We start from the raw sequence: 113,936 nt of genomic DNA on the forward strand, positions 1-113,936 counted from the left end.
ACCATATTGTAGGTGAATTGATGAAAGGTTTTTTACTAAAAAGACCTGTTTCACAACAATATGCCGAGTTGCTCGGCGAAAAGTTTGATAACGGCACCTACCTTGCTCAAAATTTGCAGGGGGCATTGCCTGCTATTTCGTTGGGCAACCACAATGCACTGCTTACCGCTTTTTCAAACGATGTAGCACCTGATATGGTATTTGCCCAACAGGTATTCGGCTACGGCAGAAAAGGCGATGTTCTAATCGGGCTTACTACTTCAGGCAACTCTGCCAATGTGGTAAATGCCGCTAAAATTGCAAAATCACTCGGCGTTTCGGTAATTTCCATTACGGGTACGAATGGCGGAAAAATCGCCGCTTTCAGCGACAGCGCCATAAACCTACCCGCAGCAGAAACCTACCTGGTGCAAGAGCTCACCTTACCGGTGTACCATGCACTGTGCGCTATGATTGAAGCGCATTTCTTTGCCTGTCCTTAAACCTAACAATAAATAGCGCAAAAGGAGCTTCCGTTTATTTACGGAGGCTCTTTTTGCTTTACAGTTGTTGTTCAAAATAACGGTTGAGAACCGCTGAGGTGCTGGATATGGCAGCGGCGTCTGTGCCCAGCTGTGAAGGCAGTACCTCAACCGAATGTGCTTTTCGAATCATGCATTGTCGGTCTATCATCTCGTTTAGTTTCGAAAACAGCAGCTGCGGGCGGTAATTGAACTCGCCATATAGTATTACCGAATCCAAGTCAAACATATTAATTGAACCAATAAACGAACAAACAAGTCTGGTTGCCTGATAATCGATGACTTTCATCGCATCGTTGTTACCGGCATAAGCCTCATCCACCAGCTTTTTATAATCGTCAAATCCAAACCGGCTTTTCAGTGCTGCCATGGTGGCGTACAGCTCCAAACAACCGCGGTTACCGCAAGAGCAAAGCTCGCCTGCGCAATCAATACTGGTGTGCCCAAGTTCCCCTGCATACCCTGCAAAACCGCGGTAAATATGCCCGTCTTGCAGTATGCACGAGCCGATGCCGTCTGCAATGGTAACAAACATCGAGTTGCGGTAATTGCCCATCGAACCACAAAAATATTCGGTAACAGCAAGCAGTACCGAGTTGTTTTCCAGCAGTATAGGCAGGTCAAATTCTTGTTTCATCCGGCTGACAATGGCACAGTTATGAAATAAACTAAAATTGGGGGGCATTAAAATCGTACCGGTTTGGTAATCAAGCGGGCCGGGGCTGCTAATGCCAATGCCAATGACATTGTTATAAGAGATTTTATTTCTGCACAACAGTAATTGTATGGTATCGCAAATCCACCTCAAAGCAGTACTGCTGTTTTGATATTGAGCGGTGTAGCTTTCTTCAGAATCAATCAAGTTCGAGCCAAGGTCGGTAATCGAAACAATCAACCGCTTTCTGTGCAGCGAAACACCTACCGCATATCGGTAATTTTTCACAATATCCAATAAAATCGGCTTTCGGCCTATTTGTGTGTCGCTGGTTCCAACCTCTTTCAATTGTCCTTCTTGTATCAAGGTGGCAGTAATCATCGTAACAGCCGACTTTGTCAGATTGGTTTCTGCCGAAAGCTGGGCACGAGACATCGGCTGTTTTCTTAGCAGGCTAAAAATCAGAGCCCGATTGTCGTTTTTTAAAGTGCTCACGTTGGAAGCATTGTTTCTCAATCCGGTAACCTCATTTCTGTAATCTAAACAACTCTATTGTACGTTGTTATGAACGCGAAGTAAATATCTTTCAATTTTTAAAAAATATATTGCTTTTTTTTGCAAGCTATAGTACAATGCAGGTGTAATAGTTCAAAGCTTGAACTAATTATAAACAAGACATACCGCTATGTCAATCGGGAGGGCTCTCGTTATGAAAATAAAGCTGTTTCAAAAAGGATTTAACTATTCACAGGACGGCCCCGGTAACCGGTTGGTTTACCACTTGCAGGGCTGCAATATGCGCTGCCAATGGTGTTCCAATCCAGAAGGAATCCCGGCAGTTCCGCCTTTAATGGTACTGAGCGACCACTTGCTTTCTGAAATATGCCCCTACGGTGCTATTCAAAACGGCAAACTGAACCGCAGTTTTTGCGAAGGCTGTACTGCGCGTGATTGTGTTACGACACATAAAAACACCTCACTGGTATGCAGGTGCGAAACCGTAGAAGTAGATGAACTTGTGGAAGAGGCAAAACGCAGCGCCCCTATGTTTTTTGATAACGGCGGGGTTACGCTTACAGGCGGAGAAGTTACCCTGCAATTTGATGCTGCAAAAGAGCTGCTCACCAAGCTAAAACAGGCGGGCATCCATACAGCAATCGAGAGTAATGCCTCGCACCCCCGTTTTTGTGAGTTGTTTCCCGTCATCGATTATTTGATTATGGATTTCAAACACTATGATGATGCAAAGCACAAGCAGTACACAGGCATCACATGCCGGAAAAACATTAAAAATTTGCATCAGGCACTCGATTCCGGCAAGTTGATGAGCGTTCGCATTCCGCTTATCAACGGCTTTAATGCTTCCCCCGAGGATATGGACGGTTTTATTGAATGCATAAAAGGGCACCACAGCGACAATGCCACTTTTGAGATTTTAAGTTACCACGAATACGGCAAAGATAAATGGGAACAGTGTGGTTTTACCTATGCGATGAAAGACGCACATGTATCCGCTGATACCGTTAAACAATTTGAACAAAAACTAAATGCGAACGGATTTCATGTAATCCGCACTTAAAGGAGGAAAAGTTCTATGAGCATCCAAAACCTGTACACACCCGAAAAAATCACACAAAAGGCAAAGGATTTGTTTCAAGAAGAACATGCAAAAAAACGTTTGGACGGTTGGTTCTACATCAAAGAGATTCAAAAAAACTGCACCACCAAATACAGCGATTGTCCGCTTGAATTAAAAGCCGCCGAGATGCTGCGCGAGGTTGCCAAAGCCCTGCCCATCAGCATCAGCGAACATGCCATTTTTGCAGGCACACAAAGCGATTCTTTTGCACGCAGTTATGCTCTTATCAACCCCACCTTTGAGGTGGAATCGTTTGCAGGATACTGTGACCCCACTGCCGTATTCAATGATATCGAGCCCAACGATGAGATTACCCGCGATAGAATAGAGGCGATGCGTGAGCACGATAAAAAAAGTGCCTACGTAAAAGCATTGGATGACACCTATAATCCCGTAAAAAAATACACAGGTGAGGTTGCCTTTTTTATCGAGCAGGTAACCGGTCACGTCATAGCCGATTTCCGTCCTGCACTGGCACATGGTGTCAATGCATTGATTGCTCAGGTAGACGAAAAACTCAAAACTGTATCGGATGAAACCCGCCGCACCAATTATCAGGCTATCCGAATTGCACTCGAGTCGGTTCTCATTCTTGCCGGGCGCTATGCCGACTGTGCCGACGAGCTGGCAAAAACCGCCGACGAAACCCGCAAAGCCGAGTTAAAACTGATGGCAGATACGCTGCGCAAAGTACCGGCAAACGGTGCAAATAATTTGTATGAGGCAATCCAAAGCTTCATCCTGCTGTGGCAGGTCATGTGCATGGAGCAGTCGCCCAACCCATTTGCATTCTCGGTTGGCAATGCAGACCGCATTTTTGAACCTTACCGTGCAAAAGAAGATTTGAACCGCGCTACCACCGCTGCCCTGCTCAAACATCTGTTGGTGTTCTACAATGTAGGCGACCGCAGCTGGGCAATTTCTCAAAACCTGATGGCAGGCGGCAAAGCAAACGACGGTACAGACCTTACCAACCCCACAACTTATGCCTTGTTTGACGCTTACTACGATATGAACCTGCCGCAGCCGATCCTTTCGGTAAAACTGCATAAAAATACCCCTGCCGAATTGTATGCCGAAATGGGCAGATTCTTCTTTACTCCCGGTTGCCTTACTCCGTCGTTGTTTAACGATGACTCGATGTTCGAGGTATTGCGTGCAAACGGCGTTGAAGAATGCGATTTGCAGGATTACTCCATTGCAGGATGTCAGGAGCCGCTAATTATGGGGCGCGACAACGGCAACACCACCAACAGCTGGCTCAACCTTGCTAAAGTTCTTGAGCTTACTTTGAACAGCGGTGTTTCCACTGTTACCGGTGCCGAAATCGGTTCGGTGCATAAAATGGCAGACCCTGTTTCACTTTTACTCAATATCCGCCCCTTGTTTTACGAGAATCTCGAATTCTACGTAGATAAGATGGTAGAGGCGGCAAATAGTGCATCCAAAGCGGTTTCTCTGCTGCCGGTACCCTTTCTCAGTGCGCTGATGGGCGGCATCGAAAGCGGATACGATATGCGTGATACCGAACATCAGGGCACCAAATACAACGGCAGTGGCTGTCTCATCCACGGGCTTTCTGTTGTTGCCGATTCTTTTGCAGCCATTGACCGTTTGCTTGCAGAACGCCCGCAAGATGCACAGCGTCTCATCCATGCGCTTAAAAACAACTTTGAGGGCGATGAAGAACTGCGCCAGTATCTGCTCACCTGCCCCAAATACGGCAATAATATCGAAAAAGTCGACCTTGAGGCGAAAGAAATCTCAAACAAAGTATCCGATCTTATTTCTTCCAAGAAAAACTATTTAGGCAACCCTTTCCGCCCCGACTATGCAACCCCGTCCACCCATTTGCTGTACGGCTACTGGGTAGGCGCTACGCCTGACGGACGCCCTGCACGTGAAATGCTCGGTTATGGTATCGACCCGCTTTACGGTGATGCTCAATCCGGTTTGGGCTTCCGTACGCTTTCTAACATGCGTTTGCCCTTTATTAAAATGAACGGCGGCTACGCTTCACACTTTGGTATCGACCCCAAATATTTTAAAACCAAAACGTACGAAGAAAAGGGCGTCGAATTTAAAAACCGCGTCATTGCACCGCTGTTCTTCAATTCAGCCAACCAAGAGCTTGCCCCTTTCTACCTGTATGTTAACGTTACAACACCCGAAATTTTGCGTAAGGTTATGGAAAACCCCAAGAAATATGCGCCCAGCGGAGTATATATTATGAGGATTCATGGAACCTTTGTAAACTTCCTCGACCTGTCGCCCGCCATTCAAAATGATATCATCAAACGGCTGGATTTGCAGTCGACCTCGCTGTAAAGGAGAAAGCATATGCGTGTGATTGGACTTGATATCGGAACCACCACCATTTGTGCATCGGTGATCGATTCGGCAAACGGGGAGGTGCTTACTTCACGTACAACGGCAAACGATGCCTTTCTTGCCGCGGCGCAACCGTGGGAGAAATTGCAAGATCCCGCTATGATTTTGGCAAGATGCGAACAGCTGATTGCCGAATTGACAAAAGAGTATGCTCCTATCGGCGCCATTGGCGTTACAGGGCAGATGCACGGTATTGTGTATGTGGACGAAAGCGGCAACGCGGTAAGCCCACTGTACATCTGGCAGGACGGCAGGGGAGACCGTGAATACCAAAACGGTGAAAGTTACGCAGCCTACTTGTCGCGTAAAACAGGTTACAAGCTTGCGACAGGGTTTGGTTCGGTTACCCACTTTTGCAACGAAAAAGCGGGCAATGTTCCGCAAGCGGCAATGCAGTTTTGCACCATCCCCGATTATGTTGCAATGCACCTAGCCGGGCAAACAACCCCATTGGTGCATAGTACCAATGCTGCAAGCTTAGGTTTGTTTGATTTGGAAAATGCGTGTTTTGACCGCGCCGCCATTGAAAGTGCAGGGATGAATTTTGCACAGTACCCGCATGTAACAAGCGGGTACGATTTGCTCGGTAAAACCGCCAATGGTATCCCTGTTGCGGTACCTATCGGCGACAATCAGGCAAGTTTTATCGGCTCGGTACGTGATCGAAACCAAAGCATTTTGGTTAATGTAGGTACAGGCAGCCAGATTTCCTATCTGGCTGACCGCCTCATAGCCACTGCTACAATGGAAACTCGCCCTTGCGATGCAGAATGCTTTTTGCTTGTCGGCTCGTCTTTGTGCGGCGGAAGAGCGTACGCGATACTCAAAAACTTTTACGAAGAACTGATTCAGCAGGCGGGCTGTCAATGCGATCATCTTTACGCTGTAATGGAGCGCCTTGCAGAGAACTATCATCAGCTTGAAAACAACCTCAATGTTTCTACCAGATTCAGCGGCACGCGTGAAAACCCCGAACAACGCGGCAGCATCACCAATATTGGTATCGACAATCTTACTCCTCAGCATCTTACAGCGGGCGTATTGCAGGGGATAGTCGATGAACTTTACACCATGTATGCCGGTTCTGCTGCCATCCAAAAATCGGTTCCAAGCTTTTTGGTAGGCTCAGGCAACGGTATCCGCCAAAACAAGGTGCTGCAAAAGATGTTTGAAGAGCGGTTTGGTATGCAGGTGCAAATCCCTGTACACACCGAAGAAGCCGCCTACGGTGCAGCGCTGTTTGCAATGGTGAGTGTCGGCTGCTATTCCACACTTTCGCAAGCACAGCAGATTATAAAATATCAATGAGGTGAAATACTTTGAACTCAAAACAATACAAACAACTAGCCGAAAATCCCATTTTTTTTGAACGTAACAGAGTATTCCGCGTTTACCAAGGCGGAAAACTGTTCCACGATTTTTTTGGTGACGAGGACAAAGACGGCAACCTGCCTGAGGAATGGATTGCGTCGGATGTAAAGGCACTCAACCAAAACAGCAGCGACCCGCATGAGGGTATTAGCCGCATCCGAGGTACCGATGTTTATCTGGATGAACTCATAAAAGCCGAGCGCGCTCGTTTGTTGGGCGACCGCGAAGATTTTGGTATTTTGGTAAAAGCGCTCGACAGTGCGATCCGTCTGCCTATTCAAGCGCACCCCGACAAGGCATTTTCACGTAAATATTTTTCGTCCGATTACGGCAAAGCGGAGTCTTGGCTCATTCTTGCTACCCGCGAAAATGCAAAAATCTACTTTGGTTTTAAAAACGAAGTTACAGAGCAGGAGTTCCTCTCTGCAATCGAGCGCAGCGAAACCGACAAAAAAGCAATGGAAGAATTGCTGAACGAAATCCCCGTCCACAAGGGCGATGTGTTTTTGGTGCCCGCCAAAGTGGTGCATGCCATTGGCTACGGCTGCCTGATACTCGAGATTCAAGAGCCTACCGATTTTACCGTTCAGCCCGAGGCTTGGTGCGGTGATTATCACTTAAGCGATTTTGAAAAATACCTAGGTTTATCGCAGGCAGATGCTCTTAAATGCTTTGATTACACGATTTACGGCGATAAAGCCGAGCAACTTGGCAGAAAACATCCCCGCATTGTAAAACAAACTTCTGCGGTTACATCAGAGGTGCTCATTGGTGCAGAGGATACCCCCTGCTTTTCGGTTCACCGCCATCGCATAACAAAAGGGAATATGCTGCTTGAGCAGGCACCCTGTGTTTACATAGTAACAGAGGGCGAAGGCTGCATCAAAAAAGGCGATTATAAGCAAAACTTAAAAAAAGGCGACTATTTCTTCTTGCCTTTTGCTGCAAAAGGGATGTGCCATGTAGAAACAGAGCAAGAGCTTGAACTCGTTGAATGCTTGCCGCCAAAGAAAGAGGGATAAAGTTGAGGAATCCGTATATCGGGCACGAAAGCCAACTTGCGGGCTTTTACCGCTTTACCTACAGCGAAGGTGCGCTGCGGGGTTTGGAGGCAGTTGAAGTTTACAACCAAACCGGGCTTCGTTTTACCATTTTGCTTGGCAGAGGTATGGATATTGGCTATGCCAGTTACAAAGGGCAGTCGCTCACCCAAATCAGTAAATGCGGCTTTACTTCTGCTGTGTATTTTCAAAACGGCGGCAAAGAGTGGCAGCACGCTTTTGGTGCAGGGCTGCTTACCACCTGCGGGCTGAGCAACGTCGGCCCCGGCAGTGAGGAAAACGGTGAAATCTATGGCATTCACGGGCGATATTCTTCTTTGAGTGCAGAGCAGGTGAGCCTCAATCGCTATACTCTCGAGGATGACGAGGTGTTGGAAGTAAGCGGCGTTATTCGTCAGGCAGAAATATTCGGCGAAAACTTCGAGGTTATCAGAACCATCCGCACCTACTGCAGCCAAAATAAAATAGAAGTAGCCGATACCATCACCAACCAAGCGTTTGAACCCATGCCGCTTATGCTGATGTACCACTGCAATTTTGGGTACCCGTTGCTAAGTGAAAATGCCGTGCTCAAGTTTGATTCAAAAGTCAGCACGGCACGAGATTCCGCCGCACAGGTCGGCTATGATGATATGAAAACCATTCAACCGCCCCGCTTGGGTTTTGAAGAACAGGTTTATTTTCACAGCGGTGTGCAATGCGCAGAGCTTTGCTCGGCAGAATTTGGTGTAAGGCTCAGTTGGAATGACGATGAATTGCCTTGCATGACGCAGTGGAATATGTTTGGCTGCGGTGATTATGTGCTTGGGCTGGAACCGGGCAATTGTTATCCCATAGGGCGCAGCGAATATTTGCAAAGCAACGATGCAGAATATCTGGCTGCTGGTGCATCAAAAACTACCGCATTATTATTCGAAATTATATAAATACAGTTATCCTGCTGCAAGCATTGTCTTACAGCAGGATTTTTAATAAATGCATAAAAAATATGTTTTTAAAAGAAAATTACGGAGAATCAAATAAAATTACGGTTATACCACTTGTTTCTCAATGATATGATATGGATAGTAAAGAAAACAGCAAGCTTAGGCACGGTCTGTGGAATGGAGGCAGAGATGGAACAATATCTGGTTGAACTTAGCGGCATTACAAAAAGCTTTCCCGGTGTTAAGGCGTTAAAAGGCGTAAACCTAACACTGAAATCGGGCGAAGTTGTCGCATTGCTTGGCGAAAACGGCGCAGGCAAATCCACGCTGATGAAAATTCTTTCGGGTGTTTACACGAAAGATGAAGGGTCCATTCAGATAAAGGGGCAAGAAGTTACAATTGCAGGGCCAAAGGAAGCAGAACAGCATGGAATTGCAATTATTCACCAAGAACTGAACCTTTGTAAGCACCTTACAGTTGCAGAAAATATTTTTCTAACACGTGAGGAGACAAAATTTGGTGTACTAAACGACAGAGTAATTAATAAAAAAGCAAAAGAACTTTTGGATACTTTGAATTTGGATCTTGAACCGACTACAAAAGTAGGCGAACTTTCCATATCCAAACAGCAGATGGTAGAAATCTGCAAAGCGCTTTCTGTCAATGCAGATATCATCATTATGGATGAACCAACCTCGGCGCTGACCGAAAAAGAAATCGAAGATTTGTTTGTTATCATTCGCAGGCTCAAAGAACAAGGCAAAGGCATCATCTACATTTCGCACAGGCTCGAAGAGCTCAAGCATATTGTAGATCGTGTTACCATCCTGCGCGACGGTGAATACATCACAACGATGGACTTTGCCGACACCACTTTGCAGCAAATCATCGGCCATATGGTAGGCAGAGAGATTAAAGACAAATTCCCCAGAGTAGAATGCCCTGTGGGAGATGTTGTGTTCGAGGTAAAAAACCTGAGCGCACCCAGCGGAGTGAAGGACGTCAGCTTTGAAGCAAGAAAAGGCGAAATCATCGCTTTTGCAGGGTTGATGGGCGCAGGCCGTACCGAACTTGTTCGGGCACTGTTTGGTGCTGATAAAAAAACAAGCGGACATGTTTTTATTAAGGGCAAAGAAGTCCAAATCAAATCCCCGCGAGATGCAATTGCGGCAGGGCTGTATTGTGTGCCGGAAGACCGTAAAAAAGATGGTTTGTGCATTAAAATGACCGTTGCTGAAAATATTGCATTGCCCAATATGGATTTGGTTACAAAACGCGGCGTTACCAGTAAAGGCGAAGAAAAAGCTCTTGCAGAGCGCATTCGAGAAAGCCTAAAAATAAAAACACCGTCCATCCATCAGCAGGTAAAAAACCTTTCTGGTGGTAACCAGCAAAAAATCGTTGTAGGCAAGTGGCTTGCAAAAGATGCGAATGTCATTATATTTGACGAACCCACAAGAGGTATTGACGTTGCAGCTAAGGTTGAGATTTACAATATTATGAACGAGCTAAAACAAGCAGGCATTTGTGTAATATATGTCTCATCCGAACTTCCCGAGGTACTGGGCTTGTCCGACAGAGTGCTGGTTATGTGTAACGGCAGGCTGAAAGCGAGCCTAGAAACTAAAAACACTTCGCAGGAAGAGATTCTGCACTATGCAACACAATATGATGTAATGGAGGAAGTCAAGCAATGAGTAATGCTACAGCAACCAAGGGTAAACTTGTCCTTTCTAAAAATACCAAGCAGCTCCTTTCCACTTTAAGCGGGCTTGTAATTTTAATTATCGTGTTCGGTTTATTTAACTCGAACTTTGTAACTTTTAGCAACTTGTTTAACGTACTGGTTCAGGCAACTCCAATTGTGCTTATAGCAATTGGGCAAACCTTTATTCTTATCACCGGCGGTATCGATCTTTCCATCGGTTCCAATATTGCATTGGCAGGTGTTGCTTGTGCAATGCTTATGAAATCCGGTGTTCCCATTCCGGCTGCAATTGCTGTTGGCGTTTTGGTCGGTGCAGTGGTGGGTATTCTAAACGGTACACTTATCACTTACGCAAAACTTCCGCCTTTTATTGTAACCATGGGTACCATGACTGCAATCCGCGGATTAGCACTCACCATTACAGAGGGTATCCCAATCAGCGGCCTTCCCGATGCGTTTAACCAGATTGGTACAGGTAAAATTTTCGGAATTCCTACTCCAATTTATATAATGGTTGTATTTGCTGTAGTATTTGGCTTTATTCTTGCCAAAACTAAGACAGGGCGTTACACTTATGCATTGGGCAGTAACTTCGATGCAGCACGTCTTTCGGGTGTAAATGCAAACATTGCACTGATTAAAGTATATATGTTCAGCGGTATCTTGGCATCGGTTGCCGGCCTCATTATGGCTGCACGTATCATCTCCGCACCTCCGTCTGCAGGTGAAGGTTACGAGCTGGATGCGGTTGCTTCCTCGGTAATCGGCGGTGCATCCACCATGGGCGGCGAAGGTACTATTATGGGTACAGTCATCGGTGCATTTATCATTTGTGTTTTAAGAAATGGTCTAAACCTCGTCGGTGTATCCCCGTTTATCCAAAAAATTGTCATCGGTCTTGTTATTATCGGCGCTGTATTCTTTGATAAAATCAAGAGAAAAGATTAATTTGCATCACTTTGTTTGCTGCAAAAACCGTATTTGGCAGGGAATGCCCCTGTTAAAATAAAAAATGACAGAGAACAAATGGAGGAAAGAAAATGAAAAAATCACTCAGAATATTGGCTCTCACATTGGCTCTTTTACTCACATTCGCAGTCGCAGGCTGCGGCAGCAAAGCTCCTGCATCATCCGCTGCTCCTTCTACCGATGCATCTGCATCCGGCGGTGAAGCTGCAAAAGAACTAACCATTACTCTGATTACTATGGACTCTATGGACGAACACTGGCTCAAAGTTAAAAAAGGTGCAGAGGATGCTGCTGCTGAATTGGGCAACATCAAACTGAACTTTGACGCTCCTCAAACCAAAGTTGACGCAACCGTACAGGCTCAGCTGGTTGAGAACGCAATCACCAACAAATCCGATGCGATTATGCTTGCTCCTCTCGACAAAGAGGCTCTCAAACCTGCAGTTGAAAAAGCAAAAGATGCAGGTATCCCCGTAATTCTCATCGACTCTGCTGTAAACACCGATAAATACGATGCTTTCTTCTCTACCAATAACGCTGCTGCTGCTGAGCTTGCTGCAGACAAATTGGCTGAGTTGGTTGGCAAAAAAGGCCAGATTGCAGTTATTAATGCTCAGGCTGGCTCTGCAACAACCATGACTCGTGAAAAAGCATTTACAGACAAAATTGCAAAAGATTACCCTGAGATGGAAGTTGTTGGCGTTCAGTACTCTGACGGCGACAAACAGAAAGCTCTTAACTACACAACAGACTTTATGACCAAATATCCTGACATCGTAGGTTTCTATGCTACCAACGAGGGTTCTACTGTTGGTTGTGCAAATGCTGTTGACCAGGCAGGCAAAGCAGACAGTGTTCAGGTAGTAGGCTTCGACTTCTCCGATGATACAAAAGCACTCATCGAAAAAGACATTGTAAAAGCTTCTATGGTTCAGAACCCGTATGTTATGGGCAATGAGGGCCTGAAAGCAGCTGTTAAAATTGCAAACGGTGAAACTGTAGAGCCAAAAGATGTTGATACAGGCGTTACCGTTGCAACCAAAGAGAACCTTTCTGAAATTAAATAATTTGTTTGCGACAACACACTAATTAACCCATTTCATTCTTCTCAAAGATTCGTTCAATAGCGCAAAATCCCCCTCTGCACAGCAGGGAGGGATTTTGTGCATGTAGTAATTACACTTAATTTGTGTTAAAATAGTGGCTGATTATAAGGCTTTTGCCGAGGAGGATGCCTATGAAAAAAACCAAGCTGATAAAAAGGTTGATGCTGCTTTTGGCTGTGGCTTTTTTAGTAGCGTTCTTTTTTTCTGCCATGTATAAAGATGAAGAAAGCATTATCAGCACAATTCCCCAACCAAATCCGGATAACAACCCTAAAAATGTTGTACAACTCAATATTACCGCAGTGGGGGTTCGTTACCCCGACTTTGATGCTGTGCAGGAGCAGGTGAATTTGATTCTTCGCAAAGCGATCGGAGTAGAGATTAAAGTCAATTTTATCGATAAATCTACCGCGACACAAAGCTATACCGCTACTTTTGCGGGTGAGCACAATGTCAACCTGATAGACGCCAATCTCTTTTACGATTATAAAATATGGGCGGCACGAAATGCCTATATGCCGATTACCGAAAATATGATGGAGCTTTGCGCGCCAAAAACCTTTCGTAAACTCAACCCAAAACTTTTAGAACAGATAAAATATCGTTCACGTGTGTATATGGTGCCATCCACCGTCAACACAAGCGGAGAGTATGTTGTGCTGGCGCGCGGCGATTTGATGGACAAGTACGGCATAACCTCACTGAAAGATGCAAATGAACTTGAAAACTTTTTGCGCATTCTAAAAACAAATGAAGATATCACACCCTACGATGTGGGCGGAGTGGGGCATGAGCTGATGCAAGCGGTGTATTTGCAGCCGCGCAGCCTTCAAATGATTGATTCTTCTTTGCTGGCACTCGATTTTAGCAGTGCCTCCCCAAAGGTTGTTTGGCTGCCGGAATATGAAGGCTTTACCGACTATCTGCAACTGGTGCAAAAATGGCGCAGCAGCGGGTTGATACCCGAAAACGCCGCAGCACGCAAGCCGGTGGGGGAAGAAAGTTTTGTACAGGGTCGTTCAGCAATTTATGTCTGCCGCATCGAAGAGGCAATGCAGATGCAGAGCTTTATCGATGATGTTTCCCCCCAGTTTGACCCGCGCATTTATGACATTTCGGGGCAGCGCGTTACTTGGTGCGACTACGAACCTCTCAACGGTTTTGCGGTGGTAGGCGGCTCGCACAATGCGGCAAAAAGCCTTGCGTTTATCGAGCAGCTTGCTACCAACGAGAAAGTATTTCGCTTGCTTAATTATGGGGTAGAGGGCTATCATTATCAGATTGAGAATGGCAAATACGTTGCTACAGAACACTCCAGTCGCTATCCTGCGGGCAATAACCGCTTGTGGCAATTTACCGATGAGTTTGTGTTGGAAAACCGATTGCAGCGCCAAGACGGGCTTAACTTGCTCAAACGCTATCAAAGCAGCAACGGCAAACCGCGCGGTTTTGGCAGCTTTTCTATCGACCCCGATGCGAAAGTGGTAGAGATTAACGAAAAACAGCGGGTAAACATCCGGTTTATTTATCCGCTTACATTGGGTGCATTTGACGATATTGCATCTGCAATCAAAAACAGCCGAGATGAACTGGGCTCGGCAGGCTTTTTTGAATATATGAAAAGCGGGCAGAGCCAGCTTGAACGGTATCTGCAGCAATACGGGGGTGAATAAAATTGTACAAACTTCTGATTGTGGATGACGAGGCAATTACACGCAACGGAATTATAAAACATGTCCCTTTTGAAAAGTACGAGATTACCCAAATTTCGCAGGCAGATGATGGCGTAAATGCATTAGAACTTGCTAAAAGTTTTTGCCCCGACATTGTACTTTCGGATATTAAAATGCCTCGTATGGACGGCATAACCTTTGCCAATGAACTTAAAAAGCTTAACCCTGGCTGTATGCTTATTTTTATGAGTGCATACAGCGATAAAGAATATTTTAAAAAAGCAATCAAGTTAAAAGCAGTTAGCTATGTTGAAAAGCCCATAGATATCGACGAGCTGGAAGCCGCTTTAAAAAACGCAGTGGAAGAAGTGCGCAGGCACATCAGCCGTGAAAATATTTCTACACGCATGGATAAGGTGTTGGAAGAAAGCCGCGGACTTTTCAACAATCAACTTGCCTTATTGTTGATAAAACCGGAAACATCGGTAAAAGAAATCGAAGAAAAAATTGCGCTTATGAATATGGATATTCCGTTGGACGGTAGCTTTGTAACGCTGCTGATTAAAATTCAAAGCACAAGCATCATCACGCCGAAAGAGACCGAAACCATCCGCGAAAACGTGTTTGAGGTGCTCAACGAGGTGATTGGCACGATGGAAGAACGGGCTTTGTGGGCGTATCGTGGCAACAACCAAATTGTTCTTCATTTATTTGCCCCGCATAATCAAAGGCACAGGCTGTCTCCAGAGCGATTGGTTCATTTTGCAGAGCAAATTTATATCCGCGAAAATCAGGTGAACCCTATTTCCATTGCAATCGGTAACGTTGTTTCGGGCATCGAACAAATCAGCCATTCCTACATCAGCGCCGCAGTTGTGCTGCAAAAGCTGTTTTTTAAACAGGGAATCCCAGTCGATTATTACCGCGGAGAACAAGAGGAAAAAGCTTACACCTTTGATAGTAACCTTACAGAGCAGTTTACAGAGCTGCTTGAAAAGGGCAAACAAAGCGAGGCGGTGGAGTTTGTAAGTACTTTAACAGCGGCAGTGATGGCATGCACCAATACGCATATCAATACCATTAAAAACGAGTATTACCATTTGCTTTGCGTGGTAGAAAAATACGCCGCCAGCAGGTTTGCCGGGCAGGGCGAGCACGGCGGCTCCAACGACCTTGTTTGGAATGTAGTTGCCTGTACCGAAAGCCTCAGTGAGCTTTCGCGCTACCTCACAGGTAAAATTAACCGTTATTTCTGCGAGCTGCACGACCAAAACAATAACGATGCAATTGCACTGAAAATACAAAAATACATTTCGTTCAACTATCAGAACTCTGCGCTTTCCATTGAAGAAATCAGCGATGAAGTGGGCATGTCGCCTGCGTATTTGTGTGTGCTTTTTAAAGCCCAAACCGCTAAGACCATCAATGGCTGGATAACCGATGTACGTATGGAAAAGGCAAAAGAACTATTGAAAGACGGCAAGGTAAAAATAAGCGAAATTGCCAAGCGGTGCGGTTATAATGATTCGGATTATTTTGCAAAAGTCTTTAAAAAGATGGCAGATTGTTCTCCAAGCGAATACCGTAAAAAGTATATTATCTGATGTTTGAATACCCGAAAGGAGGAGAGAACGTTGAAACGCTTTAATTTGGTGAAAATATTCTTTCGCGATATGCAGTTAAAATACAAGCTGATCCTCTCCTTTTTGGTACTGATTATTGTGCCTTTGGTTGTGCAGAACGTTGTTACTTTCGGTAAAATTTCGCAGGTGCTGGAGGAACGCATTATCTTTTCTGCCTCGCAGGTTTTTGCGCAAACAACCGATTTTGTGACATATAAAATCAATAAGATTATTGATATTTCTGAGCAGATTGCCGTAAATGAATCGGTAAAATCCATGCTTGAAAAACCGCTGACTGATTATCCTTTGGAGGAACAATACGAGGATATTGACAAAATGCGCGGGTATCTCAGTTCGTTTCGCAACGTAGAAGATATCTACAACGTGTGCCTGTATGTGCGCGATGAAGTGGCGCATGCCGATGTAGACGGCGACATTGCGTCCTTCTCAAGTGCGCGCAACACACAATGGTACCGCCAGTTGCCGGGTGCAGACGGCAATGTTTTTATGGTGCCACCCGAATATTATCAGCCGCGCGTAGGCGAAACAAATAAACAAAACGTTCTGTCTGTAGTACGCCGTATATCGGGTACCGATAACTACCTCGACACCATCGGTTATCTTCGCATCGATTTTTTAGAATCCAAAATCAAAAATATTTTATCCAATGCAAATTCAATCGACGGCAGCTTTACGTATATACAAAACAGAGATTATCGCATTGTAATTACAACAGAAGATGAAATGATTGAAAAATACCGCATCAGTATGTCGCTGATGGACAGTATCTCAAAAGCAAATGACTGGACCGTAACCAACTTGTCAGGCGAAAAAGTATATGTTCGCTCGCAAAAGATTGACAGAACCGACTGGACCGTGATTACGGTGATACCTGCCGCATACGTGTTCCGTGAGATTATAGAGATTAACAACTTTATGACGGTGTTTTTATCGGTGATTGCGGTGATTGCGGTGGCGCTTTCTATTTTTATAGCGGTGAATATTGCAAAACGTTTGCACCATTTGTCGCAGAAAATGACTATGGTGACGGAAAACGTGTTTGAAGAATATACCGATGAAAAAGACAGTAAAGATGAAATCGGTGAGCTTGCCGAAAGCTACAATTACATGGTGGGGCGCATTTCTAAAATGGCAAAGGAACAGTACCAATCCGGCCAGGAGCTGAAAACTGCCGAACTCAAGGCACTTCAGGCGCAAATTAACCCTCATTTTCTGTACAATACACTGGATATGATTAATTGGATGTCATACGAAGACAAAGGCGCGGAAATTCGCAAAATTATTAAGGCGCTGTCAACCTTTTATAAACTCAGCCTCAGCAAGGGCAACAGTGTTATTTCTATTCGAGATGAACTTTACCATGTATCACTGTATATGAGCATACAGAATTATCGCCTGCAAAACGCAATCGATTTTACTATCGAATGCCCCGAATACCTCAAAGATTACAGTATCCCTAAAATTACACTGCAACCAATTGTAGAAAATGCAATTTTGCATGGCATCCAAGGGCGCGAAAATAAAAGGGGTTCCATATCTATTTCGGTTACAGAGCAGGATGAATATATCTATATTTACACACATGATGACGGTGTGGGTATCCCTGCAGACCGTTTGGATGCCATTCTTGACCACGAAAGCACAAAAGGTTTTGGGCTGAAAAACATCAATACCCGTATGATGCTGTCGTTTAACTACCTCAGCGGAATTTCTATCGAGAGCGAAGTAGGGGTTGGCACCACGGTAATTGTTAAGATCCTGAAAAAAATTCAGGAATAAACCTGTAAAGCGAGTAGAGCGGTGTATTCGTAACAAACTAAAGGCATCGATACGGGTTTGAGGTGAGAACAATCAAACAAGAATTTATAGCGGTCATTAAAAAAGTACCGGATATCGATGGTGCCTATGTGGAAATACCATTTGATGTAAAAGCGGTGTTCGGCAAAGGCAGAGTTAAGGTACATGCTACCATTGATGGCGAGCCTTATGACGGCAGCCTTGTCCGTATGGGAACACCCTGCCATATTATCGGTATCCGCAAGGATATTCGGGCAAAAATAGGTAAGCAGGCTGGCGATACCGTACACGTAACGGTGGAAGAACGAGAGTAAGGTTTAATAAACGCAGATTCTTTTCAATAATATATGTAAATAAATTGTTAATTTTAAGCTTTTTTGTAGTTATTGCAACCTTGGATTTGTGGTATAAGTATGCGCGCATATTTTACTAAATTATTTTAAAGGAAGTATAAAACTATGAAAAGAGTATTAGCAAGTATACTGGCACTATGCTTAAGCATTGGTATGTCCAGTCTAGTATACGCAACAGAGTGTATGGATTCAAGTAACCCAACACTACCCAAGGTATGAGCGGCAGCCCGTGTTATGATACTGATACAGGTAAAGTAATTGGAATTTTAACTATGGGTGATAATACAATGACTAAATTTATGCAAATAAACACATGGTTATACAACGCTTTTAATGGAGAACTTAAATGAAGAAAAAATATAAGTTATTATGTGTATTTATAATTACTATAAGTAGTATAGCAATTTGTGTTTGGTACTTTTTTGTTCCGTACTGTGTTACTTTTGTGGTTCAAAATAATTCTCAGCCGTTTAGCAACCATCCAGTATACCGTGTTTATTACAAAAATGATTTACAACGTAAATCTACTTATAAAATTGGTGATACCAATGCAGAGGGTGTAGTCCATTGGCAAAAGGTAAAAAGCGGAACATACCCCGTTCGCTTTTTCGATACCATTTATAATATTAAAATTCCGCGTTCATGGAGTAAAAACATAAAAATACCAATAAATTATAAGCAAGATAGTTACACAGTCACTATACAAGTGGTAAATAAACAAGATAAGTCATGTGCAAATATGCCCATTTTATGTGATAAATTAGGTGTGGAAGAATGTGACCTTATAGGCTATGTTATGGATGAGTTTACCGATAAAAACGGCAAATATATTTGGCACACAACCGCAGGAGGGCATATGATTATACTTGATAATTATAAATACGAACAAGAATTTATTTTAAAACCTAGCAGTAATAAAAAAATTAATTTAAATATAACATATGATAAGTAATTTATTTATTATATATAATTTTATATAAGCACTTTTTACCTCTGTATAGTCGCATCTTAACAGTTTTTAATTTTATATTAAGTATAAATGCGATTTCTTCGTCTGCATATCCAATTATATATTTATATGTAAGTGTAATCCTATAAATAGGTTTTAATTTTTTTATATATTCAAATAAAGTTTTATAATCAACATAATTAGTAATACTATTTCCTAAATAATTATTTTTAAATGTAGATTCATTTATATTGCTTAATGGAATTGTATTATATTTATTTTCTTTTTTATTAAATTTATAGCTTGGTTTTTTAACATTTTAACTAAATAATTTTTGATATCACTTGAAGTAAAACTAATAAATTTATCTTTTTTTAAGTTTATTAAATTTAGAAAAACATTTTGTATACAGTCATCAATATAATTATTAAAATTTCCCGTCAAAATTGTTTTAGCGTAATTTTCCAACAAAAAATAATACTTATGATATAATTGCGTAATAGTATAATTATCCATATCCTCACCTAAGCTGATTATACCATAAAATAAAAATATTGTCTAAATATAGAAAAATAGGAGAAATTTAATTTTGAATGGACAAACAAGAAGCAATATAAAAATAGGTGCACTGGTGGACATCGTCCTTAAAAAAGACCAGCCAACAGGCAAATTAACGCGCGGACATGTTAAACGTATTTTAACCAAAAGCCCCAACCACCCTCACGGTATTAAAGTAATGCTGACTGAAGAAGATATGGTGGGCAGAGTGCAGGGAATTATTGAAGAAAGTTGACAAAGTCTAGTCATGTAAAAAAGGAGCCGACAATCGGCTCCTTTTTTATGTTATCAATCTTTCAAATCCTTAACAGCGCGTTCCAGTTGTTCAAACGCTTTTTGCAATGTTGCGCGGGGGCAGGCAATGTTAACGCGCTCGAACCCTTCGCCGTCTTTGCCAAACATCACGCCGCTGTCCAGCCAAAGCTTTGCTTTGGTTACAATCAAATGTTCACGCTGTTCTTCCGTTAAGCCCAGTTGGGTAAAATCCAACCAAACCAAGTAGGTACCCTGCGGCTCTACCAAACGTATTTGGGGCAAACGCTGCTTTACAAAATCGCGCACAAACGCAAGATTGCCTGCTAAGTATTTTTTTAACTCATCCAGCCACTCGGCGCCGTGTTCGTAGGCAGCCTGGCAAGCAATAAGCCCCAGTGTATTCAGCTCGCTGTAGCCGCTTTTGTTCATTTCAGCTTGAAATTTTTTTCTGATATCGGGGTTGGCGATAAATATGTTAGACACCTGTAAGCCTGCAAGGTTAAAGGTTTTGCTGGGGGCGGTACAGGTGATGGTATTTTGCAAATACTCGGGTTTTAAGCTTGCAAAAATCAAATGCCGATTTCCCTCATAAACAAAATCAGCATGGATTTCATCCGAAACGACCACAACATTGTGCTTTAAGCAGATGTCGCCTAATGTTATCAGTTCATCCTTTGTCCAAACTCTGCCTACGGGGTTGTGCGGGCTGCACAGGATAAACATCTTGACATTATTTTCAACAATTTTAGTCTCAAAATCATGAAAGTCAATCTGATAAGAACCGCCCTTGTAAACAAGAGGGCTGTTAATCAGTTTGCGGTTGTTTTTAACTACCATCTGGTGAAACGGGTAGTAAACGGGCTGTTGGATTATAACCGAATCCCCTTCGTTGGTGAGTGAGCGTATTGCCATTGCAATGGCATACACCACCCCCGGGGTTTTAACCAGCCAATCGGGTTGTATATTCCAATCAAAACGCGATGCAAACCAGTTTTGCAATGCATCAAAATAGCTTTGCTTGGTATCGGAATAACCAAATATGCCGTGCTGTACCGCTTTTTCAAGTGCCTCCAATACCTTTGCCGGTGCCTTTAAATCCATATCTGCAACCCACAGCGGCAGCACATCTGCCGGCTTACCGCGTTCTGCGGCAAAATCATATTTCAGCGAGTTCGTATTTGTACGGTCAATTATTTCATCAAAGTTAAAAGTGCTCATTTTTTGTCTCCTATCGTAATGCTTGTTCTAAATCTGCTATGATATCGTCCGATGCTTCTAAACCTACGGAAAGGCGAAGCAATCGTTCGTTGATGCCTTTTGCCTCACGCTCAGATGCGGGAATATCGGCATGGGTTTGCAGCATGGGGTAGGTGATGAGAGTCTCCACACCGCCGAGGCTTTCTGCAAATAAAATCAGCTTCACACGTTCCAGCACTTGGTGTGCAGTTTGCTCACTGTCTGTTTCAAAAGAAATCATTGAGCCGAACCCACGTGCTTGCCGTTTTGAAATCTCATATCCGTGGTGTGTAGGCAGCCCTGCATAATAAACTGCCTTAATTTTGGGGTGCTGCGCAAGCCAACCTGCCAGCTTGAGGGCATTTTCTTGTTGGCGCTCCATGCGGATGGAGAGTGTTTTTATGCCTCGGATAAGCAAATAACTGTCAAAGGGCGAAAGGCATGCCCCTACCGTTTTAAAAATAAAGCGCAGCTTTTCTGAAAGCTCGTTGCTGGCTGTTACGGCAAAGCCCGCAAGGGTGTCGTTGTGCCCACCCAGATATTTGGTACCGCTGTGCATCACGATGTCCGCGCCCAAGTCGATGGGGTTTTGAAAATAGGGTGAGAGAAAAGTGTTGTCCACAATCAGCAAAAGCCGATGCGCCTTTGCGATTTTGGCAACCTCGGCAATGTCGGTTATCTGCATCATCGGGTTTGAGGGTGTTTCAATAAAAATTGCTTTGCTTTGGGGTTGAATGTTTTTTTCTATCAGCAAAAGATCGGTGGTGTTCACTGCAGTAAAGGTGAGCCCGTTCTTTTCGGATATATGGTGGAATAACCGGTGAGAACCGCCGTATAAATCATCGGATATAACAATGTGGTCTCCTGCCTCAAAAAGCTCCATAACTGCTGATATTGCCGCCATACCTGTGGAAAAAGCTATTGCGTCTGTCCCATGTTCTAAGGCGGCAACCACATTTTCTAATTGTTCTCTGGTAGGGTTTTGCAGCCGCGAGTAATCGTAACCGGTGCTTTGCCCCACGCCTAAATGCGCAAAGGTTGCGGTTTGGTAAATGGGTACTGTAACACTGCCGGTATAATCGGTTTTGTGTGCACTGCCATGCACACAAATGGTATTGATATCCATCCTATTCCCCCATTGTTTTATATATAAAACATATAATTGGTGTTTTTTTGGTGTTTTTCAGCCTCGTGTACAAGGGTATAAAGGCTGATTTTTTTTAAGTTTTCTTCAACAGCTTTGTCAAGCGGCTCAAAAGCAGATAATTGCATTGCGGCTTCTATATCGGGGGCATTTTCGCCCACGGTCTCATCCGCTTTTTCGAACAGAGAGATTTCGATTGCAGATAAAACATCGAATGCAGTTATCTGCATGGGCATTCGTGCAAGCTGATACCCGCCCTGTGCACCCTTGATCGAGGTGACAAGCCCTGCCCTTTTGAGCAATGAAAAAGTCTGCTCAAGATATACCTTTGATATGCCCAACTGCTCCGACATATGAATGATGGTGATGGCTCCTTGCTCGGTGTACTTTGCCATATAAATCATCGCTGCCAACCCGTAGCGCCCTTTTGCAGATATTTTCATGTAATCCCTCATTTCATACTAGTTGTATATGTTTTCATTTTAAAGATAAAATGCTCAAAAGTCAAGCTGCTAAGGCGCATTTGCAAAAAAAGAGAGCAGTGCAATTGTTACAACTGCACTGCTCTTGTGTCATACTGTTAATCTTCTACTGTAATAACCGATACCGGGCAACCTTCCTGCGCCTCTACTGCGCTGTCCTCTACTTCTTCAGGAACCTCTGCTACATAAACTTCTGCCAAACCGTCATCTGCCATTTGGAAGACCTCGGGACATGTGTCTGCACAAAGCCCGCAGCCAATGCAACCATCGCGATCAATCATTGCCTTCATTACAAGCATCTCCTATTCTATTGGTGAATTCAAACTATATTCTGAGCAGATTTTCATGCTAAAATACAACGGTCAACATAAATTTCATACGTTCGGGCGCAAATACTGCATGCGGTACTTCTGAAGGCATGACAATGGTATTACCGGCTGTCAGCTCATAGTTAATGCCGCCAACAGTGATTTGAGCATTGCCGTCAATCACGTAAACCATTGCATCACCGTGAGAAGAATGGGTACTGATTTCTTCGCCTTTGTCAAACGCAAACAACGTAATGCTTACGTTGGGGTTTTGCACCAGCGTTTTACTCACAACCTGCCCATCTTGGTAGGTTACCAATTCCTCTAATTTTAGTGTTTTTGCAAATTCGATATTTTTCATAATGTGTTTTTCCACAATGTGTACCCTCGCTTTCTTTTGTTGTTACCCGTAGTATAACGCAAAAACATCAAATTATATGTTGCATATGCAACAAAAATTCCATATGTATGCCAATCTTTTGAGAATAAAATGCGATGTAAACAGGAACACTATTTTTGAGGTGATTTGATGTCAAAAGAAAGTGCATATTTTAGTTTAAATGATGTTAGAGGAAAACGCGATGTTGCAGAATTAAAACGTGAACTGGATGCATTTCCGGGTGTTATTTCTGTAAGCGTAAACGCAAATGAAAATGAGTTGGCGGTGGACTATGACAATACCGGTGTAAATCAAGAGCAGCTTGCAAACCGCCTAATTAAACTTGGATACGAAATTCGTGCCGATAAAACAGAAAAGCATATTATGTAGGAGGTGCTTTCTATGCCAAAGGACAGCCAGCCCGATAACAAAAAAGCACGCAAAGAAAAGTGCAATGGGCAAACGCCTATTACACGCGAAAACCAAAATCAAAACAAAAATGCAAAAAAACAATCCAATAAAAATAACGATGTATAAGGGGGAAATAGCTTGGCAAAAGCAGGAATGAGGCGTCCCGACCCAAAAGAGCCTCACGGAACCGAAAGCAATCGCAAAGCGCACTTTCCAAAAAACGATGCGCCACCGGTGCCCGAAATTCAGGGCAAGGCGAAACACGGTAATAAAAAAGCAGGTCCTATCGAAGAGCAATTTTAAATTGCTCTTTTTTCTTTACGCACTTGACAAAGTGAATGGGTACTGTAAAATTGAACTATAGGCCAATAAGCCATTATAAAGGGGAGCACCGACATGCAAATAGAGATTCGAGAAAACAGCAATGTACCAATTTACCGCCAGATTGTTAACACCATTTATAAAGACATTAAAAGCGGTGCACTGCCTCCAAATTATAAGCTGCCCACAGTACGCGAACTTGCGGTAGAGATGAAGATTGCCCGCGGTACCATTCAGCATGCCTACGATGAGCTGCAAAAACTGGGCGTGATTGAAATGACACAGGGCAGAGGTACCTTTGTACTCGATAAAACCGACCACGAATTGGGCAGTAAAAAAGAGCGGGCGATGAAAGCAATTGATGCCTTGCTTGATGAAATGGAAGAACTGTCGTTTTCAACCCGTGAAATTCAGATTTTTTTTGATTTAAAACTGCGCGAACGCGAAGAACGCTATGACAATGTACGTATTGCGCTGGTGGATTGTAACCCAGAGGCACTTTCACTGATAGCCAACCAAATATCCCGTATTCCCAACGTGGATGTCTATCAGTTTCTGTTGGCTGATGTGCTGAAAAAGAACTATCCTTTCGGTAAGAATGTCGATTTGGTTATCACAACGTCCACGCATTTTGCAGAACTTGAAAAAGCAGTGGTTCAAGCAAGTAAAATTACTCGCATTGTGCTTACTCCAACCCAGAACACAGTGGCAGAGCTTGCAAAACTAGCCTGCGGAACCCGCATTGGCGTACTGTGTGCCAGCGAGGTGTTTGCAAACATCATTCATAAAAGCTGTGTTATGCTTAGCGGCAAACAGCCCGATATGGACATTCGCTTGTTTGGGCAACACGAGGATATTCCCGCATTTTTGAGTGAAAGGCAAGTGCTGATATTGCCTCAAAATTACCTGCAATTCTGTTCACAGCAAGAGGAAAAGGCTATTTATAACTTCCGTACAGAGGGCAAACAGGTGGTATCTTATGAATATCAAGTTGATGGAGGTTCTTTTCTATATCTGGAAGAGCAAATAGAAAAAGTAAAAAAGATGAAGCAAAGATAATTGAACTAGTCCAATCTATACCGTTTAGACCGAATTCTCGGTTTAAACGGTATTTTTTTATTTTTCAGCACAATGCATAAGAGACAAGCTTTCTTTTCTACACGAGAAACAACAAATTGGCTCAAAGGCTAATTGACAAATGACATAGAACATTATATCCTATAGACATAGTCCAATAAAATTTTTATCTACAATTTTTGCTTTTATATCTAAAGCAGAAAATAAGGGGTGCGACATGAGTAAAAAAACATTGGTCATAGGCGTAATCGGGGCAGATGTACACGCTGTGGGCAACAAAATTTTATACCATGCATTTACAGAAGCGGGGTTTGAGGTCGTCAATCTCGGTGTAATGGTATCGCAAGAAGAATACATAGCAGCTGCAATCGAATCCAATGCCGATGCAATCGTGGTTTCATCTTTGTACGGGCATGGCGAGCTGGATTGCAGAGGGATGCGAGAAAAATGCGATGAAGCGGGGCTGAAAGGCATATTGTTGTATGTCGGCGGCAATATCGTGGTGGGTAAACAGCCCTTCGATGAAGTGGAGGCGCGCTTTCGCACGATGGGGTTTGACCGTGTATTCCCACCCGGCACAGCGCCCGAAACTACCATTCAAGCACTGAAAGAAGATTTGCAAATGACAAACTGAGGTAGGTGAAGTCGTGTGAAACCAATTCTTCTTATAGATTTTGGCAGCACCTACACCAAGGTGACCGCGGTGGATGTAGACAGCAATATCTTGCTTGGAACAGCGGGCAGTTATACTACCGTACAAAGTGATATTAACAACGGGCTTGCCGCCGCATTCGAACTGCTTGAACAAAAAACTGGCAAGTTAAATTATGCAGAACACTTTGCGTGCTCCTCGGCGGCGGGAGGTTTGCGGATGATTACAAGCGGGCTTGTTCCTGAGCTGACTGCCGAGGCGGCAAAACAGGCAAGTCTTGGTGCAGGGGCAAAAGTGGTGGGGGTATATTCCTACCAGCTTACCGAAGACGATATCAGCGAAATAGACGCCGCAAATCCGGATATTATTTTGTTGACAGGGGGTACGGATGGCGGTAACAGCGAATGCATGTTGTACAACGCAAATATGCTTGCACAGGCACAGGGCAGCTTTCCTATCGTAATAGCAGGGAACCGCACCTGCGGCAGAGAATGCCAGCGTATTTTGCAGGGCAGGCAAACCTACCTTTGCGAAAATGTTATGCCAAAGTTCGGCACGCTCAACATTGAGCCTGCACAGCGTCAAATCCGCGAGATATTTTTACAGAGGATTATTCAGGCAAAAGGTTTGAGTAAAGCAAGCGAGCTTATCTCTGGCATTTTGATGCCCACCCCTGCAGCTATGCTCAAAGCGATGAAATTGCTTTCAGACGGCTACAAAGAGGAGAGCGGCATCGGTGAATTAATTGGAATCGACGTTGGCGGGGCAACCACCGATATTTACTCGGTGGCAAACGGTATGCCCGCCAAAGCCAACACCGTTTACAAGGGCTTGCCCGAGCCTTATGCAAAGCGTACCGTAGAGGGCGACATTGGTATGCGCTACAGTATCCACGGTATTGCCGAGGCTGCGGGATTTGAGCGAATCAGCGAGCTTTCAGGTATTTCGCCGCAACGTGTGCAACAACTGGTGGAATATCTTGCCGATAACACCGAAACACTGCCGTATAATGCCGAGCTGGCTGCAATGGATTTTGCACTCGCATCACTTGCTGTAGAAATTGCAGTGACTCGCCATGCTGGCAAGATGGAGCAAGTCTATACCGCGATGGGGCTTACTTTTTTGCAAAGCGGTAAAGATTTGAGTGAGGTAAAACGCATTGTAGTAACGGGAGGCTCGCTGGTTCACAGTAAAAATATCAATGCAATTGCCGCTCATGCATTGTATCAGCCGGCGCAGCCGATGTTTTTAAAACCAAAATCAGCTCAAATATTGGTGGACCGCAGCTATATACTTTCTGCTATGGGGTTGCTGAGCGAGCACTATCCCGAAAATGCACTGCGAATTATGAAAAAGGAGTTATTGAGCCATGGAAATACAGAATAAACGTATGAGCGACGACGAGTTCAATGCAATCCGTGCACAGGTGCTAACCCAGTGGCCGACGGGGAAAGAGGTTGATCTCCAAGAATCGATTGACTTTCATAAAAAGCTGCCCAAGAACAAGATTTTCTCATTAAAACTCAAAGAGGCAAAGGATAAGAGAATTACACTGGTTCAGCCACGGGCAGGTGTTGCTCTTATTAAAGAACATATCGAGCTGCTTACTTATTTACAGGATAAAGGCGGGGCTGATTTGCTGCCCACCACCATTGACAGCTACACTCGCCAAAACCGCTATGAAGAGGCTGAAAACGGCATATCCGAATCCATCAAGAGCGGTAAATCCATGCTCAACGGCTTCCCTGCCGTGAACCACGGTGTAAACGGCTGCCGTCAGATAATCGAAAGCTTAAATGTGCCGGTGCAAATGCGCCACGGCACCCCGGATGCGCGCCTTCTTGCAGAAATCGGCTTTGCAGGCGGATTTACCAGCTACGAGGGCGGTGGCATCTCTTACAATATCCCTTATGCAAAAAGTGTATTGCTAGAAAAAACAATTCTCGACTGGCAGTATTGCGACAGGCTTGCGGGTGTTTATGAAGAAGCGGGTATTTCCATCAACCGCGAACCGTTCGGCCCGCTTACCGGTACGTTGGTTCCACCCTGTATCTCGCACGCGGTTGCTATCATCGAAAGCCTGCTTGCCGCAGAGCAAGGTGTTAAAAACATCACGGTAGGCTATGGGCAGTGCGGCAACTTGGTACAGGATGTTGCGGCGATTGGCACACTGGAAGAGCTTACCGAAGAATACTTACATAAATACGGCTACAACGATGTAGTTGTCACCACCGTGTTGCACCAATGGATGGGAGGCTTCCCGCAGGACGAGGCAAAAGCATTCGGCGTTATTTCTTGGGGGAGCTCGGTTGCGGCACTTTCAAAAGCCACCAAGGTTATCGTAAAAACACCGCATGAGGCAATGGGCGTACCCACCATGGAGGCAAACGCGCAAGGCTTACGCTGCACCAAACAGGTGATTTCTATGCTGGGAGACCAAACACTCACTGCAGCAGGCCTCGAGCAGGAAAAACGCATCATCAGCGAAGAGACACGCTGTATTGTAGATAAATGCTTTGAACTGGGCAGCGGCGATATTGCGCTTGGCGCGGTTCGTGCGTTTCAGGCAGGCGTTATTGACGTGCCGTTTGCGCCCAGCCGCTACAATGCGGGTAAAATGCTGCCGGCGCGCGATAACAACGGTGCTATCCGTATTTTAAACGCAGGTGCTGTGCCTCTTTCTAAAGAATTGCTTGATTTTAATAAAGACATGATAGAAGAGCGCGCTAAATTTGAAAAGCGCAAGGCGTCTTTCCAGATGGTGATTGACGATGTCTATGCCATATCCAAAGGCAGGCTTGTAGGCAGACCTTAAGGCTAACCAATTTATTATAAACGGAGGCATTTGATATGAAAATTATAGATGTAATCTGCTCCAAGGCGCGTACCGGCTTCTTTTTTGATGACCAGCGTGCAATCAAACGGGGCGCTGTTTCGGATGGCTCGGCATATTTCGGAGAAACAGCTACAGAAGGCTTTTCGGCAGTTCGTCAGGCAGGCGAGGCAATCTCTGTTATGTTGCTGCTCGAAGACGGTCAAATCGCCTATGGCGACTGTGCGGCGGTGCAGTACAGCGGAGCGGGAGGGCGTGACCCGTTGTTTCTTGCGCAAGACTTCATCCCTGTTATTGAGCAGTATATCAAGCCTGAACTGGTTGGTATTGAGGCAGACAACTTTCGCTCGCTTGCCGAAAAAATCGAATCAATTCAAGTGGATGGAAAACGTTTGCACACGGCAATTCGCTACGGAGTGACGCAGGCATTGCTCGATGCGGTGGCAAAGGCAAGCAAACGCATGATGTGCGAAGTAATCGCAGACGAATACGGCACCGCAGTCAGTGACAGAGAAATCCCTGTTTTTACTCAGTCAGGTGATAATCGCTTTGATAATTCCGATAAAATGATTATGAAAGGTGCACAAGTTTTGCCGCATGCACTGATCAACAATGTAAAAACAAAACTGGGCGAAAACGGCGAAATACTGGCAGATTATGTTCGTTGGCTGCGCGATCGCATCTTGAAACTACGCCTTACACAGCACTACAACCCTGTCTTGCACATTGATGTGTACGGCACCATTGGTGCGGCATTCGGCAACGAGAACTATACCGCTATGGCTGATTACCTTGCAAGCCTTGCCGAGATAGCAAAACCGTTCCATCTGCGCATCGAAGGGCCGATGGACGTGGAAGACAGAGAAAAGCAGATGCTTGCTCTTAAAGAACTTACCCGAATCATAGACGAGCGTGGAATTGACGTGGAACTGGTGGCCGACGAATGGTGCAATACGTTTGAGGATATCAAGTATTTTGCAGACAACAAAGCAGGGCATATGGTGCAAATCAAAACCCCCGACCTTGGCGGGGTGAACAATACAGTAGAGGCGGTGCTTTACTGCAAACAAAAGGGTATCGGTGCCTATCAGGGCGGTACCTGTAACGAAACCGACCGCAGTGCGCAGGTTTGTGTACACATTGCTATGGCTACACAGCCCGACCAAATGCTTGCAAAACCCGGTATGGGTGTGGACGAAGGCTATATGATTGTGTACAACGAGATGCAGCGTATTTTGGCTATGCAAAAAGCAAAATCGAAACATTAAAGGGAGGGCAGGCAGATGAAAGAGGAATTCAGAATACTATCCGCAACAGCCATATTAGGCTATGGATTTCCCAAAGAGAGCTTTGAAGAAGGGATGAAGCGCCGCCCTCACCTCATTGCTGTAGACGCGGGTTCCAGCGACCCGGGGCCTTATTATCTCGGTGCGGGTGTTTCGTTTACCGACCGTGATGCCGTCAAGCGCGACCTCGAGATTATGATTTCTGCAGGTATCAAACAAAATATCCCCGTTGTTATCGGTACGGCCGGCGGCAGTGGGGGCGAGCCTCATCTCTCTTGGTGCCGCGAGATTATTGAAGAAATTGCAAAAGAGAATGATTTGCACTTTAAGCTTGCGGTGATTCATTCAGAATTTAGCAAAGATGAAGTCAAAGCGGCGCTTGCGGCGGGTAAGGTGCATCCGCTGGACCCTGCACCGCAGCTCACAACAGAAGAAATTGACAAAACTACCCGCATTGCGGCACAAATGGGTATGGAGCCGTTTATCAAAGCACTCGACGGCGGGGCACAGGTGGTACTGGCAGGGCGCGCATACGATCCATCGGTTTTTGCGGCACCGGCTGTACGGGCGGGCTGCGACAAAGGGCTTGCTATCCACCTCGGTAAAATTTTGGAATGTGCATCCATTTGCGCAACACCGGGTAGCGGCTCAGACTGTATGTTTGGTTACATCGGCGACGATTATTTTCGCGTAGAGCCATTGAGCCCGGTGCGTAAGTGCACGACACTTTCGGTTGCAGCGCACACCTTATACGAAAAAACCAATCCGTACATTTTGCCCGGCCCCGGCGGACATCTCGATCTAACACACACTCAATTTGTGCAAGAAACCGAAAACACCGTAAAGGTCAGCGGCAGCAAGTTTGTCCCTTCAGATAAATATACCGTTAAGCTGGAGGGGGCAAAGTGCATCGGCTACCGTACGGTTTCGGTTGCGGGCACGCGCGACCCGATTATGGTCAGCAAAATAGATGACATTATTGCAGGTGTGCGCGAGCGTGTAGCGGATAATTTCCGCGATAAAAATTGGAACTATTATCTGCACTTTAACATTTACGGCAGAGATGGAGTAATGGCAGCGCTTGAACCGCTGAAAAACGCCCCTGCACCGCATGAGCTCGGCATCGTTATTGAAGCGGTTGCCGACACGCAGCAGCAGGCAAACACCATTTGTGCATCTGCCCGCTCTACCATGCTGCATTACGGCTACGAGGGCAGGCGCGCCACCGCGGGCAATCTTGCGTTCCCCTATTCGCCAAGCGATTTTCATGCAGGTGAGGTTTATGTGTTCAGCGTCTACCATATCATCGAGGTAGATGACCCTGCGCAGCCTTTCCCGATTGATTATGTAGAGCTCTAATGCTAAAATAGGAGGAGATCGCAATGAAAACAAAGCTTACGGATATTACCGACATCATCCGCAGCAAAAATTCCGGCCCCTATGAGCTGACTCTTGACATTATGTTTAAAGATTTTGAGAGCTTTCACAGGGCTTGTGCAGAAAAAATTATCAACGAAAAAGTGGTGTGTGATCTTTACCGTATTACACCCGATAAAATTATCAATATCATTGAATTTACCCCTGCAAAAGCAATTAAAATCACCATTAAGCGCCCCATCTGTTCGGGCGATTTGGGTGAGACTGATGTTTACGGCGCACAGCAGCATGCCCCGCTTTTGGGGTTGGAATTTGATTGGTAAGCACTGGTAAACGGGTGAATTATAAGGAGTGAAACGATGTCCTACTCGCTTCGAATGCAAAAGAACCATTTATACAGCGTGTTTTTCGCACCGCGCGGTAATGTTCGCATGGCAGACCTTGGCATGCAGATTGCACAGCAGTACCTCAGCCCGTTCGACCGTCTTATTGGCATCATCGGCGAAGCGGGCTCGGGTAAAAGTATGCTTGTAAAAGGCATGTTCCCCGGCCTTGAGCTTTCAAACGACGATGAGGGGGTAAATGTACGCCCACTGCCCATACTACATTTGGATGAAGGCGGTTTTTACAGTGCGCACACCTACCATGTAGACATCCGCTTTGAATCGGCTTTTACGCAAATGCATGTGCTAGCAGATGCCATCGTTGAAGCAAATGCCAAGGGCAAGCGAGTGGTTGTAGAGCACTTCGAACTGGTTTACCCGTTTATTAAGCGCAACGCACATCTCCTTATCGGTGTGGGCGAAGAAATTATCATCACCCGCCCCAACCTGTTTGGTCCGGTACCGCAGGACCTTGCCGAAATTGTTTTTAAATCCATCCATTACCGCAAAATGGCACATACTGCCGAAGACCTTTGCGAATACTTTATCCTCAAAAAATTTAAAGGCAAGTATGTGCACGATGATGTAAAGCATGGTTTTGTACTGGGTTTTAACGATAAGCCCGACATTGATTTGGAAAGCTTGCAGCAGCAGGTATGCGATGCCATTGCGCAGGACATATCAATTTCTTATTTGGACGAAGAACATATTCTGATTGGAGAAGACCGCCACCACTGCACAGGGCCGCGCATGCATGTGCGCAGCACGGGCGAAATTGGGCAGTTTACATTGCTCAAAGAGTTCCCCTACGATGCAGCCAATGACCGTTACCTTATGGTGGGGCTTGTGGGTGATGAGTGGGATAAATTAGGTGGAGACCTAAATAAAATTGTATTTTAAAGCGTAGAAAGAGGCTTGAGCATTTCGCTCAAGCCTCTTTCTATGTTTCGCATGGCAGTGTGAGAATAAACGTAGCCCCGCCGCCGGGGGTATCTGCAATGATCAGCATGCCATGATGTAAATTTACAATTTCTTTCGCAACACACAATCCAAGCCCATAATGCTCTTTTTTGCTGCGGGATGCATCTGCGCGGTAAAAACGGTCAAATATATGCGCCTTGTGTTCATCTGGTATGCCAACACCGTTGTCGGCAACTTTCAGTTGTATTCCCCTGTGGTAAAGTTCAGCAGAAAGTTCGATGTGGCCTCCTTTGGGTGTATAGCTTACCGCATTATCCATTAGTACAGCGAGCACCTGCCCCATGCGCTGACGGTCACAGCGGCATTTGGGCAAGGGGTCATCGGGCAGTACTACAGACAGAGCAATTGCTTTTTTAGCAGCAATCTGCTCAAAATGCTCCGATGCGGTAAGCAGGAGAGTTTCTAAATCCACTTGTTCTTTGTGCAAAGACCAAGTGCTATTATCAGCACTTGCAAGCGTAAGCATATCCCCAATGAGGCGGGACATGCGAACGCATTCTTCGGTAATGGCACTGGCAAAATGCTGTGCGCGTTCGGGGGTTGCCTGCTGCATGGCAGAGATGCTTGTTTGTATCACTGCCAACGGAGAACGCAGCTCATGCGATGCCGCAGATACAAATTCTATTTGCTTGCGGCGGCTTTCTTCTACAGGTTTTACTGCCCATGCAGTAAAAAACCAAGCAAAAACAGTGAGAAGCACAACAGCAAGAAAAACCAATCCCCCAAACATCCAACGCAGGTTTTCAACCTGAACCTGTTCGTCGTGCTTTGATTTAACAACAGTAAGCCCCACCCAGCCTTTGGCTACAGGCACTACTGCGGAGGCTGAATAATACTCGTTACCGGTAATGTCGGTTAGTGTGAAAATGGCTGTTTGTGTTTGCACCCGAGTATCCGGAGCAACAGAAACGTTTAGCCCATACTGCTGCAACGCGGTTTCGCGCGCCTTTTGTGCCATAGTTTGCCTGTTTTCAACGTCCCAAGTTCCGTTGTAAAGCAAAGGTTTGCCGTTGTCTCTTACATCAATCATCAAGCGGCTGCTTGTTTCGGTTTGTGCAAGCCATGCATGATCCAGCACGTTTTGGCTGCCGATGTGATACAGTATGGCATTCACATCACTTTTAAACGAAATTTGTCCGCGCTGTGCCAGGTGCTGCTCTGCAATTGCAAGAGAGCCGCATGCCATTGCAATCAAAATTACCCCTGTGATTGCAGTACAAACAAAGGTAAGGCGCAGCTGTAATTGTTTAAACATCGGCATCCTCCAGGCGGTACCCCACACCGCGTACTGTTTTAATTTGCAGCGTACTGCCTGCCGCTTTCAGCCTGCGCCGTAAAAAATGGATGTAGTTATCAAGGTTGCCTTCCTCTACTCCCGCATCCGGCCCCCAAACGCGTGAGAGCAAAACGGTACGAGGTAAGGTTTGGTTGGGGTTTTTTAGAAGCATTTCCAGCAAATCTCCCTCACGTTTGCTGAGTGAGCAATCGCCCTTTACGCCATGCAGGCATTTTTCAGTGCCTTCGTAGGAGATATCCCCAAATTCCAGCGGTTTTGCACCTTCCCACTGGTGGGGGCGGCGGCTCATAGCACGAATGCGAGCCAACAGTTCTTCCATAGCAAATGGTTTTACTAAGTAATCGTCTGCACCGGCATCCAATCCCTCCACGCGCTGAAAAACATCACCCAACGCTGTTATCAGAAGTACAGGCGTAGATATACCCTCTGCACGTGCTTTTTTTAAAACGGTGATTCCATCCATTACGGGCAGCATTCGGTCGAGTAAAATCAAATCATGCACGCGTTCGCGAATCCAGCGCAGCCCATCGTCGCCATCGTGGCATACATCCACCGTAAATCCTTTACGCTCCAACTGAAAGCAAACCGCGTCGCACAGCTTATCGTCGTCTTCTATCATCAAAATACGCATTTCTGTCACCCCATTGTCTAACATAACTCTCATTATATCACACAAATCTTAAAACTTTCTCAAGAATGAATGCTTTAAAGAATGCTTAGAGATTTGTATGGTAAAGTAAAAACTGTTAAACTATTATGATATATTTTGGAGGACGATACAATGATAAAAACTTATAAAAGGATTGCCGCAGGTTTACTGGCATTGGTTGTGCTGCTGACAACGTCAAGCTGTAAAAGTAAACTGTCACCAAAGCAAGACGGTGTGCCCTCGGGCGATGCTGCCATGGGGCGGTACATCGAAGAGGAGTATGAATTGCCCGAGAATATCGGTTATGTACAGATGTTTAAGCAAAGGGATGACGGCGTCATTGAGCTGTTATGCAACTCCAACCCCGATACAGCCCTGGGCCCGTGGAGCATTTTTACTTCTGCCGATGGCGGAAAAACCTGGACAAAAAAAGATACCCCATGGATTTCTGAACTGGACAATGCCGTTATTCAAGGTGCCGATTACGCAAAAGACGGCAGCCTGCATATTGCGTATTTAGAATACCCTGCAGAAGTTATAGAGATGGTGAAAAAAGGGGAACAACCGCAGGAAGAGCCGCAGAGCAAACAATTTTTTATGGTGGTTGATGCAGCAGGCAAAGCAAGCGCTTCTGAAAAACAACTGCCCAAAGATGAAAGCATGGCAAGTATCAGTAATATAAAGGTTGCCGATAATGGCGATTATGTATTCTACAATTACTTTAGCTTAAATCAAGTCGATCCGAATACGATGAAAATAAAAAACACCTTTACTCCCAATAGCGTTCGGCAGTTGGAAAACTATTTGGTGTTTGGCAACACCCTTGTACAACCCGATGGGGACTCGGTTGTTTTATTCGACCTTGAAACGGGAAAAAACCTTGCAACCATACCAATTTCAGCTGATAATGCGGATGCAGATTCGCTCGGCGATGCAGAGCGGCTAATAACAGTAAGTGATGATAATAAGGCGTTGTATCTGTGCGATAATACCGGTATTTACCGCCGTTTACTGGATGGTAACGTGTTTGAAAAAGTGGTAGATGGTGAGCTTACTTCTTTAAATATGCCCTCTCTTACCCGCAGAAATATGATTGTACAAAAAAGCGGTGACATTTTGGTGCTTTCCCAAGGGGATGAGGGGTATGTTCTGCTAAATTACAGCTACTCAAAAGATGTACCCACTGTCCCTACCACAGAACTCAAAGTATATTCACTCCAAAACAACAAAACCATACGTCAGGCAATGGGGCTTTATCAAAGGGCAAACCCCGATGTGCATGTTTCTTACACCGTAGGGCTCACCGGCAGCGATGCGGTTACGGCATCCGATGCACTGCGTTCGCTCTCTACCGAGCTGCTTGCGGGCAAAGGCCCCGATTTTCTGGTGCTGGACGGAATGCCGATAGAGTCTTATATTCAAAAAGGTGTATTGCTCGATCTCGGTAATCTCGTAAACGAGCCCATTGCAAAAGGCGAGTATCTGCCGAATGTGGCAAAAACCTTTCAACTTGATGATGGCAAATTGCCTGCAATACCTGCGCGCTTTGGCGTTCCCGTTATGCAAGGGGATGATAGTGCATTTGCATCTATCCACAATTTAGATACGCTTACAGACTATCTTGTGAATGCGAAAATCGATGCCAACAAACAACGTGTGCTTGCCAGTACCTACCCCGAAACATTAATTCGTCAGTTTTACCCCGGTTGTGCACCGGCATGGTTTGCGCAAGACGGTACAATTCGGGCAGATGCATTATCCGATTTTATAAAACAGATGAAAAAGATAAGTGATACGGAAGTTCAAAATGAGTACAGTAATGAAAAACAGTTTGAGATAAGATATGACGCTATGGATTGGAAATATAATGCAATACAATTAAACATTGGCACCTTGCAAAGCCACAATGATATTGCCGCACCCGAAGCCGCTATCCGTGATAAGGGGCAAGGTAAACTTGCTCCGCTGCCCGGGCAAACAGACAATGTCTATGTACCCCAAACGGTTTTAGGTATCAATGCAAACAGTGCACAACAGCAAAAAGCAATTCAATTTTTAAATCTCGTTTTATCCGAGCAAATTCAAGATAATAATTTTTTCGATGGTTTTCCTGTCAATAGTGCATCGTTCGAAAAGGGTGCGAAAAACCCCTACCCGCCAAATGATGACGGTATGGTGTATACATCATCTTTTAAGGACGAAAATGGAAATATTCAAGAAATGATGGAGCTGCAAGTTATTTGGCCAAGTGACGCTTATATGAAAGATATGCTCAATACCATCCGCAATTTAAACACCCCTTGCACGGTAGATGCGGTTTTACAGCAAATCTTAGTCGATGAAACAAAAGATTATTTCACAGGGGCAAAGTCGCTCGAAAGCACCGTTACCGCCGTTACTGAAAAGATGAAGCTTTACCTTGCGGAGTAAGACAATGGAACACTGCAAAAAAGGCAAAAGCCTTACAGAGTTTTTATTTTTAGTACCAAGCTTGATCGGGGTCAGCATTTTTGTGCTGATCCCGTTTATAGATGTGGTGCGCCGTTCGTTTTGTGGTGCTATGAGCGGTGAGTTTGTAGGGTTGCAAAATTATGTTACCGTTTTTACCAACAAGGCATTTCAGCTTGCGGCAGGCAACACTCTGCGCTTTGTAGGCATCTGTATGCCATTGCTTATCGGTTTATCACTTCTGGTTGCGCTCATTTTGTACCATCAGGCAGAACGTGCTGCGCTTTTTAAAACCACATTTCTCATTCCCTTGGCAATCCCTGTAGCGTCGGTGGTGCTACTGTGGCGGGTGGTGTTCCACAGCAAAGGGCTGCTGTCGGCACTCGTGGTTCGTTTTGGTGGGCAGGCAATCGACTGGATGAACAGCGGCTGGGCATTCTGGGTACTGGTAGCAAGCTATTTGTGGAAGAACCTCGGTTACGACATTGTTTTGTGGCTTGCAGGGCTGTCCTCTATATCTCCGTCTATTTACGAGGCTGCAGCGGTAGACGGAGCAAACACATGGAAGGTTTTTACGCGGATTACTATGCCCAATTTACTGCCATCGCTATACACCATTACGGTACTGTCGTTTCTCAATTCCTTTAAGGTGTTTCGCGAGGCTTACCTTGTTGCGGGCGATTATCCACACAGCAGTATGTATTTATTGCAGCATTTATTCAACAACTGGTTTCGCGATTTGCAAATGGATAAACTTTCTGCCGCCGCAGTACTGACGGCACTGATTATAATGGGGCTCATTTTATTGCTGCGCCGCGCATGGGAGGAAAAATGTGAATGAAAAAATCGGCTGTAACATTGCTTTTACCTGCCCTGCTTGCCGTGCTGGTGTGGATGCCGCTGCTCTTTTTGGCGGGCGGTTCTTTTATGGGAGTAGTGGAACTTACCGAAAATTTGGCTCCTATACTTACCGATTCTTCGGGCTACGCTTCTTGGAGACTATTACCCCAATTCCCTACACTGCGCCCGTATATTGAACTTTTGCTCGATTCACCGCAGTTTTTTGTGATGTTTTGGAATTCGGTGAAACTGACACTTTGCATTCTTGCAGGTCAGTTTTTGGTGGCGGTGCCTGCAGCATGGGGCTTTGCGCAATATAGGTTTCCGTTCAAAAACTTTTTATTTACTTTATATGTGGTACTTATGCTGATGCCTTTTCAAGTAATGATGGTTTCAAGTTACCTTGTTTTGGACCGTTTCAGCCTTTTGGATACCCACGCTGCAATTATCCTGCCCGCAGTGTTTTCTACGTTCCCCGTATTCATCATGCACCGCTTTTTTTGCAGTATTCCAAACGCGGTTATCGAGTCGGCGGCACTGGACGGAGCAAACAAATTGCAAATCTTTTTGTATATGGGTGTACCGCTGGGTGCCCCCGGCATTCTCTCTGCACTGGTGCTTGGCTTTCTCGAATACTGGAGCCTTATCGAGCAGCCGCTTACCTTTTTGCGCAATAAAACTTTGTGGCCCTTATCGCTTTATTTGCCCAACATTACCGCAGATAAAGCAGGGCTGGCACTTGCCGCCTCGGTGGTGATGCTTATCCCCGCTATACTGGTATTTTTATATGGGCAAAGCTATCTTGAACAGGGCATTATTGCAGCGAGTGTAAAAGAGTAACCAATGTACATTACAATGCGACTATAAGAGGATATTATGATGAAACTAATGCAACTGCTGAATTATAAAACAGATAAAGAACGCTCACGAACCATAAAAGCAAAAGCGCTGCGATGGATGGCGGGTTTTTTCGCATTGATGATTTTGTGCACGGTGCTTTCGCGCACGGCAGATTCGCTCACCGTCGCAGTTGTTGAGGCAGAAAAGCCCAAACAAGGCGCGATTATCCATACCATTACTGCAAACGGCAAACTAGAGGCAGGTGCCGAATTGCCTGTGGTTACATTCCCTGAGGTACTTGTACAAAGTGTGCAGGTAGATGAGGGTGCAAAGGTGGCGGCAGGAGATGTATTATTTACACTGGATATCGAGGAACTGAAAGAAAAACTGTTAGTAACACAGCTGCAACAGCAAAAACTCAGCCTGCAGCTTGAAAACTACCGCCGTACTGCATCTTTGGGCGAAGAACGTGCCAAAGAAGATTTTGATGTTGCGGTAGATAACACCGATCAAGATGTGCTGCGAGCAGAGTCGGATAAAAACGCCGCTAAAAAAGAGATGTACCGTTATAAAGACGCCTATGAAGATGTTATTGCCGGTTGGAACGGCAACGACTACATTCCGCCTGAGGATGCGGACTATGATATCATGAGAGAATACCGCGCGCTTAAAGAGAATTATCACTCAAAACAACGTGCATTCAACGATGCACTAAACAAACAAACCAATGATTTACTTGCTGCCAAACGTGCGCTGGACGACGCTAAAACTGCCGATATTCAGGCAAAACTGGTCGCGATCGACTACCGTCTCGAGCAGATTACGCAAACCAAACTAAAAAACCTCATCGGCATCAACGGAGAAATCACCGCGCCTGTTGATGCTATCGTGAGCAAGGTTGAGGTGGAAGCAGGAAACAAAACCGCTGATTCTGCCGCAATGCTGATTACCCAACAGAGTGCAGGCTTACGGTTTACAGGTGAAATCGAAACATCCAAGCTTAAATATATTGCGCGCGGAGACAGTGCAAAAATCAGCTTATCAGGGGTACAAACACCGATTACCGGGCTGACGGTAGAAAGCGTCCGTTCAGGCGAAGATAAAAACACTGCCTCTAAGGTTTCTGTACTGCTCCCCGCGGGTTCGGGTGAGCTAGGTATGTGGGCAGAAATGCAGGTGATTAAGAAAACCAAAAACTACCCCACTCAGGTTCCGCTTACCGCATTGAGAGGCTCGGGTATTGACAAATATGTTTTGGTTCTGCGTGAAAGCGAAACAGTACTGGGTAAAGAACTTACAGCCGAACGCATCAATGTTACGGTAGACGATAGTAACGAAGAAAGCGCAGCAGTATCGGGCTTGCTCGATTCCAATGACCCCGTGATTGTTTCAAGCAACAAAGCCATCCATGCAGGCGACCGAGTTCGCCTGCAAACGTCATGACAGGTCTGCGCGGAGTTTCTTCCGCAGCTCTGCGCTTGGGGGTATTGTTTTTAGCGGTGCTCTTATGGGCACTTTCATGCTCCTTTAACAGTGTGCTTTCGGTAGTTAAAGGTACCGCAGTAATTCATTGTAACGCATCGCTGAATTTTTCTGATGTAAATAAAATGCGTACCACAGAAGCTGGCGCCAATAATAACATTAATTTTACCGCGTGGCAGCAAACCGACCATCAAACAATTCGCCACAGTGAGTATGTGCGCGTTGCAACTGCCGATGTGGTAACGGTTTTCGGTGACACAAAGCTGGTTTTCCCTGTTGTTCAATCCCTTTCGGCGGGGGACACAGCAGGCTGCCTTTTGGATAAGGAAACAGCATATAATATTTTTGGCACCTATAAAGCGGCAGGTTATCGGTTGCAATATGAAAATAAAACCTACATTGTGCGCAATGTATTTGCTTCATCTGAGGCAACTTTAGTAATACAAGCCGATGCCTTGTCTGACGTTGTATTTTCTAAAATTTCGCTGGATGTATCCCAATCGGCATACCCCAAGCGTGCCGCAGAAGAATTTGCAAGCCGCTACAACTTGACCGATTTTATTGTAGAAGATAATGGGACGTACAGTGGAGCAGCAGCTTTTTTTGCAGCGTTGCCTGCTTGGATTTTAGCCGCGGCACTGCTGCTTATTATGTTGCGCGAAGCATACCGTTATCGCGAAATGCCCGTACGGTTCTTGTTCTATCTTTTGGTAGGCGCCGTTATTCTCACTGTTTACTTTTTGGTGTCTGGGCTTCGTTTTTCATTTCCACAGTCTATGGTACCAACACGTTGGTCCGATTTTGAGTTTTGGCAGAGGCTGTTTATGCAAAACAAACAGCATACATTGCAAATGCTGTACATGAAAAAAGAAAAACCTGCTATTTTACTTATCCAGTTGGCGGCTAAAGCAATCGGCAGTTCTCTTGTTACTGTGTTATTGCTTTGGTATACGGTAAAAAAACATCGGGTATCTACAGCAAAAAACCTGTTTAATACCGTGTTTTTCTATTTTTTGATAACCTTTTTTGCTGTACTGCTTGCTCAAAAGTTCGTCCCATCGGCAGCATCTTTTCAAATGCTGTGGGTGTGTATTCCTTTCTTTTATGCTGTTCGCTTCTATGCACATACTTAATAGAAATCAAAAGCGGTTGAATTTTTTTAACCGCTTTTTCTACTTGGCTTGCAGTTTTTCGCACAGAGAATTATAATATAAATAGAGTATAATGCAGAATTATTAAAAAGGCGCTGTATACAAATTATTAAAGGATGAGGAATGCATATGCAACCAATGAAGCTTTCACCCGCATTTGTAGATTATTTATGGGGCGGCGAACGCCTCAAAACCGATTACAACAAAAAAACCGATATGGTACCGCTTGCGGAAAGCTGGGAGCTTTCCTGCCATAAAGACGGTAACTCCATCCTGCCTGACGGTACAACATTAAGCGATTATATCAAAAAACACCCCGAGGCAGTGGGTACGCGTGGGGCAGAATTTGCTTATTTCCCCATTTTGTTTAAACTGATTGACGCAAAAGGCGACTTGTCGCTGCAGGTACACCCAAACGATGAATATGCCCTGCGTGTAGAACACGAATACGGCAAAACCGAAATGTGGATTGTATTGGATTGCGAGCCGGGTGCCAAATTGATACACGGGTTTAAAAAAAGCATTACCAAACAAGAGTTCCGCGAAAATATTGCCGACAATACCATTTTGGATGTTGTAAATTATGTACCTGTTAAAAAAGGGGACGTCTTCTTTATTGAGTCCGGTACGCTGCATGGTATTGGAAAAGGCATTGTTATCGCCGAAATTCAGCAGAACTCCAACACCACTTATCGCGTGTACGATTACGGTAGATTGGGTGCAGACGGCAAACCGCGCCCTTTGCATATCGATAAAGCGTTGGATGTAACAAAAACCGATGCATACCAAGTAACCAACAGCAGTTATCCCCAGCGCACTGTGGGCGGCTGTACCATCGCTACACTGGCAGATTGCCGTTATTTTAAAGCCGAGCGAATGGAACTTGATGGTGAGTGCATTTTGGATGTCGATGACGGCTCTTTTGTAGGGTTGTTTTGCGCCGAAGGCAATGTGGTATTAAAAACCGAACAAACCGCATTACAACTCATCAAGGGCGATACCGTTTTTCTGCCTGCGGGTATGGGCGAATATACCTTACAGGGCAAAGCACAGCTTATTTCAATGGGCGTATGATAGATTAAAACCGTTTAAACAGAATAATATTCTATGTTTACCGGCAGGCACACTGTTGCCTGCTGATTTTTTGTGTTGTACGAATAATCAAGGCATGCAATGCCGAAAAATATGGTATAGATAGTTTTTTATTGCTATAAAACAAGAAAGAAATGAGTATGAAATGAAAAAAATAACCAATACTGCAATCACCCACGGGGGTAAATTTCACGCGGATGATGTGTTTTCAACTGCGCTGCTCAAAACACTGAACCCTGAAATTAAAATTATCCGTGCTTTTGAAGTACCGCAGGGTTTTGATGGAATTGTCTACGATATCGGTTGGGGAGAATACGATCATCATCAGGCAGACGCACCAGTGAGAGAAAATGGTGTGCCTTATGCCGCGTTTGGGTTGCTGTGGCGCGAATTCGGCGAAAGTTTGGTGGGCACCGAAGAAGCCGCACGCTTTGATGAACGTTTTATACAGCCGCTCGATCAGGATGACAACTTGGGCGGCGGAAATGCTGTGGCAGCCATCATTGGCTTATTCAACCCAAGCTGGGATTCAGATGAGGACGTGGACAATTGCTTTTTAGAAGCAGTGGAATTTGCTAAAGTAATATTGGACAAAAAACTGGAGAGCATTCGCAGCATTCAAAGAGCACGACAATTGGTAAAGGATGCACTTGAACATGCAGAGGACAACATTGTGGTTCTGCCCAAATTTGCACCTTGGAAAATGGTGCTTGTACCGTCAAAAGCCGAGTTTGTGGTGTATCCCTCACAACGCGGCGGTTACAGCGCGCAGGGCGTTCCCTCAGATGATGATGACAACGCTTTGAAATATGAATTCCCGCAGGAGTGGGCAGGAAAAACGGCAGAAGAACTAAAAAGCCTGACGGGGATTGAAACCCTGCACTTCTGCCACAATAACCGTTTTCTGGTAGCGACCGTAACAGTGGAAGATGCCATCAAAGCCTGCAAGCTTGCGCGAAGTAAAAAACAAAAATAATTATATCATTTCAAATAAAAAACTCCATGAGCGTATACCTCATGGAGTTTTGTTATTATCCCAGTATTTTTTTAAGATCTGCCTCAGGAGTAGATATAGGAGAGATTCCAAATTTCTCTACCAAAACATTTAGAATATTGGGGGAGACAAATGCGGGGAGTGTGGGGCCGAGGTAGATGTTTTTTATGCCGAGTGCCAGCAGAGAAAGCAAGATACAAACTGCTTTTTGCTCGTACCACGAAAGCACCAAAGTAAGCGGTAGCTCATTTACTCCGCATTCAAATGCACCTGCAAGAGCAATTGCAACCTGAATGGCGCTGTAAGCATCGTTGCACTGGCCCATATCCATAATGCGCGGTAACCCGCCGATTTCGCCCAAATCCAAGTCGTTAAAGCGGTATTTGCCGCAGGCAAGGGTGAGAATAATGGTATCTTTTGGGGTTTGTTTAACAAAGTCGGTGTAATAATTTCTGCCGGGGCGTGCACCATCACATCCGCCTACAAGGAAGAAATGCTTAATTGCCCCCGCTTTAACGGCATCGATTACCTTGTCTGCAACCGACAGTACCGTGCCTCGTGCAAAGCCGGTAGTGAGTGTATCGCCGCCGTTGATGCCTGTCATCGGGTGCAATTCGCGGTAGCCGCCGAGTTCAAGCGCTTTGTTGATAACAGGGGTGAAATCTTTATCCTCGTCGATGTGTACCATCTCGGGGTAAGCTACTACCTCTGTTGTAAATATGCGGTCGCTGTAGCTTTGTTTTACAGGCATCAGGCAGTTGGTTGTAAACAAAACGGGTGCGGGCAAACCATCAAATTCCTTCTGCTGGTTTTGCCATGCGGTACCAAAGTTGCCCTTGAGATGCGGGTAAGCCTTGAGTGCAGGGTAAGCATGAGCGGGCAGCATTTCGCCGTGTGTGTAGATATTAATCCCTTTGCCTTTGGTTTGTTCCAAAAGAAGATGTAAGTCGTAAAGGTCATGCCCGCTTACAACAATAAACGGCCCTGCCTCTATATTCATAGTAACCTTGGTCGGCTCGGGTGTGCCGTAAGTTTCGGTATTGGCGCGGTCAAGCAGCTCCATGCATTTCAAGTTTACGTTACCCGTCTCCATTACCAACGCAAGCAGGGTGTCTGCATCCAGTTCTTCACCGATCGCAGCAAGTGCTTTATAAAAGAACAGGTTCACTTCATCATCGGTGTAACCCAACACCAAAGCATGATAAGCGTAAGCTGCCATGCCACGGATACCAAACAAAATCAGCGATTTCAACGAGCGGATATCTTCGTTATCCGTCCACAGGTTCTGCATATCGTAATTGTCGTTGCGAACGCATTTTGATGCACAAGAAGAACATTGCGGTGCCATAGCTTGTTTGGCGGCTTCTGTTTTTGCAATTTGGCACTCAATGGCTTCATCATCAAAACTCACGTTGGTTATTGTGGTAAACAGGCCCTCAATCACGGTTTTGTGGGTTTCAGCAGTGGGGGTGCTGTTCATAGCAGTTCTTGCCAAACCAATTAACGCACCGGTTAGCTCATCCTGTAAAGTGGCTGTGTTTGCCTTTTTACCGCACACACCGGCACGTCCCTGGCATCCGGTACCGCCTGCTGTTTGCTCACATTGAAAACAAAACATATCTGGCATAATTTTTTACCTCTTTTCATAACTTTTTCGTTTGTGGATGTATTTAGTATAAAAGAAAGAGTTGCCTTAGTCTGTTGCAAAAGCAACGGAATAATATTTTCTGCAATTGATGTGCCTTGTTTGTGGCAATAGGTTATGTTATACTTTGGGCAGAAAAGTGGAAATCAATAGTACTGAAAAAGTGGACAGGATGAGACAGATGGATTTTAAAGGTAAAGTTTGTGTGGTTACCGGAGGTGCACTGGGTATTGGGCGATGTATTACCCGCGAGTTTTCAAAAATGCAAGCGAGCATTGCATTTATTGATGTTGATGAACAGGCAGGGCAGCAAAATTTAAAATGGCTTACCGCACATGGATGCAATGCTTTGTTTTTCTGTGGGGATATTGCCGAAGAAGCGGTTCTGCAAGATTTTACGTCGGCTGTCGTTGCAAAATTCGGTAAAGTAGATTATCTCATCAACAATGCCTGTATCAGCCGCAAAGGTATTTTGAGCGGGTGCGGTTACGAAGATTTTAACTATGTTCTGCGGGTAGGCGTTACTGCCCCTTATCTGCTGGCGAAGCTTTTTTTACCGTATTTCAATCTGCAAGCGGCAATTGTAAACATCTCGTCTACCCGCGCAACAATGTCGCAGGCGGACACCGAAAGCTATACTGCTGCAAAAGGTGGTATTTCAGCGCTGACGCATGCGCTGGCTGTCAGCTTATCACACAAAGTACGGGTAAATGCCATCTGCCCGGGTTGGATTGATACAGGCGCATATTACGATGAAGAGTACCAACCTTGCTATACGCAAAGTGATACCGCCCAACATCCTTCCGGCAGAGTGGGCAACCCTTACGATATTGCGCGTGTAGCAATGTTTCTCTGCCATAGTGACAGCGGATTTATCAACGGTGAAAGCATCACGGTAGATGGCGGTATGACCCATTTGATGATTTACGACAATGATGCCGGTTGGAAATATCAGCAGCAGGAGGCGAACGATGATTAAAATATGTAATATAAAAGAAAATAAAAAGCGCTATCTTAATTTGTTGCTGCTTGCCGACCCTGATGAAGCTATGATAGACCGTTATCTTGAAGATGGTGAATTGTTTGTGCTGTTCCAAGACAAAACAGCGGTGAGCGTTTGTGTGGTAGCCGAAATCTCCTCAATGGTATGCGAACTCAAAAACCTTGCAACGGCAGAGCACTGCCAAGGGCAGGGGTATGCAACGCGGTTGATGCGCTATGTGATGGAACTTTATGGTGAACGTTTTGATGAAATGCTTGTCGGAACATCTAACGCAGTCGACACAACAATTCGGTATTATCAAGGGCTTGGTTTTGAATATTCCCACACCGTTCCTAACTTTTTTACACAACATTATTCCAACCCCATTTTTGAAAATGGTGTACAGTGCAAAGATATGGTATATCTGCGTACTGTACTGCCTAAAGTAAAGGAGAAAACCAAATGAGCTATCTTTTTTTGCAATACCCGAAGTGCAGTACCTGCCAAAAAGCAAAAAAATGGCTGGACGACAACGGGATTTCTTACAATGACCGCCACATTGCAGAGCAAAACCCTACTGCTGCAGAACTGAAAACATGGCTGGATAAAAGCGGTTTGCCGCTTAAAAAATTTTTTAACACAAGCGGGCTTTTATATAAAAGCCTGGCACTCAAAGATAAATTGCCGGCTATGAGCGAGCAGGAACAGCTTATTCTACTTGCAACAAACGGCATGTTGGTAAAACGCCCAATTGTGGTGGGCGATAATTTTATTTTGGTGGGTTTTAAACCGTCAGAATGGGAAAAACTAAAATAGACGAAAAAGCAAGAGGGCTGACAGAAATGTCAGTCCTCTTGTTGGATTCAGCTTGTATTTATATATGTTAGATTATTTTTAAACAATGAAAAGATTAATGGCTCATATAATAAAAGATTGACATCTTTTAGAGATGTGCTATACTAAAATTGTAAGTAGACTTAAATTGTATAATATAAATAGAACTACATAAAAAGTATAAAAGGAGTGAATTTTATGAGTAAAACCTTTCGAGAAATAATGCAAGATAGGCGTTCCATCTATGCCATTAAAGGAGAAAGCACGATTTCAGATGAACACATTATTGATATCATTGAAGCTTCGGTAAAACATACCCCATCGGCGTTTCACAGCCAAAGTGCAAGGGTTGCCGTTTTGTTCGGCGAAAACCATAAAAAGTTATGGGGCATTGCAATGGAAACTTTACGAAAATTAGTACCTGCCGAACATTTTGAAGCTACAAAAGCAAAAATAGACAGCTTTGCGGCGGGGTACGGAACGGTTTTGTACTTTGATGACACAGCGGTTACCAATGGTTTTGCCGCACAGTTTGAGCTTTACAAAGACAACTTCCCTATATGGGCACAGCAGGCAAACGGTATGCTTCAGTTTGCAATTTGGTGTCAGCTTGAAGCAGAGGGACTGGGTGCTACCCTTCAGCACTATAATCCTCTTATCGACGATGAGGTAAAAGCAACGTTCGGTTTGCCTGATAGCTGGAAGTTGATTGCACAAATGCCTTTTGGTACACCAACCGCTGCACCGGACGAAAAGCAGTTTGTGCCCCTCACTGAACGAGTAAAAATACTCCGGTAATAAAAGAAAAGCTGCCTGAATCAAATGATTAGGCAGCTTTTTGTTTATATTGATTATAAAGTGGAAAACTATACCGGAGGTGATATTATGGAATCCGTATGGAGCGCAAGATGCAAACTTCCGAAATACCAGGCACTCAACGGCGACTTAAAAGCAGATACAGTTGTTATCGGTGCAGGGATGGCAGGAATCTTAACTGCCTATTTTTTAAATCAACAAGGGGTCTCCACCGTAGTACTTGAGGCAAACGAAATTGCAAGCGGAGTAACAAAAAACACGACTGCAAAGATTACCACACAGCACAACCTGATATACGACACACTCATCACAGACTTTGGCGAAGAGCAGGCAGGGCAATATGCGCAGGCAAATATGCAGGCGGTAAGGCAGTACCAAAAAATAATTGAACAACGGGGCATTTCGTGCCATTTCGAGCAACGTCCTGCGTATGTATACTCACTTGATAACGCCGAACGCATCCAAAAAGAGGTGGATGCGGCAAACAGATTAGGGATAAAAGCAGAGTTTACCACCCACACCGATTTGCCGTTTGGTGTACGCGGTGCAGTAAAATTCCCCAATCAGGCACAATTTAACCCGCTGGAATTTTTAAAAGATATTGCAAGTGACCTGACGATTTACGAACACACGATGGTACGCGAAGTAAAAGACAATACAGTAATAACCGATAACGGAAAGATATTGGCGAAAAATATTGTTGTTGCAACCCATTACCCGTTTATTAATGTCCCCGGTTATTATTTTATGCGCCTGCATCAAGAGCGCTCTTATGTAGTTGCCCTTGAAAATGCCCCTCAACTGGATGGAATGTACATTGATGCGGATGAAGATGGCTATTCTTTTCGCAATTACGACGATTTGCTGTTTCTTGGCGGTGCAGGGCACCGAACAGGCAAAAACAGAGCAGGCGGTTGCTACGAACATCTGCAAGCGGCTGCAAAAGATTTTTTCCCTCAGGCAACCATACGCTATCAGTGGTCAGCACAAGATTGCATTCCGCTTGATGGTGTGCCGTACATCGGCAGTTATTCCGCAACCACCCCCAATTTATTCGTTGCAACAGGTTTTAAAAAATGGGGGATGACCAGTAGTATGGTTGCCGCTACGCTGCTTGCTGACCAAATTATCGGCAAAGAGAACCCAAATGCAGAGGTTTTCTCCCCGCAGCGTTTTAAAGTGAACGCATCCATAGGCAATTTGATGAAAGATACTGCGCAAGCGGTGTCGGGGCTATCGTCGCAGCTGCTTTCTGTTCCCGCCGCCGAATTAGAGCAACTGGAAAAGGGGCATGGCGGTATCGTGGAATACGAGGGCGAAAAGGTTGGGGTATATAAAAACGAGCAGGGCGAAGTATTCGTGGTATCCACCAAGTGCACGCATCTTGGCTGCCAGCTGGAATGGAACCCTGATGAACTGACATGGGATTGCCCCTGTCATGGTTCGCGTTTTGATTATAAGGGTAAACTTATCGGCAACCCCGCTATGCGCGATTTGCAGACAGAATAAAGCGTAAGCAAAGCTGGACTTTAGGGGGATCCATGGCTTATAATGATAAAAAATGACAAAATAAAAGGATATCTTATGGACAAGAAAAACAACTGTGTTTATATATTGCTTTGCAGTGATGGCACCCTGTACACCGGGTGGACAAATGACTTGGAAAAAAGAATAAAAGCACACAATGCGGGCAAAGGTGCAAAATACACCAAAGCGCATCTCCCCGTAGAGCTTGTGTACAGTGAAGAATATACCACTAAATCAGAGGCGATGAAGCGGGAATATGCTATCAAACAGCTTACGAAAGCACAAAAACTCGAGTTGATTGAGAACATCGGCAAAAAATATGCACAGGTGGTGGAAGCATGAAAAAATATTACCAACTGCTTGAAAAACTGCCTTTGTTTTATCGCTTTGAAGACCATGAGCTGGAGTCGCTGCTGAAGTGCCTAAATGCAAAATACGCACAATATAAAAAGGGGCAGTTCCTGCTGATGGCGGGAGATACCGTCTCTTGGGTGGGGATTGTGCTTTCCGGCTCGGTTCAGGTGCTGAAAGAAGATGTGCAAGGTAACAGTATGATTCTGACAGAGCTTGGGACAGGAGACTTATTTGCAGAAACTTTTGCCTGTGCAGGCATTGAAAAAAGCCCGGTTATTGTGGTTGCAAACACAGAGTGTGATGTGTTGCAGATTGATTACAGGCGTATTATTACAACCTGTTCATCCGCTTGCGTATTCCACAGCAGGCTGATTGAGAACATGCTGCGTTTGCTTGCACAAAAGAATATGCTGCTCAACTCACGGATTGATATAGTTTCAAAACGCACTACGCGCGAAAAAGTGCTCGCTTACTTAGAGCTGCAAAGGGCACAAAAGCAAAGTAATCGCTTCGATATCCCTTTTTCAAGGCAGCAGCTTGCCGATTATCTTTGTGTCGAGCGCAGTGCATTGTCACGAGAATTAAGCAATATGAGGGATGAAGGACTGCTGGAATTTTCAAAAAATCACTTTGTTTTATTGAATACGGATTAGATAAGCTCCACTGTTTGCCTAAGAGCCAAGCAGTGGGGCTTTTTTGTGTCACCGCCGCCGGATGCAGAATAGGATGGAATAGTCTGCAAAAGGCGGTGTTGTCCTTTGATTTTTTCTGTTTATTCTGTTTTTGAGGCAATCTTGCTTGTTACGGAGCTGTCGGTGGATGCGTTTGTAGCAAGCTTTGCTTATGGTACGAACCATATCAAAATCCCGTTTCGTTCTGTTGTTGTCATCAATGTAATATGCAGTTTTATTTTGGCTGTTACCCTTATTTTGGGGGCAGTGCTGCGTCCATTTATCTCCGAGGCTGTTACAAAAGCAATCTGCTTTGTCATCTTACTCTTGCTGGGGGTTGCCAAGCTGTTTGACAGCTCCATAAAATCATGTATCCGCAAACACAATGGCATCAACAAAGAGTTCAACTTCTCGGTATTTCAGCTTCGCTGCATCCTGAGTATCTATGCCGACCCTGAAGATGCAGACCGCGATTGCTCCAGGCTGCTCTCTCCGGCTGAAGCGGCATCGCTTGCGGTTGCGTTATCGCTCGATGGGCTTGCGGTTGGTTTTGGTGCGGGGCTTGCCGACGTGAGCATAACGCAGGTGGTGTTTTTCTCTTTGATTTTGGGCACATTAGCAGTTGAAGTTGGGTGCTTTTTAGGCAACAAGATTGCTCAAAAATTAAATCTCAATCTCTCTTGGCTCAGCGGTGCACTGTTGCTACTGCTTGCGGTGATGAAATTGTAATAAGCAATTGCAATTTTGTATTCTGCAAAAATGCGTGATATAATAACCTCAGAGTACGAAAAATCAGAGTTTTTAGCGAGAAGCAGATGCCTGCTGCATTCGTTGCACGGTTATTCTGTTTATTCTGATATGCGGTGCGAAATTTGCCTACCGGCAAAGCCGCACATCGCCAATGATATCAAAACACTTTGCGTTTATGATATAATAAGACGGTAATATTTAGTATAGAATTTCAACGATAGGGGAACAACAATGGGCTTGAATACTCTGGGGTTAGCACATAAATTTATTGCCGAGCACGTAAAGCCAGGCGGATTTTGTATCGATGCAACCGCCGGAAGAGGCGGTGATACTGCGTTTTTATGCGGGTTGGTAGGCAAAACGGGCAAGGTGCTTGCATTTGACATTCAAGAGGATGCGGTAAAAAGCACAAGGGAGTTTATCACCCAAAAAGGCTATGATAACATTGCCCAAGTGCTGCTCGAGAGCCACAGCAATATGGCGGCATATGCACAGGATGAAACAGTAGACTGTATTGTGTTTAATTTTGGCTGGCTGCCGGGAGGAAACCATAAAATATTCACACAGCCCGCAACCAGCATCGCTGCAATCGAGCAAGGGCTTAAACTGCTAAAGCAGGGCGGAATCATGAGCCTTTGCATTTATTATGGCGGAGAGAGCGGGTTTCAAGAGCGCGATGCACTGCTCGAATACTTAAAAACGATAGATAACCGCGCGTATACCGTTTTGGTGACCCAATTTTACAACCGCCCCAACAATCCGCCAATCCCTGTATTTATCACCAAGGATGTCTGAGAATAAAAAATAGGAGATATTTTATGGCAATGAAGATATGGTATTTATACAACAGCGGGTTTGCCTTACAAACCGAGGAGCACTTTTTTATTTTTGATTATTATCTCGATACGCCCAAGAGCGGCGGTTTGGCTGAAGGCGTAATCAATCCCGATGAAATCAAGAATTTCGATGTTGTGGTGTTTTCATCCCATAGCCACTACGACCATTTTAATAAGGTGATTTTCGAGTGGCGCGCGCAGCTGCCCAAGGTGCGCTATGTCCTGTCAAGTGATATCCGAACACGCGAAGATGCGGTGATGGTGCACAAGGGCAAATGCTACGATCTAGGCGATATTCAGGTACAAACCTTTGATTCCACCGATATGGGTGTTGCGTTTCTTGTCAAAGCGGACGGGCTTTGCATTTACCATGCGGGTGACCTCAATTGGTGGCATTGGGAGGGTGAAACTTCGCAGTACAACGCCGCTATGGCAGAAAGATATCAGGCTCAAATTAACCAGATGCAAGGAGAGCAGGTGGATATTGCCTTTATCCCTGTTGACCCTCGTCTGGAGGGCAGTTACTTGCGCGGGTTGGATTATTTTATGCGTACAGTGGGTGCCAAAACTGTTTTGCCCATGCATTTTGGCGATGAATATGCGGTGGTTGCACGCCTAAAAGCAGACCCGCAGGCGGCAGAGTATGCCAACCTTGTAACAGAACTCAGCCATCGCGGGCAGTGTATAGAAATATTGCCATAATAAAAAGGAAGAAAGCCGAAACGGCTTTCTTCCTTTTTTGCAGCTAAAGTGATTTTACCTTTGCATTGCGAAAGTATAACACCCCAATTACAAGCAGAATGGGGAAGACCGATGCAGCGAACAGACCGCATTTTAACCCCAGCTGTGCGGGGTCCAATTGCTGCGTTGCGCCAATTTCTAATATTTTTTGCGAATTTTGTGCGGCGTCACTGATAAATCCTGCCATCCACGGGCCTATGGAGGCACCCAAATCGCCGAACACCGCGAGCATACCAAACATTGCAGTGCCTCCGCGGGAGAATTTTTCGGCGGACAGGCTGAAGGTACCCGGCCACATCAGGCTTACCGAAATGCCGCAAACGGCACACCCTATCAGCCCCAACACGGGCAAGGCAGAAAAAACAGTTATAAAATAACATAAAATGCAAAGCACACCACTTGCCAGCATAGCATTTTTAAGGTTGATTTTGTGCCCCCAGATACCGTAAATTGTGCGCCCAATCCCCATCAGTACCGCAAACATACAAGGGCCTGCCAAATCGCCGATAACTTTAGATACTTTCAGCCCTCGTTCTGCAAATAAAGATGACCACTGCGACATCGTCAGTTCCGATGCGCCTGCGCACATCATCAACACAAGTGCCATTAAAAAGAATTTTGATTTCAGCAAGCTTTTCAGCGGCATCAAATGCTCTTTGGGCATAGGAGGCATTAATGGTACTTTCAAAAATACAAATAGATTGATAAACGGTACAATCGCCCACATAATCGGCAGATACATCCAAATGCTGCTGCTGAATATCCACAACAACAGGGTACTTATCAAAACAACACACACCTGCCCCCAGCAGTAAAACGAGTGCAGCAGGCTCATGGCAGATTGTTTTTGCTCGCCTGGTAAAGATTCTACAATAGGGCTTACCACCACCTCAAGCAAACCGCCGCCCAATGCATAAATCATTACGGCAATATTCAGCCCCGTATACGGCGAAAAAATTTGCGGCAGTACAGCAAGCCCAATCAAACCCAGTACGCTGAAGAAATGCGCCAACACAGCGGCTGTGCGGTACCCTATTTTATCCACATATCTTACTGCAAGTAGGTCGGCAACAATTTGAGTACCAAAATTGATTAAAATTAATCTTCCAACCTGTTCAAACGAAATGCCGAACTGCTGCTGAAAAACAATAAACAAAATAGGCGCAAGGTTGTTGACGATTGCCTGTGTAATGTAACCTGTGTAACAAGCATTCAAAGTGTGTCGATAGTTGAATTGCATAAGATGTAATACTCCTTGTCTTGGTATAATCGAATGCTCTTATTATAGAGGAGGATGTAAATATTTACAAGCATTAATCAAAATTGGCTGCTGTTTACAGTTATATTTATCTTGGCAGAATGCGTAGGCAGCGAAAGAGTAATAATTGCAAAAAAGCACGTACTGTAATATAATGTTGAAGAAAGGCGAATATGCAAAAACTTTTGCGATTTATCGCTATATATAAATAAACAGGAGGTATTCCTCATTGTCGAAAAACATGTTAATCGGTCAGTCGGGCGGCCCTACCGTTGCAATTAACGCGTCTCTTGCCGGTGCCATTAAACGCGCTATGAAATGTGAGCAAATAGGTGAGATTTACGGCACACTCAACGGGTTAGAGGGTGTTCTAAAGCAAAACATCATAGATTTACGTAAAGATTTACGCAGCGTTGAGGATTTTCAAATGCTCCAGGCTACCCCTGCAATGGCGCTGGGCTCTTGCCGCTATAAACTCCCCGAAGCTCCCGATGAGGTTTACAAGCAAATTCTGGAGACGTTCCACCACTACGGCATCGGCTATTTCTTTTATATCGGCGGCAACGACTCCATGGATACGGTAAAAAAGCTTTCTGCTTATTTTACATCTTTAGGTGAGGATATCAAATGTGTGGGTATCCCTAAAACCATCGACAATGACCTGCCCTGTACCGACCATACCCCGGGTTTTGGTTCAGCCGCTAAATACATTGCAACCAGTGTGGCAGAAATTGCCTGCGACAGTGCAGTGTATGATGTTTCATCCGTTACCATTGTAGAGATTATGGGGCGCAATGCAGGTTGGCTTACGGCTGCTTCGGCACTGGCGCGCAGGGGCGATTGCACTGCACCGCACCTCATCTACCTGCCCGAAGTAGTTTTTGACCCTGAGGCATTTTTGCAAAAATTACAGGAGCTTGGTAAAACCGTAAAAAATATAATTGTTGCAGTGTCGGAGGGCGTGCGCCTTGCAAACGGCGAGTATGTTGCCAGTTCGCAAAGCGGGCTTACCGATGCATTCGGTCACCGCTATCTTGCGGGGGTTGGTAAATACCTTGAGGATTTGGTGCGTGAACGTTTGGGCTGCAAAGTACGCGCAGTAGAACTGAACGTCCTTCAGCGGTCGGCATCTCATCTTTATTCTGGCACCGATATTAAAGAGGCAAATCGGATTGGTGCAGAGGCGGTTCAGTATGCCGTTAACGGCAAAACCGGAGTAATGGCTATTTGTAAGCGCCTATCCAATCACCCCTATTTGATTGCTTACGATTGTGCAGAAATCGGGCAGGTTGCAAACCTCGAAAAGAAGGTGCCAGTCGAGTGGATTGCAGCAAACGGCTGCGATATCACCGATGATTTGCTTGAATATCTTCGCCCGCTTGTTCTTGGTGAGGCAAAAGAGTTTGTATCCGATGGCATCCCTGTCTACTTCTCATTTGACAAAACTCCTGTTACCATAGGTTAATACCAGCCTGTACGATTCGACACCGTTCGTTTTGTACAGGCATTTTATTTACTTTATAACAAAACATGCTATACTGTAGCTATAAATATTCAATAACAGAACAGGAGAGATTGCCATGAGTTTTGTGCCTACGATGGAACAGGCGCAGGAGATTTTACAACGTTACAACAAAGAGGAATTCCACCTAAAGCATGCTGCAATCGTGTCCGGCGTAATGGGGTGGTTTGCAAAAGAATACGACCCCGCTAACGAGGAGTTTTGGCGCGTTGTGGGCCTGCTGCACGATTTGGATTTTGAACAGTTCCCGCAGCAGCACTGCGTTAAATCGCAGGAGCTGATGAAAGAACTTGACTTGGACGAACGTATCATACGTGCCACAGCAAGCCATGGCTACGGTATTTGTGTGGATATTCAGCCTCAACATATCATGGAGAAAATTTTATTCGCCACCGATGAGCTCACCGGATTAATCGGTGCAGTTGCTTTGATGCGCCCATCAAAAAGCGTCAGCGACCTTGAACTCAAATCGGTAAAGAAAAAATATAAAACTCCCGCTTTTGCTGCCGGATGTTCGCGCGAGGTTATTAGCAAAGGTGCAGAGATGCTTGAGTGGGAATTGGATGATTTAATTAGCCGCACTATTTTGGCAATGAGAAGCTTAATAGGTACCATGGAAATTTAGAAGGATGAAAGGGGCAGCATCTGTGAACAACAAACAGATTGGGTTGAAAAACGGAAGCGACCCTGTAAAAACATATGTTACAAATGTGCCGGACAAAGCAGGTGCATTTTTGCTGGCAAGTAAAATTATTATGCAAAACGGCGGCAACATTACCCGCGTGAGTTATAACAAAGCAGTGGACTTGCATACGATGTTTATCGATGTGCAGGGCAACAGCCGCAATTTGGATGCAATCTCGCAGCAGCTGCAGACAATTGGTTACCTCAACAGTTGCCTTGCCGAAACCAGAGTGATGATGGTTGAATTACAAATTGCCGATAAGTCGGGGGAACTGTACCCCGTTTTAAAAATTCTCGACCGTTACGATATCAATATCAGCTACATTAATTCCGGTTCAAACGGTTCAGGGTATCAAAACTTCCGCATGGGGCTGTTGATAGAAAACCCCAAGATGGTGAAGCTGCTGCTCGATGATATCAGCGAGCATTGTCCCATCGATATTTTACAATACGATGCATCCGAAACAATTCTGGACAATACCATCTTTTACATTCGTCTTGCAAATGATATGCAAAAAATGTTTCATCTCAGCACAGAGCACACGATGGAGTTTATTTCGGAGGCAAACCGCATTTTACAGTTTTTGCAGGACAAGGGAGAAAACCCCCACAAGGTGTTCGATTACATTCGGCGCTTTGCTGCATTTATAAAAAGCCACGAGGGCGATCAGTTCAATGCCGATGTGAGCTGCAGGCAGATGAGTGCTGCTGTTAAGCTGCACACCATCGAGCCGCCCTGCGGCAGCAATACTTATGTGTTGGAGACAAAAGACGAGCTGGTGCTCATCGATACAGGGTTTGCCGTATATGCGCATGAAATTTTAAATCTGCTGCGCAAATTGTTCCCCGACTGGGATACAAAGAAAAAACGGATTTTTATCACCCATGCCGATGTTGACCATTGCGGATTGCTTAGTGTAATTACCGATGCAGAAATTTGGCTCAACCGCAAAAGTGCTGAAAGTTTGCGGTTGCAATATCAAAATCAGCCCGATTTTAGAGAGCAAAAATCTTTCTGCATGGGTTACAGCAAACTAAGCCGCATCATTACAAGCTATCAACCGCCCGAGCCAAGTCGCTTTCGTCTGTTGGATGATGACACCACACCGCAAGAGCACGAAGAACTGCTTAAAATCGGTGCCTTTACGGTAGGTGACCTTGATTTTGAAGTGTTCGAGGGCAGCGGAGGACACCTTTACGGTGAAATGGTGTTTTTATGCCGTAAGCAGAATATTATGTTCACGGGTGATATTTTAGTGAATATCAGTGGATTCTCGTTTGAGCGCGCCGAATTCAATTCGCTTGCGCCGTATTTGATGACCACTGTAAATATCAATTCCAAGCGTGCCACAGCAATGCGCCGCCAAGTAACAGATTTAATTGAGCGCACCGAACAAGAAAAGGGTATGCCCTGCCTTGTTTTGGGAGGGCATGGGCCGCACTCGCGCTTGCAAGGCGGCAAGCTTGTTACAGCAGAACATGCGTTATAAAATAATTATCCCCCGGCTATGCCGGGGGATAATTATTTATGTGTTAAATATTTTCTTACAAAGTTTGCAGCCTGTTGCGGTTCCTGCGCAGCCGCCCAAAGCAGTTTCGCGCAGTTCAAACGGCAGGCTTCTGCCCACACGATACATCGCTTCCACCATTTCATCAAATGGGATGAGATTACGAATACCGCTCAGGGATATTTCTGCTGAAATAAGCGCATTCGAAGCACCAATGGCATTGCGTGTTTGGCAGGGCGATTCTACCAGCCCTGCAACAGGGTCGCATACCAGCCCCAATAAGTTGCTGATTGCCATAGCTGCAGCCGAAAGGCACTGCTCGGGGCTGCCACCCAATAACTGCGTTACAGCACTTGCCGCCATAGCGCTTGCGGTGCCAACCTCAGCCTGGCATCCACCTTCGGCACCTGCAACGGTGGCATTGCGGGTAAACAAGTAGCCAACAGCCCCCGCGTTGAGCAAGGCATCCACCATCTGTTCGTCGGGTAAGCCGTACTCCTCCTGTATCGCAAGGAATACCCCCGGTATTACCCCGGAAGAGCCAGCTGTGGGTGCGGCAACAATCAGCCCCATTGAGGCGTTTACTTCTAGCACTCCCATCGCATAGGTGATTGCTTTTGCTGTAATCTGCCCGCAAACAGACTTACAGTTCAAATGGTGTGCCTGTAGTTTTTTTGCCTCGCCTCCAATCAGCCCGCCCATTGAGGTGAGTTGTTCGGTAAGCGATTTTTTTACTGCCTGTTTCATAATCTCATAAGAGCCATGCAGTTTATCAAAAATTTCTTCGCGTAAACCGCCCATATGTTCCGTTTCACGCATCAGCATTGCCTGTGATATCGTACAGCCATACTGCTCACATACGGCAAGCAATCCGGCTCCGTTTAAAAAATCCATTGTTGTTCCTCCTCACGGTGTTAAATCTGAATCAGCATTGCGCTTTCAATATACTGGTTGGTTTCAATTTTTTCGGCAGCTTCTTCGGGTATGTCGCCGTCCACTTCAATGATAGTATAAGCAGTCTTGCCTTTGTTCTCGCGATACATCCGCATAAACGCGATGTTGATTTGGTATTCACTGAGAATTTTTGTGATGGAAGCCACCACTCCGGGCTTGTCCAGCTGGCGGATGAGCAAAGTGTTGTAATTGCCCGATAGACTGACGTGTACGCCGTTGATACGCTCAATTTTAGAGTTGCCGCCGCCAATAGAAATACCGCGCACGGTGGTAAGGGTACCGCTTTCCGACGTGATGGCAATATCCACTGTGTTGGGGTGCAGGTCTTTTTCACTTTCGTTTACGGTAAAGATGTATTGCAAGCCTGCATCATCGGCATGGAGGAACGAATCTTTAATACGAGCATCCTCTGTTCCAAAGCCTAAAATGCCTGCAACCAAGGCACGGTCGGTTCCATGCCCTTTATACGTTTTGGCGAACGAGCCGTACAAAGTAAACTCCACTTTTACAATACGCTCTCTTACCAATTTGCCCGCCATTAACGAAATACGCAGGGCGCCCGCGGTATGCGAGCTAGAGGGGCCTATCATATTTGGCCCGATTACATCAAAAATGCTGATTTCTTTCATAGAATAAGGCTCCTTATATGTAGTGATTTTGTAATTGTTGCCGAACTGTGTGTATAGAACTATCATACCACTTGTAATGGGTAGTATGTCAATATATAATAAGGTTATAGCACACATATTTACCAAAATGAAGCATTTAAATACCATCAAAGGATTTGATTAGGATGAAAAAGATCATAGCAGATTATCATATGCACAGTATCTCGCCGGATGCGCGTATGCCGATGGAGAAGATGTGCCTCGCGGCAATCGAGCGTGGTCTCACCGAAATTGCCGTTACCGACCATGTTGAAATATACGCCCCCGACTACAAAGGCAAAGAACGGTTGATGTTTGACGATGATTATATCGACCGATATTTTACCGAGTGGGAGTATTGCCACGAAAAATTTGGCGGCAAACTCATTGTCCGCCGCGGAATCGAGTTGGGGCAACCCACATGTAATATGGAAGATGCAAAACGTATTTTGGAAAAATATCATTTTGATTATGTGCTTGGCTCTATTCATAAGCTGTATGCGGTAGATTTGGCATTTAAGCATTATTCCGAAAGAACCAACGACAGCATTGCCCGTAAAAACATCGAACTGCTTTATGAGCTTGCCGATATCGGTGATTTCGATTGTTTGGGGCATATCGACCTGATTAAACGCTATGCATCGCGCCAAGGGCAGCAGGTGAGCCTGATGAAATACCCCGATGAATTGGCTGCTGTGCTCAAGCGCTTGATAGAACGCGGAAAAGGGCTTGAAATCAATACTTCTGGTTTGCGCCAAGGGTTGGGCGAAACTTTGCCCGGGCTGGATATTTTACAGCTTTACCGTCAGCTGGGCGGCGAAATTTTGGTAGTGGGTTCAGATGCGCACTGCTATCAGGATGTTGCTGCAGACTTTGATGCTGCACTTGAACTTGCGCTGCAAGCAGGCTTTACCCAACTTGCTTTGTACGAAAACAGAAAATGCAGTTTTTATTCGATTGCAGACAGGGCGTAATACATAAACTGCCGCATGATTGAAGAAATCATGCGGCTTTTCTCGTTTTATAAAAGTAAGCAGTTTTTATCAATCGTTTTTCTTATAGATTCTAAGCTGTACGTCATTTTCTCCAATGCATATTTCAGCGTGGTCTATCATCTGCCCTATGAGGTGCAATTCAGAATCCTGCCAAGTCTGCTTACACCTGCCAGTTCCCAAAAAAATTGCTTGGGTCGCTGCTGTTGTAACGAAAAATTACCCCAAGATCATCTTCCTTCCCAGAATTAAGAATTCGGGTGGTCTTATGCGGTAATACGTGGTATTATTATATCGAAAAATAGTTTCGTGCGCAATCGTTGTCAAAGTCGAAGCAACATTTTTCTTTTTATTTTGCATAAAATAGTTAATATTGGTTGACAGCAAATCCAAACATGAGTATTATTGTATTAATTCAATAATACAATTAAGCGGCAACTACCGCGGCAAAGGGGTTTTTTCATGGATTTTGTAGAGATTCTTAAAGTTGTGCTGATAGGCATCATTGAAGGTATCACCGAATGGCTCCCCATCAGCAGTACAGGGCACATGATTTTGGCAGATGAGTTTATTAAACTCAACATTACGCCCGAGTTTAAAGAAATGTTTTTGGTTGTAATCCAGCTCGGTGCAATTTTGGCAGTCGTACTGCTTTATTTTCGTAAGTTAAATCCTTTTGCGTTGAGCAAAACACCTGCACAACGCCGCGATACAGTGATTTTATGGATTAAGGTAGTAATTGCAGTACTGCCCGCAGCGATTATCGGCATTCCGTTTGACGACCAGATTGATAAACTGTTTTACAATTACCAAACAGTTACCGCAACGCTTATTATTTACGGTGTGCTGTTTCTCTTGCTTGAGAATCGCAACCGTAAACGCAAGCCGCTTATCAAAGATTTTTCGCAGCTTACTTACAAAACCGCCGCTTTGATTGGTGTATTCCAGGTGCTGGCACTCATTCCGGGCACATCTCGTTCGGGTGCAACCATTCTCGGTGCTATTTTGTTAGGTACTTCGCGTTATGTTGCCGCAGAATTTTCTTTCTTTCTTTCCATCCCCGTTATGTTTGGGGCAAGTGCGATTAAACTAATTAAATTTGGCTTTCATTTTACCCCGGATGAGTGGGTGATTTTGCTTACAGGTATGGTTGTTGCTTTTGTTGTATCCATCCTTGCTATCAAGTTCTTGATGGGTTATATTAAAAAGCACGATTTTAAAGCGTTTGGTTGGTATCGTATTATATTGGGCGCCATTGTAGCAGTGTACTTTATATTTTTTGCTAAGTAGCAAGCAGGAGGATGAAAAATATGAAGGCAATCTGGTATTACGACACACCAATCGGCAAAGTTGCAATTGCAGAAAAAGAGGGTTCTATTACAAATTTGTATTTTGAAACAGACAGTATCCCGCAAGAGCGCGACTTTGCCCAATGCGAAACTGATGTAATTAAAGAGGCTCATCGTCAGCTGCAAGCCTATCTTGCAGGTACGTTACAAGAGTTTTCGCTGCCTCTTGCTCCTGCTGGCACACCGTTTATGCAGCAGGTTTGGCAGTGCCTTTGCCAAATACCGTACGGCGCAACCGCAAGTTACAAGCAAATAGCGCAAATGGCAGGCAACAGCAAAGCCTGCCGTGCTGTGGGGCTTGCGAACAACAAAAACCCCATACCGCTTTTTATCCCTTGCCATAGGGTTGTGGGCAGCAGCGGTAAGCTGGTAGGCTACCGCGGCGGGCTCGATTTAAAGAAAAAGCTTTTAGCCCTTGAAAAAGTTTCTTCAATAGTGAAATAAATATCTGCAATCAAAAACAGCTGTCAATCAAAAAAATTGGCGGCTGTTTTTGTTTTTATGCAATATAAAACATTACCTTAGCAGGTAGTCGAGGTAACCGAACAACAAGATTCAAATATTCACACCTTTGTCTATTCCACCGGCTCTGCCCCCAAAGCTATAATGGTATTAGAGTAACTCGATGTGTAAATTTTGATGTTTGAGGAGGGCTTTGCAGTGCAGTACGGCTATTTTGACAATAAAAAAAGAGAGTATGTCATCAACAGGGTAGATGTGCCCGTTTCATGGACGAACTACATCGGCGTTAACGAGATGTGCGGGGTGCTCAACCATACAGCGGGCGGGTACCTGTTTTACAAATCACCCGAATACCACCGTATCACCCGCTTTCGCCCAAACGGGGTGCCGATGGACCGCCCTGGCCACTATGTATATGTGCGCGATGATGATACGGGCGAATACTGGAGCATTTCGTGGCAGCCTGTGGGCAAACCGCTTGATAAAGCGCGTTACGAATGCCGCCATGGGCTTTCTTACTCGCGTTACATTTGCGATTACAACGGAATCAACGCACAGCAAACGCTGTTCATCCCAATAGAAGACCCTGTGGAATTATGGGATGTAACACTGCATAACAGCAGTGACAGAGAACGGCACCTCAGCATTTTTTCTTACTGTGAGTTTTCGTTTCATCACATTGAAATGGATAACAAAAATCATCAAATGAGCCTGTATGCCTCCGGTTCGTCTTATCAAGACGGCATAATTCAATACGATTTGTTTTACGAAGAGGATGGTTATCAGTTTTTTACGTCTAATTTTACCCCAGATGGTTACGACTGTGTGCGTGATGCCTTTTTAGGCAGTTATCGCACAGAAACTAACCCCCTCGCGGTAGAACGTGGTGCGTGCAGCGGCAGTACCGAGTTTGGGGGCAACCACTGTGCTGTTCTGCATAAAAAAGTATCGATTCAATCAGGGGAGAACGCGCGCTTACTCTTTATGCTGGGTGAGCAGGGTTACGAAAATGCGAAAGTGATGCGGAAAAAATACTCCGATGAAGCTACAGTAGACCGTTGCTTTGCCGATTTGGCAAAGTTTTGGGACGATAAATTGAGCCGTTTGCAAGTAAACACCCCCAACGAGGGGATGAACACGATGCTCAATATTTGGACGCTATACCAAAGCGAAATTAACGTGATGTTTTCGCGTTTTGCTTCGTTTATTGAGGTTGGAGGAAGAACAGGGCTTGGCTACCGAGACACCGCCCAAGATGCCATGACGGTGCCGCATTCCAACCCGCAAAAATGCCGTCAGCGTATCATCGAGCTGCTGCGTGGCTTGGTGACGCAGGGCTACGGGCTACACCTGTTTCAACCCGAGTGGTTTGACCCTCAAGAGAAAAAGCAAAGCTTTAAATCCCCAACGGTGGTGCCTACCCCCAACAAATCTCAGATGATTCACGGGTTAGAGGATACCTGCGCAGATGATGCCCTGTGGCTGATTGCTGCCATTGTAGAATACATTAAAGAAACAGGCGAGTTTTCATTGCTCGATGAGACAGTTACTTATGCCGACGGCGGCAGCGGAACAGTGTACGAGCATATGACGAAAATCCTCGATTTTTCAACAGAGCAAGTTGGTGCAAATGGCATTTGCAAAGGGTTGCGAGCCGACTGGAACGATTGCCTCAATTTGGGTGGCGGCGAAAGCGCCATGGTAAGCTTTTTGCATTACTGGGCACTGCAATATTTTATCGAGCTTGCATGCTATGTCGGCAAGACAGAAGATGCCGCTAAATACGGCGCAATTGCAAAGCAGATCAAAGCAGTAAGCGAAAAAGTGCTGTGGGACGGCAAATGGTATGCCCGCGGCATCACGGCAAAAGGGCGTAAAATAGGCGTGCAAAGCGACAGCGAAGGCAGGGTTCATCTCGAAAGCAACGCGTGGGCGGTGCTTTCGGGTGTTGCAGGCAAAGAGCATGGCGAACTTTGTATGGATTCGGTAAATGAATACCTGTACACCCCTTACGGACTGATGCTGGTTGCGCCTGCCTACAGCACCCCCGACGATGACATCGGCTTTGTAACGCGTGTATACCGCGGAGTAAAAGAGAACGGTTCCGTTTTTAGCCACTCCAACCCATGGGCGTGGGCGGCAGAGGCAAAGCTGGGCAGGGGTACCCGTGCTATGAAGTTTTATGATGCGCTCTGCCCCTATCATCAGAACAATCTTATTGAAATCCGCCAAAGCGAGCCGTATTCCTACTGTCAGTTTATTATGGGCAAAGACCATACTGCACATGGCAGGGCACGTCACCCGTTTATGACCGGTTCGGGCGGCTGGAGTTACTTTGCGGCAACTCGCTTTCTGCTCGGCATCCGCCCCGATTTTAATCATCTGATGATTGACCCCTGCATTCCTTCACACTGGCAGGGCTTTACAGCAGTACGCAAGTGGCGCGGCGCTACCTACAACATTACGGTGCAAAACCCCAACGGGGTGGAAAAAGGCGTAAAAACCGTCTTGCTTGCAGGTAAAACATTAGAGGGCGGAGCGGTACCGTGCCAGCCTACCGGCAGCGTCAACGATGTAACGATTATAATGGGATAGGAGAAACAGTACATATGATTAAGTTTGGAACAGGCGGCTGGCGAGCGATTATCGGGGACGATTTTACTAAGGCAAATGTTCAGCTGCTTACCTGTGCGCTTGCACGAATGATGAAAGATTCGGGTAGTGCAGAAAAAGGTTTTTGTATTGGATATGACCGCCGTTTTCTCTCGGCAGAGGCGGCAAAATGGGCGGCAGAGGTGATGGCAGGCGAGGGGATTCACTGCAAGGTGCTCGACCGCGAAGCCCCAACCCCGCTGATTATGTTTACCGTAAAGCAATTGAATCTGGATTACGGTATGGCAATTACCGCCAGCCATAATCCAGCCATTTATAATGGGATTAAGGTGTTTACTTCCGGCGGAAGAGATGCAGACGAACGTGTCACCGCCGAAATCGAAATGTATATCGCCGACCTTTGCGGAAAGCCAATCAACACAATGAATTACAATAAAGCAATCGATTGCGGTACGGTAGAAGAAATCGATTCATTCAACGATTATATCGACAGTATTTTATCTGCGGTAAATACCGAGGCAATTAAGCAAAGAAGGCTAAAAGTTGCGCTTGACCCGATGTACGGCGTCAGCCAAACCTCACTGCGCACGATATTGCTTACTACACGTTGCGATGTAGAGGTAATCCACGAGCGCCACGATACGCTGTTTGGGGGCAGGCTGCCTGCACCCAATGAAGATACTATGAAAAGCCTTGTCAACTACGTGCTTGACCACCATTGCGACCTTGGTGTTGCAACCGACGGGGACGCTGACAGAATCGGTGTGATCGACGACTGCGGTGAGTTTTTGCACCCCAACCGCATCCTAACCCTGCTGTACTATTATCTTGTAAAATACAAGGGCTGGCATGGCCCTGTTGTGCGCAACAATTCCACTACGCATATGCTCGATAAGGTTGCCGAAAGCTTTGGCGAAAAATGCTACGAAGTGCCCGTAGGGTTTAAGCATGTTTCGGCTAAAATGCGCGAAACCAATGCGGTCATCGGCGGCGAAAGCTCGGGCGGGCTTACGGTGCGCGGGCATATTCAGGGCAAAGACGGTATCTATGCCGCGGCTTTGTTGGTTGAAATGGTTGCCGTCACAGGCAAGCGTTTATCCCAACTGTACAAAGAAATTCTCGATACCTATGGCATTTTGTATACCCATGAAAGCGATTACCGCATGACAGCCGAGTGCAAGCAACAACTTACCAAGCTGCTGTTTGCAGATAAACTGCTGCCGGAGTTTTCACTGCCTATCGAGCATATTTCATACCTTGACGGCTGCAAAATCTACTTTAAAAACGGGGGATGGATTATCGCTCGCTTTTCGGGTACCGAGCCATTGCTTCGTGTTTGCTGCGAAATGCAGCAGCAGCATCTTGCCGAGCAAACAGTGCAAACATTGCAAGAGTTTTTGAAATTGTAAAACCCCTTTTTCTCCTTTCTATATAGAAAGAACCTCCGCTCTTTGCTGCAACATTGAATTGCTGTACAAAGGGCGGAGGTTCTTTTGTAGCAATGCCTTTTTAAACCTGTGGTGAATGCGCTGTCTTGTGTGATATGGAAAATAATAGTATACTCGAATGAAAGAGTACAAGGGGGATGTTGATTTGAATAGGAACCTATGCAAAAAAATGGGGAAGCCTTCGCTCAAGTGGGAGCTCATTGCCATTGTTTTGGCATGTTGGATTTTGCCGGTACTGATTATTGTGGGGGTACTGGGGTATTACATCAACAACAACATCAACAACCAAATTATCAATACCATCAGCACATCGGTGGATAACGCGGTAAAAACAAGTAAAAACCGCATTGAAGCAGCGGTGGCGGCATCGCGCAATGCTTCGTATGCCCCTACTGTAAAAGCGTCGTACTATGCATATCAAAGTACGGGAGATCATGAGGCTTTATACGGTAAGGTATCCGCGTTTTTGTCGCAGCAATATAAATATGATGATAAATTTCTCACCACCATGCTTTATTACATCGACGCCCCCGACCGTATTTACTATACATATAACGACGGTTATTCCGGCAGCTATTCCGGTGTACGTAAATACCTGCAGGATGTACACGAAAAAGTGCAAAAGCTCTCTCAGGGGCTGGGTACCAAAGTGGAGTTTCTCAATGTAAACGGCAGTGTCTATATGGTGCGCAACATCCTCGATTACAACAAGGTGTTTGAACCCTATGCCGTGCTTGTGATGGAACTGAACCCCGATGTGATGTTCGAAGGCATCAAAAACGTTGTGTGGGCAACCGATGCCACCATTTGGCTGAACAGCACATCGGTGGTGCTGCGCGGTGATGCATTCGACCTGAATATGAAACGAATTGTTTTTGAAGAGGGCAGAAGTAATTTTCAAAATTACCGCGGTGTTTCGGTGGTTTCGGGTATGGAGGATTTGCAAATTTGCCGCCTCAGCTACGCGGTGGGGGTAGACCGCATTTCATTAATGCGTGAGCTGTCGAGTTTTCAATCTATGTTTATTGGGGTTTTGCTGCTCATTGTTCCTCTGTTGGGGCTTGCAATTTGGTTTTTCTATGGTACCATATCGCGCCCGATAAGCAGCTTAATCGGTGCTGCAAGCATCATCGAGCGGGGCGAACTCGGCTATCAAATCAATTCGGATTTTCATAATCGTGAGTTTCAATACCTAACCGATGCGTTCAATAGTATGTCTGCAAAGCTGAAATACCAGTTCGAACGCATCTACAGCGAAGAGCTTGCCCTGCGAGACGCAAAAATTATGGCTTTGCAATCACAAATCAATCCGCATTTTCTCAACAATACGCTCGAAATCATCAACTGGGAGGCTCGGCTTGCCGACAATATTAAAGTTTCGCGTATGATTGAAGCACTTTCTACTATGCTGGATGCAGCGATGGACAGAAAAGGCAAACCTGTGGTGCGCCTTTCGGAAGAGATGATGTATGCGGATGCATATTTATATATTATTGCCGAACGTTTGGGCAAGAGGCTTGCTGTAAAAAAAGAAATTGACGAAACGTTACTCGATTGCAAGGTGCCCCGCCTGATTATGCAGCCGATTATTGAAAATGCGGTAGAGCATGGAGTACAGGCGCAGCAACGAGGCGAAATTATTATACGTATATACAGCGAGCAGGGTAAACTGATTTTGGAAGTAGAAAACAACGGTACACTAACCCAAGAGGATGAGAAGCACATTGCACAATTGCTTTCATCAGATTATGATGCGAAAGATGAAAACTCCGGCAATTTGGGTATCAGCAACGTAAACCAAAGGCTTAAAATTATTTACGGCGAAAAAAGCGGGCTTACAATCAAAACAGACAATAATGGACACGTTGTAGCTAAAATAATAATAGACTCTGCACAATGAAATACAAGAAATAGCAAGACGGTCTATTATCTTTTAAGGTGTGGCAGTGTAATATAAGAGTTACAAGAGATATCCACCGAAAGATTAAAATTTATGGAGGTTGTATCATGAAACGAATTATAGCACTGGTACTTGCCATTGTTCTTTCCGCGGCAATGTTTGCGGGTTGTCAGAAAACTCCGGCGCCCCCCGAGAGTGATGCCGGTTCAAGCACAGCGCCTGCAGTTGGCAATAAGCCCGTTGAACTTACCGTAGTTACTTCTTACGGCGGCGACGACGGCAATAGGGCAAACTACGAAAATGCGTATAAAGCGTTCGAAGCTGCAAGCGGCAACGTCGTTAAGGACGCATCCGGTACATCCAACGAAGAGTGGAAAGCCAAAATTATGGCAGACTTCGAAACAGGTGCAGAGCCCGACGTTCTGTTCTATTTCAACGGAAATGACGCTAACAAACTGATTGAAGGCGGCAAGGTTGTATCCATTGAAGAAATTCGTAAAGTATATCCCGATTATGCATCCAATATGAAGGATGAAATGATGGGTGCTTCGCCTGTAGACGGCAAAAATTATTCTGTTCCGGTAAACGGCTACTGGGAAGGGCTTTTCGTCAACAAAAAAGTGCTTGCAGATTGCGGCGTTGAGGTTCCCGGTGCAGATTACACATGGGAGCAGTTTATGAAAGACTGCAAAACAATTGCGGACAAGGGCTATACCCCCATTGCCTGTTCTTTGCAAGAGGTTCCTCACTACTGGTTTGAATTTTGCACCTTTAACTTTGGTACGGTAGCAAACCATGCCACCTTGCCGGCATCTTCTTCCGATGAAGCAGGAAAAGCTTGGGTTAACGGCCTCAACGACATGAAAGCTATGTATGAAGCAGGGTTCTTCCCCAAAAACACCACCACCGCAACCGACCCTGAAACATTCCAGTTAATGGCAGACAACAAAGCTGCTTTTGCAATCGACGGTTCTTGGAAGCTCGGTTGGTTTGAAGAAAATGCTGCGAATATCGATGATTTTACCGTTACATACGTACCCGCTAAAAACGACCGCAAAGCAACCGATATGATTGGCGGCTTATCCATGGGCTACTATATCACCAAAAAAGCTTGGGATGACCCCGAAAAACAGGCAGCTTGTGTGGAGTTTGTAAAAGCAATGACTACCGATGAGGTTGTGTCTACGTTTGGTGCAACGGCTGTTACCGCTTTGAAGAACGGTACAGCTGTACCCGAAAACGCGAATTCACTTGTAACGGCTGCACTTTCTCTTACAAAGGGTGCTACCGGTGTGGCCCCTGCGGCACAAGACCTTTTAAATCAGGCAGCACGCAATGCTTTATTTGCAGATGTGAAAAACGTAGTAACAGGCAAAACAACAGCAGAAGCATCCGTTGATGCGGCACTTGCAATTAAAGGCTAACGTTTCAACAAACAAGAGTGAAGTTGTGCAAAACCGGAGAGTTGAATAAAGCTCTCCGGTTTTTTCAAAAGTCAACAAAAATGCATACATCAAAAGAGAGCGGTGAAGCAATGAACTCTATGATTTATAAAAAGAAAGGTCCGCTTGCGGTTTTTCTTACTCCTGCATTGCTGTTTATGGCTGTATTTCTTTATTACCCTTTTGTGATGAATGTTGTAAACAGTTTTTTTAACATCACCGGGCTTGGTACTGCTGCCCAGGGCATGAATACCCCTTGGTATCAAAACTATACCAAGCTTTTTACCGACCCTAACATGGCAGCTGCTTTTGGCAATACCATGTTACTTATGATTTTGACAATTGTGTTTCAGGTTGGATTTGCACTGGTTTTGGCGTTGCTAGTGGATACCATTCGCACGGGTTCGCAATTTTTTCGTACGGTATACTTTTTCCCCATCGTAATTTCTGCAACGGCACTGGGTTTGCTATTCAACTTGATATTTTTATATGATGGCGGCATGGTCAATCAATTATTGTTAAAGTTAGGTATAGCTGATGCCAATACCTTAATTGATTGGAAGGACGAAGGGCATTACTTATTTACCATGTTCTTACCTGTTATGTGGCAATATGTGGGATTTTATTTCGTGATTATTGTAACAGGGCTGAATAATATCTCACCCGATATTTATGAAGCAGCCGAGATCGACGGCGCAGGAGGTTTTAAGCGTGTGCGCTACATTACGCTGCCTTTGCTGCATAATGTGTTATGCACTTGCTTAGTGCTTGCAGTAACGGGTGCGCTTAAGGTGTTTGATTTGCCATGGGTGATGATGGGCAGAGGCATACCGATGGATCGGTCATGGCTTACAGGTACCTATATGTACGAACAAACTTTTAACGTGGGCGATGTTGACTATGGCTCAGCCATTGCCATTGTAATTGTGGTACTGGGTGTTATAATATCGCAACTTGTCAACCGCGTGCTGAAAGAAAAAGAGTATTGAGGAGGGATGTTATGACAGGAATTCAAACTGCAAAGCCGCAGTTAAAGCAGCTAAAACCGATGCCTGTACATAAGCGAAAGGCTCCTATCGGCAAAATAATCATCTATCTGGTTCTTTCTCTTTGGGCAATCACAACCATGTATCCGTTTTTTTGGGTTATCATCAACTCGTTTAAAAAGAAGGGGCTCATTCGCTCCGATTCTTTCTCCATCCCAATAGGCGATTCGTTTAGTTTAGATAATTACAGGACAGCATTTGAGCGTGTAGATATTTTGGGTGCTTACAAAAACAGCCTGATTATCTCTATTTCGGTTACTCTGGTGGTGGTACTTTTGGCGGGCTTTGCGGCTTACGGTTTATCCCGCTATAATTTCAAAGGTAAAAATGCAGTTTACTCACTCATCGTCGCAAGCATGATGTTCCCTGTGTTTTCCACCATCATACCCGTATTTCGTATGATGTTTTCTTGGAAAATCGCCAATACAGGCAATGTTGGGCTATCGCTGTTCAGCGTAATTTTGCCCCAAATTGCGGGCAATTTAGCGTTTTCCATCATTGTTTTAATGGGCTTTATCAAAAGTTTGCCGATAGACCTTGAAGAAGCAGCATTTATGGAGGGCTGCAACATCTTCCAGATATTCTTTCGTATCATTGTACCAATTACAAAACCATCGTTTGCAACGGTTGCCATCTTTACATTTTTGTGGAGCTATAACGACTTGTTTACGCAGATGTTCTTTTTGCGTTATAAAGAATCTTATACCATTACGCTGCTGCTCAACGAAATCAGTTCGCAGGCAGGGGTTAACTACGGTTTGATGACGGCAGCTGTTGTTTTGGTGGTGGTTCCTGTTTTGATTGTGTACATTTTCTTGCAAAAGAATATAATTAAAGGTATGACAGCGGGTGCAATCAAAGGCTAAGGAGGCAAAACATGTACAAGGTGTTGATTGTGGACGATGAATCGATTATTGTAGAGGGGCTTACACGGATTGTTCCGTGGGAACGCTATTGCTGCGAGGTAGTAGGTTCGGCTAATGACGGAGTAGAGGGCACTTTGGCAATTCGCAAACAAAAACCTGATATCCTGTTTACCGATATTCGTATGCCGGGAAAAGACGGCTTGGGCATGCTTGCCGGAATTAAATCGGAGTTCCCCGATATGCAGGTGACGGTGCTCACTGGTTTTCGCGATTTTTCGTATGCACAAGAGGCAATCAAGCTTGGTGTTACGCGCTTTTTGCTCAAACCTTCAAAAATGGATGAGCTGGAAGAAGCACTGGACGCAATGACAAGCAATTTGCACAGTTTGTTACATAACAGCAGGCAAACCGCGGTACAGGCGCCAACAAATCACAGTGAGGTTGCAAGCAGCTTTATTGTAAGGCAGGCTGTATCTTATATTGAAGAACACTGCAGTGAAAAAATATCATTATGCGATGTCGCCGACAAATGCTATGTCAGCCAGTGGCATCTTAGCAAGCTGCTCGGTAAATACACCAATCAAAGCTTTTATGATATCCTCAACGGCGCACGGATCGCAAAGGCGAAAGAACTGCTGTACAACCCTGCGCTGCGTATCAGCGATATTTCTGAAATGGTTGGGTATATCGATACTGCACATTTTTCTCGGGTTTTTAAAAAGAGCGAAGGGATTTCTGCCAACGAGTACCGCAATTTAAAAACAGATTGATAAACAGAAAGAACCTGTATCCATTTTGGATACAGGTTCGATTATTTTATGCAGCTTTTTAAAAGATGGGCAAGCTTATTTACTGCCTCTGTCTCTTCGACTACTGTGCGAACCAGCAGTTTTTGCTGATTTTGGCGTGCAGCATTCAGCCTTGCAATTTCATTCTCCAACTTGGGGTTCGGTTGAAGAATTTTTGCATTTAGTGACAGGATGATATCGGATAAGTCTTCTTGCCCAAGCACTCTGCCTGCACCCCACATCAAACGGTGGGCAGGCTGATGCAGTACATAGTCGCTGAAGTAGCGAAAAACAGCATTTTCAAAGTGGAATGCATACCAGTTGTTATCTATTTCGCCGATAAACGGGTCAAGTGTGCGGGTAAGGTTGCCCGAAAGCAGAGCATTTAGCGCACCTGCAATACATGCCAAATTATTTTGCGGATGCTGATGCGGGAAGATGGGTTCATCGTGCCATGTCAGCCGTACAAAAGCGTCTTCTGCAAACTTAAAAGCTTTCAGTAGGGCAGTATTCAGCGGGCGATACCGCTCGTACAGGGCTTTTGCTGCTGTTTGGTCGCCTTGGTCGAGCGCATGGCTGTATTCGCTGTTAATGTGCCCAACTATTTTGTAAACCGCTTGTGCGTGGGTAATCGCATTGTCAAGGGCACGGGTTAAGCCCTCCGATGCCGCACCGCATCCATTCATTTGGGCAGTATCCATACTGTTGCGCAGCGCTGTAAGCTGTACAGAAAAATCTAAGGGAGCAACTGCACAACGGTCATAGCAAAGCATCAGCATGCCGTACAGGTTGTGGTGAAAATGGTAAGATGGTTCGTCATATGCTTCATCATTATCAAACTGCGAGTGGTAATGCGTTTGCATAAACCCCCCGGCTGCAAAATCGTTTACCAAAGAGGGGATGCCTGAAATAGCGATAGAAAAATCATCCGACCATGTCAATACGGGGGAGGCAATGCAGATGCCGTCGGGATATGCTCCCTCTACACGCGGTACCGTCTTTGCAAACTCCGTCAAGTAGGTTTCCAGTTCGTACACACAGCGGATCACATCCTGCGAATCGTGTGCACAGGCGGGGAGCTCGAAATTGATGTTGGCGATGACTTTGCCTGCCCATTCAGGATGAATGCGGAACACTTGGTTGTATGCACCAACAGACCAATCGTAGCGCGTGTTTGAAACACCCCACTCTTCTGCAGCCATAGCACAGAAAACCAGCGTTTTTTCGGGTTGGTAGCCGCTGCCAAGCAATGCCTTGGCAATGCCCATCATCAGTGCAACCGCTGCATTGTCGTCCTGAAAGCCGGCAAAGTAAGAATCGTAATGTGCGCTCATTAAAATCATCGAGTCGGGGTCTTTTCCAATAATCTTGCCTACAATATTATAAGATTTTTGATTCAGCTTTACTTTGGATTTTGCATCAAATTTCACGGTTATGCAGTTGTTGTTTGTTGCTAACAGGTTTTTGAGCACCGCAGCATCGGCTTTTGACATGGAAAATGCAGCTGCGTTTGCAGGTCCGCAGATATCCTGCGAGTTGAGCGCGGTGGAATCCACTTGTGCATAACCTTCATCCTGTACGGCAATTACTGCAGCCGCACCCCTTAGGTAAGCCTGATAAGCAGGGTAGTTAATCCACCATTCATCACGCTGGTTAATGTCAATAAGCACGAGTTTGCCTCGCACATCTAGGGGAGCAAGATCGCAATAAGTACCTCGCCCTGCATAAACCAGTGTAAATTGCTGTTCACCTTGGGTATCAAAATTTGTTTGATACCCGCCCAACTCAAAACAACGGCTTAAACCGCTGTTATCGGTAAACGATAGCTTTGCTTTTTCAAATTCCCAACTGTCCAGCGTAAAGCCATCTTTTGTAACCTCTTGCAAACCAATTTTCTGCATTTCATGGTAAAGCATCTCACCGGTGAGAAATTCTGCTTCGCTTCCTGCAGTACGATATCCCAGTGCTTGGTTGGATTTAAATTGTTCCATCTTTTTTGCAAGGGTATACGAGTAATTTATATCAACCTGCTCTAAAAATGAGGACTGAGCCTGAGCAAGTGTTTCAATGCAGTGGTTCACGTTTTTACATCTCTTTTCTGCATGGTTTAACAGTCTAAGTATATCATTTGCGTCAAATGTGTTAAAACACTCTGATAATCTGTGCAGATAATCAATTTGTATAATAATAAAAAAAGGCATCTGCTATGCAGATGCCTTTTTTGTAAGTAGATGACTGAATTATTTTGCAGCCTCAGAGGAAGCAGCAGGAGCAGATTCAGAAGCAGCAGGTGCAGCCTCAGAAGCGGACTCGGAAGCAGCCTCAGACTCAGATGCAGCTTCAGACTCGGAAGCCTCTTCAGCAGGAGCAGAAGTTTCTTCTTCGCTCTCAGCAGGTGCAGCCTCGGAAACGCTGGTCTCCTCAGAAGGAGCTGCAGACTCGCTGCTGCTAGCGCCGCCGCCGCAAGCTGCCAAAGATACTACCATTGCTGTAGCCATCAAAAATACAAGGATTTTTTTCATATTCATTCATTCTCTTTCTTTTTTGGTTTCTTGTCCTAAAGGACTATATATTATTGTGATAAAGTTAATTAGATAACTCCGTCACAACTAACAGTTATAGTATCATTTATTTGTGAATAATCTATAAACAAACTGCAAAAAAGCATAAGATTGTACAATCTATGTAAAATTTGTGCACATAAAAACTAGAAACAGTGTAATTTTAAACGCCACCTGTTATGAACAAATGGCGTTTAAAATTATATGCATTTCTGCACTAGATTGTGGAATTATCGCATTAACGCAGCTCGATTTGTCGGGTAGCAGGAGCCTTGGATGTTGCTTTGGGCAGATTCATTTCAAGAACGCCGTTTTTATATTCAGCGGTAATTTCATCGGTTTTAATACCTGCTACATCAAAGCTTCTGCTGAACGACCCGTAACGGCGTTCTCTGCGTACAAAGTTACCTTTGTTGTCTTTTTCTTCGTTTTCTTCTTTGTGCTCGGCATGAATGGTGATCATATCCCCGTTCAGATCAATATGAATGTCTTCTTTTGCAAATCCGGGCAGTTCAGCCTGTAATACGTATTTATCGCCTTGGTCTAAGATATCGGTATTAAATGCACCCATACTGCCTAAAATATCGCCAAAAAAGGTCTTTTCAAAATTATCAAAATAGTTGGACAGACTTCTCTGTCTGCGGTCAAAAGGTGTTAAATCAAACATAAAAAAGCCTCCAATCAAAATAATATAATGATGTAATGTTATGAAAGTAAACTATGCAGCTACATTTTAATCACCTACTTTGCTTAATATAGAGTGTATAATTGTTTTTCTTTTATGGCTTTATTATAACCTTGGTTTGTTACAAAAAGAGCACGGAATTATGAAAATACTGTAAATTTTAGCACTCTTACATAACGAGTGCTAAAAATAACAAAATAAAAAATAGAGCCACCCGTAATACGAATGGCTCTTTCAATAAATAGAGTTTGATAATTACTTTAAGAATTGCGCTGCGAATAATGGTGTGCCTGTTCAAGCATCATATCTTTTACTTTCATCAGGCGAATTTGCGTACTGCGTTCGTTTTCATCCAGTTTCATGGTGATGTACTTGATGTTTTCTTGCATCTCGGGAATCATCACATGTTCCAATGCATTAACACGGCGGCGTGTTTTTTCAATCTCTGCAGCCATCAACTGGCAAGATTTTTCGCATTCTGCAAGGCGCAGCATATCAGGCAAAATATCGGCAAGGCTTTTTACAGCACCGTCTAAATCGCTTGAGGTAAACGCAAAGCCGTAAGAGTAAATATCGTTTGCATCAGAGGTTCTGGTTTTATATTCGAACACAGGGATTTCGACGCTCATCACGTTTCTTGCCTCGGTTTCCAAATAAACCTCCTGCTTTGGTGCCATTAATGCAACGTTCAGCACCTCGTTAGACATACCTGCACGGGCAAGTACAAAGTTTTTGTTGGCGGAGGCAATGCCCTGCTCTACGCGCTCACGCAGCGCTTTGTTCTCACGCACCAAGTCTAAAAACTGCCGCATCAGCTCGTCGCGCTTATCTTTTAGCAGCTTATGCCCGCGCGTTGCGGTTATCAGCTTTTTCTTTAGGCGCGTAAGCTCCATACGTGTTGGGTTTACATGAGTTGCAGCCAAGGGTATCCCTCCTTATTTGCCGTAGTATTCATCGAGGTATTCATCCTTGATACGTTTTAGCTCACTGCGTGGCAGGATGCTCAGCAGTTTCCACCCGAGTGTAAGAGTTTCTTCAATATCGCGGTTGGTGTGGTAGCCCTGCGATACATATTCCTGCTCAAAAGCATCGGCAAACTGTGCATACAGCTTGTCAATATCGGTAAGGGCCGCCTCGCCAAGGATGACCATGAGCTCTTTCGCCTCTTTACCGCGCGCATACGCAGCAAACAACTGGTTCATGGTATTGGCGTGGTCTGCTCTGGTTTTACCTGCGCCGATGCCCTTATCTTTAAGACGAGACAGAGACGGCAGCACATCGATAGGAGGTGTTACACCCTTGCGGTACAGTTCACGGCTGAGTATAATCTGCCCCTCGGTGATGTAGCCGGTAAGGTCGGGGATAGGATGAGTCTTATCGTCTTCGGGCATGGTCAAAATAGGAATCATGGTGATAGAGCCGCTTTTTCCTTTCTGACGGCCTGCTCTTTCGTACAGCGATGCAAGGTCGGTGTACATATAACCGGGATAACCGCGGCGGCCGGGCACCTCTTTACGCGCAGCAGAAACCTCACGCAATGCATCGGCATAGTTCGTGATATCGGTTAAGATGACGAGTACGTGCATATCCTTTTCAAAGGCAAGATACTCTGCAGCGGTAAGCGCCATACGCGGGGTAGCAATACGCTCAACGGCAGGGTCGTTTGCAAGGTTGATGAACAGCACGGTACGGTCAATTGCGCCCGTTTCACGGAAGCTCTCGATAAAGAAGTTTGCCTCTTCAAACGTGATACCCATAGCGGCAAATACTACCGCAAAAGGTTCACTGGTACCGCGTACCTTTGCCTGACGTGCAATCTGTGCGGCAAGGTTTGCATGCGGCAGACCGGATGCAGAGAAAATCGGCAGTTTCTGCCCGCGAACCAGGGTGTTCAACCCGTCGATAGCCGAAACACCGGTTTGAATAAACTCCTGCGGATAGTTACGTGCAGCAGGGTTCATCGGCAAGCCGTTGATGTCCATACGTTTATCGGGCAGGATTTCAGGGCCGTTATCAATCGGTCTGCCCAAGCCATCAAATACACGGCTGAGCATATCTTCCGACACACCCAGCTCCATGCTGCGGCCAAGAAAGCGCACTTTGCTGTTGGATAGGTTGATACCGGTAGAAGTTTCGAACAGCTGTACCATCGCGTTGCTGCCGTCGATTTCAAGCACTTTGCAGCGGCGCTTTTCGCCGTTTGCAAGTTCAATCTCGCCCAGTTCGTTGTACGCAACGTCTTCTACGTCGCGCACAAGCATAAGAGGACCCGCAACCTCTTCTATGGTTCTATATTCCTTTGGCATATTAGAAGTCCTCCTTTTGCTGAGCTAATTCGTCTATTTCGCTAGAAAGCGTATGGAGTATATTATCGTATTCCGATTTCATTCTGTCTTCGGGGATGTATTTGAAACGGCCGATTTGTTCACGCACAGGCAGTTTCACCAATGCATCCACCGAGATGCCTTTGCTGAGTGCTTTTACCGAAGCATTATAAAAATCCAAAACCAGCTGCATCATCAAATGCTGTTTTTGCAGCGGAGTGTAAGTGTCGGTCTCATGGAACGCATCCTGATGCAGGAAGTCCTCACGAATCGAGCGTGCAGCCTCGAGTTTTAGGCGGTCGGGTGCAGAAAGTGCATCCATACCAACCAGTTTTACAATCTCCTCCAGCTCCGACTCATCTTGCAGCAATCTCATCAATTTGCTGCGCAAATCCATCCAGTCTCCCTCTACATGCTCGTTAAACCATTTTTCCATGGTGTCTACATACAGCGAGTAGCTTGTAAGCCAGTTGACAGCAGGGAAGTGGCGTTTATAGGCAAGAGAGGAGTCAAGGCTCCAGAACACCTTTACAATACGCAGGGTTGCCTGTGAAACAGGCTCCGAAATATCGCCGCCCGGGGGAGAAACCGCACCGATTACCGAAAGTGCACCCTCTCTGCCTTCTTTGCCTGTTGTAATAACACGGCCTGCACGCTCATAAAACTGTGCCAAGCGCGAGCCAAGGTAAGCAGGGTAACCCTCTTCACCGGGCATTTCTTCCAAACGGCCGGACATCTCACGCAGTGCCTCTGCCCAGCGGGAGGTGGAATCTGCCATCAAAGCCACGGAATAGCCCATATCGCGGAAGTATTCCGCAATGGTGATACCGGTGTAGATGGAAGCCTCACGAGCCGCAACGGGCATATCGGAGGTATTGGCGATGAGTACGGTACGCTCCATCAAGGAGTGGCCTGTTTTTGGGTCTTTCAGTTCGGGGAACTCGTTGAGTACGTCCGTCATCTCGTTGCCGCGCTCGCCGCAGCCGATGTAAACGACGATATCTGCCTCTGCCCATTTTGCAAGTTGATGCTGAACAACGGTTTTGCCTGAGCCGAACGGACCGGGTACCGCTGCAACACCGCCTTTGGCGATGGGGAACAGGGTGTCGATGACACGCTGACCCGTAACAAGAGGCATATCGGGGGATAATTTTTGTTTGTATGGGCGGCCAACACGAACCGGCCACTTTTGCATTAATGAAAGGGGATGTTCGCTGCCGTCAGCCGCTTTCACAGTGGCAACGGTTTCTGTTACGGTGTAGTCCCCCTCGGTAATAGAGGTAAGCTTACCCGAAATACCGTTGGGAACCATAATCTTGTGCAGAACAATTTCGGTTTCTTGCACTGTGCCGATGATGTCGCCACTGGTTACCTCATCACCGATTTTGGCGGTAGGGGTAAAGTGCCATTTCACATCACGTTTGATAGAAGGAACCTCTACACCGCGTTTCAAACTGGTGCCCGAAAGTTTCATAATATCGTCCAAAGGACGCTGAATACCATCGAAGATACTGCTGATTAGGCCGGGACCAAGGTCAACGCTCATCGGAACACCGGTAGATTCAACAGGCTCGCCGGGGCCAAGCCCGGAGGTTTCCTCATAAACTTGGATAGAGGCTTTATCTCCGTGGATTTCTATGATTTCGCCAATCAAACGCTGGTTGCTGACACGAACAACGTCAAACATATTGGCGTCACGCATGCCTTCCGCGATGACGAGCGGACCGGCAACCTTTTTAATGGTACCTTTGCTCATTTATTTTCACCCAATTTCTGTAGATTCTATGCGGGGCAGCCCCGCTGGCTCTTCGAACAGGGCGCTTTGCAAAAGCAAAGCTTTGTGCCTGTCAACCCCCGCCGAAAATAATGTCGGAGCCGACTGCCTGCTCCACGGATTTCTTCACCATTTTTAAGCCCATCCCCGTATTGCCCGAAACACCGGGGATTGGAATGATGGCAGGCAGACGAACCGCGCGGTAACGGTCGATTTCGCTTTCCAGCTGTTCTGCCAATGCCTCGGTGATATAAATAACCGCGTATGCACCCTCTGCAAGCTCTCGCAGCTTTTTGCCAGCCTCCGTCGTATCGGTGACAGGATAGGTGTCCAGCCCAAGAGCTGCAAAACCGTAGATGCTGTCGCGGTCGCCAAGTACTGCAATCTTATACATACATCTCTCTGCACCTTTCTCGAATAGATTCCTCCGAAAGCCCGTTCAGCTTGCCGGAAAGGATGATACGCACCGTTTTAATTTCGTTTTCTCTTGCCAGAATATAAGCGGCAAGGGGGCCGATGGTAAACGGATTGTAAAGCTGCGGCCGTATTTTGCGGATAATCAAATTATCACACCAACGCTCAAATGCCGAGGGCGAAGTTCTAAGCTCCGCAACGGCATCCGTATAGGTGGTGCTCTCAAGATATTCGCAGATAGCATCAAAGCCGATTACAGCAGCATGAGCCAAACGGTCAACATCCAAGGTGCTGCATTGGGCGAGTGCGCGCTGCAATATATCCAAAGATTTACCTGTTTTTTGGCACCGCACTGCTGTTTTAATGTTTGCTGCCGCAACGGTAAGCTCGGCATACAGTTTGAGCAATTCGTTTTCTGCCGACAACCCTGCTTTGTAAATTGCATTTAGAGCCGCCTTGTCAACAATCATATCGCAAAGCTGGCCGTCACGCGTGTGCAGCAGAGCCTCAAATGCCTCTTGAGCCGGTTCGCGCATATCGGCAGGCAGCATAGAATAATTGTGTTCTTTAATTGCCGTTAAGATCAGTTCGGAATCGACCGTGCCGTTTGATATAAATATGTTCTTGTGCTCGGTTTCGGTGCAAACCTGCTTGATTGCCGCTTTGAGGTTGTGGTAGTCGTTGGCATACAAAAACACGTCGAATACCGACATATCATCCACAAGCTCTGCAATCAAAGCCCAAGTTTGCTCGCGCTCGTTTTCCAAAAGCTGCTCTGCGGTGAGGGTTCCATCGTCACCCCAGCCTTTTTCGGCAAGCGTATGCAGGCATTCGTCGTAGCTTTTGCCGGCAAGCAGCTGTTCTACCGCAGCGGAACTGAGCAACGAAAGCTCTTTTGCACGGATACGCGCTACCGCATAGGTGTATTGCTTTTCGGACATGGTTTCAATCCTCCTTTTTGCAGTGCGCTTTTATGAGAATAACAGCTGATGCACCTTGTCCTGTAAAGAATCGTGTGCGGAGCTGAACAATGCTTCAAACGAGCAATTTTCTTCCACACCGCCGTAGGCTAATATAAACCCGCCGTCAATATTGCGGGGGTTGCTTGAAATTTTAAGTGATGCGCCCTTTGCCTTAATAGCGTTATTCAGGGTAGTTTCAAAACCCTCGGGTAAACGCTTTAAGTCGGCTGCCGAAAACAAGATTTCGCCCTCCTGCGGTAAGGTGAATTTTTCAGCCATTTTTAAAATAATACCGAAATATTGTTCTTGCGGCAGTTGATACAGCGACTGTTGCGCTTTTATAATGGTATCGCTGATGATCTGCTGTTTTGCAGTCAGAATAGCTTTGCGTTTTTGCAGGGCTGCCGCAGATGCGGCTCGTGCAAGAACATCTTCCACTGCGCTCTTCGATTGCTGCGCGATGATTTCGCTCTCCGCTTTTCCTTTTGCTATGGCGGCGCTTTTCATATCGGTAGCCTCGTTTTTTGCTTTTGCAAGCACAGATGCAGCAGCCTCCTCAGCCTCATGCTGAATCTGACTGAGAATTTTATCCAAGCCTGTCATTGATAACTCTCCTAACTTTGACTAAACGTTCAAACCGGCAACTCCAAAAATAGAAAGGATGGAGATAAGCAGTGCAAGAATTGCGTAGGTTTCAACCATTGCAGGGAAAATCATTGCTTTACCGAACTGATCGGGCTTCTTGGATACGAGACCAATCGATGCTACCGATGCTTTTGCCTGGCGGATTGCAGACCAAAGCCCAACAAAACCCATAGGCAAACAAGCACAGAAATACAGTAAACCTTTTACCAAAGAGAGATCGGCGTTGCCGCCCATAATACCGATTTGAGTAAGTGTAATAAATGCGATCAGCAATCCGTAAATACCCTGTGTACCGGGCAGAAGCTGAAGAATCAAAACTTTACTAAACTTGGTTGGATCTTCTGTTACAACACCTGCGGCAGCCTCGCCTGCAATACCAACGCCGATTGCCGAACCAATACCTGCCAATAATGCAGCCAGTGCTGCGCCCAACAATGCAAATGCAATTCCCATAGAGTTCCACATAATCAAATGTCCTCCTTGATTTTGAAATATTTCGTATTTTCAGTAAAGGGAGAGAACTTTCTGCCCCCGCCCTCGTAAAACTTGCCGAAGAACTCCACAAACTGTAAACGGTTTGTGTGTACATAAGCGCCAAGCAGGTTTATCCCAATGTTCAGTGAATGTCCTATTACAAACACCAGAGTAAACAGGATTGCTCCCATGAATCCGCTGCCGAACATACTGCCCATTTTATTAAACACCGTAGCTATAACGCCGGTGGCAAGCCCAAGAGCAAGCAAACGGGAGTAAGAAAGAATGTCGCTGAGGTAACCGGTAACGTTATAAAGCCCGTATAAACCTTTGAGCAAACGTTTAAACCAGTTGCGCGAATCGCGCCCTGCGGTGGCAATAATACCAATTGCGCCGATAATAGCAGAAACGGTTGCGATGGTACCTGCTATCGGGGGCAGAACAAAAGTCAGCCCCATCATCTCGGTAAACATCGACATGGTAAGCAGATAGATAATTCCTCCGCCTACCAACATATACCAAAACACAACGTCGTATAAAGCGTCTTTATATTGTTTGTTCTTTATGCATTGGTATAGTTTTAAGCCGAGGCCGGTAAACAGGTGAATGATGCCCAGTAGGAACGAAAATACAAGCATTCGCATCGGTTCTTTTACCGGTTCAAACCACAACGGTTTGAGTGCGATATCGCTGTTGAAAAAAGTTTTTGCTATTACTGCAACGGTATCACCAAAAAAGCTGCCGAACATAAAGCCCCAAAATGTAGTAGAAACACCACACAGTAAAAACATCAGCAGCGTTTTGCGCATACCGCTCTCCATGTTTTTGTACTTCCATAGGCAAAAGCCGCAGCCCAATACCATAATTAAACCGTATGCTGCGTCGGATAACATCAATCCGAACAAAACATAGTAGAAACCTGCCATAACGGATGTCGGGTCTAATTCTCCCTTGCCGGGTAGACTATAGCTTTCTACAACCGACTCTACAGGAGCCGCCAACAAACCGTTTTGCAACGCTACGGGTACGTCATCGTCATCCGCCGGGGTCTCAAATTCAATCGCAAGGTCAAACAGGCTGCACAAAACTGATTCTAAAGAAGCGGCGTCTTTTTCGGGTATGTAACCTTCTAAAATAAAGACGCGTCGCGACTGAGCCAGCTTACCAATTACGTCGTATTTTTCGGCGCGCATCGTGTAATAGTCTATGGTAAACTTAATGGCGTTGCGCGTACCTGCATAGGTTTTAATTTCTTCTTCAGCTGTTTCGGTAGCAGAGTGCAGCTTTTTCATTTCATCTTCCAGTCCAGCTTTGCGTTTGGTGGGTGTTACGGTAGATAACATTGGGGGGCGGGCAAAGCCCATTGTCCTTAATGCATCCTCCACAACATCCGCTTCGCTGCGCGAACAAAGAACAAAGATACAAGTCTGCTCTTTCGTACGGCTGATGATATCAACGTTAACGGTATCTGCTGTTGGTGCGATGCGAACAAGTTCGCTGTAAATATCTTGCTGAGTAATTTCACCCGTGAACGAGCCAATAAACGCCGCGGTCTTTTTAGTACCCTTAAAGCCAAGCGGAATATCTAATGTAAGCCAAGGTGCAAGAGCCTCAATTTGAGTTTGCAGTTTTGGGATGTTTGCATTGTTCTCTGCAATCTCTTTTGCAAGTGAATTTAATCGGTAGGCTATTCGCATTACCTCGTCGCGTTCTTTGCTAAAGGTTTCGTAATATTCCACCGACAATGCCTCTCTGCCTTCTAGCATCGATAGCATAGGTTTTTTGAGGGGAACATAGGTTTCCAATACCTCTAAAGCCTGGTTTGAAACGGCAATGTTCTTTTCAAATACCGTTCTTGCAGACGACATATCGGTTTTTTGAAAAACGCTGTCCTCCTGTTGCGTGTCGCTTAGTTCCACCACGCCTCGCCGCTGTAAAATTTCAAGAATCTGCTTGCGGTTTTTCTTCAGCGCACAGATGCGAACACGTTTCATAGGTAACACAGCCATAGAACAGATGCCTCCTTTCGTGAGAATGTGGAACAGTTTAGATCAGCTCCGACAAAATCAACTGAACCGCTTGCGGTTCTTTTGCCTTTGCGGCATCTCGTAGAGTGCTAAGCTCCTGCTCCACCAGATGAAGAGCATCTGCCATCATACTATCACTTTGCTTTTTTGCGGAGGCAAGCGCATCCGCTGCCTTTTCTTTTGCGTCTTTGGTAAGCTGCATAATGGTTTCTGCTGCTTCAGCTTTTGCCTGAGCAATGATTTTGTCCCCTTCGCTTGCCGCATTTTTTTCTGTTTGCTCTGCAGCAAGCTCAGCCTGACGAATTGCCTCTATCGTTTCTTGTGCCAATCATATCACCACCAATTCTGCTTTTTAATGTAATATTTTGAAATAAAAATTACTTTAATTGTAACCCATAAATATAGAATAATCAATCAATTTTACTATAAACATAAAAAAAAATTCTTACAATCTGTTAAATAAACACCAACATTTAATAAGAATTTTTAATATTTAGCCATTTTATAATAAAATCCTATTATTATATTATTAAAATACTACACATTATTTACATTGGTTTTATTAAATACAAGTTTAGTATACATAATCACTAAAATTATATAAATTTTATGAGGTAAATTTTCTAACCGTAGTGATTTTAGATTATTGCCTGAATGTGAAATAAATGGTATGATTTTGAAGAACTATGTTAGAGAGGATGAACACGATTGAATGATTTTAATCCGCTTTTACTGGCATTGGCTGGTACAGGATTTACTTTTTTGTCTACTGCGCTAGGTGCCGCGGTTGTTTTCTTTTTTCGCGGAGAAGTAAGCATAAGCATTCAGCGCGTATTTCTCGGGTTTGCTGCGGGGGTTATGATAGCAGCCTCGGTTTGGTCGCTGCTGATACCCGCAATTGAAATGGCAGAAGAACAGGGCAGTATTGGCTGGATACCCGCCGCGGGTGGGTTTGTACTGGGTGCTGCATTTTTGCTGCTGCTTGACCGGCTTCTTCCCCATCTTCACCCGGGCAGCTCTCAACCCGAGGGGCTTAGTTCGTCGCTGAAGCGCACTACAATGCTGGTTTTTGCGGTGACTTTACATAATATTCCCGAAGGGATGGCTGTGGGGCTTACCTTTGCGCTTGCCGCACAAAAAGGCGGTTCAATTACCATTGCCTCGGCGATTGCCCTTGCGTTGGGTATCGGGTTGCAAAACTTCCCCGAGGGTACAGCCATTTCTTTACCGCTGAAAAAAGAAGGGCTTTCCAATACTCGTTCATTTGTGTACGGGGCATTATCCGGCATTGTAGAACCCATAGCGGGTGTTCTAGCGGTGCTTATGATGGGCTCAATCATGCATATAATGCCGTGGTTGTTGGCTTTTGCGGCGGGTGCAATGATCTATGTTGTTGTCGAGGAATTAATTCCCGAGGCCAATCTCGGTGAGCATTCTCACTCTGGCACTATCGGCGTACTGGCGGGTTTTTTAATCATGATGATATTGGACGTTGCTCTTGGTTGATGCTATTTAAAAAGAGCCTGTGTATCTTATTGTTACACGGACTCTTTTTCTCTTATTATTTGGCGGCATCATTGCAGATGATGAGATATGCCTCTTTCCCGTCCGTCCATTTCATTTTAGATACCGAACATTCCGACCACATGTGGCATGCATTGCAAAAATTAACGGTCCAGCGGTCAACATTATCATCCAATTCATCTATGGGGCAGCGGGAACAGGGCAATTTGCCATATGAGCAAGAAAAGCAGGTTTTGCCGATTTCCAATTCCGGGTGGTATTGGCGCGCAAGGTCATTGGCATAAAGAATTTTGTAATCCTCTTTGCGAAGTACGTATGCGCACACGTTCATACGGTCAATGATGGTTTTTGCGGTAAAATTGCTTTGCTGCAGTTCGTTTCGAGAGCGGTCGTTGAGTAAAAATACACCCAATATTTTAGATATGAGAATAACAGCCTCTATTTCTGCTTTGTTCCAAAGGCGCCCCGGTATACTTTCGCTAAACCCTATAAAACCTTTTATGCACCCGTTTCGAACAATTGCAGACTGAAGTATTGAGTTAGCCTCCCTATTGCGCAATGATTGCTCCAGTTCATGGGGCAGTAAAGAGAGATCGCTGCAATAAAAAATACCATTGTCATCAAACAGTTTTATATATTCTTCGGAATGGATATTCAAATAGTTGACATAATTTTGGCTGAACGGCAAACCAAGGTCGCTGCACCACTCAAAGGTGTTCTCCCATATTAATTTACCGTCATCCTCCTGGCTTTCAAATATGTAAACATGAGGTACACTGTAATACCGTCCTGTAATTCCGAGGATATGCCTGATTGCAGGGCAAATGTCTTGGGTATCATACAATATTTCGAAAACACACCGCGCAAGGTCTCGCCGAAGCGATTGCTCTGTACTGAGGTAGCTTCTTTCGGAACTCGGGGCGACCTGACAGCTATATACTTGATAGCAGTCTTTACCGTGACCTTTCGAAAAGTACAGTGCGGCATCTGCTTTGCGGAACAATTCTTCAAACTGATGCCCATGGTCGGGGTAAATAGAAATGCCAATGCTGCCGGATATGGTAAAGTCATTGTCAATGTCGCAAAGCACATTGCGAAAAACATGAACCAAATGCTGTGCTTTTTGCTCTGCCAACTCAATGGACGGAATATTCTTGAGCAGCACCATAAATTCGTCACCGCCGATTCGCCCTACAATGTCGTTGGGGCGAAATTGCTTTGCGAGGCACGATGATATGCTGCTGAGTACGCTGTCACCCTTTAAATGCCCCAGATGATCGTTGATTGATTTAAAATTATCAATATCAATCACAAAAAGAGCATGGTATCCGTCTTTACCGTCGCCGTTTAAATAATCTTCAATCAGCGATTGAGCGGTAATTTTATTGTAAGCTCCTGTCAGCAGGTCGCGCTGAGCTTTTGCTTCCAGCATCTGGCGTTCTTTTTTCTGGCTGTCTATATCGGATAGTATACAAATAACTTTTTGCGGATTTCCATCTGAATCGCAAAGTACAGTACTGCGTATTTTGCACCAAAGGTACTCACCAGATGCCTTTTTTATGCGATAATCATCCCCGCAAGGTACCTTGCCGTTGAGTAAATATTGCAGGCGCTGCCGAAACAGGGGAATATCTGCTTCGTAAATTACATGGTCGATGGCGTATTCCAAACAAAATTTATCTGGAAGTTCGTAACCGAACTTTATTTTAAAATTAGGCGAACAAAACAAGGTGTCGTTTGAAATAGTCCATTCAAGAAGAATGTCTCCTTCTTGTTCGATTATTTTGCGGATGTGTTCATTTCGCATTGCCTGCTGCAGCTGCAAAGTTTTACGCTCTGTAATATCAAAAAAAACCGAGTAATAGGTATAGTTGCCGTTTTCATCTTTATGTAATTTGCCTTTTTCAAGAACCCAAACAGTGCCGCCGTCTTTACAAACCAGGCGATACTCCAATTCTATATAATCGCTTAACTTTCGTTGCTCTTCAAATTCTTTCTTCATATTGTCTGCATCCTCTGGGTAAATCAACAAGATAAACCTATTCTGAAAAAGGTCGCGTAATTCATCACAAGTAAAGCCGGTAAGGCGCAAAAGCCCCATGCTGGCATAATTAATTGTAAACCAACAGTCGTCCTTACAGCTCATAATGGCACCCATAATATTATTCGCTATATCCTCAAGCTGCTTTTTATCCTCTGCTTCACAAATCGTGCGGATGCTTTCTTTCACGATAACTGCTCCTTTGATTGATTACTTGGTAACTTTTTCGGCAAAGCAGGGTTCTGATGCAAATGCAAGTGCTTCAAATTCTGCAACAGGCATTGGTTTTGCAAACACATATCCCTGAACAATGTCGCACCCTATTTTCTTCAAAAAGTCCACTTGCGCTGTCTCCTCAATCCCTTCAGAAACAGTGGACATGTTGAGTTTTTTCGCCATATTGATGACACTTTCCACAATGCTTTCGCCGCGCTGCTCATGAATTGTATCGCAGAAAAACCCTCGGTCGAGTTTCAACTCATCTACCGGGATTTGCTTGAGCAGGTTCAGCGAAGAAAAACCCGAACCAAAATCGTCCATCGAAACGGTAAATCCCAGCGACTTTAACCGAAAGATAACGGAAAGTGCGGTATCTATGTTATTTAAAAAAGTATTTTCGGTCAATTCAATTACAAGAAGAGAAGGGGAAATATCATATTTACGGATGATTTCCTGAAGATGAACGGTGAAATCAGGCTTATCCAAATGCAATCTTGAAAAATTTATGGCAATCGGCATAGGGGATAATTGATTATCCTGCCAAGAGCGCATCAAAGCACACACGTTTTCGAAAACGTAAAAATCCAGTTTGGTTACAAATCCGTTCTGTTCAAAAAACGGGATAAATTCTCCCGGAGAAAGCATCCCTGCAATGGGATGATTCCAACGGACGAGTGCTTCTGCCCCTACAATGCAGTTATGCAACAGCTCGTATTTAGGCTGAAGATACACTTCAAACTGGTTGGTTTTAAGTGCATTGTACATTTGGTTTTCTAACAGCTTTTCTTTTACCAGAGTATCACGCGTGGTAGGGTCGTAAAATACAATGTGAGTGTCCTGCGATTCAAGGCCCCGTTTACGCGCGATTTTTGCACGGTCATTCATCAGTGCAGGCTTTTCAGAGCGATCTTGCAAACGGTACACACCCGCAGAAAAACCCATATAATACGGTTCGGGAATAATGTTGTTTAACAGATTGATTTGTCTGTAAAAAAAATTCATGCGGTCAATCAGCTGCTGGTCAGATATATATTCCAACAACAGGCAAAAATTGTCGGCAGCAATGCGGCAAAATGTTTCTTTGCTGCTTATGTTTTTGGCAAGCGTATCTGCTACAAAATAAAGCAGCTTATCACCTGTTTCGTAACCGAACATGTCGTTCATGAGCGAAAATTTATCAATATCAATTTGAACAACTGCGTAATTTGTTTGACGGTGCCTTTCAATAAGGCTTACCACTTCTTTTTCGAACAAGTTCCAATTGCCTTTTCTAGTAACAGGGTCTGTAAAAGCAAATGCATAAAGTTTTTTTTGTGTATGGCTGTTTGAAAGAATTAAGTACACGATAACAACTGCGAACAACACAGTTAGCAAAATAAAAGTAGTAATTGTTTTGTTTATTAATGGCTGTGCAAGTACGGTAGAATGGGTTAACTTTAAAAATTCGTTTAGATTATGAATATAACAGTAAAAAAGGGTAGAAAATATTGCGATAACAAATGCGATTGCCACCACGATACGAAGAATACTTCTTTTAGTTTGATATTCATACTTCATACTATGTACCTCATTCATAATTATGATGCATTTTTACAAAAAATACTGCTGCAATGTGTCGATAATTTAGCTTATATATATGATACTTTATTATCAAATTGATTTCAATGACTAAAAAAGAAATTTTTTACAAAACAGCCAAAGAAATGATAAAGTTTATATTAATTCCATGTTTATTTGTGTTTGTAACACAGAAAGGAATGTGCTAGAATATATAACAAATTACATCTTTATCCTAAATCAGATTGGAGATTTTACCATGACCCACTCTCAAGATTCGGCTGAAATTTTATGCATCGGTACAGAAATTTTGCTCGGTAATATCGTCAACACCAACTCTGCGGTTATTTCACGCGGTCTTGCCGATATTGGTATTAATATGTTTCACCATACGGTGGTGGGGGATAACCCAAATCGATTGAAAGACGCGCTTGATATTGCATTTTCACGCAATAATATTGTAGTCACCACAGGCGGACTGGGGCCTACGTACGATGACCTTTCGAAGGAGACTGTAGCTGATTATTTCGGTGTAAAGCTAAAACTTCACGAGCCTTCGGCACAAAGCATCCGCACTTTTTTTGATAGATGGAAACGGCAGATGACCGAAAACAACCTAAAGCAAGCAATGATGCCTGAGGGGTGCATTGTACTTGAAAATCGTAACGGCACAGCGCCCGGTGCGATACTTGAAAAAGACGGCAAAATTGCTGTTTTGCTGCCCGGCCCTCCGCGAGAAATGACACCGATGTTTGAGCAGCAGGTAATCCCGTACTTACAAAAGCGGTCGCAGCAGGTATTCCGCTCGCATTGTGTGTATTTTTTTGGTATTGGCGAAAGTGCACTGGAATCTAAGCTGCGCCAAGATATTGAAAAGATGCAAAACCCAACCATTGCACCTTATGCAAAAGAGGGTGAAGTAATGCTGCGTGTTACCGCATCTGCCCATACTGCCGAAGAGGCGGAGGCACTGCTGAAACCGGCTGTGGAGATGCTGCAAAGCCGTTTTCCACAATATATTTACGGTATCGATGTAGAAAACCTGCAAACAGCGGTTGTGCGGGCACTTCACGCGAAAAAGCTCAAGGTAGCTACGGCTGAAAGCTGTACAGGCGGTTATATCTCAAAACGTATTACAGAAGTTGCAGGCAGCAGTGCCGTTTTCGATTGCGGTGTTACCAGCTACGCGAACGAAATAAAAGAAAACCTGCTTGGGGTAAAACATGAGACGTTGCAAAAATACGGCGCAGTTTCTCATCAAACAGCAAAAGAGATGGCAGATGGGGTGCGACGAATATCGGGCGCAGATATCGGCGTTTCTACTACAGGCATTGCAGGGCCGGATGGCGGTACCGATGAAAAACCGGTAGGGCTTGTATATGTAGGTATCTCCAGCGAATGGTACAACGAAGTATTAGAACTGCAGCTGTCGCGCGGCTATGCAAGCGAGCGGGAGTTTATCCGCTATCTTGCCGGTTCACATGCACTCAATGCCGTGCTCAAAGCAATCAAAGAATATCAATAAAAATAAAAGGCTATCCGTTATTTCGGATAGCCTTTGTACGTTTAAAGAGCATTTTAAAATGAAGTATCGGCACTTGATGCAAACTGGCTGTTGTACAAATCGGCGTAAAAACCGCCTTTTTCAAGCAGTTGGGCATGGGTACCTTGTTCTACTATATTACCGTCACGCATTACCAAAATGCAATCTGCCTCACGGATGGTGGACAACCTGTGCGCTACAACAAAGCTTGTGCGCCCTTCCATCATTTGTGTAAATGCTTTTTGAATACGGATTTCAGTTCGGGTATCAATCGAACTGGTCGCTTCATCCAAAATCAGCATAGGCGGTTTTGTAAGCATAATGCGCGCAATACAAAGCAGCTGTTTTTGCCCTTGCGAGAGGTTCCCTCCATCTTCCGCAATCAAGGTGTCGTATCCTTGCGGCAAACGCTTGATAAAACTATGCGCATGTGCCGATTTCGCAGCCTCAATAATCTCATCCAGGGATGCATCGGGTTTACCGTAAGCGATATTATCGCGGATGGTACCGGTGAACACCCATGTTTCTTGCAAAACCATGCCATACGTCGCACGCAGGCTGCTGCGGGTAATGGCACGTGTTTCCACACCATCTACCTCAATGCTGCCGCTGTTTACATCGTAAAAACGCATTAACAGGTTGATAATGGTGGTTTTGCCGCAGCCGGTAGGGCCTACAATGGCAATGCGCTGCCCTGATTTTGCATCTAAGTGGAGGTGTTCAATCAGTTTTCGGTCGGGCGAGTAGGAGAATGAAACATCGTCGAGGTGCACATTCCCGTTGCAGTGTGTCAGTACCAAAGCATCGGTTGCATCCGGTTTTTCGGTAGGTTCATCTAAAATAGCAAATACGCGGCGGGCACTTGCGGTAGCGGTTTGCAGCTCGGTAACAACACCCGATATCTCATTAAACGGTTTTGTATACTGGTTAGCATAGGTAAGAAAACATGAAATCTGGCCTACCGAAAGCCTGCCGCTGATGGCTGCCAGTGCGCCTGAAAGCCCAACCGCAGCAAACACCAAACCATTTACAAAGCGCGTACTCGGGTTGGTGGTAGAGGAATAGAACTGCGCGTTTACTCCGGTTGCATAAAGGCGAGCGTTGATTTCTTCAAACGTTTCTTGCGAGCGGTGCTCGTAGCCAAATGCTTTTACCACCTTTTGGTTGCCGATCAGTTCTTCGATATATCCGCCGAGTTCGCCGCGAATGGCAGATTGCCTACGAAATTCGTCAAAGGAATGCTTGGCGATGAAAGACGCAACGAACAGCGAGACGGGGGTTAGTATCACAACAACCAATGCAATCTTTACATTTATCGAAAGCATAAACCCAAGGGTGCCCACAATTGTTACTACGCCAAGGAATAATTGCGAAAAACCTTGTATCAAACCGTCTGAAATCTGGTCAATATCATTGACGACGCGGCTGATAAGGTCGCCGTGTGCGGTACCGTCGATATATCGCAGCGGAACCTGTTCCAGTTTTACAAATACCGCTGTACGCAAATCTTTTATTGCAGAATAGGTGATGATATTGGTACACAACGTCATCAGCCAATGGAACAGTGCGCTCATCAAGATGATAGCAGTAAGTACCGCTAAAATACGCAGCAAGCCTGCGAAATCCACTGTGCCATAACCTGCAATCAGGTCGATTGCATCGCCGATGAGAACAGGTGAAAGCAATGTGAGAGAAACGCTTACGATAGCACTGATAAAAGCACCGACGATATATTTTTTATAAGGATTTATAAATTTTAAAATACGTTTTAACACAGCCCAATTCATGCGCGGTTCACCTCCTCGCTGCTTAACTGCGACAGGCAGATTTCACGGTAAACTGCACAGCTTTGCAGCAGCTCTTGGTGAGTTCCGATGCCCGCAACTTCGCCGTCATCCAGCACCATAATGCGGTCGGCATTTTTGACGGTATTGGCACGCTGTGATACCATCAGCACGGTCATTCCTTTTGTTTCACTTGCCAATGCTTTGCGCAAAGCAGCATCGGTTGCAAAATCCAATGCACTGGCACTGTCATCTAAAATTAAAATTTGGGGTTCGCTTACCAATGCACGTGCAATGGTAAGACGCTGTTTTTGCCCGCCTGAAAGATTTTTTCCGCCCTGCATAATAGTGGTTTCGTAGCCTTTGGGCAGCTTATCCACAAACTCTTTTGCCTGCGCGATGGAGAGTGCACGGTCGATTTGCTGGTCGGTTGCATTTTCACATCCCCAACGCATGTTCGAGCGGATATCACCCGAAAACAGTACTGCGCGCTGAGGCACTATACCGATTTGCCCGCGTAGCTGCTCAAACGGATATGCTTTTACATTGACGCCATCTATTAAAATTTCGCCCTTGCATACATCGTAAAAACGGGGGATCAAATTGACAAGGGTGGATTTACCCGAACCCGTACCTCCGATAATGCCGATTGATTCGCCTTTTGCTATGGCTATGCTGATGTCGCTGAGCACATTTTCATCCCCCGTGTTGTAAGAGAAAGAAATATTTCTCAGCTCTATTTTAGGTGCGCCCAAAACGGGAGCTTGTGTTGTGTTGCCAATATCGGTGACGGAGGGGGCAGTTTCAAAAACTTCGTTAACGCGTGCCGCAGAGGCGGATGCTTTTGTGAAAATAACCACCAGATTTGCTACCACAATAAGCGCAAGCAAAATCTGCGTCATATAGTTCCAAAGTGCAATTACCTGCCCTTGTGTGAGTGTACCCGCGTAAACCCGCAAGCCGCCGTACCAAAGGATAGCTAAAATAGCGAAGTTTGCCACGATGGAGGTTACAGGGCTGAGCAGTGCCGAAAGTTTTGCAACCGCAACAGAAGAACGCCTTAACTGCTCGCTGGTCTGTTCAAAACGTTGCTGTTCATCTGCTTGTTTACTAAATGCACGAATAACGCGTACGCCTTCTAGATTTTCACGTGTAATCAGGGATACCCCGTCAAGTAGTTTTTGAATTTTTTTGTAAAATGGAACAGAGCGGCTCATCACGATATAAAGTACGATTGCGATAAGTACTGCCGCTGCAATAAATATCACCGACATTTTAAGGTCGAGTGCCATTGCCATTACGGCGGCACCAATGGCGAGAAACGGTGCGCGAAACACCAAACGAATCAGCATAGCTACCGCAAGCTGCAGCTGGTTTACGTCGTTGTTCAGGCGTGTAATCAGCGAGGGCGTGCCCATTTTATCAATTTCGGCATGCGAAAGCGAGTTGATGTGCCGAAACAATTCGTTACGCATCACCGTACCAAACCCCTGCGATGCGCGTGAAGCAAAGAATTGGCAGGTAAGCGAGCACCCCAGCCCTACTATCCCCAGCAAAACCATAATGCCTGCCATTTTCCAAACATAGGCGGTGTCTCCGTTTTTTATGCCTACATCAATCATACTTGCCATAACCAAAGGTACGATCAATTCAAACACCGCTTCGGTCATTTTAAACATAGGGCCTAAAATCACCTGTAGGCGGAATTTCTTTAAAAAACGTGTTAATTTTATCATAGGTCGTCATCCTTTTATATTGCATATTCAATTGCTAAAACACATTATAGCATAGGTTCGACTAATATTTAACAGGTATTATGGATAATTGCAACAGCATAATAAACCGAATGCACTTAATTTAATATTTTTTTATTTTTGATTGGTACAAAAATAACGCTGAAAAGATGCATAAGCACAAGGTTTGTGTTATAATAAATCAATTGTTTACTACATTTTAACTGTTTGATAGGGGATTGGATGATGGGACTTTTTGGCGGTAATTACAATAAACCGGGACCGGGGATTGATAAAAACGCTCCCCCAAAAAAGGGACTGGCTTTGTTTTTCGACATATACATTCGTGCTTTTTGGGAGCTTATCAAGCTGAATTTGATTTTTCTGCTTTTTAGCATACCGATTGTCACAATCGGGCCTGCCTACGCGGCTATGAGCAAGGTGACTATGTTAATGATTCGTGAGCGCCCGTTTTTTGTGTTCGGCGATTTTTGGGCTGCATTTAAAGCCGAATTTAAGCAGTCGTTTATTACGGGATTATTGACAGCCGTACTCAGTATCATGATGATTGTGGGTATGCGCTTTTATCTTGCGGCGGCAGCACAAAACCAAATGATGTATGCCCTTTGGTTTCTGCTTGTTGCAATTTCGTTTATACTGGCGATGGCGTGTATTTATGTTTATCCGCTGATTGTAACAGTAAGCCTGCCTTTAAAAGCTATTTATAAAAATGCGATGCTGCTTAGTATTGTTTGTTTAAAACACAGTTTGCCCGCATTGTTGGTTATTATTGTTATTGGCGGCGGGTGCTTTCTTTTCTTCCCATTTTCTATACCAATCATTTTGCTGTTGCTGTTTTCGCATATTGCGTTTATTTCAAGCTTTACAGCATGGCCGGGTATAAAAAAATATGTTGCAGGTGAAGATAACTCAGAACAAAACGATTAATTATACCTGCTATTGCAAATCATACCAAATTAGGGTATAATGAACTTACAAAGTGAATTTACTGAAACAGGAGGTATTTTTATGTTAAATAAGCAAGTTACCGCCCTATTGAATGATCAGATAAACAAGGAACTTTACTCTGCTTATCTTTATCTTGATATGTCAAACTATTATTCCGAAGAAAGCCTCAACGGGTTTGAAAACTGGTTCTATGTGCAAACGCAGGAGGAACGCGACCACGCAATGCTGTTCCGTACCTATCTTCTCAACAACGGCGAAAAGGTAACCCTTGAAGCTGTGGCAAAGCCGAATATTACCTTTACCGATTTTAAAATGCCGCTTACCGCTGCGCTCGAACACGAAAGAGAAGTAACTGCGTCCATTAACAATATTTATGCAGCTGCTTACGAGGCCAAAGATTTTCGTACCATGCAGTTTTTGGATTGGTTCGTAAAAGAGCAGGGAGAAGAAGAAAAAAGCACCGAAGATTTGGTAAAGCGTTTTGAACTGTTCGGCAACGATGCCAAAGGGTTGTATATGCTGGATGCCGAGCTTGGCGCAAGAGTGTATGCTGCCCCGTCCTTAGTACTATAAATTAAATCGGATAAAAGCGAGCCTGTTTTGCTGACAGGCTCGCTTTTTTGCGCTCTTTTTTCCGGCATGTTTAACAAAACAAAACTTACATATTGATATCTTCTCACAAAACAAGCAAATCCCTATTGAAAACCGATATAAATTATGATAACATTATTTCATAAAGTATTGGAAACGTTACCGGTATCAATACCAATGGAGTTTCGGAGAAAGACGGTGGAGAAAATTTCTGAAGTAAATATTAAGGATATTGCCCGCTTTGCTGGTGTGGGGGTCAGTACTGTATCGCGCGTTATAAACAATCATCCCGATGTCAATAAAGAAACAAAAGAACGCGTTATGGCAGTGATAGAAAAACATCATTATGTGCCCAACAACAGTGCGCGCAATTTAAAACGCAATCAATCCAATACGATTGGTGTGCTGATTAAGGGGATTACCAACCCGTTTTTTTCTCGCATGATCAAGGTGATTGAGAAAGAGATTACCCGCCGTAAATATTCTATGATATTGCATCAGGTAGAGTCGGATGCAGATGAAATCGATTCGGCAATCGAGCTTTCTATGGAGAAAAAACTCAAGGGCATCATCTTTTTAGGCGGCTGTTTCAATCATTCGCAACAAAAGCTTGCGGCAATTAAAATTCCTTTTGTGCTTACCACCATTACTTCGCTGGATGACAGCGTTGATAAAACGGTTTTTTCTAGTATCAGCATCGATGACTTTGCAGAGGCATACAAAGCGGTAGATTACATCTGCAAAGCAGGGCACAGAGAAATTGCAATTATTTCGGCTGCACCCGATGATCAAAGCATCGGCTGGCTGCGCTTGGAGGGCTACAAAAAAGCGCTTGAAGATAACGGCATTCCGGTAGAAGCACAAAAGATTGTTTCGACCGGCGAGTTTTCGTTGCAATGCGGTTATGACAGCATAAATAAACTGCTTAGCCAAACCAGATTTACATGTGTATTTTGTATTTCGGATATGCTGGCAATGGGTGCTGCAAAAGCACTGCTGGATTCCGGTAAAAAAATACCCGATGATGTTTCTGTCGTCGGCTTTGACGGGTTGGAAATGGCACGGTTTTATTCTCCTTCCATCACCACAATTTATCAGCCGGACGAGGCAATGGCGCTGGACAGTGTAAAAACTTTGATGGATGTATTGGAAAACGAAGGGGTGCATCGGCACGTAAAATTTGATGCCACCTTGATAGAGGGCGAAAGTTTCCGCCCTTTAAACGGCGAGCGGTCTGACAACGCATTGTTACCGTAACGGTATCAACATAAATTACAAAATATTGAGGAAAGAGGTACCCTTATGTTTAAGAAAGTATTGGCAATGGTTCTGTCTCTGACAATGGCAGCAGCGCTGTTTACAGGCTGTGGTTCCGCCCCAAAAACCGAAGCCGGCACTCCTGAAAACGGTGATTCATCCGCAGCACCTGCGGCTGAAGAGGTTACACTGAATATCTTCCAATTTAAGGTGGAAATTCAAGAAGCCCTTGAAAAATCAATGGCAACTTATATGGAATCTCACCCCAATGTGAAAATTAACTTAAAAACCGTTGGCGGCGGTGATGATTACGGCGCTGCACTCAAGGCAGAAATGCAGTCTGAGGAGCCTACTATCTTTAACTGTGGCGGCCCGCAGGATATCTACGACTGGCAAGAGAAACTGGAAGACTTATCGGCCGAGCCGTGGGTTTCAAAAGCGGTGGAGGGCACCCTTGGCGGTGTTACCGTTGACGGTAAGGTTTATGGTATGCCGTATGCCATCGAAGGGTACGGATTTACCTGCAACAAAGAGATTATGGAAGCTGCCGGTGTTGATATCAGCAAAATCAACTCGTACGATGCACTGGAGGCAGCTTGCAAAACAATCGATGCAAAAATCAAAGACGGTTCGCTGAAAGAAAAATATCCCGACTTGAAGGCTGTTTTTGCATTGCCTGCGAAAGAAACCTGGATTGTAGGCACCCATGCAGTCAATGTACCGCTCAGCCAGGAGTTTGACAGTGTTTTGGATGCGTTCTCTGCTAAAACCGTTGACTTTAAATACGCCGACGGCTACAAAGCGCTGATTGACTTACAGGCAAATTACTCTGAATATGCAAACGATAAAGGTAAACTCAATGCAATGGATTACTCTACGCAGGTGAAAGAAGACTTTTCACTCGAAAAAGTTGTTATGATTCAGCAGGGTAACTGGATTTACAACGATGTGAACAGCATGGATGCTAAAGTTGCCCAAAAGCTTGATATTCTGCCTATGCCGATCAAAGGGGCAAAAGAAGATTCCATCCCAGTTGGTGTTCCGAACTATTGGGTAATCAACAAAGACTCTACCGATGCACAGAAAGCAGCAGCGAAAGATTTCTTAAATTGGCTGTATACCTCAGAAGAAGGTATGAATATTGTTGTGAATGAGTTCTTCTTTATTCCGCCGTTTACCGGTTACACCGCAGAGCCTGCAGACCCTCTCGGCAAAGCAGTTAAGAGATATGCAGACGCAGGCAAGACACTTCCTTGGGTGTTCCAAGGCTGCCCCACCGGTAACTGGGTGATGGATGTTATGGGTACAAACGTACAAAAATATTTGGCAGGTGAATTTACCTGGCAGCAGACAATTGACGATGCAAAGGCACAATGGGAGCAAAGAAGAAAATAAAATTATATTTATCGTATCTGAAAGTGTAAATGTATTGAGGGGACGAAAAGTCCCCTCAAGTTTTAAGATACGATATGAGCACGTTTATTTTCGGCTTGTGCAGCAAACACTAAAGCAGATATAGAAACGATTATGCGAGGTGACATTGATGAAAAAGTCAAAAATAGGGTTTTGGGGATTTGTTTTTCCGGTATTGTTCGCTTTTGTAGCCGTGCAGCTTATCCCTACCATCATCGGTTTGGGGTTTTCTTTTACCGATTGGAACGGCATCAGCTCAAAGCTGAATTTTATCGGTTTTACAAATTATATCAAAGTCTTTACGGGTGACCCCGAATTTATCAATGCGTTTGTATTTACAGCAAAATTTGCTGTTGTTTCCGTCATCTCGGTAAATGCAGTTGGTTTTGTGCTGGCTCTTATTGTAACGCAAGGTTTTAAAGGCTCGAATTTTCTTCGTGCAGTATTTTTTATGCCGAATCTCATTGGAGGCATTCTGCTTGGCTTTACCTGGCAGTTTATTTTTACCAAGGTGTTTCAAAGCTTGGGCGACCTGTTTCATGTCGGTTTTTTGGATGGTTGGTTATCTACCCCGGAAACAGGGTTTTGGGGCTTGGTCATCGTAACCACATGGCAGCTTGCAGGCTATATGATGATTATTTATATTGCGTCGATTCAGAATATTCCGGATTCCCTTAAGGAAGCTGCTCAAATAGACGGTGCCGGCGCCTGGAAACGCCTCACCAAAATTACCATTCCGCTGATTGCTCCCGCATTTACAATCGGGCTGTTCTTATCGCTTTCAAACTCTTTTAAGCTGTTTGACCAAAACCTCTCGCTAACAGGCGGCAACCCTTACAAATCCACACAAATGCTTGCGCTCAACATCTATAATACCGCGTTTTCTTACAACGACCTTGGTTTGGCACAGGCAAAAGCGGTTGTTTTCCTCATAGTAGTAGCAGCAATCAGTTTAACCCAACTCTACTTCAGTAAAAAGAGGGAGGTTGAGATGTAATGAAGCAGCAAAAAACAGCTCGTATTGCAACGGCTTTGGCGGGCTCAATTCTCGGTATCCTCTTTTTGTTTCCGCTGTATGTATTGGCGGTAAACTCGTTTAAAACCCAAAAAGGTATTTTTAAAAATGTTCTTGCTTTCCCCGGTGCAGATTATCTCTCTTTAAAAAACTACCCCGAAGCATTTGAAAAACTCGATTTTATACAGTCTTTGGGCAATTCGTTGTTGATTACCATTGTTTCAACCATACTGATTGTTGTGCTTACTGCCATGGCGGCTTGGGTACTGGTACGATATAAAATGAAGTTGAGTACCGTTATTTTTATGACATTTGCAACTGCAATGCTTATTCCGTTTCAGTGCGTCATGCTGCCGTTGGTACGTTTGATGAGCACCCCTAGTTACATTACGGCACTGATTGTTATAGCCGAATTGTATATTGCATTTATTCTTTCGCTGGCGATAGGGGCTTCTCTTGAAAAAAAGTTGGGCAAACAAAAGTCAAAGCTGATTTCTTACGTGGCATTCGCGTTGATTGCCGTCATCCTTATTGCGGCATCACTTGCTTATATAAGCGGGCAGAAAAACTTTACTGCGCTTAACCGCTTTGGGCTTATTTTTATGTATATTGGTTTTGGTGCAAGCCTGTCTATCATTTTATTCCACGGCTTTATTAAAAATGTACCTCTAGAGCTGGAAGAAGCGGCTACCATCGACGGTTGCAGCCCGTTTCGTACCTTTTGGCAGGTGGTGTTTCCGCTTCTTAAAACCATTGCCATTACGGTCGCCATCCTTAATATTATGTGGATATGGAATGATTTTCTGTTACCTCAGCTTACGATTAATAAGGCAGGTTGGCAGACGATTCCGCTCAAAACCTATTTCTTTTTCGGGCAATTTTCAAAGCGCTGGGATCTTGCCACAGCGGGGCTGATTATGGGTATGCTGCCCATCGTTGTTTTCTACCTGTTTTGTCAAAAGTATATTGTCAAAGGGATTACAGACGGCGCTATCAAATAAAGAGGAGTCTTTCCAATGAGAAGCAGCGGTATTTTACTGCATATCAGCAGTTTGCCATCCCCTTACGGTATTGGTACATTCGGCAGGCAGGCTTACCAATTTGTCGATTTTTTGCGTGCGGCAGGGCAGCGTTATTGGCAGCTGCTGCCGCTTGGGCAAACCGGTTTTGGCGATTCACCCTACCAGTCGTTTTCTGTTTTTGCCGGCAACCCTTATTTTATAGATTTGGTTACACTGTGTGAAGAGGGGATGCTTACAAACGAAGAATGCAATGCTTACGATTGGGGCAGCGATGAAAAAGCGGTTGATTATGCAAAGATATTCCACAACCGCTATGCTTTGTTGTGGAAAGCTTATCGGCGATTTGAGAATAAGCAGGCACTGGATGAATTCCGAACTGAAAACAGCGGTTGGATTGAGGATTACGCGCTGTATATGGCGGTAAAATCAAAAATGGGTCTTCGTGCATGGACAGAATGGGACGAAGACATTAAACTGCGAAAACCCGAGGCAGTGCAGCAATACAAAGCGCAGCTTGCCGATGACATTGAATATTATATCTTTTTACAGTACTTGTTTTTTAAACAGTGGTATGCGCTGAAAGCATATGCAAACAAAAACAATGTAGAAATTATTGGCGACATGCCCATTTATGTTGCAGCTGACAGCGCAGATACTTGGGCGAACAGCGAAATTTTTTTGCTGGATGAACACAAAAATCTTATTGATGTGGCAGGGGTTCCTCCAGACGGATTTTCCGCAACGGGGCAGCTTTGGGGTAATCCGCTTTATCGGTGGGATTATCTCAAACAAACCAACTACGATTGGTGGGTAAAACGCCTGAAAGCCGCTTCGCACATATACGATGTAACCAGAATTGACCACTTTCGCGGGTTAGAAAGCTATTATGCCATCCCCTATGGCGATAAAACCGCAGAAAACGGCGAGTGGCGCAAAGGGCCGGGTTATCACTTTTTCGAGAGCATTCTGCCCCAGCTTGGCAATATAAGGCTGATAGCCGAAGACCTTGGCTATCTCACAGAAGGTGTGCACGAACTCCGCCGCAAAACAGGTTACCCGGGCATGAAAATATTGGAGTTTGCATTTGATTCGCGTGAGGCAAGCGATTACCTGCCGCACAATTACAACAAAAACTGTGTAGTATATACCGGTACGCACGATAACGATACGGTACGCGGATGGTTTTCGAGCGCATCCGGTGAGGATGTGGCTTTTGCCCGCCGCTACCTCAACATAACAAACGATAAAAACGGCATTTGGGAGTTTATCCGTGCTGCAATGGCGAGCGTAGCCAATTTGGCTGTGGTACAAATGCAAGATTATCTTAACTTGGATTCGCATGCACGTATGAACACGCCGTCTACCATAGGCGGCAACTGGCGCTGGCGGCTTTCGCCCAACGCACTTGCTCCCGAACTTGCAAAGCGTATTGGCGATATAACACATCTGTACGGCAGATAACAAAAGTGCTGCCGATTTTAATTTTACCAATCCCCTTTCTAATAAACAGTAAATCACCTCGCAGCCTAAAAGTTGCGGGGTGATTTACTATACATCTAACCTTACTATGATAGTTTGTTGCATTCAAAATTCATTGATATATAATAAAATTAATTGTTCCTCATTTTACTTTTTTGCATCTGTCTTTAACATAAGGAGGATTTGTATATGTGGGCTTACGGAAGTGTATTTTATCAGATAGTTCCGCTCGGCTTTTGCGGTGCTCCGCTCGAAAATGACGGTATGATTGTACCTCGTATCAAAAAAACGGAGGGATGGATTGAGCATATTTTACAACTGGGTGCCAACGCGGTTTATTTTTGCCCTGTATTCGAGTCGGATTGCCATGGCTACGATACACGCGACTATACAAAGGTGGACTGCCGCCTTGGCAGTAATAATGATTTTGCATCGGTTTGCCGATTGCTTCATGCAAAAGGCATTAAAATAGTGCTGGATGGTGTGTTTAACCACGTGGGGCGCGGCTTTTGGGCGTTTCAAGATGTATTGCGGAATCGCGAAAACTCACCCTATCAAGATTGGTTCTATATCAATTTTGATGGCAACAGCAATTACAACGACGGTCTTTGGTACGAAGGGTGGGAGGGCCACTTTGAATTGGTAAAGCTGAATTTAAGAAACCCTGCCGTTGTTGAGCATTTGTTTTCTTGCATACGCGGCTGGGTAAACGAATTTGATATTGACGGGCTCCGTTTGGACGTAGCATATTGTTTGGACCATGATTTTGTGGTAAGTCTGCGCAGCTTTTGCGATAAATTAAAACCTGATTTTTTTCTCGTTGGCGAAATGCTGCACGGGGATTACAACCAGCTTGTAAATGATAGGATGCTGCACAGTGCAACAAATTACGAATGCTACAAAGGGCTTTACTCCAGTTTTAACAGCCTCAATCTATTTGAGATTACCCACAGCTTGCTGCGTCAATTTGGTGAAGAGCAGTGGGCATTGTACCGCGGCAAGCACCTTTTATGCTTTGTCGATAACCATGACGTGTCACGAATTGCAAGTAACCTTACCAGCCCGCAGCATTTGCCGCTGATTTATGGGCTGCTTTTTGCAATGCCGGGCATTCCTTGTGTTTATTACGGCAGTGAATGGGGGGCACAGGGTGCAAAACAGCAAGGTGGCGACAGCAACCTGCGCCCTTGTTTTGATGCACCGCAATGCAACACTCTCACCGCTTTTATTTCTAAGCTGGCTACGGTACATCGTCAAAGCAAGGCGTTGTGCTACGGTGGTTTTCGGTCGATTGTGCTTACCAATAAACAATTGATTTTTGAGCGCGAATACGACGGTGAAAGAGTGCTTGTCGCCCTGAATATCGATAGCGAAACCTATACAGCACATTTTGATGCCAATGCAGGCACTGCAAAAAATTTACTTAACGAAGAAATACACGATTTTGGGGGAGGCAGCGCGCTGCCGCCGTACAGTATTGCTTATTGGCAAGTTATTTAACATTTTAAACACAGAAACAAAATAGAGAAGCTAAAAAAGGAAAGCACTGCGTTAAAATACAGTGCTTTCCTTTTAAGTTGTTTTTATCTGGTTTATTTTACCGCAACAGGGTCGAGGGGTTGTAAGTTGGTGCAAATTACAAGCGGAATCCGCGGATGCTCCTTTTTAAAACTTTTGATGATTCGTTTTAATACCATTTGGCCGTTTTCGTAAGTGAGCGACGGCAGCATCAAAACATATTGGGTTGCGCTGAAGCGAGAAAATACATCACCCCGGCGCAGATTGGAGCGTATGGTATCCAACAACATCTCCATTCCCGAATGAAGCAATTTTTTATCCGGTGTTTGTTTGTCTTCGGTGGTAAGGGTTAGCAAAGCAATAAATACTGCGCGGCTGGTTCTGGCGGTGGAACGTGCTTCTAATTGATACATATTTTTAAATATTTCGTATTCGCAGTAAAATGCTCCTTTTGCCTGGCTTGCCTCGCGCAGGTCTTCTTTGATTACTTCGAGGTCGGTCTCCACGTGGCTTACGGTTTTTATTATTTCACGGTAGGTATTGCGCAGGCGCTCGGATGGTTTTACACCAAGTTCACGGTAAAATAGGTCGGTGACATATTCGTAATGGCTTAGCGCCTTTTGCGAATTGCCCTGCATAATCCAAGCATGGATTAAAGCCTCGTGGATGGGTTCATCAAATTGGTCTATAATAATTGCTGCTTCGCAAATTGTAATAATATCATCGTATCTGCCTTTTTCATTCAGTAAAACAACAGCATCACGAACAGATTTTATATAAAGATTATGATAATACGTTGAAATTGGTATAACCCATGCTTCATACGAGGAGTTGGGGAGAAAATCGCCTTTATACAAGCGAATCGCTTTCAGATACAGTTCAATGCGCTCTTCTGATGAAAGGCTGATATTCGACGCCTCTTTAACACAGGCTTCAAATGTTTCGCTGTCTACTACGGTACCTAAATTGTTGTTCCAGCTGTAAACACCGCGCTTGTAAACAATCATGTCTTTTGCATACGGAATACCGGAGCTCGTCAGTGTGGTGCGGATGCGGTAAATAAGGCTTTTTAGCGTGTTGGCAAAGTTTTCGCCTTCTTCATTTAACCATATAGACTCTAACAGTTCAGAATGAGAAATATCTTTGTTGCGAAACGCAATCAAATACTCCAATACATTCCACAGTTGCCGCGCTCGGCTCCCGTTGTCTTGCACTATTTTGTCACCGCAGCGCAATTCAAAACTGCCGAGCATAGAAATTTCAATCAGCTCCGCATGTTGTGATTTAAAATTTTCAGCTTGGGTCATGTAGAGCACCCCAATCTTTTCGCTAATATTTACCAATAGTTATTATACCATTTTTGGATGAGATTTGAAATAAAATACAAAAAGATTTTTTATCATTTTAAAATATTCTTCCTTTTTACTTAAAATCATATATAATATTAGATAGGTAAAGTGTATGGAATAATTTTATAATGAAAAATAACTATTATTGGATAAATACGAATAAGGCTGAAAAGCAGGTGAGAGGACTGAAAAAAATAGAAAACAACGAAAACGGAAACATTTCGCCTAAGCCGCGCAACAAAAAGTTTCGCATCAGGCAAATAGTATCTGCGGCTCTTTTGCTTGTAGGCATTGTTTTATTGCTGATAAGCATACAATCTTTTCGCCCACCTGTTCCGCCACAGCCCGAGTCGGTAGAATCTGCCCCAATACAGCCGATACAGCCCCCCACATCTTCGGAAGAAAGTTCGGCGGCATCTGAAACAATTTACGATGAAGACTATTTAAAGGATAAGCTGTATATAACCCAAGAAAGAGCAGATTATCAATCGGGGCAGCTGGTGCTGAAAATCCCCCGTATGGGTGTGGATACCGAAATTCAAGCGGGTGTCACCAACAAATATCTCGATATCGGCCCAGGGCTTTTTGACTATTCTCAACTGCCGGGTGAGGGTAAACGCAATGTCAGTATTGGTGCTCATCGTGATATTAAGGGTGCCCATTTTTATTTTATCCATAAACTTACCAAAGGCGACCTTTTTTATTTGGTTTATAACAATCAAATCTTTGTGTACGAGTATAAAGATACAAAAATTATAAAACCCGATGATTGGGGCCCCATTTATGGACAGGGGTTTTCGTGCTTGACGCTTATTTCTTGCACCCCTATAGGCACTACGCGCGAGCGCATTGTTGTGAGGGCAGAATTAAAACAGGAGGCGCCTTATACCGAAGATTACGCCTATAAACCATGGGTTGACGGTATGGAGAAACCCTATGCGTGGGAAGCATCTGCAAAAAGCTGGGACGACGTGCAGCAGAATTCCATAACAGAAACACCGCAAGACTCCGCATCATCAAGCCAGACGTCTTCTGTGGTACAATAAAATATCGGATAGTGACAGAATGGAGGGCAGGCAGAATGAAGTTTTATCAAAAGTACAAATGCATCGCTGTAATGATTATTGTTGTTTGTCTGCTTTTTGTTTTCACGGGCTGCGGAAGGGCGGCTGAAGTAACTGCAACCCCCGATAGCGTAAAGGCAAGCTCGTCTTTATCTTCAAGCGAAACATCTAAGACCGAAATTATAGATAACAGTGCTGCAAGCAGTGAGCCGGAACCCTCGAGCAGCAAAGCAGAGCCTGTAAGCAGCTCTGCCCCGTTTCAGACAATCATCGAGAATTCTGACCCGCCTACATCTTCAGAGCCGCCGGCAACCGGCGATACGCGGGATTCTACAGCACGGGTGTTGGTGCCTTCTGCCGACGGGATTACCGTACTCGGCAACAGCTTGGTAGAAATTGATGCATCCAATGTGGCGGAAGGTTATGTGATGGTACGTTATTTGGGGAGCAACTCCAATGTGAAACTGCAGCTTACGCGCGATAGCGGTACCACCTATACATATAATTTAAATACAAGCGGCAATTACGAAACATTCCCTTTGGCAGGCGGCAGCGGCAGCTATACGCTAAATGTGTTTGAAAATGTCTCAGGCAATCAATATGCACTGGCTTACGGAGAGTCTTTTCAGGCTGACTTAAAAAGCAGCCTGCTTCCGTTTCTTTATCCAAACCAGTATGTGAACTTTTCTTCGGGCAGCAGTACGGTAACCTTGGGCACCGAACTTGCCCGTACCGCAAACAGCGATTTAAAGGTTGTAGAAAATGTGTACAACTACGTCATCAACAATATCACCTATGATTTTGATAAAGCCGAAAAAGCAAGCTCGGGCTATTTACCCGATGTGGATACTATTATCAAAAACGGTAAAGGAATTTGTTTTGATTATGCCGCGGTTATGGCAACCATGCTGCGTACGCAAAGAATACCCACCAAGCTGGTTGTGGGGTATTCGGGAAAGGTTTACCATGCGTGGGTAAGTGTGTACATCACGGATGTGGGCTGGGTAAACGGGATTATTTACTTTGACGGTACCTCGTGGGTGCGTATGGACCCCACGTTTGCATCCAGTGCAAAAAGCAGTTCGCAGATTATGGATTATATCGGAAACGGGAGCAACTATAACGCTTTGTACGTGTATTAGACGGGTTTCACCGTTTGTATGGAGGAATGACGATATGACAGCAGCAGAAAAGGGCAAAAGGCAGCTATCCCCCAGTGAAATCTCCGGTTTTTGTGCCCAGTTGGCGCTTATTATAAAAGCGGGCATTTCAGTAAGAGAGGGCATTTCGATTATGATTGGCGACAGCAGCGAAGGCCGAGGCAAAGAGATTCTGCATATTATCCTGTCTCATATCGAAGAAGGCCGTACGCTTGCTTTTGCGCTGGAGCAGTGCGGCTGCTTTCCCAAATATGTGGTGGATATGGTGGGAATCGGCGAGGCATCGGGCCGATTGGATGAAGTGATGGATTCGCTTTGCGCTTACTATGAGCGCAACGAGGCAATCAATAAAAGCATCAAAAACGCTGTTACCTATCCTATGGTAATGATAGCAATGATGGCGGTTGTAATTGGGGTATTGGTTGTAAAAGTGCTGCCTATTTTCAATCAGGTATTTCGGCAGCTTGGCAGTGAGATGTCTGCATTTTCGCAGAGTATTATGAACTTTGGTGCAGTGCTCAGCCGCTATTCTATGTGGATTGTTGCGGTAATATTGATTTTAGTATTAATTGCGTTAATATTAAAACAAACCAAAAGGGGCAGAGCTGCGCTTTCGCGTTTTACCGGTTCTTTGCCGTTGACACGCAGGCTGTCGGCTAAAATAGCTGCCGGGCGGTTTGCGTCGGCGATGTCACTCATGCTTTCCAGCGGGTTGGACACCGACAGCTCGCTTGATATGGCAGGCCAGCTGGTAGAGAACGAAAAGACAAAAGGCGAAATTAAGATGCTTAAACAGCTGATGGAAGACGGCACCTCGTTTTCGGATGCATTGACGAGGATTAACGTTTTTTCAGGCGTGTATGCAAGTATGCTTGCGGTGGGTTTTAAAACAGGCGCGGTAGATACGGTTATGAAAAAAATTGCACAGCGTTACGAAGACGAAATTGATACCCATATTTCCAACATCATTTCGGTGTTGGAGCCTACTTTGGTAGCGGTTCTTTCCATTATTGTGGGTATGATTTTGCTTTCAGTCATGCTGCCGCTGATGGGCATTATGTCATCGATTGGCTAACATTATAAATTGATGGGAGGCATTTTCTATGGCAAAAGCCTTTACATATAAAAAGCGAGATTTTGTTGCTGTACGCGAGTTGGCACTGCCTATCCTGTTTTTTGGGGCACTTGTTGTTTTTATCATGACGGGGCTGGCTAATATCTCAAAAACTACAGAGGCACAACAGTTAAAGTCTGCCGAGCAGGCTTTGCGGCGCACAGCGGTGCAGTGCTATGCTTTAGAGGGGCAATACCCCCAAAGCCTTGATTATATGGAGCAAAACTACGGTTTGGCTTTGGATAGAGAAAAGTATGTATATCATTATCAAAGTATTGGTGCAAACCTGTTACCGCAGATTTCTGTTTTCCCGATTGGGGACGCTGAACCGTAAGTAGAACAAAAGCAAAGGGGTGACGGATGGGATGGAAGAAAAAGGACATGTGACAGACTTGCTGTTTACATTAGCCTTATTTTGTGTGTTTGCAGCTTCTGCCCTTTTGGTGGTGCTTATGGGGGCGAATGTGTATAAACAAACGGCAGCGGGCATGGCGCAAAACTACAATACACGCACCTCTATTTCGTACCTTGCCGAAAAAATTAGGCAAAACGATGTTGCAAACGGGATTAAGATAGAAAGTATTGATGGCAAAGACGCATTGGTTTTGGAACAAACGGTGGGAAAGTCCACTTATCAAACATGGATTTACAGCAGCGATGGGATGTTGCGTGAAGTTATGGTTGCTGCGGGAACAAAAGTAGAGGCAGCGGACGGGCAGCCGATTATGGAGATTGAAAACTTGCAGGTAGAACAGGACATACCAGGTATGATAAGCCTCACAGCAACGGATTTGGACGGAAAGGTTGCTGTGTTAAAGATGGCTCTTCGATGTTCCGCCGATTGATTAATAATGGAGGTGAGCCGGCATATGAGTATTCACAGAACGCCTAAATCAGGTCTCTTCCTGATAGAACTTGTCGTTATTATTTTATTTTTTGCAATTACAAGTGCAATTTGTGCAAACTTATTTGTTAACGCTCATCTACTGGGTGTTGAAAGCAAAGAACTTAATTTGGCGGTAATACAAGTACAAACCGTTGCAGAAAGCGTAAAAAAAGCACAAGGGGATACAAAAGAGCTTGCTAAATTGCTTAAAACACCGCTGCGAGATGGTAAAATAGCAATTTACTACGATGAAAATTGGAATACCACTGTACATCAGCAAGACGCCTGTTATCAACTTTGCGTTACACAAAAACAAAATAATAACGGTATGCTGCATGCCGATGTAGCAATAAAAAAAGGTGAAAAAACAATTTATGGTGTAGAAGTAAAACGTTATATTAGATAAAACACATTCAATGAGGGGGTGGCGGAGGTATGAGCCGTAGAAAAAACGGTACCGGTATCAGTGTTGGCAGTTCTTCAGTTTTGGTCATATTTGTGGTACTGTGCCTTACCGCATTTGCTACGCTGTCGCTTGTATCGGCAAAAGCTGATTACAAATTAACCCAAAAGGCCACTCAAGCTACCACCGAATACTATATGGCTGATGCACAAGCCGAGGAATATTTGCAGATTTTGCACAAGGCGTTGCAAAGCACCGGAATGACAGATAATTTGCTAACCGACGATAAACTTTTAGATATGCAAGTTACCTGCGTAAGCAAAGAGGATTACCTAAAAAGAACAAATAAACCGATGAAGAACCCCGAAAATAATTTTGTGCTGAGTTATGATGTGCCGATAAATGAGCGGAAAAATTTGCATGTGGAGTTTGGTATTGCGCTAGATGCCAACGGAATGTCGCAAAGTTCTCCCGAACGCCTGTGTTGGCAAGTACAACCTATACTAGAGCAGCACAACCAAATCGAAACGAACCTGGCGGGAATCAGCAACCTGCCCAATCTATGACATAAAGGGGAAAGACTGTGGAACTGATCTCAATTTTAAAAGAAGCTGTAGATAAAGCCGCATCGGATATTTTTATAGTATCCGGACGTGCTCTTTGCTATAAAATCAATAATCATATCCTTGATCAGTCAGATGAAAAACTAAGCCCGGAGTTGGCTAAGGAGCTGATTTTAGGTATTTACGAGTTGGCGGGGGGGAGAAACCCCAATCATTTTCTCTCTTGCGGAGATGATGACTTTTCTTTTTCGCTCAAAGGAGTCTCTCGTTTTCGTGTAAGTACTTATATGCAGCGTGGCTCTTTGGCAGCCGTCATCCGCGTGGTTACCTTTCATTTACCTGATCCAAAAGTGCTGGGTATCCCTGATTCTGTACTCGGCCTTGCCGCAAGAAAAAAGGGGCTGGTACTGGTAACCGGCCCTGCAGGCAGCGGTAAATCCACTACGCTTGCTTGTATGATCGATTACATCAACAATACGCGCAATGCCCATGTTATAACCCTTGAAGACCCGATTGAATATTTGCACGGGCATAAAAAAAGCATTGTAAGCCAGCGCGAAATCCCTACCGATACGGCAAATTACGTAACAGGGCTGCGTGCTGCGTTACGCCAGTCGCCCGATGTGATATTGCTTGGTGAGATGCGTGATTATGAAACTATCAACATTGCCATGACTGCGGCTGAAACGGGGCACCTTGTGTTTTCTACTCTCCACACAGTGGGGGCAGCAAATACCATCGACCGAGTAATTGATGCATTCCCACCCAGCCAGCAAGGGCAAATCCGTATACAACTTTCTATGGTATTGCAGGCAGTAGTTTCTCAACAGCTTATCCCAACTGTGGATGGCGGGGTTGTAGCAGCATTCGAAATTTTGCTTTGCAACGGTGCAATACGTAATATGATTCGTGAGTCCAAAATCCATCAGATTGATACAGTCATATTTTCATCTGCGGCAGAAGGTATGAAAAGTATGGATTCAGATATTTTTGATTTGTACAAAAAAGGGGCTATCTCTGCAAAGGATGCGATTACTTACAGTACATCCCCCGATTTAATGGCTAAAAAAATCCAAAAATAGTTTTTAACAGCAAGGCTCTGCATGTTTACATGCAGAGCCTTTTTTATTGCATACATTATAAAAAAATTTATAAAAAACAGATTTTAGTAGTTTTATTTGTTGATTTATTACTGTCGCATCACCAATGCATGGAATAATAGAGATAGTACAAGGCAAATTAGGTGACTCAAATGAAAATTGAAACAATAAAACAAAATACTATTGATTCATCAAAGTCATTGGTATGTATCCATACCAATGAAAACGGTGAACCTCGCGGTGAAATTTACAATCGTTACCTCGTGGAACCAATCGCTTTTACAGACATGTTTACCCTAATCAATGAAATGGACGCCTTTTTTGATCAGACTGGTTATCCTCAGGCATACAATGAGTATCGAACGTTTGTGGATAAAAAAAAAGAGAAAAAATTTCGACTAAGAGAGGCTGAAAGTGATTTGGATGATATGTTTTTAGAAAATACCACAGGTGATAAAGCAACATTTGTAATACAAGTTCAGTTTAGGCAAAATTCCAGCTGGCAAGGTACAATCACATGGGCAGAAGGCAAAAAGACGCAGCGTTACCGTAGCACCTTAGAAATGATTAAGCTGATGGACAGTGTGCTTACTGCAGAGGATGAAAAAAAAACGCAGACGGACCCAACAGAAAGTGATTAATCCCCGTTTGCGCGTTATAAACTAGAAAAAATACTTATATCCCATATAAAGGAGAGTAGACTATGAAACTGAAAAAAGTGACTTCTATGTTTTTGGCGTTGCTGGTTGTTGTAACCATGATACCCATGAATGTCTTCGCGGTGGAGTCTGATACAATCAAGCCGGGAACGGTAACAGATGCCAATTTAACTTGGGGGCGCACGCCCGACGATAAATATTCTGCGCCCAGTGGAATTATTTACACAGAGGTTAATCATTATAATGATGTTAGAAACCATGGAATTAATCGTAATGCAATAGAAAAAAACTCATTTACTTGGGCTGATGTGAAAAACCTTTCTTATAGCCAAACCAGCAATGTTTGGGATAGAGGTGCATATTACGATCTCACTAGCGGTAATAAACCGAGCCACAATTATGCATCTTGGAAAAGGTTTTCTACAGGTAAATATAAAAAAGAATGGTTCGATTGGGAGTATAAAGATGAGTATACCAACACTGATATCCGCAGATTTCGTGCTACCTTCGAGGTTCCACAGGGTTACAGCGCTACTGATTCTGTTAGAATCAGTTCTGTAGCTCAGAGCAGATACAGCGGCATCAACGGCGGAAATATTGTACCTATTAATGATAATATATATATTTTTCTGTATAAAGAGGGAGAGGACATTGATAATAACAACTGCATGAAGTACCTTTCTTTCTGGACAGGGACATCGAACCAGAGCGGAATTGTTAGTTATCGGGGGCGTAAAGGTACTCTGGCTCGGCAGACGATGAACCGTAACTTGTCCCATACCGATGGATGGTATGCAAATGCAGACATTAATAATATTGGCGAGAGTTTATTTGTCAATTATCCAGATGCAAAGGCTGGGGATAGTTTTACAATTGATGTTTTTGTTGAGGATTATAATGGCGGCGGTGCAATGGATCAGCTCCAAGTTCAATTTATTAAATCTCAATCCGTATCCTCCACTGTAAATGTTGAATATTACGATAAAAATACTAAAAATAAAATTGCGGACTCTTTAACAGGAGAAACCGTCAGCGGAACAGTTCTAACCGAGGATTCACTGGTAAGAACAGAAAATGGTGCAGTTCCCGTTAAAAAATTGATTACAGGATGGAAATACGACAGTAAAGACCCTGTTGATGGCGTTCTTGTTAAGGCAAATGGTCAAAATACTCTAAAACTCTATTATACAAAGGATACATCCGCTACATTGCCTTATACGGTGCGATATTATTTCGATGGTGAGCACCAAGAAGAGTTAGATTATAACAGTACGGTACCTTATCATACACCAACAGTTGATACCAATGGCGTACCGGATAACAAACCCGCAGGCTACAAGCTGGATGAAGAGAAATCAACAGAACTTCCGTTTACCGTAACTTCATCGAACAATGTAATTAAGGTTTATTATGTCAAAGACGATAGCCAAAAGCTCAATTATACAGTTGAGTATTACAAAGGTGACGAAACAACACCGTTTGAAAGTAACAATAACCTGACCGTACCGATGCATACACCCGTGGTTAATAGTGTATCGTATGCAAATAAACCCGTAGGCTACAAGCTGGATGAGAAATCAACAAAACTTCCGTTTACCGTAACTTCATCGAACAATGTAATTAAGGTTTATTATGCAAAAGACGATAGCCAAAAGCTCAATTATACAGTTGAGTATTACAAAGGTGACGAAACAACACCGTTTGAAAGTAACAATAACCTGACCGTACCGATGCATACACCGGCAGTGGGCAGTGTATCGTATGCAAATAAACCCGCAGGCTACAAGCTGGATGAAGAGAAATCAACAGAACTTCCGTTTACCGTAACTTCATCGAACAATGTAATTAAGGTTTATTATGCAAAAGATGATAGCCAAAAGCTCAATTATACAGTTGAGTATTACAAGGATAATGCAGCAACATCGTTTTATAAAGATAACCTGACCGTACCGATGCATACACCCGTGGTTAATAGTGTATCGTATGCAAATAAACCCGCAGGCTACAAGCTGGATGAAGAGAAATCAACAAAACTTCCGTTTACCGTAACTTCATCGAACAATGTAATTAAGGTTTATTATGCAAAAGACGATAGCCTAAAGCTCAATTATACCTTAGAGTATTACAAAGGTGACGAAACAACACCGTTTGAAAGTAACAATAACCTGACCGTACCGATGCATACACCCGTGGTTAATAGTGTATCGTATGCAAATAAACCCGCAGGTTACAA

At 44.7% G+C, this 113,936-nt stretch carries 106 protein-coding genes (1 of these 106 cut by a window edge); 76 read left to right on the plus strand and 30 right to left on the minus strand.

The features are described from left to right. Nucleotides 1-482 carry the 3' portion of a D-sedoheptulose-7-phosphate isomerase gene (locus tag EDD70_RS13070; protein WP_092756088.1) on the plus strand. It extends 166 nt beyond the left edge of the window, so only the last 482 of its 648 coding nucleotides appear in the window; its start codon lies off the left edge, out of view; it ends in the stop codon at nt 480-482. Between the two features lie 58 nt (nt 483-540). Here the strand turns inward: EDD70_RS13070 and EDD70_RS13075 are convergent, their stop codons facing one another. Beyond that, a complete protein-coding gene (locus EDD70_RS13075; protein WP_092756090.1) occupies nt 541-1,692 on the minus strand; it encodes an ROK family transcriptional regulator in 1,152 nt (383 codons plus the stop codon). A 193-nt stretch (nt 1,693-1,885) separates the two neighbouring features. Here EDD70_RS13075 and EDD70_RS13080 point away from each other — a divergent pair, with 193 nt between their 5' ends. The 13 genes from EDD70_RS13080 to EDD70_RS13140 all read left to right on the plus strand — a co-directional run bounded on the left by EDD70_RS13080 (nt 1,886) and on the right by EDD70_RS13140 (nt 18,766). Next, entirely contained in the window at nt 1,886-2,755 is an 870-nt protein-coding gene (locus EDD70_RS13080) for a glycyl-radical enzyme activating protein (RefSeq protein ID WP_242943176.1), read from the plus strand. A gap of 15 nt (nt 2,756-2,770) precedes the next feature. Continuing rightward, nucleotides 2,771-5,143 carry a pyruvate formate lyase family protein gene (locus EDD70_RS13085; RefSeq protein ID WP_092756092.1) on the plus strand — a complete coding sequence of 791 codons (2,373 nt, stop codon included), beginning with the start codon at nt 2,771-2,773 and terminating at the stop codon, nt 5,141-5,143. A 12-nt stretch (nt 5,144-5,155) separates the two neighbouring features. Next, on the plus strand, nt 5,156-6,514 hold the full coding sequence (locus tag EDD70_RS13090) for a sedoheptulokinase (protein WP_092756094.1): 1,359 nt from the start codon (nt 5,156-5,158) through the stop codon (nt 6,512-6,514). Nucleotides 6,515-6,525: 11 nt separating this feature from the next. Next, complete coding sequence (locus EDD70_RS13095) at nt 6,526-7,599, plus strand: class I mannose-6-phosphate isomerase (protein WP_092756096.1); 1,074 nt, start codon at nt 6,526-6,528, stop codon at nt 7,597-7,599. A 2-nt stretch (nt 7,600-7,601) separates the two neighbouring features. Further along, a complete protein-coding gene (locus EDD70_RS13100) occupies nt 7,602-8,564 on the plus strand; it encodes a DUF4432 family protein (protein ID WP_162840932.1) in 963 nt (320 codons plus the stop codon). Nucleotides 8,565-8,753: 189 nt separating this feature from the next. After that, entirely contained in the window at nt 8,754-10,262 is a 1,509-nt protein-coding gene (locus tag EDD70_RS13105) for a sugar ABC transporter ATP-binding protein (protein WP_092756100.1), read from the plus strand. Beyond that, entirely contained in the window at nt 10,259-11,221 is a 963-nt protein-coding gene (locus EDD70_RS13110; protein WP_092756102.1) for an ABC transporter permease, read from the plus strand. Before EDD70_RS13105 ends, EDD70_RS13110 begins: the two co-directional genes overlap by 4 nt. 92 nt (nt 11,222-11,313) lie before the next feature. Then, on the plus strand, nt 11,314-12,309 hold the full coding sequence (locus EDD70_RS13115; protein ID WP_092756103.1) for an ABC transporter substrate-binding protein: 996 nt from the start codon (nt 11,314-11,316) through the stop codon (nt 12,307-12,309). Between the two features lie 170 nt (nt 12,310-12,479). Next, nucleotides 12,480-14,021: a type 2 periplasmic-binding domain-containing protein gene (locus EDD70_RS13120; RefSeq protein WP_092756105.1), complete on the plus strand. Its 1,542-nt coding sequence runs from the start codon at nt 12,480-12,482 to the stop codon at nt 14,019-14,021. Between the two features lie 2 nt (nt 14,022-14,023). Then, a complete protein-coding gene (locus EDD70_RS13125; protein WP_092756107.1) occupies nt 14,024-15,625 on the plus strand; it encodes a response regulator in 1,602 nt (533 codons plus the stop codon). A 30-nt stretch (nt 15,626-15,655) separates the two neighbouring features. Then, nucleotides 15,656-17,443: a cache domain-containing sensor histidine kinase gene (locus EDD70_RS13130; protein ID WP_092756109.1), complete on the plus strand. Its 1,788-nt coding sequence runs from the start codon at nt 15,656-15,658 to the stop codon at nt 17,441-17,443. Between the two features lie 62 nt (nt 17,444-17,505). Continuing rightward, nucleotides 17,506-17,775, plus strand: a complete 270-nt coding sequence (locus EDD70_RS13135) for a DUF1905 domain-containing protein (RefSeq protein WP_242943177.1) — start codon at nt 17,506-17,508, stop codon at nt 17,773-17,775. 385 nt (nt 17,776-18,160) lie between these two features. Beyond that, the gene (locus tag EDD70_RS13140; RefSeq protein WP_092756112.1) at nt 18,161-18,766 is read left to right on the plus strand and encodes a hypothetical protein; all 606 of its coding nucleotides are present in this window, start codon (nt 18,161-18,163) and stop codon (nt 18,764-18,766) included. Between the two features lies 1 nt (nt 18,767). Here the strand turns inward: EDD70_RS13140 and EDD70_RS15365 are convergent, their stop codons facing one another. Then, the gene (locus EDD70_RS15365; protein WP_092756291.1) at nt 18,768-19,028 is read right to left on the minus strand and encodes an RNA polymerase sigma factor; all 261 of its coding nucleotides are present in this window, start codon (nt 19,026-19,028) and stop codon (nt 18,768-18,770) included. 324 nt (nt 19,029-19,352) lie between these two features. Here EDD70_RS15365 and EDD70_RS13150 point away from each other — a divergent pair, with 324 nt between their 5' ends. Further along, entirely contained in the window at nt 19,353-19,556 is a 204-nt protein-coding gene (locus EDD70_RS13150; RefSeq protein WP_092756116.1) for a YwbE family protein, read from the plus strand. Nucleotides 19,557-19,609: 53 nt separating this feature from the next. Here the strand turns inward: EDD70_RS13150 and EDD70_RS13155 are convergent, their stop codons facing one another. From EDD70_RS13155 to EDD70_RS13175, 5 genes are all read right to left on the minus strand, one after another. Then, a complete protein-coding gene (locus EDD70_RS13155; protein WP_092756118.1) occupies nt 19,610-20,794 on the minus strand; it encodes a MalY/PatB family protein in 1,185 nt (394 codons plus the stop codon). A gap of 10 nt (nt 20,795-20,804) precedes the next feature. Further along, nucleotides 20,805-21,938, minus strand: a complete 1,134-nt coding sequence (locus EDD70_RS13160; RefSeq protein ID WP_092756120.1) for a trans-sulfuration enzyme family protein — start codon at nt 21,936-21,938, stop codon at nt 20,805-20,807. Nucleotides 21,939-21,955: 17 nt separating this feature from the next. After that, entirely contained in the window at nt 21,956-22,399 is a 444-nt protein-coding gene (locus EDD70_RS13165; protein WP_092756122.1) for an RrF2 family transcriptional regulator, read from the minus strand. A gap of 137 nt (nt 22,400-22,536) precedes the next feature. After that, complete coding sequence (locus EDD70_RS13170) at nt 22,537-22,728, minus strand: ferredoxin (protein WP_092756124.1); 192 nt, start codon at nt 22,726-22,728, stop codon at nt 22,537-22,539. 58 nt (nt 22,729-22,786) lie between these two features. After that, nucleotides 22,787-23,107 carry a cupin domain-containing protein gene (locus EDD70_RS13175; RefSeq protein WP_092756126.1) on the minus strand — a complete coding sequence of 107 codons (321 nt, stop codon included), beginning with the start codon at nt 23,105-23,107 and terminating at the stop codon, nt 22,787-22,789. A 168-nt stretch (nt 23,108-23,275) separates the two neighbouring features. Here EDD70_RS13175 and EDD70_RS13180 point away from each other — a divergent pair, with 168 nt between their 5' ends. From EDD70_RS13180 to EDD70_RS13220, 11 genes are all read left to right on the plus strand, one after another. Next, nucleotides 23,276-23,515, plus strand: coding sequence for a heavy-metal-associated domain-containing protein (locus EDD70_RS13180; protein WP_092756128.1), 240 nt, complete (start codon nt 23,276-23,278; stop codon nt 23,513-23,515). A gap of 12 nt (nt 23,516-23,527) precedes the next feature. Then, nucleotides 23,528-23,662: a hypothetical protein gene (locus tag EDD70_RS15235; protein WP_278320605.1), complete on the plus strand. Its 135-nt coding sequence runs from the start codon at nt 23,528-23,530 to the stop codon at nt 23,660-23,662. A gap of 12 nt (nt 23,663-23,674) precedes the next feature. Further along, nucleotides 23,675-23,839 (plus strand): hypothetical protein, encoded by a 165-nt coding sequence (locus tag EDD70_RS15010; RefSeq protein ID WP_162840934.1) that lies wholly within the window; start codon nt 23,675-23,677, stop codon nt 23,837-23,839. Nucleotides 23,840-23,932: 93 nt separating this feature from the next. Continuing rightward, nucleotides 23,933-24,916 (plus strand): GntR family transcriptional regulator, encoded by a 984-nt coding sequence (locus tag EDD70_RS13185; protein ID WP_092756130.1) that lies wholly within the window; start codon nt 23,933-23,935, stop codon nt 24,914-24,916. 235 nt (nt 24,917-25,151) lie between these two features. Continuing rightward, on the plus strand, nt 25,152-25,568 hold the full coding sequence (gene glmS, locus EDD70_RS13190; RefSeq protein WP_092756132.1) for a methylaspartate mutase subunit S: 417 nt from the start codon (nt 25,152-25,154) through the stop codon (nt 25,566-25,568). Between the two features lie 15 nt (nt 25,569-25,583). Further along, nucleotides 25,584-26,972: a methylaspartate mutase accessory protein GlmL gene (glmL, locus tag EDD70_RS13195; RefSeq protein WP_092756134.1), complete on the plus strand. Its 1,389-nt coding sequence runs from the start codon at nt 25,584-25,586 to the stop codon at nt 26,970-26,972. After that, nucleotides 26,956-28,401: a methylaspartate mutase subunit E gene (locus EDD70_RS13200; protein WP_092756136.1), complete on the plus strand. Its 1,446-nt coding sequence runs from the start codon at nt 26,956-26,958 to the stop codon at nt 28,399-28,401. The genes glmL and EDD70_RS13200 overlap by 17 nt, the downstream gene beginning before the upstream one ends. A gap of 35 nt (nt 28,402-28,436) precedes the next feature. Then, nucleotides 28,437-29,687, plus strand: coding sequence for a methylaspartate ammonia-lyase (locus EDD70_RS13205; RefSeq protein ID WP_092756138.1), 1,251 nt, complete (start codon nt 28,437-28,439; stop codon nt 29,685-29,687). Between the two features lie 15 nt (nt 29,688-29,702). Beyond that, nucleotides 29,703-31,064 carry an acyclic terpene utilization AtuA family protein gene (locus EDD70_RS13210; RefSeq protein WP_092756140.1) on the plus strand — a complete coding sequence of 454 codons (1,362 nt, stop codon included), beginning with the start codon at nt 29,703-29,705 and terminating at the stop codon, nt 31,062-31,064. Nucleotides 31,065-31,087: 23 nt separating this feature from the next. Continuing rightward, a complete protein-coding gene (locus EDD70_RS13215; RefSeq protein ID WP_092756142.1) occupies nt 31,088-31,405 on the plus strand; it encodes a DUF4387 domain-containing protein in 318 nt (105 codons plus the stop codon). Between the two features lie 36 nt (nt 31,406-31,441). Continuing rightward, a complete protein-coding gene (locus EDD70_RS13220; protein ID WP_092756144.1) occupies nt 31,442-32,365 on the plus strand; it encodes an alanine-tRNA synthetase second additional domain-containing protein in 924 nt (307 codons plus the stop codon). A gap of 40 nt (nt 32,366-32,405) precedes the next feature. Here EDD70_RS13220 and EDD70_RS13225 read toward each other — a convergent pair whose 3' ends face one another. Continuing rightward, nucleotides 32,406-33,701, minus strand: a complete 1,296-nt coding sequence (locus EDD70_RS13225; RefSeq protein ID WP_162840935.1) for a sensor histidine kinase — start codon at nt 33,699-33,701, stop codon at nt 32,406-32,408. After that, nucleotides 33,694-34,374, minus strand: a complete 681-nt coding sequence (locus tag EDD70_RS13230) for a response regulator transcription factor (protein WP_092756148.1) — start codon at nt 34,372-34,374, stop codon at nt 33,694-33,696. Before EDD70_RS13230 ends, EDD70_RS13225 begins: the two co-directional genes overlap by 8 nt. Nucleotides 34,375-34,524: 150 nt before the next feature. Between EDD70_RS13230 and EDD70_RS13235 the strand changes: the two genes are divergently transcribed. From EDD70_RS13235 to EDD70_RS13265, 7 genes are all read left to right on the plus strand, one after another. Next, nucleotides 34,525-36,822, plus strand: coding sequence for an ABC transporter substrate-binding protein (locus EDD70_RS13235; protein WP_092756150.1), 2,298 nt, complete (start codon nt 34,525-34,527; stop codon nt 36,820-36,822). A gap of 4 nt (nt 36,823-36,826) precedes the next feature. Next, nucleotides 36,827-37,681 carry a carbohydrate ABC transporter permease gene (locus EDD70_RS13240; RefSeq protein WP_092756152.1) on the plus strand — a complete coding sequence of 285 codons (855 nt, stop codon included), beginning with the start codon at nt 36,827-36,829 and terminating at the stop codon, nt 37,679-37,681. Next, complete coding sequence (locus EDD70_RS13245; RefSeq protein WP_092756154.1) at nt 37,678-38,520, plus strand: carbohydrate ABC transporter permease; 843 nt, start codon at nt 37,678-37,680, stop codon at nt 38,518-38,520. The genes EDD70_RS13240 and EDD70_RS13245 overlap by 4 nt, the downstream gene beginning before the upstream one ends. Before the next feature lie 36 nt (nt 38,521-38,556). Continuing rightward, a complete protein-coding gene (locus EDD70_RS13250) occupies nt 38,557-39,963 on the plus strand; it encodes an efflux RND transporter periplasmic adaptor subunit (protein WP_123811060.1) in 1,407 nt (468 codons plus the stop codon). Continuing rightward, complete coding sequence (locus EDD70_RS13255) at nt 39,960-41,135, plus strand: hypothetical protein (RefSeq protein WP_092756158.1); 1,176 nt, start codon at nt 39,960-39,962, stop codon at nt 41,133-41,135. The genes EDD70_RS13250 and EDD70_RS13255 overlap by 4 nt, the downstream gene beginning before the upstream one ends. Nucleotides 41,136-41,282: 147 nt before the next feature. Continuing rightward, on the plus strand, nt 41,283-42,227 hold the full coding sequence (locus EDD70_RS13260; RefSeq protein WP_092756160.1) for a type I phosphomannose isomerase catalytic subunit: 945 nt from the start codon (nt 41,283-41,285) through the stop codon (nt 42,225-42,227). 163 nt (nt 42,228-42,390) lie between these two features. After that, on the plus strand, nt 42,391-43,221 hold the full coding sequence (locus EDD70_RS13265) for an MYG1 family protein (RefSeq protein ID WP_092756162.1): 831 nt from the start codon (nt 42,391-42,393) through the stop codon (nt 43,219-43,221). A gap of 55 nt (nt 43,222-43,276) precedes the next feature. Here the strand turns inward: EDD70_RS13265 and hcp are convergent, their stop codons facing one another. Further along, nucleotides 43,277-44,866, minus strand: coding sequence for a hydroxylamine reductase (gene hcp, locus EDD70_RS13270; RefSeq protein ID WP_092756164.1), 1,590 nt, complete (start codon nt 44,864-44,866; stop codon nt 43,277-43,279). A 199-nt stretch (nt 44,867-45,065) separates the two neighbouring features. Between hcp and EDD70_RS13275 the strand changes: the two genes are divergently transcribed. The 10 genes from EDD70_RS13275 to EDD70_RS13320 all read left to right on the plus strand — a co-directional run bounded on the left by EDD70_RS13275 (nt 45,066) and on the right by EDD70_RS13320 (nt 52,356). Further along, nucleotides 45,066-45,863, plus strand: a complete 798-nt coding sequence (locus EDD70_RS13275) for an SDR family oxidoreductase (protein ID WP_092756166.1) — start codon at nt 45,066-45,068, stop codon at nt 45,861-45,863. Continuing rightward, complete coding sequence (locus EDD70_RS13280) at nt 45,856-46,332, plus strand: GNAT family N-acetyltransferase (protein ID WP_242943178.1); 477 nt, start codon at nt 45,856-45,858, stop codon at nt 46,330-46,332. The genes EDD70_RS13275 and EDD70_RS13280 overlap by 8 nt, the downstream gene beginning before the upstream one ends. Beyond that, a complete protein-coding gene (locus EDD70_RS13285) occupies nt 46,329-46,682 on the plus strand; it encodes an arsenate reductase family protein (RefSeq protein ID WP_092756168.1) in 354 nt (117 codons plus the stop codon). Before EDD70_RS13280 ends, EDD70_RS13285 begins: the two co-directional genes overlap by 4 nt. Before the next feature lie 216 nt (nt 46,683-46,898). Further along, on the plus strand, nt 46,899-47,498 hold the full coding sequence (locus EDD70_RS13290; protein ID WP_092756170.1) for a nitroreductase family protein: 600 nt from the start codon (nt 46,899-46,901) through the stop codon (nt 47,496-47,498). Between the two features lie 87 nt (nt 47,499-47,585). After that, entirely contained in the window at nt 47,586-49,025 is a 1,440-nt protein-coding gene (locus tag EDD70_RS13295) for an FAD-dependent oxidoreductase (RefSeq protein ID WP_092756295.1), read from the plus strand. A 42-nt stretch (nt 49,026-49,067) separates the two neighbouring features. After that, the gene (locus EDD70_RS13300; protein ID WP_242943179.1) at nt 49,068-49,385 is read left to right on the plus strand and encodes a GIY-YIG nuclease family protein; all 318 of its coding nucleotides are present in this window, start codon (nt 49,068-49,070) and stop codon (nt 49,383-49,385) included. Next, nucleotides 49,382-50,050 (plus strand): Crp/Fnr family transcriptional regulator, encoded by a 669-nt coding sequence (locus tag EDD70_RS13305; RefSeq protein WP_092756172.1) that lies wholly within the window; start codon nt 49,382-49,384, stop codon nt 50,048-50,050. The genes EDD70_RS13300 and EDD70_RS13305 overlap by 4 nt, the downstream gene beginning before the upstream one ends. Nucleotides 50,051-50,155: 105 nt before the next feature. After that, on the plus strand, nt 50,156-50,797 hold the full coding sequence (gene ytaF / locus EDD70_RS13310) for a sporulation membrane protein YtaF (RefSeq protein WP_242943180.1): 642 nt from the start codon (nt 50,156-50,158) through the stop codon (nt 50,795-50,797). Between the two features lie 252 nt (nt 50,798-51,049). Beyond that, on the plus strand, nt 51,050-51,613 hold the full coding sequence (gene mnmM, locus EDD70_RS13315; RefSeq protein ID WP_092756174.1) for a tRNA 5-(aminomethyl)-2-thiouridylate-methyltransferase MnmM: 564 nt from the start codon (nt 51,050-51,052) through the stop codon (nt 51,611-51,613). Between the two features lie 23 nt (nt 51,614-51,636). Beyond that, nucleotides 51,637-52,356: an MBL fold metallo-hydrolase gene (locus tag EDD70_RS13320; protein WP_092756176.1), complete on the plus strand. Its 720-nt coding sequence runs from the start codon at nt 51,637-51,639 to the stop codon at nt 52,354-52,356. A 43-nt stretch (nt 52,357-52,399) separates the two neighbouring features. Here EDD70_RS13320 and EDD70_RS13325 read toward each other — a convergent pair whose 3' ends face one another. After that, the gene (locus tag EDD70_RS13325; protein ID WP_092756178.1) at nt 52,400-53,635 is read right to left on the minus strand and encodes an MFS transporter; all 1,236 of its coding nucleotides are present in this window, start codon (nt 53,633-53,635) and stop codon (nt 52,400-52,402) included. A gap of 247 nt (nt 53,636-53,882) precedes the next feature. Between EDD70_RS13325 and EDD70_RS13330 the strand changes: the two genes are divergently transcribed. From EDD70_RS13330 to EDD70_RS13340, 3 genes are all read left to right on the plus strand, one after another. Next, nucleotides 53,883-55,118: a 6-phosphofructokinase gene (locus tag EDD70_RS13330; protein ID WP_242943181.1), complete on the plus strand. Its 1,236-nt coding sequence runs from the start codon at nt 53,883-53,885 to the stop codon at nt 55,116-55,118. Between the two features lie 115 nt (nt 55,119-55,233). Further along, complete coding sequence (locus EDD70_RS13335; RefSeq protein WP_092756180.1) at nt 55,234-55,800, plus strand: hydrolase; 567 nt, start codon at nt 55,234-55,236, stop codon at nt 55,798-55,800. Nucleotides 55,801-55,822: 22 nt separating this feature from the next. Further along, on the plus strand, nt 55,823-57,349 hold the full coding sequence (locus tag EDD70_RS13340) for an MBL fold metallo-hydrolase (protein ID WP_242943182.1): 1,527 nt from the start codon (nt 55,823-55,825) through the stop codon (nt 57,347-57,349). 36 nt (nt 57,350-57,385) lie between these two features. On the opposite strand, the gene sdaAA is transcribed toward EDD70_RS13340, so the two are convergent. Beyond that, nucleotides 57,386-58,261: an L-serine ammonia-lyase, iron-sulfur-dependent, subunit alpha gene (gene sdaAA, locus EDD70_RS13345; RefSeq protein WP_092756184.1), complete on the minus strand. Its 876-nt coding sequence runs from the start codon at nt 58,259-58,261 to the stop codon at nt 57,386-57,388. Nucleotides 58,262-58,281: 20 nt separating this feature from the next. Next, on the minus strand, nt 58,282-58,950 hold the full coding sequence (gene sdaAB, locus EDD70_RS13350) for an L-serine ammonia-lyase, iron-sulfur-dependent subunit beta (RefSeq protein WP_092756186.1): 669 nt from the start codon (nt 58,948-58,950) through the stop codon (nt 58,282-58,284). Between the two features lie 164 nt (nt 58,951-59,114). Here sdaAB and EDD70_RS13355 point away from each other — a divergent pair, with 164 nt between their 5' ends. The 10 genes from EDD70_RS13355 (at nt 59,115) to EDD70_RS13400 (ending at nt 71,856) form a co-directional block, all read left to right on the plus strand. Then, nucleotides 59,115-59,942, plus strand: coding sequence for a histidinol-phosphatase HisJ family protein (locus EDD70_RS13355; RefSeq protein WP_092756188.1), 828 nt, complete (start codon nt 59,115-59,117; stop codon nt 59,940-59,942). A 480-nt stretch (nt 59,943-60,422) separates the two neighbouring features. Beyond that, nucleotides 60,423-61,250 (plus strand): undecaprenyl-diphosphate phosphatase, encoded by an 828-nt coding sequence (locus tag EDD70_RS13360; RefSeq protein ID WP_092756190.1) that lies wholly within the window; start codon nt 60,423-60,425, stop codon nt 61,248-61,250. 20 nt (nt 61,251-61,270) lie between these two features. After that, nucleotides 61,271-61,753: a methylated-DNA--[protein]-cysteine S-methyltransferase gene (locus EDD70_RS13365; protein WP_092756192.1), complete on the plus strand. Its 483-nt coding sequence runs from the start codon at nt 61,271-61,273 to the stop codon at nt 61,751-61,753. 216 nt (nt 61,754-61,969) lie between these two features. Then, nucleotides 61,970-64,366 carry a glycoside hydrolase family 94 protein gene (locus tag EDD70_RS13370; RefSeq protein WP_092756194.1) on the plus strand — a complete coding sequence of 799 codons (2,397 nt, stop codon included), beginning with the start codon at nt 61,970-61,972 and terminating at the stop codon, nt 64,364-64,366. A 14-nt stretch (nt 64,367-64,380) separates the two neighbouring features. Continuing rightward, nucleotides 64,381-65,793, plus strand: a complete 1,413-nt coding sequence (locus EDD70_RS13375; RefSeq protein ID WP_092756196.1) for a phosphoglucomutase/phosphomannomutase family protein — start codon at nt 64,381-64,383, stop codon at nt 65,791-65,793. Between the two features lie 184 nt (nt 65,794-65,977). Continuing rightward, on the plus strand, nt 65,978-67,732 hold the full coding sequence (locus tag EDD70_RS13380; protein ID WP_162840936.1) for a sensor histidine kinase: 1,755 nt from the start codon (nt 65,978-65,980) through the stop codon (nt 67,730-67,732). A 107-nt stretch (nt 67,733-67,839) separates the two neighbouring features. Beyond that, complete coding sequence (locus EDD70_RS13385; RefSeq protein ID WP_205408622.1) at nt 67,840-69,156, plus strand: ABC transporter substrate-binding protein; 1,317 nt, start codon at nt 67,840-67,842, stop codon at nt 69,154-69,156. A gap of 110 nt (nt 69,157-69,266) precedes the next feature. Beyond that, complete coding sequence (locus EDD70_RS13390) at nt 69,267-70,163, plus strand: carbohydrate ABC transporter permease (protein ID WP_092756305.1); 897 nt, start codon at nt 69,267-69,269, stop codon at nt 70,161-70,163. 11 nt (nt 70,164-70,174) lie between these two features. Next, entirely contained in the window at nt 70,175-71,086 is a 912-nt protein-coding gene (locus EDD70_RS13395) for a carbohydrate ABC transporter permease (RefSeq protein ID WP_341465132.1), read from the plus strand. 11 nt (nt 71,087-71,097) lie between these two features. Continuing rightward, the gene (locus EDD70_RS13400; RefSeq protein ID WP_092756200.1) at nt 71,098-71,856 is read left to right on the plus strand and encodes a response regulator transcription factor; all 759 of its coding nucleotides are present in this window, start codon (nt 71,098-71,100) and stop codon (nt 71,854-71,856) included. Nucleotides 71,857-71,897: 41 nt separating this feature from the next. Here EDD70_RS13400 and EDD70_RS13405 read toward each other — a convergent pair whose 3' ends face one another. The 12 genes from EDD70_RS13405 to EDD70_RS13460 form a co-directional block, all read right to left on the minus strand. Beyond that, entirely contained in the window at nt 71,898-73,955 is a 2,058-nt protein-coding gene (locus EDD70_RS13405) for a M28 family peptidase (protein ID WP_242943183.1), read from the minus strand. Between the two features lie 159 nt (nt 73,956-74,114). Further along, nucleotides 74,115-74,396: a hypothetical protein gene (locus EDD70_RS13410; RefSeq protein ID WP_092756202.1), complete on the minus strand. Its 282-nt coding sequence runs from the start codon at nt 74,394-74,396 to the stop codon at nt 74,115-74,117. A gap of 277 nt (nt 74,397-74,673) precedes the next feature. Then, complete coding sequence (locus EDD70_RS13415) at nt 74,674-75,102, minus strand: Hsp20/alpha crystallin family protein (protein ID WP_092756204.1); 429 nt, start codon at nt 75,100-75,102, stop codon at nt 74,674-74,676. Nucleotides 75,103-75,380: 278 nt separating this feature from the next. Continuing rightward, a complete protein-coding gene (locus EDD70_RS13420; protein WP_092756206.1) occupies nt 75,381-76,043 on the minus strand; it encodes a V-type ATP synthase subunit D in 663 nt (220 codons plus the stop codon). A gap of 12 nt (nt 76,044-76,055) precedes the next feature. Beyond that, nucleotides 76,056-77,426, minus strand: a complete 1,371-nt coding sequence (locus tag EDD70_RS13425; RefSeq protein WP_092756208.1) for a V-type ATP synthase subunit B — start codon at nt 77,424-77,426, stop codon at nt 76,056-76,058. A 1-nt stretch (nt 77,427) separates the two neighbouring features. Continuing rightward, nucleotides 77,428-79,200: a V-type ATP synthase subunit A gene (locus EDD70_RS13430; RefSeq protein WP_092756210.1), complete on the minus strand. Its 1,773-nt coding sequence runs from the start codon at nt 79,198-79,200 to the stop codon at nt 77,428-77,430. 91 nt (nt 79,201-79,291) lie between these two features. Continuing rightward, nucleotides 79,292-79,612, minus strand: a complete 321-nt coding sequence (locus EDD70_RS13435) for a V-type ATP synthase subunit F (RefSeq protein ID WP_092756212.1) — start codon at nt 79,610-79,612, stop codon at nt 79,292-79,294. Beyond that, on the minus strand, nt 79,605-80,573 hold the full coding sequence (locus EDD70_RS13440) for a V0D/AC39 family V-type ATPase subunit (protein WP_092756214.1): 969 nt from the start codon (nt 80,571-80,573) through the stop codon (nt 79,605-79,607). The genes EDD70_RS13435 and EDD70_RS13440 overlap by 8 nt, the downstream gene beginning before the upstream one ends. A 30-nt stretch (nt 80,574-80,603) precedes the next feature. Then, the gene (locus EDD70_RS13445) at nt 80,604-81,197 is read right to left on the minus strand and encodes a V-type ATP synthase subunit E (protein WP_092756216.1); all 594 of its coding nucleotides are present in this window, start codon (nt 81,195-81,197) and stop codon (nt 80,604-80,606) included. A gap of 21 nt (nt 81,198-81,218) precedes the next feature. Next, the gene (locus tag EDD70_RS13450; protein WP_092756218.1) at nt 81,219-81,704 is read right to left on the minus strand and encodes a V-type ATP synthase subunit K; all 486 of its coding nucleotides are present in this window, start codon (nt 81,702-81,704) and stop codon (nt 81,219-81,221) included. A 2-nt stretch (nt 81,705-81,706) separates the two neighbouring features. Then, nucleotides 81,707-83,722 carry a V-type ATP synthase subunit I gene (locus EDD70_RS13455; RefSeq protein ID WP_092756220.1) on the minus strand — a complete coding sequence of 672 codons (2,016 nt, stop codon included), beginning with the start codon at nt 83,720-83,722 and terminating at the stop codon, nt 81,707-81,709. Between the two features lie 37 nt (nt 83,723-83,759). Beyond that, nucleotides 83,760-84,068 carry a hypothetical protein gene (locus EDD70_RS13460; RefSeq protein WP_092756222.1) on the minus strand — a complete coding sequence of 103 codons (309 nt, stop codon included), beginning with the start codon at nt 84,066-84,068 and terminating at the stop codon, nt 83,760-83,762. A 380-nt stretch (nt 84,069-84,448) separates the two neighbouring features. Here EDD70_RS13460 and EDD70_RS13465 point away from each other — a divergent pair, with 380 nt between their 5' ends. Continuing rightward, nucleotides 84,449-85,246 carry a ZIP family metal transporter gene (locus EDD70_RS13465; protein ID WP_092756224.1) on the plus strand — a complete coding sequence of 266 codons (798 nt, stop codon included), beginning with the start codon at nt 84,449-84,451 and terminating at the stop codon, nt 85,244-85,246. Between the two features lie 55 nt (nt 85,247-85,301). On the opposite strand, the gene EDD70_RS13470 is transcribed toward EDD70_RS13465, so the two are convergent. Continuing rightward, nucleotides 85,302-87,494 carry a sensor domain-containing diguanylate cyclase gene (locus EDD70_RS13470; protein ID WP_092756226.1) on the minus strand — a complete coding sequence of 731 codons (2,193 nt, stop codon included), beginning with the start codon at nt 87,492-87,494 and terminating at the stop codon, nt 85,302-85,304. Between the two features lie 21 nt (nt 87,495-87,515). After that, complete coding sequence (locus EDD70_RS13475; RefSeq protein WP_162840937.1) at nt 87,516-89,081, minus strand: putative bifunctional diguanylate cyclase/phosphodiesterase; 1,566 nt, start codon at nt 89,079-89,081, stop codon at nt 87,516-87,518. Between the two features lie 259 nt (nt 89,082-89,340). Between EDD70_RS13475 and EDD70_RS13480 the strand changes: the two genes are divergently transcribed. Beyond that, a complete protein-coding gene (locus EDD70_RS13480) occupies nt 89,341-90,606 on the plus strand; it encodes a competence/damage-inducible protein A (protein WP_092756230.1) in 1,266 nt (421 codons plus the stop codon). A gap of 53 nt (nt 90,607-90,659) precedes the next feature. Here EDD70_RS13480 and EDD70_RS13485 read toward each other — a convergent pair whose 3' ends face one another. Both EDD70_RS13485 and EDD70_RS13490 read right to left on the minus strand, forming a co-directional pair. Next, nucleotides 90,660-92,411, minus strand: a complete 1,752-nt coding sequence (locus EDD70_RS13485; RefSeq protein ID WP_092756232.1) for an ABC transporter ATP-binding protein — start codon at nt 92,409-92,411, stop codon at nt 90,660-90,662. Next, nucleotides 92,408-94,144: an ABC transporter ATP-binding protein gene (locus EDD70_RS13490; protein ID WP_092756234.1), complete on the minus strand. Its 1,737-nt coding sequence runs from the start codon at nt 94,142-94,144 to the stop codon at nt 92,408-92,410. The genes EDD70_RS13485 and EDD70_RS13490 overlap by 4 nt, the downstream gene beginning before the upstream one ends. Nucleotides 94,145-94,384: 240 nt before the next feature. On the opposite strand from EDD70_RS13490, the gene EDD70_RS13495 reads away from it, so the two are divergent. The 8 genes from EDD70_RS13495 (at nt 94,385) to EDD70_RS13530 (ending at nt 103,387) form a co-directional block, all read left to right on the plus strand. Continuing rightward, nucleotides 94,385-95,089: a YesL family protein gene (locus EDD70_RS13495; RefSeq protein ID WP_092756236.1), complete on the plus strand. Its 705-nt coding sequence runs from the start codon at nt 94,385-94,387 to the stop codon at nt 95,087-95,089. A gap of 81 nt (nt 95,090-95,170) precedes the next feature. Beyond that, nucleotides 95,171-95,683 (plus strand): ferritin, encoded by a 513-nt coding sequence (locus EDD70_RS13500; protein WP_092756238.1) that lies wholly within the window; start codon nt 95,171-95,173, stop codon nt 95,681-95,683. Nucleotides 95,684-95,899: 216 nt separating this feature from the next. Then, nucleotides 95,900-96,958, plus strand: a complete 1,059-nt coding sequence (locus EDD70_RS13505) for a LacI family DNA-binding transcriptional regulator (protein WP_242943184.1) — start codon at nt 95,900-95,902, stop codon at nt 96,956-96,958. A 45-nt stretch (nt 96,959-97,003) separates the two neighbouring features. After that, complete coding sequence (locus tag EDD70_RS13510) at nt 97,004-98,353, plus strand: ABC transporter substrate-binding protein (RefSeq protein ID WP_092756240.1); 1,350 nt, start codon at nt 97,004-97,006, stop codon at nt 98,351-98,353. Nucleotides 98,354-98,501: 148 nt separating this feature from the next. Then, nucleotides 98,502-99,368, plus strand: a complete 867-nt coding sequence (locus EDD70_RS13515) for a carbohydrate ABC transporter permease (protein ID WP_092756242.1) — start codon at nt 98,502-98,504, stop codon at nt 99,366-99,368. Then, nucleotides 99,368-100,387, plus strand: a complete 1,020-nt coding sequence (locus tag EDD70_RS13520) for a carbohydrate ABC transporter permease (protein WP_092756244.1) — start codon at nt 99,368-99,370, stop codon at nt 100,385-100,387. The genes EDD70_RS13515 and EDD70_RS13520 overlap by 1 nt, the downstream gene beginning before the upstream one ends. A 15-nt stretch (nt 100,388-100,402) precedes the next feature. After that, nucleotides 100,403-101,869, plus strand: a complete 1,467-nt coding sequence (gene malQ / locus EDD70_RS13525) for a 4-alpha-glucanotransferase (RefSeq protein ID WP_092756246.1) — start codon at nt 100,403-100,405, stop codon at nt 101,867-101,869. Nucleotides 101,870-102,076: 207 nt separating this feature from the next. Continuing rightward, nucleotides 102,077-103,387, plus strand: coding sequence for an alpha-amylase family glycosyl hydrolase (locus tag EDD70_RS13530; RefSeq protein WP_092756248.1), 1,311 nt, complete (start codon nt 102,077-102,079; stop codon nt 103,385-103,387). Between the two features lie 92 nt (nt 103,388-103,479). Here the strand turns inward: EDD70_RS13530 and EDD70_RS13535 are convergent, their stop codons facing one another. Beyond that, nucleotides 103,480-104,712, minus strand: a complete 1,233-nt coding sequence (locus EDD70_RS13535; RefSeq protein ID WP_092756250.1) for an AfsR/SARP family transcriptional regulator — start codon at nt 104,710-104,712, stop codon at nt 103,480-103,482. Nucleotides 104,713-104,930: 218 nt separating this feature from the next. On the opposite strand from EDD70_RS13535, the gene EDD70_RS13540 reads away from it, so the two are divergent. The 10 genes from EDD70_RS13540 to EDD70_RS13585 all read left to right on the plus strand — a co-directional run. Further along, on the plus strand, nt 104,931-105,800 hold the full coding sequence (locus EDD70_RS13540) for a sortase (RefSeq protein ID WP_162840938.1): 870 nt from the start codon (nt 104,931-104,933) through the stop codon (nt 105,798-105,800). 35 nt (nt 105,801-105,835) lie between these two features. Further along, nucleotides 105,836-106,960, plus strand: a complete 1,125-nt coding sequence (locus EDD70_RS13545) for a transglutaminase-like domain-containing protein (RefSeq protein WP_092756255.1) — start codon at nt 105,836-105,838, stop codon at nt 106,958-106,960. A 34-nt stretch (nt 106,961-106,994) separates the two neighbouring features. Next, complete coding sequence (locus EDD70_RS13550; protein ID WP_092756257.1) at nt 106,995-108,053, plus strand: type II secretion system F family protein; 1,059 nt, start codon at nt 106,995-106,997, stop codon at nt 108,051-108,053. Between the two features lie 28 nt (nt 108,054-108,081). Continuing rightward, the gene (locus tag EDD70_RS13555) at nt 108,082-108,426 is read left to right on the plus strand and encodes a hypothetical protein (RefSeq protein WP_092756259.1); all 345 of its coding nucleotides are present in this window, start codon (nt 108,082-108,084) and stop codon (nt 108,424-108,426) included. Between the two features lie 31 nt (nt 108,427-108,457). Beyond that, nucleotides 108,458-108,937 carry a DUF4860 domain-containing protein gene (locus tag EDD70_RS13560; RefSeq protein ID WP_092756261.1) on the plus strand — a complete coding sequence of 160 codons (480 nt, stop codon included), beginning with the start codon at nt 108,458-108,460 and terminating at the stop codon, nt 108,935-108,937. A 24-nt stretch (nt 108,938-108,961) separates the two neighbouring features. Beyond that, nucleotides 108,962-109,384 (plus strand): hypothetical protein, encoded by a 423-nt coding sequence (locus tag EDD70_RS13565; protein WP_092756263.1) that lies wholly within the window; start codon nt 108,962-108,964, stop codon nt 109,382-109,384. A gap of 29 nt (nt 109,385-109,413) precedes the next feature. Beyond that, nucleotides 109,414-109,947, plus strand: a complete 534-nt coding sequence (locus EDD70_RS13570) for a hypothetical protein (RefSeq protein WP_092756265.1) — start codon at nt 109,414-109,416, stop codon at nt 109,945-109,947. 17 nt (nt 109,948-109,964) lie between these two features. Next, a complete protein-coding gene (locus EDD70_RS13575) occupies nt 109,965-111,026 on the plus strand; it encodes a type IV pilus twitching motility protein PilT (protein WP_092756267.1) in 1,062 nt (353 codons plus the stop codon). 170 nt (nt 111,027-111,196) lie between these two features. Then, nucleotides 111,197-111,685 carry a hypothetical protein gene (locus EDD70_RS15160; protein ID WP_242943185.1) on the plus strand — a complete coding sequence of 163 codons (489 nt, stop codon included), beginning with the start codon at nt 111,197-111,199 and terminating at the stop codon, nt 111,683-111,685. A 62-nt stretch (nt 111,686-111,747) separates the two neighbouring features. Beyond that, on the plus strand, nt 111,748-113,936 hold a 2,189-nt coding region (locus tag EDD70_RS13585), incomplete at its 3' end, for a hypothetical protein (protein ID WP_148087271.1).

The sequence above is a fragment of the Hydrogenoanaerobacterium saccharovorans genome (assembly GCF_003814745.1).
Taxonomy (GTDB): Bacteria; Bacillota; Clostridia; order Oscillospirales; family Ruminococcaceae; genus Hydrogenoanaerobacterium; species Hydrogenoanaerobacterium saccharovorans.

Bases quoted from the DNA above. Each gene is read 5' to 3' on its own strand.
- EDD70_RS13080 (WP_242943176.1), top strand. From the start codon at position 1,886: ATGAAAATAAAGCTGTTTCAAAAAGGATTTAACTATTCACAGGACGGC.
- EDD70_RS13085 (WP_092756092.1), top strand. From the start codon at position 2,771: ATGAGCATCCAAAACCTGTACACACCCGAAAAAATCACACAAAAGGCA.
- EDD70_RS13090 (WP_092756094.1), top strand. From the start codon at position 5,156: ATGCGTGTGATTGGACTTGATATCGGAACCACCACCATTTGTGCATCG.
- EDD70_RS13105 (WP_092756100.1), top strand. From the start codon at position 8,754: ATGGAACAATATCTGGTTGAACTTAGCGGCATTACAAAAAGCTTTCCC.
- EDD70_RS13110 (WP_092756102.1), top strand. From the start codon at position 10,259: ATGAGTAATGCTACAGCAACCAAGGGTAAACTTGTCCTTTCTAAAAAT.
- EDD70_RS13115 (WP_092756103.1), top strand. From the start codon at position 11,314: ATGAAAAAATCACTCAGAATATTGGCTCTCACATTGGCTCTTTTACTC.
- EDD70_RS13120 (WP_092756105.1), top strand. From the start codon at position 12,480: ATGAAAAAAACCAAGCTGATAAAAAGGTTGATGCTGCTTTTGGCTGTG.
- EDD70_RS13140 (WP_092756112.1), top strand. From the start codon at position 18,161: ATGAAGAAAAAATATAAGTTATTATGTGTATTTATAATTACTATAAGT.
- EDD70_RS13155 (WP_092756118.1), bottom strand. From the start codon at position 20,794: ATGAGCACTTTTAACTTTGATGAAATAATTGACCGTACAAATACGAAC.
- EDD70_RS13160 (WP_092756120.1), bottom strand. From the start codon at position 21,938: ATGGATATCAATACCATTTGTGTGCATGGCAGTGCACACAAAACCGAT.
- EDD70_RS13165 (WP_092756122.1), bottom strand. From the start codon at position 22,399: ATGAAAATATCTGCAAAAGGGCGCTACGGGTTGGCAGCGATGATTTAT.
- EDD70_RS13170 (WP_092756124.1), bottom strand. From the start codon at position 22,728: ATGAAGGCAATGATTGATCGCGATGGTTGCATTGGCTGCGGGCTTTGT.
- EDD70_RS13175 (WP_092756126.1), bottom strand. From the start codon at position 23,107: ATGAAAAATATCGAATTTGCAAAAACACTAAAATTAGAGGAATTGGTA.
- EDD70_RS13180 (WP_092756128.1), top strand. From the start codon at position 23,276: ATGTCAAAAGAAAGTGCATATTTTAGTTTAAATGATGTTAGAGGAAAA.
- EDD70_RS15235 (WP_278320605.1), top strand. From the start codon at position 23,528: ATGCCAAAGGACAGCCAGCCCGATAACAAAAAAGCACGCAAAGAAAAG.
- EDD70_RS13185 (WP_092756130.1), top strand. From the start codon at position 23,933: ATGCAAATAGAGATTCGAGAAAACAGCAATGTACCAATTTACCGCCAG.
- glmS (WP_092756132.1), top strand. From the start codon at position 25,152: ATGAGTAAAAAAACATTGGTCATAGGCGTAATCGGGGCAGATGTACAC.
- EDD70_RS13200 (WP_092756136.1), top strand. From the start codon at position 26,956: ATGGAAATACAGAATAAACGTATGAGCGACGACGAGTTCAATGCAATC.
- EDD70_RS13205 (WP_092756138.1), top strand. From the start codon at position 28,437: ATGAAAATTATAGATGTAATCTGCTCCAAGGCGCGTACCGGCTTCTTT.
- EDD70_RS13210 (WP_092756140.1), top strand. From the start codon at position 29,703: ATGAAAGAGGAATTCAGAATACTATCCGCAACAGCCATATTAGGCTAT.
- EDD70_RS13215 (WP_092756142.1), top strand. From the start codon at position 31,088: ATGAAAACAAAGCTTACGGATATTACCGACATCATCCGCAGCAAAAAT.
- EDD70_RS13220 (WP_092756144.1), top strand. From the start codon at position 31,442: ATGTCCTACTCGCTTCGAATGCAAAAGAACCATTTATACAGCGTGTTT.
- EDD70_RS13225 (WP_162840935.1), bottom strand. From the start codon at position 33,701: ATGTTTAAACAATTACAGCTGCGCCTTACCTTTGTTTGTACTGCAATC.
- EDD70_RS13230 (WP_092756148.1), bottom strand. From the start codon at position 34,374: ATGCGTATTTTGATGATAGAAGACGACGATAAGCTGTGCGACGCGGTT.
- EDD70_RS13235 (WP_092756150.1), top strand. From the start codon at position 34,525: ATGATAAAAACTTATAAAAGGATTGCCGCAGGTTTACTGGCATTGGTT.
- EDD70_RS13240 (WP_092756152.1), top strand. From the start codon at position 36,827: ATGGAACACTGCAAAAAAGGCAAAAGCCTTACAGAGTTTTTATTTTTA.
- EDD70_RS13245 (WP_092756154.1), top strand. From the start codon at position 37,678: ATGAAAAAATCGGCTGTAACATTGCTTTTACCTGCCCTGCTTGCCGTG.
- EDD70_RS13250 (WP_123811060.1), top strand. From the start codon at position 38,557: ATGATGAAACTAATGCAACTGCTGAATTATAAAACAGATAAAGAACGC.
- EDD70_RS13255 (WP_092756158.1), top strand. From the start codon at position 39,960: ATGACAGGTCTGCGCGGAGTTTCTTCCGCAGCTCTGCGCTTGGGGGTA.
- EDD70_RS13260 (WP_092756160.1), top strand. From the start codon at position 41,283: ATGCAACCAATGAAGCTTTCACCCGCATTTGTAGATTATTTATGGGGC.
- EDD70_RS13265 (WP_092756162.1), top strand. From the start codon at position 42,391: ATGAAAAAAATAACCAATACTGCAATCACCCACGGGGGTAAATTTCAC.
- hcp (WP_092756164.1), bottom strand. From the start codon at position 44,866: ATGCCAGATATGTTTTGTTTTCAATGTGAGCAAACAGCAGGCGGTACC.
- EDD70_RS13275 (WP_092756166.1), top strand. From the start codon at position 45,066: ATGGATTTTAAAGGTAAAGTTTGTGTGGTTACCGGAGGTGCACTGGGT.
- EDD70_RS13280 (WP_242943178.1), top strand. From the start codon at position 45,856: ATGATTAAAATATGTAATATAAAAGAAAATAAAAAGCGCTATCTTAAT.
- EDD70_RS13285 (WP_092756168.1), top strand. From the start codon at position 46,329: ATGAGCTATCTTTTTTTGCAATACCCGAAGTGCAGTACCTGCCAAAAA.
- EDD70_RS13290 (WP_092756170.1), top strand. From the start codon at position 46,899: ATGAGTAAAACCTTTCGAGAAATAATGCAAGATAGGCGTTCCATCTAT.
- EDD70_RS13295 (WP_092756295.1), top strand. From the start codon at position 47,586: ATGGAATCCGTATGGAGCGCAAGATGCAAACTTCCGAAATACCAGGCA.
- EDD70_RS13300 (WP_242943179.1), top strand. From the start codon at position 49,068: ATGATAAAAAATGACAAAATAAAAGGATATCTTATGGACAAGAAAAAC.
- EDD70_RS13305 (WP_092756172.1), top strand. From the start codon at position 49,382: ATGAAAAAATATTACCAACTGCTTGAAAAACTGCCTTTGTTTTATCGC.
- mnmM (WP_092756174.1), top strand. From the start codon at position 51,050: ATGGGCTTGAATACTCTGGGGTTAGCACATAAATTTATTGCCGAGCAC.
- EDD70_RS13320 (WP_092756176.1), top strand. From the start codon at position 51,637: ATGGCAATGAAGATATGGTATTTATACAACAGCGGGTTTGCCTTACAA.
- EDD70_RS13325 (WP_092756178.1), bottom strand. From the start codon at position 53,635: ATGCAATTCAACTATCGACACACTTTGAATGCTTGTTACACAGGTTAC.
- EDD70_RS13335 (WP_092756180.1), top strand. From the start codon at position 55,234: ATGAGTTTTGTGCCTACGATGGAACAGGCGCAGGAGATTTTACAACGT.
- sdaAA (WP_092756184.1), bottom strand. From the start codon at position 58,261: ATGGATTTTTTAAACGGAGCCGGATTGCTTGCCGTATGTGAGCAGTAT.
- sdaAB (WP_092756186.1), bottom strand. From the start codon at position 58,950: ATGAAAGAAATCAGCATTTTTGATGTAATCGGGCCAAATATGATAGGC.
- EDD70_RS13355 (WP_092756188.1), top strand. From the start codon at position 59,115: ATGAAAAAGATCATAGCAGATTATCATATGCACAGTATCTCGCCGGAT.
- EDD70_RS13360 (WP_092756190.1), top strand. From the start codon at position 60,423: ATGGATTTTGTAGAGATTCTTAAAGTTGTGCTGATAGGCATCATTGAA.
- EDD70_RS13365 (WP_092756192.1), top strand. From the start codon at position 61,271: ATGAAGGCAATCTGGTATTACGACACACCAATCGGCAAAGTTGCAATT.
- EDD70_RS13375 (WP_092756196.1), top strand. From the start codon at position 64,381: ATGATTAAGTTTGGAACAGGCGGCTGGCGAGCGATTATCGGGGACGAT.
- EDD70_RS13385 (WP_205408622.1), top strand. From the start codon at position 67,840: ATGAAACGAATTATAGCACTGGTACTTGCCATTGTTCTTTCCGCGGCA.
- EDD70_RS13390 (WP_092756305.1), top strand. From the start codon at position 69,267: ATGAACTCTATGATTTATAAAAAGAAAGGTCCGCTTGCGGTTTTTCTT.
- EDD70_RS13395 (WP_341465132.1), top strand. From the start codon at position 70,175: ATGACAGGAATTCAAACTGCAAAGCCGCAGTTAAAGCAGCTAAAACCG.
- EDD70_RS13400 (WP_092756200.1), top strand. From the start codon at position 71,098: ATGTACAAGGTGTTGATTGTGGACGATGAATCGATTATTGTAGAGGGG.
- EDD70_RS13410 (WP_092756202.1), bottom strand. From the start codon at position 74,396: ATGAAAAAAATCCTTGTATTTTTGATGGCTACAGCAATGGTAGTATCT.
- EDD70_RS13415 (WP_092756204.1), bottom strand. From the start codon at position 75,102: ATGTTTGATTTAACACCTTTTGACCGCAGACAGAGAAGTCTGTCCAAC.
- EDD70_RS13425 (WP_092756208.1), bottom strand. From the start codon at position 77,426: ATGCCAAAGGAATATAGAACCATAGAAGAGGTTGCGGGTCCTCTTATG.
- EDD70_RS13430 (WP_092756210.1), bottom strand. From the start codon at position 79,200: ATGAGCAAAGGTACCATTAAAAAGGTTGCCGGTCCGCTCGTCATCGCG.
- EDD70_RS13435 (WP_092756212.1), bottom strand. From the start codon at position 79,612: ATGTATAAGATTGCAGTACTTGGCGACCGCGACAGCATCTACGGTTTT.
- EDD70_RS13440 (WP_092756214.1), bottom strand. From the start codon at position 80,573: ATGTCCGAAAAGCAATACACCTATGCGGTAGCGCGTATCCGTGCAAAA.
- EDD70_RS13445 (WP_092756216.1), bottom strand. From the start codon at position 81,197: ATGACAGGCTTGGATAAAATTCTCAGTCAGATTCAGCATGAGGCTGAG.
- EDD70_RS13450 (WP_092756218.1), bottom strand. From the start codon at position 81,704: ATGTGGAACTCTATGGGAATTGCATTTGCATTGTTGGGCGCAGCACTG.
- EDD70_RS13455 (WP_092756220.1), bottom strand. From the start codon at position 83,722: ATGGCTGTGTTACCTATGAAACGTGTTCGCATCTGTGCGCTGAAGAAA.
- EDD70_RS13475 (WP_162840937.1), bottom strand. From the start codon at position 89,081: ATGAAGTATGAATATCAAACTAAAAGAAGTATTCTTCGTATCGTGGTG.
- EDD70_RS13480 (WP_092756230.1), top strand. From the start codon at position 89,341: ATGACCCACTCTCAAGATTCGGCTGAAATTTTATGCATCGGTACAGAA.
- EDD70_RS13485 (WP_092756232.1), bottom strand. From the start codon at position 92,411: ATGAATTGGGCTGTGTTAAAACGTATTTTAAAATTTATAAATCCTTAT.
- EDD70_RS13490 (WP_092756234.1), bottom strand. From the start codon at position 94,144: ATGATAAAATTAACACGTTTTTTAAAGAAATTCCGCCTACAGGTGATT.
- EDD70_RS13495 (WP_092756236.1), top strand. From the start codon at position 94,385: ATGATGGGACTTTTTGGCGGTAATTACAATAAACCGGGACCGGGGATT.
- EDD70_RS13500 (WP_092756238.1), top strand. From the start codon at position 95,171: ATGTTAAATAAGCAAGTTACCGCCCTATTGAATGATCAGATAAACAAG.
- EDD70_RS13510 (WP_092756240.1), top strand. From the start codon at position 97,004: ATGTTTAAGAAAGTATTGGCAATGGTTCTGTCTCTGACAATGGCAGCA.
- EDD70_RS13515 (WP_092756242.1), top strand. From the start codon at position 98,502: ATGAAAAAGTCAAAAATAGGGTTTTGGGGATTTGTTTTTCCGGTATTG.
- EDD70_RS13520 (WP_092756244.1), top strand. From the start codon at position 99,368: ATGAAGCAGCAAAAAACAGCTCGTATTGCAACGGCTTTGGCGGGCTCA.
- malQ (WP_092756246.1), top strand. From the start codon at position 100,403: ATGAGAAGCAGCGGTATTTTACTGCATATCAGCAGTTTGCCATCCCCT.
- EDD70_RS13530 (WP_092756248.1), top strand. From the start codon at position 102,077: ATGTGGGCTTACGGAAGTGTATTTTATCAGATAGTTCCGCTCGGCTTT.
- EDD70_RS13535 (WP_092756250.1), bottom strand. From the start codon at position 104,712: ATGACCCAAGCTGAAAATTTTAAATCACAACATGCGGAGCTGATTGAA.
- EDD70_RS13545 (WP_092756255.1), top strand. From the start codon at position 105,836: ATGAAGTTTTATCAAAAGTACAAATGCATCGCTGTAATGATTATTGTT.
- EDD70_RS13550 (WP_092756257.1), top strand. From the start codon at position 106,995: ATGACAGCAGCAGAAAAGGGCAAAAGGCAGCTATCCCCCAGTGAAATC.
- EDD70_RS13555 (WP_092756259.1), top strand. From the start codon at position 108,082: ATGGCAAAAGCCTTTACATATAAAAAGCGAGATTTTGTTGCTGTACGC.
- EDD70_RS13560 (WP_092756261.1), top strand. From the start codon at position 108,458: ATGGAAGAAAAAGGACATGTGACAGACTTGCTGTTTACATTAGCCTTA.
- EDD70_RS13565 (WP_092756263.1), top strand. From the start codon at position 108,962: ATGAGTATTCACAGAACGCCTAAATCAGGTCTCTTCCTGATAGAACTT.
- EDD70_RS13570 (WP_092756265.1), top strand. From the start codon at position 109,414: ATGAGCCGTAGAAAAAACGGTACCGGTATCAGTGTTGGCAGTTCTTCA.
- EDD70_RS15160 (WP_242943185.1), top strand. From the start codon at position 111,197: ATGAAAATTGAAACAATAAAACAAAATACTATTGATTCATCAAAGTCA.